A 108,160-nucleotide genomic window follows, 5' to 3' on the forward strand; every position below is an offset into this window, starting at 1 on the left:
CACGAGCCGCGGGAGGCTGCGCCGACCCCGGTCCGGCGACTCGACGACGGCCAGCAGGTCCGCCAGCGGATCCTCGGGCCCCGCTCGGTCCCGGTCCATTCGCTGATATGCCTAGCTGCCGTGATATTCATCCTTGCGGTGTCCGGGGTCGTATCGACCCCACCGGCCGTGCGGGACACCGGCACGCCGACTGCGAGGGCGTCAGAGCCGGTCGAGTACCGGGTCGGGGTCGGCGATTCCGACCACCGTCGTTGCCTCGCCGGCGGCCCAGTCTGGCGCCGTCAGTTCCACGGTCGCGGCGTCGACTACCCGTCCAGCGACGGCGGGCGACGCGGCGGCCTCGCGCACCGCGTCGTAGCGGACCGCGGCCTGCGGCGCGTCGAGCCAGCGGTCGTACGCGACGACCGCGTCAGGGTAGAGCCGGTACTCCAGGGGCCCGAAGCGGAGGGCGTAGACGGACGCCCGCACGACCGCGAAGGCGGCGACGACGAGGACGGCTCCGATGCCGACTGCCCCGCCGACGACGGCACCGAGGGCGACCAGCGGCGTGAGGAAGAACGGGAGCCGCCCGCCGCCGCCCGTGGCGAGGTAGCGGACGCCGGTGGCGAGCCCCTCGATGGCGATGGCGCGCCGGCGGGGCCGCAGCCGCTCTTCGGGGTCCCCGTCGGGGACGGGCACCGGCTCGGGTTCGACCGCCGTCTCGCTCGCGGCGACGTGGCCCGCCAGCAGCGGCTCCCCGTCGTGGGCGTGGTCGCGCCAGAAGCCGTAGAGGTCGTAGGCGATCTTGCCGATGACGATCAGGGCGAGGGCGGCGGCTGTCGAGACGCCCGCCCCGTCGGTCGCGAGCGACAGGAGTTGGACGGCGGCGATGAGCGCCGCGAACCCGACGAGGTGACTGAACGGCCCCGCTGCGAGTTCGCCCGGCGAACCCTCGCGGTAGCGGCCGCCGCGCACGTAGTCCCACCAGAACTCCCCGCCGCGCGCGAGGAACACGCCCAGCGCTCCAGCGAGGAGCACCTCGGCGACGGCCGGCGTGACCGTCGGATCCGTGAGTGCAAAGGCAACGAGGGAGACCCCGGCTTCGAGCGCGCCCAGGAAGAACAGCCCGGGCACCGTCGGCAGGTTGCGGACGTACAGCGGCGGCAGTCCGGGGAGGTCGACGGCGCCGCGCTTGGCCCGGAGCGGTTCGAACAGCCCAGTGTACTCGCTCTCCTCGACGACGTGCGACTGCCGCTTCCGGGCGAAGGGGACCTTCGCGCCGGTCCAGAACAGGACCGCCCACGCCTCGACGACGGACAGTCCGACCAGGGCGGCGGGCGACCAGTCGAGCGCGGCGGCGCCGACCAGCGGGACGGCGTTGGAGGCGATCAGGGCGGCCCGCGGAAGCGGGCGCTGGCGGAGGGCGTCGGCGTTCACGGCTCGACGTGTAGAAACGACCGGGAAGTCGGTTTCGGCTCGCGCTGTTCAGCGCGTGCGGGCCCAGAGCGTGAAGAGCAGGAGGAACCGGGCGCTAGTGGATGCCCATGGCTTCGATCTGCTCTTGATACCGGTTCCGGATGGTGACTTCGGTCACCTGGGCGACGTCGGCGACCTCGCGTTGGGTCTTCTTCTCGTTGCACAGCAGCGAGGCGGCGTAGATGGCGGCGGCGGCGTAGCCCGTCGGCGACTTCCCGGAGAGCAGGCCCTGCTCCGCCGTCACGTCGATGATCTCGTTGGCCTTGGACTGAACCTCCTCGGAGAGCTCCAGTTCCGAGGCGAACCGGGGGACGTACTGCTTGGGGTCGACCGGCTCCATCTTGAGCTTCAGTTCCTGGGCGACGTAGCGATAGGTGCGGCCGATCTCCTTCTGCTCGACCCGGGAGACGTCCGAGACCTCTTCGAGGCTGCGCGGGATGCCCTCCTGGCGGCAGGCGGCGTAGAGGCAGGAGGTCGCGACGCCCTCGATGGAGCGGCCGCGGATGAGGTCCTCGTCGAGCGCGCGGCGGTAGATGACCGAGGCGACCTCGCGTACCGACCGCGGAACCCCGAGCGCGGAGGCCATGCGGTCGATCTCGGAGAGGGCGAACTGGAGGTTGCGCTCGCCGGCGTCCTTGGTGCGGATGCGCTCCTGCCACTTGCGCAGGCGGTGCATCTGGGAGCGCTTCTTCGAGGAGATCGAACGACCGTACGCGTCCTTGTCCTTCCAGTCGATCGTCGTCGTCAGCCCCTTGTCGTGCATCGTCTGCGTCGTCGGCGCGCCGACGCGGGACTTGTTCTGCCGCTCGGAGTGGTTGAACGCGCGCCACTCGGGGCCGCGATCGATGTTCTCCTCCTCGATGACCAGGCCGCAGTCCTCGCAGACCAGTTCGCCGCTCCCGTCGGCTGTGATCTCGGCCGAGTCGCACTCCGGACAGGTGCGCTCGCCCTCGACCTCGGTCTCCTCGTCCTGCTCCCCGTCGTGCTCGCGCTGGCGCGTGGGGCGCTCCATGTGTTCTTTTATGGAGAACCGATTGAGTTTTATAAAACTTTGGTTGCCAGTCGCTAACGTGGTGCTTCCTGATACGGAATCGGTGCCTTCTGGTAACTTATATCTTCGTTACAACAGTTCAACACGTCGAACGCGGGGGCTGTCAGCGATCGGAATCGGTGGAGCGGTGCCCGCGCGACGGTAAAGGCTTTCACAGGCGAACCCGGGGTAGGTCCCATGGACGTCGCCGTACTCGGCGCGACTGGGACGGGGCAGGCGATCGTCGGCTACTGCGCCGACGCGGGCCACGCGGTGCGACTGTACGACGACGATGCGAGCGCCGTCATGGACGCGATCGACGACGTCGAGCGTGAGTACGGGATCGACGCGACGGAGAGCGTCGACGGGACGACGGGGCTCGGAGGCGCGGTCGGCGACGCGGACCTCGTCGTCGACGCCGGCGACGACGCCGAGCGCGACCGGCGCGAGCGCCTGGCTGCAGCGGAGGAGCTGATCGATCCGGAGACGCTCGTCGCCGTAGGCGACCCGCGGACGTCGGTTACCGGCGTCGCCGCGGGGCTGCGGCAGCCTGGCCGCGCCGTCGGCCTCCACCCCGTCGACGACGACGCGAGCGTGGTCGAGGTGGTCGTCGCCGAGGCGACGACGGCCGACGCTCGCGACCGCGCGACCGAGGTCGTCGAGGATCTGGGCGCGACGCCGGTCGTCGTCGGCGACGCGCCGGGGCTGGCCAGCGCGCGGCTGGAACTGGCCGCCATCGTCGAGGCAGTTCGGCTCGTCGAGGAGGGTGTCGCCACCGTCGAGGGCGTCGACGCGGCGATGGAGCGCGGGCGCGGGCGCGAGCGTGGCCCGCTGGCGCGCGCCGACAAGATGGGACTGGACCGCGTCCTCGAGGGCCTGGAGGACCTCACCAACCGACTCGACGGCCGGTTCGAGCCGCCGGGACTGCTCCGCGAGAAGGTCGCCGACGGGGATCTGGGCGTCCGGACCGGCACCGGCTTCTACGAGTGGGAGGACGGGGAGCGCGCGCGGCCGGCAGGACCCAGCCCCGGCGTCGAGGTGCGCTCGGCCGCGCCCGAGGACCCCCGCGAGCTATGAGCCGGAAGCAGCGCGCACCGGACGACGACGATGACCCCGACATGGGCGACCTCTTCGACGACCTCCAGCACCTGGAGTCGCTGGTCGACTCCGATCACGAGCGCGAACGCGTCCGCGAGGCGATGCAGACCGCCACCAAGGTCCAGGATCAGGACGCCGTCTTCGGCCGCGTGGTCTGGGGCTTCGGCGCGGCGGACCTGGCCGAGGCCGCGCTCGGAGCCCTGCTGTTCGGCGTTCCGATGGCCGTCGAGGGCGGCACCAACGAGGCCGGCGCGTTCGTCGCGGCCAATCCGTCCTTCTTCGCCGTAACCGTCCTCGCCACCGTCGGGACCGTCCTCGGCATCCTCTACGTCGCCGAGTTTCAGGACGTCCGGGTCGCGAACCCCATCCTCGGTTTCGTCCCCCGTCGGCCCGTCGGCGTCCTCAGCGCGTCGTTCGTGACTGCCGTCGCCCTCCTCACCGTCTGGGGCCGGGTCGTCTGGACGCCCGGCGACCTCGCCGCCAACTGGGAGCCACTGTGCATCTGCGTCGTCGCTACCTTCCCGATGGCCATCGGCGCCGCGCTCGGCGACATCCTCCCCGGGAGCTGACCGTCACCGTTCGATCGGCCGTCAGGATGCCGACGCTCGCGTCTCGGCGCGAGCGTCCGGGGAGGCACGGGGCGCGGTAGCGGAGGCGGTGCGGCAGCGGAGGCGGTGCGGCGGTCTAGCAGCAGGGTCCCGCGGCACCCTGGCGCGCCGCGAGGACGGAGGGAACGGACGCGTTCACTCGAAAGCGCCGCCGAGCGACCGCGAGGCGTGCGCAAGGCGGGCCTGGCGTCCTGTCGAGCGTAGCGAGACAGGGCTCGAAAGACGAGCGAAGCGAGTCTTTCGGTTGATAACTAAGGGCGAGCGCGAGCGCCAGCGACGCGCGAGGGCTTAGTTGGCAAGGGTTAAAAGCCGCGGTCGGATACGGGGAGGTATGAGCGAGAGCCAACAGAAGCGCACCCAGAAGTGCGTCTCCTGCGGCATCAACATCGCAGGGACGAACGCGGCCGCGTTCAAGTGCCCCGAGTGCGGCCAGCAGATCTACCGCTGCGCCAAGTGCCGCAAGCAGAGCAACCTCTACGAGTGCCCGGACTGCGGGTTCAGGGGGCCGTAACGATGGGGAAGGTCGCCGCGCGCATCAAGGTCATGCCGCAGAGCCCCGAAGTCGACCTGGACGCGCTCCAGGAGCGCCTGGAGGGTGCCCTGCCCGAGGGGACGAAGATCAACGGGTTCGAGCGCGACGACGTGGCCTTCGGCCTCGTGGCGCTGTTCCCGACCGTCATCGTGCCCGACGACACCGGCGGCACCGAGGCCGTCGAGGAGGCCTTCGCCGACGTCGAGGGCGTCGAGAGCGTCGAAGTCGACGAAGTCGGCCGTATCTAACGCCGGCACCACTTCTCGCGGACGCGGATCCGGAGCGGCTGCTACGCCGTCGTCGGAGCCTGGCGACCGGCTCGACGACTCCCCGGACCTCTCGGCTCCGCCGCTCGCCTTCGTCGAGGCCGCTCGCTCGTTCCGAGGCCTCGCTACCGCTCGGACTCGTAGCGTAACGCACGTTTTATTAGGGCGACCGGACAAGCGAGGGGCACGAATGCCCAGTTCGAACGGACCCCTCGAAGGCACGCGCGACAAGCTGAAGAACGAGCCCCGCCAGAGCGGAACGAGCCCGCCCCAGCGGGCCATCCAGGAGTTCGAGGAGGGCGAGAAGGTCCACCTCAAGATCGACCCCTCGGTCCCGAACGGTCGCTTCCACCCCCGCTTCGACGGCAAGACCGGCGTCGTCGTCGGCGAGCAGGGCGACGCCTACAAGGTCGAGATCACCGACGGTGGTTCGACCAAGACGATCATCGTGACGGCCGCGCACCTCCGCCAGCAGGAATGACGATCTTCAAGGAGAAGCTCGAGGAGGAGTACCTGACCCTCGCCGAGGCGAAGGCCGTCCTCGAGGACCTCGAGGCCGAGCGAGCGGCCGACGAGGAGCGCGAGATGCGGTACGAACTCGCGCGGGCGACCGAGCACGTCAACCGCTTCGCGCTGCTGGAACCCGAGGAGGCCCAGGAGTTCGTCGACCAGCTCATGGAGCTGGAGAAGGTCGACGAGCCGACGGCCTACAAGATCGCGAACCTCCGCCCGCTGGACCGGGACGAGCTACGGGCCGTCTTCGCCCAGGAGCGGTACTCGCTGTCCGGTGACGAACTCGACGAGATTCTCAACGTCGTCAAGCAGTACGCGTAAGCCGGGCGGCGCGAGCGGGTCCGACGGCGGCGCGTTCACGGTTCGCTCCGGGAGACGGCGACCCACGCCATTAAGTAGGTTCTAGTCCTATCGCCGGGCATGAGTGATTCCGAGAGCGGCGGCGGAATCGAGGCCGTCGTGCTCGACGTCCTGCCACACGGACGGAGCGACGACGATCGGCCTCGGTACCAGAAGGAGCCGCTCGCCTTCGCCATGGGGACCGAGGACTTTCGCCTGTACGAGATCGTCCTCGACGAGGACGCAGACGTGAGCTTCGGCGATCGGATCGACGTCACCGATCGGTCCTTCCAGCGGGTCGACGAGGTCGAGTACGAGGACCTGCCCAGCGGCGCCCAGTCGGAACTGGAGTACGCCGTCGAGGACCTCGTGGAGGACGAGGCCGGACGGTTCGTCGACTTCTTCAACGAGGCCCAGCCGATCACGCTGCGGCTCCACCAGCTGAACCTCCTTCCGGGCATCGGGAAGAAGCTCAGGAACTCGATCCTCGACGAGCGCAAGCGCCAGCCCTTCGAGAGCTTCGAGGACCTGGCGGACCGGGTCGGCGGCCTCCACAGCCCGCAGGAGGTGCTGGTCGAGCGCATCCTCGAGGAGTTGCGCGAGGACGACCTGAAGTACCGGATCTTCGTCCGCGAGGAGGATCAGGAGTGAGCGGGCCCGAGAGCACCGAGGACGGCGCCGCGGCGGACGCGGGCGAGTATGGGGACCGCGACCCCGACGCCCTGCGCCGGCGGGCGGACGTCTACGGCGACCCCGGACAGGACCAGCACTTCCTCGTCGACGACCGGGTACTGGACCGGCTGCCGGGCTACGCCGACGAGGTCGTCGGCCTCGCCGACGCCCACGTCCTGGAGATCGGGGCCGGCACGGGGGCGCTGACCGATCGCCTGCTGGCCGCGGCCAGCCGCGTCACCGCGGTCGAGCGCGACCCGGACCTCGCCGCGTTCCTCCGCGAGGAGTTCGCGTCCGCCGTCGACGACGGTCGGCTGACCGTCGTGGAGGGCGACGCGCTGGAGGTCGACCTGCCCGAGTTCGACGTCTCGGTTTCGAACCTGCCCTACGGGGCCTCCAGCGAGATCGCCTTCCGCCTGCTGCCGCTGGACCGGCCGCTCGTGCTGATGTTCCAGCGGGAGTTCGCCGAGCGGATGGCCGCCGACCCCGGGACCGACGACTACGGCCGGCTCTCCGTCACTGCTGGCCACTACGCCGACGTCGAGGTGGTCGAGACGGTGCCTCGCGAGGCGTTCGACCCACAGCCCCGCGTCGAGAGTGCCGTAGTGCGGACGGTACCGCGAGATCCTGACTACGAGGTGCCGAGCGACGACTTCTTCCTCCGGTTCCTGAAGGCCGTCTTCACGCAGCGGCGGAAGACGATGCGCAACGCCGTCCGGAACACGGCCCACATCTCGAATCTGGGCGACCCGGACGCGGTGGTCGACGCCGCCTCCGCGAGAGAAGCGAGCGGAGGTTCGTCGGACGAGTCCGACGGTGTCGACGAGGAGCTGATGGGCCGCCGGGCGGGCGAACTGACGCCGACGACGTTCGCCGAGCTGGCGACGCTGGCCTGGGAAGTCGGGGAGCCAGAGGATGGCTGAGGACGAGGCGAGTTCTGGCAGCGAGCGCACGACGGACCCGGACGGCGACGACGGGGATCGGGGCCGGCCGGACCTGGCCGATCAGCGCGGCGTCGAGCGGGTGTACCAGCCGGCGGAGGACTCCCGGTTGCTGGCGGAGGCTGCCACGGGATTCGTCGAACCGGGCGACCGGGCGCTGGACGTCGGCACCGGGTCCGGGTACGTCGCCGAGGCGCTTTCCGCCGCCGGCGCGGACGTCCTCGCCTCCGACGTGAACCCCCACGCCTGCCGGCAGGCCAGAGAGCGCGGCGTGGCTGCGGTTCGCGCGGACCTGGTAGCGCCGTTCCGCGAGGACGCCTTCGACGTCGTGACGTTCAACCCGCCGTACCTGCCGACCGACGAGGACAGGGAGTGGGACGACTGGATGGAGGAGGCGCTGTCCGGCGGGCGGGACGGCCGCCGGCTGATCGATCCGTTTCTCGAGGACCTCCACCGGGTGCTGGTGCCGGGCGGGCTCGGATTCGTGGTGCTGAGCAGCCTCACCGGCATCGACGGCGTGCGCGACTACGCCCGCCGGAACGGCCTGCTCACCCGGGAAGTCGCCTCTGAGAAACACCCCTACGAGCGGCTGGTCGTGCTGGAACTGACGGCGAACCACTGATTGGGGGGTGGCGTCTGGTCTGCAGTAGGTTCCCGCGTAGCACCCTGCCGGTGACCACTCCACATGGAGGGCTTTTGCGTGGCGACCGCCAAGTCACGACGACATGCGACTCGTTCAGGCGACGGTGCCGCACGGCGTGCTCGATGGGGTGATAGAGCGCCTCGACGAGCACGGCGTCGACTACGTCGCGATGGACGAGATGGCGACGGACGAGTACGTGGCCGTCCTGCACTTCTCGACGACCAAGGACAGGCTGGAGTCCGTCCTCTCGGACCTCTACGAGGCGGGCCTGGACGCAGACGACCACGTCACGATCATCGACAGCGAGGTCGACCTGTTCGGTCGTGTGGAGGCGAGCCCCGGGACGAAGGAGGAACACAGCGGCGTCGCCGGCGGAGAGCTCGTCGGCCGCACGGAGGACCTCCTCCCCGACGGCCGGACCTACGTCTCGATGATCGTCCTGAGCGTGGTCGTCGCGACGACCGGCCTGTTGCTGGACTCGGTCGCCGTCGTCGTCGGGGCGATGGTCATCGCCCCGCTGTACGGGCCGGCGGTCAGCACCAGCGTCGGCACTGTGGTCGGCAACCGGCGGCTGTTCTCCCGGGGGATCGAACTCCAGGTGATGGGCGTGGCCATCGCGGTCGTCACTGCGACGCTGTTCGCCTGGTTCCTGAAGGTCGGCTACCTCTCGCCCGCGGGGCTCGCCATCACGTCGACCCCGCAGATCGCCAGCCGGCTCTCGCCGGACATCCTCTCGCTCGTCGTCGCGCTCGTCGCCGGCGTCGCCGGCATCCTCGGCATGGCCACGAGCACGCGCGTCACGCTGGTCGGCGTGATGATGGCCGCGGCGCTGCTCCCGCCCGCGGCGGTCGTGGGCATCGGGATCGCCTGGTGGGAGCCGCCCGTCGCCGTCCACGCCGCCACTCTCCTCGCCGTCAACGTCCTCGCGATCAACTTCGCAGGGCTCGTGACCCTGTGGTACCTCGGCTACCGACCCCACTCGCGGATTCAGCTCTCGCAGACCCGCCGGCATCTGGCGAAGCGAGCCGTGATGCTCTTCGTCGGCATCGTCCTGGTCTCCGGGCTGCTCGTGACCGTTTCCTACCAGAACGTCCAGCAGTCTCAGCTGGAACAGAGCATCAGCGATCAGGTCCAGGGGACCCTCGACGACGATCGCTACGCGAACGTCAGCCTCGTCGACGTCAAGGCCATCGAGGAGCACTCGGCCATGCTGAGCAAGACCGATCGAGTGGTGGTCACGATCGGTCGACCGCCGGACCAGGCGCGGCCGGGGCTGCGGTACGAGATCGGCGGACTGGTCAGAAACCAGACGGCAGACGACGTGGCTGTCGACGTGAGAGTGGTCCTCGTGTACACCGATACCTGGGACAGCGACGTCTCCAACCCGATAGCGGCGGTCCCTGCCGCCGGCCAGCTGGATGTCTCTGACCCGGCCGCTACCCTCGACCGACCGCCTGGACCTGCGACCGGATGAGCTCGGGCCGCCTCGAACCCGCGTACCTCGCCGGGCCGGATTACCGCAGAGCATGATTCCGAATAGGAAATATTAAAGCTCGTCATTTCGTACGTACGGCCAATGCCAGAGGTAGTCTCAGCGACGCCCGGTCTCTATCCGCTGCCGGACTGGGCCAAAGACGAGCTCGCCGGTCTGAAGGGTCGCCAGAAGGGCGGTCTGATCTCCGGCGACGAGGGCGAGGAGATAGTCGCGGCCTACGAGCGGGCCCGCGAGGAAGTCGTCGACCTGCAGACCGAGGCCGGCCTCGACCTGGCCGTGGAGGGGCAACTGCGGTGGGACGACATGCTCGCCCACCCGCTGGCCGTCGCCGACGCCGTCGAGACGCGGGGCATCGTCCGCTACTACGACAACAACAACTTCTACCGGGAGCCAGTCGTCACCGACGACCTCGCCGCCAGCGGCGACGTCGCCGCCGAACTCGACGCCGCGGCCGACCTGACTGACGACGGGCTCGCGGCCGTGCTGCCCGGTCCGTACACGCTCGCGGACCTGGCGGCCGACGAGCACTACGGCGACAGCGAGTCGTTCCTCGCGGCCGTCGCCGACTTCCTCGCCGCCGAGGCCGAGCAGTTCCCCGACGTGGAGACGCTGTTCCTGCTGGAGCCGTCGCTGCTGGAGTCCCCGCCGGGCGACGGCGCGGATGAGCGCGCCAGCGAGGCCATCGACACGGTCGCCTCCGCGGTCGACGCCGACGTGGTCGCCCACACCTACTGGGAGTCCCACGGCGGCGACGGCAGCCTCGACGAGAAGGTGTACGCTCACCTGCTGGACGCCGACGTCGACGCCGTCGGCTTCGACCTCGTGGCCGACCACGAGGGGAGCACCTACCTCGTCAACGAGTACGGCTGCACGGACGACGTCGCGCTGGGCGTCGTCGACGGCCAGAACACGCTGGTCGAGGAGACCGACGAGGTCGCCGAGCGCGTCGAGTGGACGCTCTCGAACACGCCCGGCGCCGACTTCGAGACGGTGTACGCCACGATCAACACGCCGACGTTCTACCTGCCCTCGAGCAAGTTCGAGGAGAAACTGGAGACGCTCGGCGCCCTCGAGCTGACGGAGGTGACAGCATGAGCAACCGACCCGCCAACAACCGCGAGCAGTTCCGACCCGAGGACCACGACAACGACAACTTCCTGCTGACGACGGTCGTCGGCAGCTACAAGAAGCCCAAGTGGCTCGACCGCGCGCGCGAGCTGTACGAGGACCCCGAGGACGGCTTCGGCGAGGAGGAGTGGCAGGAGGCCACGGACGACGCCGCTCGCCTCATCACCGAGGAGCACGAGCGTTCCGGCCTCGACGTCGTCGTCGACGGCGAGATGCGGCGCAAGGAGATGGTCGAGTACTTCGCCCACCTGATCGAGGGCTACGAGTTCAACGGCCGCGTGAAGGTGTGGGGCCACAACTACTTCGACAAGCCGAGCGTCGCCGACGAGGTCGAGTACGGCGAGGAGTGGCTCGTCGACGAGTACGAGTTCACCAGCGGCGTCGCCGACAGCCCCGTCAAGGTGCCGATCACCGGCCCGTACACCCTCGCGAACTGGACGTTCAACGAGGCCTACGAGGACGACGCGGCGCTGGCTCGCGACCTCGCGGACCTCGTGAACACGGAGATCGAGCGCCTCGTCGACGCCGGCGCTCGCTACATCCAGATCGACGAGCCCGCGCTGGCGACCACGCCGGACGACCACGCCATCGTCGGCGAGTGCCTGGAGCGCATCGTCGAAGACATCCCCGAGGAAGTCCGCATCGGCCTCCACGTCTGCTACGGCGACTACTCCCGCATCTACCCCGAAGTGCTGGACTACCCGGTCGACGAGCTCGACCTGGAGCTGACCAACGGCGACTACGAGCAGATCGACGTCTTCACCGAGCCCGAGTTCACGCTCGACCTCGCGCTGGGCGTCGTCGACAACCACACCGCCGAGGTCGAGTCCGTCGCGGAGATCAAGGAGAACATTTTGCAGGGCTTCAAGGTCGTGCCCCCGGAGCAGCTGACCATCTCGCCGGACTGCGGCCTGAAGCTGCTACCCCGCGAGATCGCCTACCAGAAGATGGAGAACATGGTCCGGGCCGCCCGCGAGGTCGAGGCGGAACTCGACGCCGGCGAAATCGACGTCGGGTACGCGGCGCCCGAGGTTAGCGCCGACGATTGAACCGGCGAGCGCGTCGGCGCGAACCGTTAGTCGGCCGCGCTTGAGACGACTGACCCAGTGAGCGCGTCGGCGCGAATCACTGATCGTCGCGGTGACGGCCGTCAACGGCTCCCGATTTATAATCAGTTTTTCTAGACGTCGAGACCAGATAGTCACAGTTCCTTCGTAGGACGACCGTATGCTATCGGATCACGAACAAGAGTTATAGGTCAGTCAACCGACCACTTCGACAAGAACTATGTCCAGTGACGATCCCCAGCTGCGAGCGGAACTGTACCTGCGCGGCGACACCTACGGCACCTACGAGGCCCAGCAGGCGGTGCTGGAGCGAGTCGAGCGACTGGAAGCGGGCGACGTGCTCGACGCGGCCGAGGTGGCCGACGAGTGGCAGCGCATCCGGACGACCGACGAGGACCGCCGCGACGGCGCCGTCGAGACCTACGGGGAGTTCGCCGACTGGGCCAGGCGCAACGGCTACAGCCTCGGGCCGGCCTTCGAGCAGCGGACGCGCTCGTACGTGGGCCTCGATCGGGTCGACGACGTGGTCGTGTTCCCCGTCGTCTCGCTGGCCGTCTACGAGGACGACCGGCTCCGGGGCGTGTTTCCCTGCTCGGACGACGAGCGGACCTACCGCGTGCAGGACTGCCTGGAGGCCTTCGAGCGGGGCGACGCCGGCTGGCTCGCGCAGTTCGACACCGTGACCGTCGACCGGACCGAACCCCGCCTCGGACCGGCGGCCGGCGACTGACGCCGACCGCGAGGAGTCCGCCGCGACTCCGGGACGTCGCCCCCGGGCTCCGGGAACTATTTATCGCGCCGCAGCGCACTCGTGAGTATGCCGCGGGTCGTCTGCGCCGGGCACGTCAACTGGGACGTCACCTTCCGGGTGGACAGGCTACCCGGGCCCGACGACGAGGCGCGTATCGTCGACGAGACGCACTCCGGCGGCGGCAGCGCCTCGAACGTCGCCGTCGTCCTCGCGGAGCTGGACGTGGACGCCACGCTCCTGGGAAGCGTCGGCAGCGACGAGTACGGCGAGCGGACGCGCCGGGAACTGACCGGCGTCGGGGTGGACACGCGCCTCGTCGAGTCCGGCGGCGGTACCGCCGTGAAGTACGCCCTCGTCGACGCGGACGGCGAGGTGGCGGTGCTGGGCTCCGACGGCGCCAACGAGGCCTACGCGGCCGACGACCTCCCCGACGAGGACCTGGCGGCCGCCGATCACCTCCACCTGACCGGTCAGGACCCGGAGACGGCCCGCGAACTCGCCCGGCGGGCCGTCGAGGCCGGCGTGCCCGTCAGCTTCGACCCGGGCCGGCGCCTCGGCGACCGCGCGTACGACGCCGTCCTCGAACACGTGGACACGCTCTTCTGTAACGACCGCGAGGCGACGGTGGCCGCCGATGCGGGACTTCTCTCGGCCGTCCCTCGCGTCGTGGTCACCGACGGGGCCGGCGGCGCCCGCCTGGAGGTCGACGGCCGGACGGTGACCCACGACGGGTACGACGTCGATCCCATCGACACGACCGGCGCCGGCGACGCCTTCGCGGGCGGCTACCTGGCGGCGCGCTTCGCGGGCGACGAGGAGTACGCGCTGGCGGTCGGCAACGTCTGCGGCGCCCTGGCGGCCCGGACGGTCGGCGCGCGCGTGCAGGCAGACTGGCGCGAGGTCGAGGCGCTGCTGGACGACTGACGCAATCGGTGTCAGAGCCGCCCGTCAGGCCTCGGGCAGCGACTCGACGAGCCGCTCGAACTGCTCGCGGTACTGGGCCTCGGCGCGGGCCCGCGTCAGCCCCGTCTCGTCGGCGAAGGCGTCCTGAAAGCCGCCCATACGCCACAGCAGCGTCGAGAGCTGGTAGATCGGCCGCCGGCGTTCGTACGCCTCGCCGAACTCGAACGCCCGCTCGGAGCGGTAGCCGTCGTGCAGCGCCCCGCGGAGCCGGTCGCGGACCTCGGGGTCCCGGAACGAGGAGTCGACGAAGAGGAACTCGGTCGCTGCGACGTGGTACTCGGGGTGGGCGGCGAGGACGTCCTGCCAGTCGAGGATGGCCGTGATCGGATCCTCGAGGTCCCCGTCGAACAGGAGGTTCGCCGGCCGGAAGTCGTCGTGGACGAGTCGCGGGACGCCCTCTTCTGGAACGAGGTCCATCGCGGGCTCCAGCGCCGCCTCGGCGCGCTCACGGAGGTCGGCGAAGGGGGTCCCCTCCAGCCCGTCGAGGTGGCCCCACGTCAGCTCCCGGAAGTACTCCCGCCAGCTACCGGTCAGGTCGCGGACGATGATCCGGTCCTCCCAGAGGTCGAGCCAGCCGTAGGCCTCGAAGGCGATCTCCTCGTGGAGGTCCCCCAGCATCTCCCCGGCCTGTCGCATCACCCGCTCGCGGACGTCAGTCGTCAGCTCCGGGAACGCTTCCGCGAGGTTGTCGCCCTCGAGCCGCGCCGTCACGAAGTAGGGCGGCACGTCCATGTCGGGGTCGGGCTCGAAGACGAGAATCTCCGGGACGGGAACGTCGGTGCGCTTGGCGACGTACTCGTGGAGTTTCGGTTCGACCGCGAACGACTCCATGTTCGGCGGCTCGAACTTCAGGACCACCTCGTACTCCTCGCCCCGGTGTTCGAGGGTCACCATGTACACGTCGCTCTGGTGGCCCCCTCCCGGCCGCTCGAACGAGAAGTCCGCGTAGTCGGGGCCGGACTCCTCCAGGACCGCCTCGACGTCGGCGACGGGACTCGACACGGGCCCCCGTTGTACGGGGAGGGTCAAAAGTGTGCTAGGTCCGCACGCGATCACCTCTGGTCGGTCCGATGTGGGACCCCTCGTACTGATTTGCGCTGACGCCGTAGTCGAACGCGTGACAGAGCCAGACCGCGACGCCCACTGCCGCATCTGCGGGGAGGAGTTCGAGGACCACGGCGAACTCCGCCGCCACCTCCGGGAAGTCGGGCTCGTCGACTGACGACGGTCAGTTCACTGGCAAGGGGGCGGTGTCGATCGCGGCTCGCCGCCCGTCGAGCACTGCGAACCGCTCGCCGCGCCGCCGTTCGAGCCAGTAAAGGAGCCGCTCGGCCCAGGCGAGCTTGCGGGCCTTCGGGCCGGTCGCGGCCGCGAAGTCCCAGCCCGGGAAGACCAGGGCCGCTGCCCCCAGGTGGTCGGCGAGGAAGGCGGCGCGGTCCCCGTCGGTGAACCCCCCGAGGTTCACCACAGGATCGGCCGGCGCGGCCTGCGTCGTCGGCAGGAGCCTGTCGTGCTCGCAGTCGGGGACGTGCCGAGCGAGCAGGTCGCGGTTGTCGCCGTGCGCGTGGACGGCGACGGGCGTCCCCTCGCGGGTGAGCGCCGCGATCCGCTCCCCGTGCTTGTCCAGGTCGGTGACGACCCAGTCGACGTCGACGCCGGCCGCGACCAGGCGGTCGGCCGCGGTGGAGGCGGCCACGACGGCGTCGGCGTCCCGGGCCACGTCGGCCTCGTCCTCCAGCGTCGGCGCCGCCCCGGCGACGGCGACGGTCTGCCCAGTAAACCAGTCGTTACGCGGCCGGTAGGACGAGGTTACCAGAGCCGCGAGCTCGTCTCGCGCCCGCTCGTCGCCAGCCCGGTCGAAGCCGAAGTCGGCGAGGATCGCCTCGTACACCGGTTCCCACTCGCTGAAGTCCATAGCTGTGGCTCACCAGTTCAGCGCACGATAAACCGAAGTTGAGCCGAAATGGCACGACCGTGTACCCCTACCCGGGTGCCCTTTCGGCCTTCACCGCTCCATTTTGGGGCATCCGGCATAAGCTTTCTCTTACCGCGAACGTGTTGCCGCTCGTGATAATGCGTCGGTTAACCCCGGTTTCTCGACTGATTCAGCCAGGTCCGCGATCGCCGCGGACGTTCCGATCACCACCGCGTCCTTCTCTCCCGTCACCGTCGCGTCCGCCTCCGCTGCGGCCGTCTCGAGCAAGTCCCGATCCGCCCGATCGAGGCCGGTCACCCGGAGTACCCGGTGGACCTGCCGGTCCGGATCGAGTTCGACGCCGGCCGCCGCGGCGTGCCGGCGGAGTTCCCCCGGATCAGTCACGTCCAGTTCCTCAACTCCGAACTCGGCGTCGGCGACGAGTCGCCGGCGGAACGCGTCGCCGATCTTCGCGGCGTCGACCGTCTCGGCGACGTCGTGGGTGCGGACGACGTGAGCCCCCCTGTCGATCGCCATCGCCGTCGCCGCCAGCGAGACTGGCAGGGCCTCCTCGGTCGAGCGGTCGGCGACGCTGCGGAGGAAGTTCTTCCGGTTGATCGAGACCAGCATCGGCCGCCCCAGGGCGCGGAACTCTCGCAGTCGGCGGAGCGTCTCCCGGTCGTCCTCGAGGGTCTGGGCCTCGGACCAGCCGCCGAAGGCGGGGTCGACGATGGTCTTGTCCGTGAGGCCGTTCTGCCTCAGCGCCTCGTACACCTCGTCGACGTAGTCGGCCGACTCCGCCCACTCCCGGGACCTGCGTTCGGCCCAGGGCGTCTCCTCGACGGCTCCGGGCCGCTCCAGATCCGGCGGGCTGGCCATCTTGGCCACCGCCACGTCGTACTTCTCGCAGACCGCGGGCATCTCGGGATCGGCGAACCCGCAGATGTCGTTGACCATGTCGAAGCCCCTCTCCAGCGCCGCCTCGGCCACCTCGTGGTAGCGCGTCTCGATGGAGAAGACGGCGTCCCCGCTGGTCGACTCTCTCGTCTGGACGGCGGTGTCGAGCCGCTCCAGTTCCTCCTCCGCGGAGAGCACCTCGAAGCGCTTGTTGGCCGACTCCAGACCCACGTCAACGATATCCGCGCCCTCGCCGATCAGTGCCTCGTCGACGTACTCGGCCGCCTCGGCGTGGTCGGCGAACACGCTGGGGTCGTACGGCGACTCCGCGCTGACGTTGAGCACGCCCATGATCCGGGTCGGGTGGTCGTCGCCGATTCCCAGCCCGGCGGCGTCGACGTTCTGCATGGAGCGTACTGGGGAGTACAGCCCCAAAAACGGACTGTTCGCCGCCGCCTCCGTCACTCGTCGAAGATCCGGTTCACCGGCACGCGTCCGGAGGGCGAATCGTAGCCCGGCAGTTCGGTGCCGCACTCCCTGCAGAAGCGGAAGCCGGGGTCGTTCGAGGTTTCGCAGTCCGGACAGCGGCCGGGGAACCGAGACGGATCAACCTCCAGCAAGCTCGAGTAGTGCGAGGGCAGGACCTCCCGCCGGCTGTCTCGCCGCGTCGCACCGAGCACGGCCCAGAACGTGATTCCGAAGGTGAACGCCCCCACCAGGGCGAGTCCGACGACCGATTCCATGCAGTCACTTGTCTCCCGCGGAGAATAAATCCACCACCTGTCACGAGTGGTTCCTCGCCGCGCCCGTGTGTCGGCCTCGCGCGGGACGACGGAGACGACCGCGGCCACGGACGGCTGATCGCGCCGCTTTTCACGGACCCCGGCTAACCGCCGGGCATGGGCAAGGTCAGCATCGGACTCCGGGGGTGGCGCTTCGACGAGGAGGAGGTGTTCGACGACGACGGGCGGATCCGGCCGCTCGGGACGATGAGCGAAGACACCAAGCGCCGCGTCCTGCGGCTGACCGAGCGGATCACCGACCCCTGCGACGCCTGCTGGCTGATCCACGGCGAGGCGAACGTCGCGCAGTGCCGGCCGGCCGAGGTCATCTACGGAGAGCCCCGCGGCGAGGTGGTGCTCTGCCGGGAGCACGAACCGGACTTCGTCTACTGGTTCCGCGAGGTCGCCGACGACGACCTGATCGGCACGCCGGACCTGGGCGACGCCTTCCACGAGTGGTTCCTCGACGGCGGCCGCGCTCCCGAGGGGTACGGCGGCGTCGAGCACGTCGACCGCGACCCCGAGGACGTCCCCGAAGCGCCCGACCCGAGCGAGGCAATGCCCGGCCTCGAGGAGGAACTCGAGCGGGTGGACGACGAGGACCTCGACGCGCTGGACGTCGACCTCGACGACCTCGACGTATGACCGTCGCCGTGGCCGTCGTCGACGCCGAGACGCCCGGCAACGTGGGCACCATCGCCCGCTCGATGAAGAACTTCGGGTTCTCCGACCTCCTGCTCGTCGACCCGCCGGGACTGGACCCCGAGGGCGAGGCCTACGGCTTCGCCGGCCAGGCGCGGGAGGACGTCCTCCCGAACGCCCGCGAAGTCACTTTCGACCACCTCACCGAGAACTACCACACCGTCGGCTGCACGGCCGTCACCAACGAGGACGGGAGCAACCACGTCCGCTACCCCTTCGTCACCCCGGCCGAACTGGCCGACGAGCTGTCCGCGGTGGTCGGCGACGGGGCAACCGGTGCCGACGGAGGGGACAGCGGAACCGACGTGGCCGTCGTCTTCGGCCGCGAGCGCGTCGGCCTGACCAACGACGAACTCGCCCGCCTCGACCGGATCTGCTCGATCCCCGCCAGCGCCGACTACCCCGTGCTCAACCTCGGGCAGGCCGCCACAGTCGTCCTCTACGAGCTCCGGGCGCTGGGCGTCGACGAGACCCAGCTCCCCGAGATCAGCGACCGGGCGACCCCGAGGGAGGTCGAGGGCCTGCACGAGCAGTTCGACGACTACCTCGCTGCCGTCGACCACCCCGAGGAGAAGCGCGCGAAGGCCCGACGGATGTTCCGCCGGCTGCTCGGCCGCGCGTACCCGACTGGCCGCGAGGTCACGACCCTGCGTGGGCTCCTCCGGCGGGCCGGCCAGAAGCTCGACCGAGAGGACTAGTCCGCGTTTTTCGGCGATCAGGACTCACGGTGTGGCGTGCTGCCCGGTTCCGTCAGTGACGCCGTAGGTCTCGCCGACGTAGGCGAACACGTCCGTCGCGAGCGACGGTTCGTAGGTCCAGAAGCCGTGGTACTCCTCGGGCCGGGTCTCGCGGACGACGAGCGCGCCTGTGCGGTCGGTCCGCCCGTCGCCGTCGTACGCGAGGAACCAGGTCTCGCCGATCTCCGCGGAGGCGTCGGGGCGGACGGTCACGTTCTCGTGGTCGGGATCGGGAACGACGTCGGGAGCGCCGTAGACGTTGACCTCGACGCCGCTCTCGGCGACCCGTCGGATCACCCGGCGGGAGCGCGGGCTCTCCCAGTAGCGTGACAGCTCCTGGAAGCCCGCCATGAGCGTCCCGCCGCCGGTCTGCCAGGCCGTCATCTCGATGGCGGTGCTGGCGTCGATCAGTAGCTGCCGGCCGACGCCGCGGGCGCCGAACACGCGCTCGTCCAGCGCCTTCAGGACGTCCGGCCCGCTGCGCTGCTCGAAGGGGTCGTCCTCGGCCGTCGCCGCGGCGATGCCGCCCGCCAGTTCCGACAGCGACGAGGCGGCGATCATGCTCGGGCCGCGGTGCAGCAGCGCGACGTCCCGCGGTCGCTCCGTGCCCGTCGCCGTCTCGCGGACGTCGACGTCCAGATCGGCGAAGAAGCGACGGATCCGTTCGAGGCGCTCGTCCGCGCTCTGGCGGTTGACGACGGTCAGCGTCGGCCGGTCGCCGTCGACGCGGTCGATCAGCGCCGCGAAGGAATCGAAGTCGACGCCGGAGCCGGAGGGCACGGGCGCCGCGGTCGGCGTCGCCGGCGCGTCCGGGTCTGGCGGCGTGACGTCGGCGCGGACCCGCGCCGGGACCGACAGCTCGTACCACTCGTCGGGCGCGCCCAGTCCCTCTAGACGGGTCTCGATTCCGCCGGCCCCCTCCCGGACGAGCAGCGTCCCGTCGACGAACGCCCGCAGGCGCTCGATCTGGCGGCGTTCGAGCGTGTCCGAGTGGGCGGTCAGCACCGCCAGCCCGTCGCGCTCGTCGACGGCGCGGGCCAGCGCGTGGACGAACCTCACGGGGGCCTCGCCGCCGGATCGCACCGACAGCGTCGTCAGCGAGAACAACCCGACGCGGGCGGTCCCACCGCTGTCGAGCTCGTCCAGCAGTTCCGTCGTCGCCGTGCCGACCGCCCCGAGGTCGGCCGGAGAGGCCACCCGTCGGGTCGTGGCGTTTTCGTCGCCCTCGTCACTCTCGTAGACGTCGCCGGCGCAGTCGACAACGCCGATCGACGGCGCCGGCCCGTCGACGGCGTGCTCGTACTCGACCCGGACGGCTGCGGAGCTGCTGTCGGTCGAGACGAGGACGGTCGCGTCCGCGGGGTCTGCACCGGCCGCGAGCAATCCGAGCGCGAGGCTGCGCTTGCCGGCCATCGGCGGGCCGGCGACGAGCAGCGTCGTCCCGGCGGGAACTTCGTCGACGGGCAACAGCCCCCCGGTGTCGAACATGGCCACCGGTTGGGGATTGCGCCATACAAAGCCAACGGTCAGCGGGGTGGCCGCGAGAGAGCCGCTCTCGCGGCTCGCGGGTCGCTACGCTCCCCGCTCGCCCGTTCCGAGGCCTCACCCTGTTCGGCCTCGCACCCTACGCTCGCTTCTGAATCTCCTCGCGGAGCACGTCGCTGACGACGTCGCCGTCGGCCTTGCCGCGTAGCGCGCCCATACACTCGCCCATCAGCGCGGAGAAGGCGCCCATGCCCTCTTCTTCGACCTGGTCGACGTTGCGCTCGACGACGCCGGCGACGGCCTCGCGGACCTCGCTCTCGTCGACGCCGCCCAGATCCTCTTCTTCGACGGCCTCCTCGGCGGTGAGCGAGGGGTCGTCGGCGAGCGCCCGCAGGAGGTCCTCCAGGCCCTCGCGGGGGACCTCGCCGTCCTCGACGAGGTGTAGGGAGTCGGCCAGGTGCTCGTCGGTGAGGTTCTCCACGGGCACGCCGTCGCGGCGCAGTTCGGTCAGCGTCGACTCCAGCGTGCCCGCGGCCAACGTCGCGTCGACGCCGTCGGCGACGACGTCCTCGAACAGCGGCATGTACTCGCCGTAGGCGACCTGCTCGGCCAGCCCCGCGTCGAGGCCGTGCTCGTCCTGGTAGCGGTCGACCTTCTCGGTCAGCAGTTCGGGCGTGTCGACCTCGGTGGGGTCGGGCTGGACCGGCGGCGCGTCCGTCTCGGGGTACATCCGTGCCGCGCCGGGTAGCGGCCGGAGGTAGCGGGAGGTGCCGTCCTGCTCGGCGTCGCGGGTCTCCTCGGGGACGCCCTCGATGGCGGTCGCCGCGCGCTCCGCGACGGCGTCGATGGCCAGGTCGGCGGTCTCGGGGTCGTCCGCGACGATGGCGACGGCGTCCTCGGGGCCGGCCCCGACGGCGTCGCGCAGGGATTCGACCTCGTCCTCTGTCACGCCGTAGGCCGGTAGCTCGTCGGTGTGGAAGATGCCGCCGGCGCCGTGGCGCTTGGCGTGGTCCGAGAACTCCGTCCCGAGGCGGCGGTCGGGCTGGACCTCGCGGCCGACGAGGCCGTCGAAGCCGTACAGCGGAACGGCGTGAACCTCTCCCCCCGAGGACAGCGCGCCGGAGATGACGCCCGAGTCGGTACCCTCGAAGACCTCGGTGACGTCCCGCGGTTCGCCGACGCTTGCCTCGCGGGACCGGAGTTCGTCTGCGATGTCGAGCAGCTCGACCTGGCGGCCGACCTCGTTGCGGACGATGTCGTCGATGTCCTCCAGGCTCTGGACGCCCTTCAGTTCGATCCGGGCGCCCTCGGCGATGGAGACGTTGACGTCCTGACGGATGGTGCCGAGGCCGCGCTTGACCTTGCCAGTCGAGCGCAGCAGCATGCCGATCCGCTCGGCGGCCTCGCGGGCCTGCTCTGGCGAGCGGATGTCGGGCTTGGTCCCGATCTCGACCAGCGGAATGCCGAGGCGATCCAGAGAATAGCGGACGCCGCTGTCGGTCTCCTCGACGCGCTGGGCCGACTCCTCCTCCAGCATCATGTCCTCGATGCCGACCGGCCCCTCCTCGGTCTCGATGACGCCCTCGTTGGCGACGAGGATGGTCCGCTGGAAGCCCGTCGTGTTCGAGCCGTCGACGACGATCTTCCGCATGACGTGGGCCTCGTCGACGACGGTCATGTCCAGCAGCTGGGCGATCTCCAGCGACGTGTCCATGGCCTCCCGATCCACGCGGTGGGGCGGCTCGTCGTCCTCCTCGACGAGGCAGGTGGTGTCGTAGGCTAGGTACTCGAACTCGCGGTCGACGCGGCTCTCCTCCAGTGCGGCGTCGTCGATCTCGCCGAGTTCGCTCTTGGTCGGATGGAGATAGCGGGTGAAGGTCCGGACGGCCTCCTCGGGCTCGCGCAGCTTCGTCGGACACTCGCAGAACAGCTTGGTCTCGGTGTCCAGTTGCTGGTGGATCTCCAGCCCGGCCACGAGACCGAGGTCCTCGTAGTCGTAGTCCTCACTCATTGGTTCCCGCTCGGAGCGCCTGACGCAAAAAACGCACCGTTCGGCCGCGGACGCGCCCCGGATTTTTGCCGTCTCGGACCGTCCTGCCGCGCATGGACGTGCGTCCCCTGGTACTCGCGCTGGTCGCCGTCACCGCCGGCTGCGGCGGGCTGGCGGGCCCCGACCGGGAGACGCCCACGCTCACGCCGGCGCCGGTCCCCGAACAGGGCGACGGCGGGGGGCTCGTAGCGACCGGGGTCGCAGCCGACGGCTCGATCGACGCCGGACGCCTGGCCCGCGCTCACGCGCGGGCGGTCGAGAACGAGTCCTACGCCTTCCGGAGCGCACGCGGGACCACCAGTACGCGGGCGAACCGGACGGCCCCGACCAGCCTGCAGCGGACCCTCAGCGTCGAGGGGCCGCACAGCTATCACTACTGGACCGATCGCCGCCTGGCCCGCATCGACGGCCGCCTGCGCTTCCTGGCCAACTACAGCGAGTACGCCGACGACGGCGTCGGATACGTCCGGTACACCACCGGCGCCGAAAGCGGCGTGACCTATCGGCCCATCAGCGGTGCGACCCCGAACCGATTCGTCTCGCTGGCGACCGAGCCGATCAGACGCCACCTCGCCCTCGAGGACGCCGACGTGACCGCGATCAGGCGAGACGGCCAGCGCTACTACGAAGTCGAGAAGGCCCGGGACCAGCTGGTGACGGGCGAACCGGTCGAGAACTACACCGTCACGGCCCTGATCCGTCCCGACGGGTTCGTCCGATCGCTGTCGGTCTCCTACGTCGATCCCGAACAGCAGCGGCGGGCGTTCCGCCGGTTCGAGTACGCCGACGTCGGAGAGACGACGGTCGAGCGACCCGAGTGGGTCAGCGATGCCCGAGCGTCGATCGATTCCGACGGCGAAGACGGGCCGAACGCGACGCTCGGCGACGGCGTCACGGACGGTTCCGACAGACGCTTCGCTGGCTAGTCGTCACCTCACGGTTCTCGGAGAGAGTCCGGTTCGCGCACGCTACCGCGGCGCTCACTGACTACTCGTCCCCTCGCGGTTCTCGGTGACGTCTAGTGCTCGGCGACGAAACGCCTCGCTGGCTAGTCGTCACCGAGAATAACCCGCTCGGTCATCGCAGCCGGATCCAGCACCTCGTCGGCCTCCTCTTCGGAGAGGTACCCCTCCTCGACGACGACTTCCTTGACCGTCTTGTCCTCTGCGAGGGCCTGCTTGGCGACCTTGCTGGCCTTGTCGTAGCCGATGGCGGGGTTGAGCGCGGTCGCCAGCGCCATGGACTGTTCGACCTGATTCTCGCAGTGCTCGCGGTCGGCCTCCAGCTTGGCGACGAACTTCTCGGCGAAGGCCTCGCTGCCGTTGGCGATCAGGCGCGCGGACTGCAGGAAGTTCGACGCGAGGACGGGCTTGTAGAGGTTGAGGTCGATCTGGCCCTCGGCGGCGCCGGCCGACACGGCGGCGTCGTTGCCGACGACTTGCTTGTGGACCTGGTTGACGGCCTCAGCGACGACCGGGTTGATCTTGCCGGGCATGATCGAGGAGCCCGGCTGGTTCTCGGGCTGGTCGACCTCGCCGAGGCCGTTTCGCGGGCCGGAGGCCAGCAGGCGCAGGTCGTTTGCGATCTTGTTGAGCGAGCCGGCCACCGTCTCGAGGGCGCCGTGGGCCTCGCCCATGGCGTCGTGGGCGGCCTGGGCCTCGAAGTGGTTGTCGGCCTCGCGGAACTCGATACCCGTCTCGTCGCTGATGTACTCGGCCGCCTTCTCCGGGAACTCGGGGTGGGTGTTCAGGCCCGTCCCGACGGCGGTCCCGCCGAGCGCGAGCTCGGCGAGGTGGTCGGTGGTGTTCTCGAGGCGCTCGATGCCCTTCTCGATCTGGGCGCGGTAGCCCGAGAACTCCTGGCCGAGGCGGATCGGCGTGGCGTCCTGGAGGTGGGTGCGACCGGTCTTGACGACGTCGTCGAACTCCGCTTCCTTCTCTTCGAGGGCGGCCCGCAGCGTCTCCAGCGCGGGGAGGACGTCGTTCTCGACCGCTTCGAGGGAGGCGACGTGCATCGCCGTCGGGATCACGTCGTTGCTGGACTGGCCGAAGTTGACGTGGTCGTTAGGGTGGATCTCGCGGGTACCGATCTCGCCGCCGTAGATCTCCGTGGCGCGGTTGGCGATGACCTCGTTGGCGTTCATGTTCGAGGAGGTCCCGCTGCCGGTCTGGAACACGTCGACGGGGAACTGGTCGTCGTGCTCGCCGGCGATGACCTCGTCGGCGGCCTCGACGATGGCCTCCACCTTGTCGTCGGGGACCGTCTCGAGGTCGCTGTTAGCCAGCGCGGCGGCCTTCTTCACGATGCCGAGCGCGCGGACGAACCGGCGCCCGAAGGTGACGTCCGAGATGGGGAAGTTCTCGACGGCGCGCTGGGTCTGGGCGCCCCAGTAGGCGTCCGCCGGCACCTGCATCTCGCCGAGGCTGTCCTGCTCCGTGCGGAACTCGTCGTCGGTCATACAGTGTGGGGGTCGGCCGCACGCGCGTAAAACCCGGCGGTTCCGTCCTGCCACCGCCGGCGACGCGGTTCCGGACCGTCAGGTCCACCGGTCGAGGCCCGTCTGCGCGACGGAGTCCTCGATGCGGCCGAAGGCCGTCTCGACCTCGTCGGCAGCGACCTCCCACTCGTCGGTGACGTACGCCCGGGCCGCGTCGAGGTCCGGGTCGACGTCGCGGTCGAACGCGTAGTCGTCGGTGACTGCGGGGTCGAGAAAGAGGTTCCTGATGCGGTCGCCGTGGTCGACGTGCTCGCCGCGGGCCTCCAGCGCCCTCCAGAGGTCGCCGTGCTCGCGGACGAGCTTGATCGCCGTCTTCGGGCCGATGCCCGAGATGCCCTCGTTGAAGTCGGTGCCCATCAGGATCGCGGCGTCGACGAGTTGCTCCCAGGTGACGTCGTGGCGCTCCAGCGTCGCCTGGAAGTCCATGAGCTCGGGGTCGCCGCTGCTGGTGAGCTGGCGGAGCGTCAGCGGCGCGCCCAGCAGGAGCGCGTCGTAGTCCTCCGTCCCCACGTAGTCGACGTCGTCCTGCCGGGCCATGTACGCGGCCTGCGCCTCTCCCTCCGCGGGCGCGTCGATCACGGGGACGTCGAGCAGTTCGAGCACTTCACGGGTCGTCGTCAGAATCGTGTCGGTGAGCCGCTGAGTCTGGGAGTCGAGGCGGGCGACGGCGACGTCGTCTCCCTCCTCCCGCGCGGCCTCGAGCTCCTCCTCGCGCTGCTTCCGCTCTTCGCGGCGCTGCTCGACCTCCTCCGCCTTCAGGTCGGTCACGGAGCCGTCGAAGACGAAGACGGGCGTCAGGTCGTGCTCGAAGAACTTCGGAAGGCCCTGGACGACGCCGACGAGGTTGGCCACCTCGGTCCCGTCGGCGGTGGTGTAGGCGCCGTCGCGCGTGAACCGGACTGTCGTCGTCAGGTAGCGGTACAGCCAGTTGTGCGCGTCGACGGCGACCACGCTCCCGCCGAGGTCCTCGAAGGCGACGTCCTCGATGGCCGCCAGCGACCGCAGGTCCGAGTTTCCCATCGACGGCGGATAGGGGAGATTCCGGCTTGAATCCCCCGCTACGACTGTTCCGATCGTTCGTCGGCGTCCGGCGCGTCAGCGACGCCGGGTGGCACCCCGTCCGTCCGCTCCAGGAACGTCTCCTCCGCGTCCGAGAGGTCCCGCTCGCGGAACCGGTCCAGGCCCGCCCGGTATCGCTCGGGGTCGCGGTCGCTCGGCCACTCCAGGACGAGTTCGGCGACGCCCGTCGTCTTTCCCGTGAAGCCGAAGCCGGCGCGGTAGCAGGCCTCGTAGGCAAAGGGGTTGTTGACGGCGATCCGGACCCGTTCGTAGCCCCGCTCGCGCGCGCGGCCGAGAGCGAACGCGAGGAGTTCGGGTCCGATCCCCTCGCCGCGGCGGTCCTGCCGGACCGTCACGTACCGCAGCCAGAGTCGGTCGGTGTCGGTGCGGTCCTCGTTGAACGCGACCGCGCCGATCACCTCGCCGTCCTCGCGCGCGACGGCCTTGCCGGTCGAGGACATGACGAACTTTCCCGCGTAGGCGAACTCGCGGTGATCGAGGTCGAGCGTCGGCCCGTCCGAGGGCCACCCGAGCAGGGACAGTTCCATGCCCGGAGATGCGCGCGCCAGGACCAAGGATATACCCCGTCGACCGAGAGCGGGACACCCAAGTCGGAGCCGGCCACAGTCTCCCCCATGAGCACCGTCTCGTCGCTGCGCGGCCGGATCGACGCATCGCCTCTGACCGCCGCCCTCGCCGTGGGCGACGTCGGGGCGATCACGCTGTTCGTCGTCCTCGGACAGCTGTCGCACGAGGTCGGCCCGCTCGCGAACCCCGAACGCGTCGTCGGAACGCTGGCGCCGTTTCTGATCGGCTGGGTCGTCGCGTCGCTGGTCGGGAGCCTCTACACGCGGGACGCACTGCAGCCGCCGGTGCGCGCCGCGTCGTGGACGCTGCCGGCCTGGATTCTCGCCGTAGTGGTCGCGCAGGCGCTGCGGGCGACCCCCTTCTTCCCGGGGAACGCGGCGCTGACGTTCGCGCTCGTCTCGATCGCAGTCGGCGGCGGTCTTCTGATCGGCTGGCGAGTCCTGCTGGCGGTGGCCAGCAGTCGCCTCTATAGTAGCAATTGAAACTACTTACACATCGAGGGGCACCTGGGGTTCCCCTCGAGTGTGTCAGTGCGTTCAATTGCTACTATAGAGCTGTCGGGTAGTCGGCCGGCGAAGAGTGCGAGGGGAGGGGACCAGTCAGGGGAACGACGATGCCATGCCCTGAGTGCCATGGAGGGCTCGACGTCGCTCCGCTGCGTCAGATCAGCGTAGCTCGCCGGCTCCGAGGGACACCGTCGACTGGATCCACGCGTCGTGGTTCTCGCGGTCGTAGATCACGAACTCCTCGTCGCCGATGTTGAGTTCGGCGTAGCGCCGACCCTCCTCGTCGGTGGTGCCCTGGTTCACGTCGTCCGTGGCGTGCGTACTCATGTGTATCCGGGGGAGCAGGACGTCTGTCCCTCCGCTCGCCGGTAACAGATGGGGGCTCATAAGCCCTCCCATCCAGTTATCACTGGTTGTAATTTCACGTTAGTTGCCAGTAAATACGGTTCTATACGTTATCACGTGTGAGATTATTCTGTTCGGGAAGGAGTACCGAGCGACGTCGCAGCGGCGTCCTCGTCCGCGTACCGATACGAGCGCGACGTTAATGGAGTGTTACGGTCGGCCCGATCCGCTTCCGTCCACCCTTCCGCGGCCCGGCCTCCTCGTCGGAGGGGCACCGGCCGCGTCTTCGGGGCTGACCGAACCCCTGTCGCCGCGAGTGGCGCGTCGTCGGCCCACTGGCGTCGAGATCGCTCGTCTGAATCCGCTCCTCGCCGGCGCGCGCGCCGGAAATCCGGACTGTAGCCATTCATAAGTTACGAGAATAATCTATCTATACACTGCGTCGAATACGACGTGCCTACACGCAACCTTACGTGGTAATTACGGGGAACATTTATGTACCCGTACCCCGTTATTACAAGTACGCATGACCGGTTACTACGACGCCGTCCTCGGCCTGATCCCGCTCGCTCTCGCAGGCATCTCCGCCGCTCTCTGGTCCCTGGGACTCGAGTGGACGACAGCGATCCCGCTGGCCTCAGTCGTCGCTGTCGGCCTGATCGGTCACGCAATGTTCGTTCGGACGCCGGTCGACGCCCGATCGCAGGAGAGCGCCAGGACCGAGTCGACGCAGATGGCCGACTGACCCGGCTGTTTACCTTCTCTACCCCCGATTTCTCCGCTCTGTTCTCTCCGCTCTCTCGTCGACTCGTTGGCCTTCCCGACCGACGCACGCTGCGCCGCAGAGGCCTTTCTCCGCCGTCTCCCGCCGACGCTTATGTGAATCCCCGGCGTAGACGCACCCATGAGCGACGACGGCACAGCGCTGTTCCTGACGAGCGAGGAGGTCGCCGACCTCGCCGACCCGGCCGACTACGTGGCTGCGGTCCGCGAGGGGTACCGCGAGCGGGGGCACGGCGCGCCGGCGGAGCCGCGCACCACGCTCTTCTCGGACGAGCCGGCGGGGATGTTAACCGGGTACATGGCGATGCTGCCGGAGACCGGCGCCATGGGAGGATACACCTACGCCGCCGGCTTCGGCGAGCGGGACGCTAGCTTCGTCTTGCCCCTGTTCGACGCCGACAGCGGCGAACCGCTGGCGGTCTTCGACGGGGCGTCGTTGAATCCCTACAAGACGGGAGCGACGGGTGCAGTCGGGGTCGACGCCCTCGCCCGCCGGAGCGTCGCCGACCTGGCGCTGTTCGGGAGCGGCTCGCAGGCCCGCGGGCAACTGCTCGCGACGACGGCGGTCCGCGACCTCGACCGCGTCGAGGTGTATTCCCCGACGGCCGAACACCGCGAGTCCTTCGCCGCCGAGATGAACGACCGCCTCGACCCGACCGTCGCGGCGGTGGCCTCCCCCGCCGCCGCAGTGGAGGGGGCCGACGTGGTGATCACGGCGACGAACGCCAGCGAGCCCGTCTTCGACGGCGACCTGCTGGAGCCGGGCACCCACGTCACGGCGATGGGCCAGTACCATCCGGAGAAGCGGGAGGTGGACTCGACAACGGTCGCCCGGTCGACGTACGTCCCCGACCTCCGGGCCCGCGTCGAGCAGGACGCCGGCGCCTTCCTGCTGGCCCGCGAGGAGGGCGCCGTCGGCGACGACCACGTCCACGCGGAACTCGGCGAGGTCGTCACCGGCGCCGCGGTCGGGCGGGCCAACCACGAGGAGATCACGCTGTTCGACAGTGGCGGCACGGGCATCGAGACGGTGGCGGCCGCGCACATGCTCTACGAGCGCGCCCGCGAGGAGGGGCTCGGCCGGGAGATCGAGTTCACGCCGGCCAGCGTCGCGATGGAGTAGCGCTCACGGCCTGCGGGCGTCTGTTGTCGGCAGATCTAGAGCCCCAGCGCCTGGACCAGCGTCATGCCGCTGGCCAGCGCCCCCAGGAGGTAGCCGCCGATGGCGCCGCCGTTTAGCAGCGGCAGTCCGGCGTGGGCCCGGCCCTTCATCACCATCCACAGCAGTCCGGCCAACCCGGCGAAGGTGCCGACCATCGCCGCCAGCGCCGTCACCGGGACGCCGAAGACGGCGACGATCCCCTCGGGCGCGAAGAAGGCCGCGCTGGCGACCAGCACCGTCGGGATCACGGCGTCGCCTAGGCCGATGAACATGGCCTCGCGGTCCAGGGGCGACTCCGAGCCCTCGTCGTCCGGTTCATGGGCCTCGTCGACGTCTGCGGTGTCTCCGTCTGCGTCTTCTCCCTCTTCACTCTCTTCGCCCTCGTCGTCGTCCAGCGCCGTGTTCGCCGACGGGTCGGTCTCGAGGAAGGAGTACGACGCGGAGAAGGGGATGACCAGCACCACGGGCACCCGCAGGTCCATGACGCCGGAGGCGAGCGTCAGCATGTGCTCGGTGCCGTAGACGCTGATCGCGTCGTAGACGGCCAGCACTGTGAGCAACACGATCGCCGGCAGGATGCCGAAGGAGATGCCGAACAGCCCCGCGGCGCCGGCCCCCATGAACGCGCCGGCCACGTCGATCACGTACCACTCGGGGTAGACGTACAGGGCGACGCCGAGCGCCGCCGCGCAGGCGACCGCGACGAGGTTGAACGACCCGACGGTGACGACCGGCGGCAGCAGCACCTGGAACACGTACAGCGAGAGCCACGCGCCGGACCCGATCACGAGCAGGCGGATGAACTCGTCGACGCCGAACTTGAACGCCGCGAGCATCACCGCCGTCGCGACCAGAATCGCCCCGAAGTAGGCGAGGCTGTTGGTCGGGTCCTGCGGGTCCTCGACCGGCTGGTAGCCGGCCGACTGGAAGGGCTCGACCAGCGCCAGCGCCGCGACCTGGACGAACAGGAAGATGGCCACGACGATTCCGACGCCGAGGGCGGCCCGCCGTCGCTGTGACATGGGCGACCCTCCGGAGGGGGAGGGTTTCAGGGTTACGTTAGCGCGTGTACAGCGGCCGACCGACCAGCGTCGGCAGGCGCACGCCCTCGGCGGGCGAGACGGCGACGTAGGGCCGGCCTACCGGTCCGAACACGTCGACGACGGAGCCGGCCGTCTTCAGGTCGTCCGTGACGACCTCGCTGCCGACGTCGGGGTAGTCGGCGTCCGACGAGCGGACGACGGCCAGCCCCTGAGCGGTCCGGACGACCTCGCCCACGCGCTTCATTCCCGGATGACCTGCAGGTAGGCCGCGACGGCGCCCAGCAGGTCGCTCTTGGAGGCGTCGTCGGCGCCCCGGACGACCACGCGACCGCGGGGCTCGTACTCCCGCGGATACGTCACGTCTCGCTCGATGACTGCGTCGTAGCCCACCTGCTGGACGGCCTGTGCGATCTCGTCGACCTCGGGGTCGGAGACGGCCTGCTCCAGGGACACGCGCCGGCCCTCGTTGCGGGTCAGGTCCGCGTCGAGCGCGGCCGGCCAGATGACGTTCTCGACCATACCGGAAGTGACCGCGCCCGTCTTATACCTCTTTCCGACGGGCGGCGACCAGTACTGCCGCGAGGACGGCCATCGCCGTCGCCGCGACGCCGAACCCGGGCCCGTCGCCGGCGGTCGGCGTGGGCGTCGTCGCGTCACCGTCGTCGGCCGGCGTCTCCGCCTCCTCTCCCGTCGGCGTTGCGGCGTCTGTCGGCGTCGCGGTCACCGCCTCGGTCGGCGTCGGCGTCTCGGTGGCGGTCGACGCGCCGGCCTCGGTCGCCGCCGGCGTCGCGGTGCCGTTCTCGAAGGCCTCGGGGTGGAACGCCCGGGCCAGTTCCTCGACGACCAGCGCGACGCGCGGGCCGGGCTGGCTCACGTCGTTGGCCGTCACCTCGACGACCTGGTCCTCCTCGACGGCGGTCGTCCCGTTGTAGGGAGCGCCCTGCGGCGGCTGGGCGTCCGAGGGGTAGACGATCCACTCGGGGTCGGCTTCGGCGACGACTTCGCGGTTCAGCTCCTGGTACCCCTCGATGCCGGCCTCGGCGGCCACGTTCTCGCCGCCGGCCGTCTCGACGACGTCGTGGACGTGGGTGCCGTTCCCGGTCGTGAAGTCGAAGAAGTAGTACAGGACCGACGGTCGTTCGCGGCCATCGATCGCCTCGCGGACGCGCTCGATGCGCTCGCGGGTCTCCGCGACCGTCTCGGCGGCGCCCTCGCACTCGCCGACGAGCCGACCGGTCTCGTCGATATCGGCGTAGATGCCGTCGATGCTGTCGACCTCGTCGAAGTGGTACACCGTCATGCCGGCCTGGCGGAGCTGCCGGACCGTCTCGACGGGCGTGACGTTGGCCGCCAGCACCAGGTCGGCGTCGGTGCCGACCACGCGCTCGACGTTGGTCGTGCCGTCGTCGTTCTTCACGTTCACCCGGCCGCTGCGGTTCTCGAGGTAGTCGGTGTTCGAGGTGTTCGGCAGCCCGACCACCTTCTCGGCGGCCCCGATCTCGTAGGCGATCTGGGCGTCGCTGGGCTGGAGGGCGACGACGCTCTCGGGTTCGGACTCGACGGTGACCGTCTCTCCGGTCGCGTCCGTCATTTCGACCGGGAACTCACAACTCGACTGGGTCACCGCGACGTCAGTCGCCGCGGTCCCTGCCGCCAGCGACGCGCCCGTGCCGCCGGACGCGGTGGCCGCGGCTGGGATCGCCCCTGCGATCAGTGCGACTGTCAGTATCGACGCGAACGCGACTGCCGAAAGGTGCCGTCGCATGCACGGACCTGCGACCGTGTGCAACAAGTACTTGACTAACCCAAGTCTGGTTGTGACCGTGTCGCGAAGCCGCCGGTTCACCCTGTTCGCGGGCCTGGCCGGGACGCTCGCGGTCGCGGTACTCGCGAGTGCGACGGTGGGCCCGGTCGGCGTCGATCTGCCGACGGTGGCGAAGGCGGCGCTGAACGCGGTCGGGATCCCGGTCGGCCTCGCCGTGGCCGTCGAGAGCGTCGGAGCCTCCGGCGTCGGCGTGCCCGTCCCGGTCCCGGACCTCACCTACGCCTACCCCTTCCAGTTCGCCGTGCCGGAGACCGACGAGACCATCGTCCGGCGGATCCGCCTGCCCCGCATCGTCCTCGGGGCGGTCGTCGGCTTCGCCCTCGCCGCGGCCGGGACGGTCATGCAGGGCTTCTTCCGGAATCCGCTGGCCGATCCCTCTATCGTCGGCGTCTCGTCGGGGGCGGCCGTCGGGGCCGTCGCCGCCATCGTCGTCGGGGCCGGCCTCCCGCTGCGGGCCTCCGCGTTCGCCGGCGCACTGCTCGCGGCCTTCGGCGTCTACCTGATCGCGACCGAGGAGGGCCGGACGCCCGTCGCCACGCTGCTGCTCGCCGGCGTCGCCGTCCAGACGTTCCTCGGCGCGGTCGTCTCCTTCCTGCTGGTCAACGCCGGCGAGAGCCTCGAGCGGGCGGTCTACTGGCTGATGGGCCACCTCCACAACAGCACGTGGGCGGAGGTCGAGGCGACGCTGCCGCTGGCGGTGGTGACCGTGGGCGTCCTCTACGCGTACGCGCACGACCTGAACGTCCTCCTGCTGGGCGAGGCCGACGCCCACGCGCTCGGGATCGAGGTCGAGCGGACCAAGCGACTCCTGCTCGCCCTCGCTAGCGTCGTCACGGCGGCGGCCGTCGCCGTCGCCGGCGTCATCGGCTTCGTCGGCCTCGTCGTCCCCCACGTGCTCCGCCTGCTGGTCGGTCCGGACCACCGCGTGCTCCTGCCCGCCAGCGCGCTGGCCGGCGGGACCTTCCTCGTGGCGGCGGACACGCTGGCCCGCGCCGGCCCCGCCGAGGTGCCGGTCGGCATCGTCACCGCCGCAGTCGGGGCCCCGTTCTTCCTGTACCTGCTACGCCGCCGGGAGGTGCACACGGTATGAGCGGTGACGAGTCGAGGAGGAACGGCACGGGCGGTCGGGACCCGACCGTCGACGTCGCCGGCGTCGACGTCTCGTTCGGCGACCTCGACATCCTCGACGGCGTCTCGCTGTCGGTCGAGCCCGGCGAGTTCGTCGGTCTGGTCGGGCCGAACGGCGCCGGCAAGACCACGCTGCTGCGGACGATCAACGGCGCGGTGACGCCCGACGCCGGGCGCGTTTCCGTCGGCGGCCGGCGGATCGACGACCTCTCGTCGCGCGAGGCGAGCCGCCTCGTCGCGACGGTCCCGCAGGACACGAGCGTCCGCTTCGCCTTCGCCGTCGAGGACCTGGTCGCCATGGGACGGACGCCCCATCGCTCGCGGTTCGGCGGCGACCCGAACGCCGCCGAGCACGTCGAACGCGCGCTCCGGCGGGCAGAGGTCGACGGCCTCCGCGAGCGCCGCGTGGACGAGCTCAGCGGCGGCGAGCGACAGCGGGTCTACCTGGCCCGAGCGCTCGCGCAGGACGCCCCCGCGCTCGTCCTCGACGAACCGACGGCCAGCCTCGACGTCAACCACGCCGCGCGCACCCTCTCGCTGGTCCGGGACCTCGTCGGCGAGGACCGGGCCGCGGTCGCGGCGATCCACGACCTGGAGGCGGCGGGGCGGTACTGCGACCGCCTCGCCCTGCTCCACGACGGCGGCGTCGTCGCGCGCGGGCCGCCGGGAGAGGTGCTCACGTCGGCGACCCTCGAGACGGCGTTCGACGCGCGGGCGGCGGTCACGGAGAACCCCCTCACGGGATCACCGGCCGTCACCACGCTGCCGGCCCCGGCCGACGGGTCCATCCGCGTCCACGTGATCGGCGGCGGGCGCGTCGGCGCCGGGGTCGTCGGGCGGCTCCGGGGAGCGGGCCACGACGTCAGCGTCGGTCCGCTCCCGGCCGGCGACGCCGCGCTCGGCGTCGCTCGCGCGCTCGACGTTCCCGCCGACGTCGCGCCGCCGTTCGCGCCGCTCCCGGAGGCGACGCTCGCTGACGTGCGGGAACGGGTCCGTGCGGCGGACGTCGCCGTCCTCGCAGACCCCGCCGTGGCGCCGTCCCTGGACCGGATCGACCTGGCCCGCGAGGCCGATCGGCTCGTGCTCGTCGCCGACCGACCGCTCGACGAGCGCGACCACTCCGGAGCGGAGGGTCGGCGCAGGGTCGAGCGCCTCCGTGCCGAGTCGACCGTCGTCGCTGCCGACGAGGTCGCCGACGCGGTCCGACGCGCCGCGCAGTCGCGCCGGGCGGCCGCCGACGACTGATCACTGACCGGATGTATTATTGTGTTTAATTGCTACTGTAGCGAGTATCATGGTGAACAGAGCAGTCCTGGGCGTCGTCGCGCTCGTCCTCGTCTCGTCGCTGGCCGTCGGCGGTCTGGTGGCGGCCCAGCTGGGCGGGACGGACGACCCCGCGGCCGGGCAGGGTGTCGACGGCTCGCCCGCCGCGACGGAGGTGGGCGGCGCGACGCCGACCCCTGATGTCGCGACGCCGACACCGACGCCGACGGAGCCCTCACCGACTCCCACGGCGGTCCGGACGACCGTTTCCGCCGGGTCGTTCAACGAGACGCGCATCGCCGTCGAGGTGGTCCACCGGATCAACGACGGTCGGGAGCAGGCCGGCGTCGAACCGCTCTCCCACTCCGGGACGACGGCCCGGGAACTGGATCGCATGGCGCTGAACCACAGCCGCTCCATGGCCGCGACCGACGCGGTCGCCCACGCGCTCGACGGGACCGGCACCACAGGTCGGTACAAGGCGAACGAACTCCACAGCCGTTGCTCGTACTCGCCGCCGGACAAGATCGGCCTCCTGGAACCGAGGGAGAGCTTCGAGGCGGTCGGATCGACGGTCGCCGGCCGGCACTACGAGGCGGGCGGCCGGGAGCGGTTCCACGGGACGGAGAGCGCCGTCGCCGCGACGGTGGTCGACAGCTGGCTCGATTCGAACGCCTACAGCGACCACTTGCTCGCCCCCGGCCTCGAGCGAATCGGCGTCGGCGTGACGGTCCGCGACGACGGACGGACGTATGTGACCGTCAACTTCTGCGGCTAGCCGGCAGACGACGATCCACCCGGCCGCGCCGCGGTCTCTCGGTCTTCTCTCCTGTGTGACCCCCGACCGGGGACGTACCATCGCGGCGACAGTGTTAAACGTTATCAACACCCATAGGCTGGTGAACCATGTCGGACGAACCCGCGGAACGGAGTACGATCACCGGCGACGACGTCCTCGCGGCGCTCGCGCGGTCGGGACCGGAGTACGGTCCCGTACTCGCCCACGAACTGGGCGTCCCGAACGAGACCGTACGGCGGCGATGCCGCGCGCTGGCGGCGGTCGGCGCCGTCGAGCGCGTGACCGAGGAACCGCTCTATCGCCTGACCGAGCGCGGGAAGCGGGACGTCGGCGCGGCTCCCGGCGGCGAGCGGCGGCCGATTACCAACTAGGTTCTCCCGATCAGTCGCCGGCCCGTCGCCACAGCACCAGCGGCTCCATCGTCAACACCGTCTCGTCGCCGGCGGTAGTCCGGACGGCGCTCCGGACCAGTCCCCGATCATCGTCCCAGGGCTCCGTCTCGCGGACCTCGATTTCGGCCGTGAGGGTGTCGCCGGGACGGACCGGCTCCAGGAACCGCAGTTCGTCGACCCCGGTGGCGGCCAGCGCCGCCCTGTCCGCGTAGTAGTCGTCGACGAGCAGCCGCATCGTCATCGCGGCCGTGTGCCAGCCGCTGGCGATCAGCCCGCCGAACGGCGAATCGGCCGCCGCTTCCTCGTCGGTGTGGATCGACTGCGGGTCGTAGCCCTCGGCGAACTCGACGATCTCCGCCGCCGTGACCTCGTACTCGCCGACGGTCGCCGCGTCGCCGACGGTCACGTCCTCGAAGTACTCCATGTCGGCGCGACGGCGGGCACGATCAAAAGCGAGGCGACTGCTCGGGGACGGACGGAGGCGGGCGGCGGGAAACTGCGGGGAGAGAACTCGTCGCGGTCGTCAGGACGACTGCTGCTCGTCCAGCCAGCTCTGGAACTCCTCCTGGCTGCGGACGTCGATCTCGCCCAGCATCTGCGAGTGGCCGGTGCCGCAGTACTCGGCGCAGTAGAGCTGGTACTTGCCGGTCTCGGTGATCCGGGTCTGGATGTTCTCGTACTGGCCGGGCATCGCGTCCTGCTTCAGCCCGAGCGAAGGCGCGTGGAACGCGTGGATCCAGTCGGTGGAGGTGACCCTGAGCAGTATCGTCCGGTTCGCCGGCAGTACGAGCGTGTTCGTGGAGCTGACCCGGTTGTCTGGGCCGGCCTCCTGGGACGTGTTCTCGGCCGTGCCGTTGTAGTAGAAGTTGAAGTTGTATCGCTGTGCCTCGACCTCGACTTCGAGGACCTCGCCCTCGGTCTGGACCTCCTGGGAGGCCTCGGCGGAGACCAGCGGATTGGCGAGCACCTGGTAGGAGGCGACGCCGACGAACAGCAGGATGATCGCCGTCGCGACGGTCCAGGTAATCTCCAGCCGGCGATTCTCCTTGGTCGGGAGCGGGTCGTCGTTGTCCTTGAACTTGAGGACGGTGTAGATGAGGATGCCCTCGACGAGCACCGTGATCGGGACCGCGGCGTAGAGGAGGTTCTCGTTGAGGTCCCAGATGGCCCGTCCCGTTTCGGACCCCGCCCACTGCGCCGCCGCGGGCTGCGTGCCGACGGCGAACAACACCGCGCCGAACAGCGCGACGAGGCCAGCGCGCACTCTGGTCATGTCTTGTCCGGCGATTAGGAACTCGGGGATAAATAGCTGCTGTCTTCTTCCCGCGACGACCGAGTGCAGAGCCGAATCGATTCGGGCGGATTGCATCGCTCCGGACCGCGGTCGCGCTCGTTGGCACCGGAGCGCGGCCGACGGCAGGAAGCGCGAGGACTAAGTGCGACGCCGCGAAGCCTACGCTAGGAACGAATGGATCGGACGCCTCGGTTCACGACTCTGCTCGCCGCGTCTGCGATCGGCGTCTACCTGCTCGTCGTCGCCGGAGCCACCGCCTCGGTCGCCGACGCCGTGCGAGCCTGTACGAGCTGGCCGACCTGCCAGGGGCCCGTCCTCGGCGACCTCGACCTCGCCGTCGCGTGGGGCCACCGGATCGCGGCGCTGCTGGCGGGCGCGCTCGTCGCAGCGACGGCAGCGGCCGCCTACGTCGGCGACGTCTCGCGGCGCGTGCGCGCGACGCTCGCGGTCGCGGCCGCCCTCTACCCGGTCCAGATCGCGCTCGGCGCGTTCGTCGCCACGTCCGGTGCCGCCGGTCACCTCCCCGGCGCGCACCTCGCGGCCGGGATGACCATCTTCGTCTCCCTGGTCGCCGCGCTGGCCTGGCACCTGGAGGCCGAGACGGGCAGCGACGACGGGGGAGTCGACGAACTCGTCGACGACCCCGCGGCCGACGGGGCGGCCGAGTCGGACGACGACCCCGTCCCCGGCGTCGCCGACCTCTCCCGGCGCGAGCGGATCGTCGGGACGCTGTTCGCGTACTTCCGGCTCACCAAGCCCCGGCTGATGTGGCTGCTCTGCCTGGTCGCTGCGGCGGCGATGGCGCTGGCCGCGGGCCCCGCGCTCCAGACGCGGACGATCCTCCTGACGCTGGGCGGTGGCGTCCTCGCCATCGGCGCGTCCGGGACGTTCAACCACGTGCTGGAGCGGGACGTCGACAAGCGGATGGACCGGACCTCGGACCGCCCCGTCGCGACACACCAGATCCCGGTCAGGAACGCCGTCGCGTTCGGCGTCGCGCTGGCGCTCTCCTCGCTGGTCGCGTTCTGGCAGCTGAACGCCCTCGCGGCCGCGCTCGGGCTCGCGGCCATCCTGTTCTACAGCGTCGTCTACACGCTCGTTCTCAAGCCGAACACGGTCCAGAACACGGTCATCGGGGGCGCGGCCGGCGCGCTGCCGGCGCTGATCGGCTGGGCGGCCGTCACCGGCGACGTCCAGCTCCCCGGGCTGGCGCTGGCCGGCGTCATCTTCCTGTGGACGCCCGCGCACTTCTACAACCTCGCGCTGGCGTACAAGGAGGACTACGCGAAGGGCGGCTTCCCGATGATGCCGGTGGTCCGCGGCGAGACGGAGACGCGGAAACACATCTGCTACTACCTCGGCGCGACGCTCGTGGCGGCCGGCGCCCTCGCGGCGCTGACGCCGCTGGGCGCGCTGTACGCCGCGACGACGGCGACGCTGGGCGCGGTCTTCTTGGCCGCCGTCGTCGTCCTCCACCGCGAGCGGACCGAGCGGGCGGCCTTCCAGGCGTTCCACGCGTCGAACGCCTACCTCGGCGCCCTCCTGATCGCCATTGTAGTCGACGCGCTCGTCCTATGAACACGACCACGTACTCCATCGACCGGTTCGAGGTCCGCAAGGACACGCTCCTGTGGGGCCTGCTGCTCCTGAACAGCGAACTCCTGCTCGTGTTCGCCTACCTGCTGCTGAGCCCGAACACCATCACCGGCCTCACGCCGGTGGTGGTCCCGTTCGTCTGGATCAACCTGGGCCTGTGGGCCATCGTCCGGACCGACGTGCCGCCGGCGGGCCAGCGCCGGCGGAGGATCGGCGTCGCCGTCGCGGTGGCGTACTTCGGTCTGCTGACCTACTTCGGCGGCATGTGGGGCCTCGGCCACCCTGAGATGCCCTCGTCGCTCCGGCTCGAGCTGTTCTCGCTCCCGCCCGGGTGGGCGCCCGCGCTGCTGGCGAACACCCCGTACCTGCGCCTGAGCGTCCTCTCCTACCAGGTCGTCGGCTACCTCGCGCTGGCGTACCTGGTGTACGCGACGGTGCTCGACGCGGCGGGCTCGGCGGTCACCGGCGTCGTCGGCCTGCTGTCGTGCGTCTCCTGTTCGTGGCCGATCCTGGCCGGCGTCGTCACGGGCCTCGTCGGCGGGTCGACGGCCGTCGCCGCCGCCGTCTACGACCAGTCGTACCTCCTCTCGACGGTCGTCTTCTCGGTGACGGTCGGCCTGCTGTACTGGCGGCCCGGGTTCCGGTAGCTGGCCGTCGCGACGACTGACCGGGAGACGTCCACGGGCCTTTTGGTGCCGCGAAGCGACCCTGCGAACATGACCCGCGTCGAAATCGAGTACTGCGTGCCCTGTGGCTTCCGCGAGCGAGCGCTCGACGTCCAGCGAGCGATCCTCGCCGCCTGCGAGGACGAGATCGACGAACTGGCGCTGGTGATGGGCGAGCACGGCGTGTTCCGCGTGCTGGTGGGCGAGGAGATCGTCTTCGACAAGGACGAGGGCGAGTTCGACGTCGACGCCATCGCGCGGGACGTCCGGGCGGCGCTCTGAGTCGGCGTTCGCCGTCGCCGCCCGGAGTCGAAGCGGCTTTCGGGCCGCCGGGCGGAGAGCCGTCCATGGACGAGGTACTGGTGGCCGAGGAGCTCCGCCGGGCGTACGGGGACGCGGTGGCCCTCTCGGGGGTGTCGCTGTCGCTGTCGGCGGGCGAGGTGTTCGCGCTGGTGGGGCCCAACGGCGCCGGCAAGACGACGCTCGTCCGGGCGCTGACGGGAACGACGGACGCCGAGGGTCGCGTCGAACTGTTCGGCGGCCCGCCGCGCGAGGTCGCCCGCGAGCGGATCGGCCTCCTGCCCCAGTCGTTCGGGCCGCCGTCGCGGCTGACCGCCCGCGAACTGGTCGACTACTACGCGGGCCTGTACGACGAGCACCGGCCGGTCGAGGGCGTCCTCGACGACGTGGGGCTGGCCGACGCGGCCGACACCCACTACGAGGACCTCTCGGGCGGGCAGCGCCGGCGCGTCTGCGTCGGGACGGCGCTGGTCAACGAGCCGGACCTGCTGTTTCTCGACGAGCCGACGACGGGCATCGACCCGGCCGGCCGGCGCGACCTCTGGGACCTGATCGAGGGGCTGGCCGACGAGGGCGTGACGGTGCTGGTCACGACGCACTACATGGAGGAGGCCGAGCGGCTGGCCGACCGCGTGGGCCTGCTGGCGGACGGCGAACTGGTCGCCGTCGACGACCCGGGGACGCTGGTGGCCGAACACGGCGGCGAGTCCCGGTTGACGGTCGCGGGCGCGTTCGACCCGGAGGCCGCCGACGCGCTCGACTATCCGACGACCGTCGCGGAGGGGACGCTCACCGTCCGCGGCGTCGATCCGCGCGAAATCGGCCGCGTCGTCGAGCGACTGGAGACGGCCGGCGTCGAGTACGAGGAGCTCTCCTGGTCGGAGCCGTCGCTGGAGGACGCCTACCTCGAACTGACGGGGCGGTCCGTCGACGGCGGCGCGAGGACCGGAATCGGGGCCGTCGATCGCGGCGGACCCGTCGTCGCGGGGGGCGAGCGATGAGCCGCGTCGGACGGGTGAGCGCGGAGGTGACGGCCGCCCGAAAGGCCTTCCTCCGGCGCCGGACGGCGGTCTTTTTCACCTTCTTCTTCCCGCTCCTGCTGGTGGTCATCTTCGGCACGGTGATCGGCACCGGTGCTGCCGGAGGGTTCCTCGGCGGCACGCCGGCGGAGAACGTCGCCGCCTACCTCGCCGTGGTCGTCCTGTTCACGCCGCTCTCGCGGGTCGGCAGCGAGGTCGCTCGGTCCCGGGAGGGCAACCGCTTCGAGAAGCTCGCGACCACGCCGCTCTCGCGAGTCGAGTGGCTCCTCGCTCACTCGCTCGTGAACGTCGCCGTCATCGGAATCGCAGGCCTCCTGTTGCTGGTCGCCGCCGTCGCGGTCACGGGTGCCGAGGTCGTCGTCTCGCCGACTTCCGTCCTGTTCGTCCCGGCGTTCGTCGCGACCGGCGTCGTCGCGTTCTGCGGCGTCGGCGCCGTCATCGGCAGCGTCGCCGACTCCCAGGACGGCGTCATCGCGGCCGCGAACGGCCTCGCGCTGCCCCTGATTCTCCTCTCGGAGACGTTCGTCCCGCCCGCGGCGCTGCCCGGATGGCTCCCGACCGAACTGTCGCCGCTGACCTACTTCGCTCGCGGCGTCCGTGCCGTGCTGACGGAGAACGCGGCCGGCGCGGGCGCGGCGAACCTGGCCGTCCTCGCGGCCGTCGCCGTGATGGCGCTGCTGGTCGGCGCGGTCGCGCTACCGCGGACGGACTGAGGCGGGGGAGACCCCTCACAGCGAGACGGCGTCTATCTCGTCCGAGAGCTCCCGCATCTCCGCGTTGAACGCCTGGACGAACGCCCCGAAGTCGCCGGCGTGCGCCCGGACGTCCCGCGGCGCCGGCGGCTCGTACTGCGACAGGAGGTAGATGCCGCCCTCGCCGCCGACCCGCAGGTATGACGCCCGGCCGTCCTCCCACTTCAGCTCCCAGCGGGTCCCGTTCACGCGCGCCGAGTACGCGCCGTAGTCGCCGCCCTCGACGCGCCGGAGTTGTCCCGCCATCGCGTCGGCGCAGTCCCGGACCCGGCCGAGGAGTCGCTCGCGGTCCTCGACCGCCGCGTCCGCGGACGCCACTTCGGGCGGGTCGAACGAGAGGTCCGCGAGGACGGCCTCGGCGTCGCGGACGTGCTCGTTGAACGCCGCGACGAGGGCGTCGTAGTCGTCGAGCGCAGTGGCCAGCGGTCCCGGCTCCGGCGGTTCCTTCGTCGAGACGACGTAGATTTCCCGACCCCGTCCCTCGAAGCGGAGGTACTGGACGTCCCCGCCCTCGTACTTCAGCGTCCACTCGCCAGCGTCGGTGTCGAACTCGGCGGTCCCGTAGTCGCCGCCCTGCAGGCGGGCGAGTTCACGCGCCATCCGCCCGGCGTGGTCGGTCACCCGCGCGAGGATCTCGTCCCTGCGATCGGCCGCGTCGTCGGCTCCGACGACGTCGGTGTCCAGCCCGTCTACCATTGGTTCCGGAAGGCGCTGGACGGTCATAACGGCCGCGCATCGCGCTCGCCGCTCCGCGTGCGGTGACGCCTCGTCGGATCCAGCGCCCGAATTGCTGCCGGTATGCGGAACCCTTTCGTGGGACGGACCCACGCGGTAGCCATGAGCGACAGCGACGTAGACGTCCTCGTCCTGCGGAAGGGCACCCACGGGATGCCGGCCGACGACTACGCGGCGGCGCTTCGGGAGCGACTCCCCGACCACCGGATCGAGCGCGCGCGGACGCCCCGGGCAGAGCGGGACCTCGCCGAGAGCGCCCGGGTCATCTCGTCGACGAGCGTCGACCTGGACCTCGTCGAGCGGGCCGACCGCCTGGAACTGTTCGCCGGCGTGGCGGCGGGCTACGGCCACCTCCCGCTGGACGAACTGGCCGAGCGCGGCGTGGCCGTCACGAACGCCTCGGGCATCCACGCGCCGAACATCGCCGAGCAGGTGATCGGGTTCGTCCTCGCGCACGCGAGGCGGCTGCGGACGGCGCTCCACCGCCAGGAGCGAAGCGAGTGGCGTCACTTCCAGATGAAGGAGCTGCAGGGCGGCACCGTCACCGTCGTCGGGATGGGCGCCATCGGCGAGGCCGTCCTCCAGCGGATCTCCGCCTTCGAGGTCGACACCGTCGGCGTCCGATACACCCCCGAGAAGGGGGGTCCGGCCGACGAGGTGATCGGGTTCGACGAGGACGACCTCCACGATGCGCTCGCCGACACGGACTACCTCCTGATCGCCGCGCCGCTGACGGACACAACCCGCGGGCTGATCGGCGAGGCGGAGTTCGACACGCTCCCGCCGAACGCCTTCCTCGTCAACGTCGGCCGCGGCCCCATCGTCGACACGGACGCCCTGATCGGCGCGCTGCGCGACAACCAGATCGACGGTGCCGGGCTGGACGTGACCGACCCCGAGCCGCTGCCCCGCGACCACCCGCTGTGGGACTTCGAGAACGTCTTCGTGACGCCGCACAACGCCGGACACAGCCCGAAGCACTGGGAGCGGCTCGCCGACATCGTCGCCGGCAACGTCGAGCGACTCGACGACGGCGCCGACCCCGAGGACCTGGAGAACCTCGTCCGGGCGCCAGATCCGGAGACGTAGCGACCCTCACAGCTGCGCCGTAGCGCCGACCACGTACGCGCCGGTGCCATCGACGCGGCGCCCACGCGCGACGCCGCTACCGGATGGCGGCCGACCGCGTCACCGCGAGTGGCGGTACCCGCACTGCGGACAGGACACCTCCCCGCGGCCGACGAGCAGCAGGCTCCGGTGGCACCTGTTGCAGGGCCCGCCGACCGAGAGCCCGGTCGCTTCCCGGGTCACCGCGCGGAGGGCGTTTTCGACCTGCAGCGTCCGCTGCTCCGTCCGTTCCAGTCGTGACCGCAGCCGTTCGAGCTCCGACGCGCTCTCCCCGCCTCGCTCGCGGTTCGCTCCCGGTGGGGATCCGCGCGCCATCAGTTCGCCGCCTCCTCGGTCTCCGCCGCCTCCAAGTCGGTCGCTTCGGTCTCGCGTCCCAGTTGCGTCTTCAGCTCCTCGAGTTCCCGATCGACGCGCTGTTCGGTCGACTGCCGCTCCAGTTCCCGGTCGATCTCGTCGCCGTCGGAGAGGATGTCGTCGAGCGCGCCGGTCTCCTCGAGCTCCTCCAGCGCCGCCGCGCGGGCCTCCATCTGCTCGGTGCGCTCGCTGGCCCGCTCGATGGCGCGGCTGACGTCGCCCATCTCCCCGCCGACGCCCGTGAACGCCTCCGCGACGCGCGCCGACGCCCGCGCCGCCTCGTGGCGCGCCTTGAGCGTCTCCTTGCGCGTCCGGAACCCCTCGATCCGGCCCCGGACGTCCACCTGCCGCTGGACGAGTCGGTCCTGCGTGGCCTGGAGCCGCTGGATCTGCTCGTCGAGGTCGGCGATCTGGTCGGTGGCGGCGTGTTTCTTCTGGAGCGCTCGCCGGGCCAGGTCGTCGCGCTCCTGCCGGACCGCCTCGCGGACCTGCTCGTCGTGCTTCTCGGCGTTCGAGCGGAGGCGCTCGCGGTGCAGCTCCAGGCGCTTCTTCTGGGTCGTGAGGTCGGCGATGCCGCGGTTGACCTCCTGCAGCTCGTCCCGCATCTGCTCGTAGGAGTAGTCCAGTTCCGCCGACGGGTCCGCGGTGCGGTTCAGCAGGTCGTTCAGCCAGGCCCTGACGGCGAAGGAGATGCGGTCGAAGAGCGTCACGACTTCCCTCCGCGGTCGCGGCGATCTGTCGGCTGTCGGAGTCGGTTCGGAAGCACGCGATGGCACAGGGACGAGACGGGCTTAGTTATGCTCTCGTGTACGGAACAAACCCCGCCCTGTGTCCGCTGGGACTGTCAGTAACGGGAACCCAAGGGGGTCTCTGCTCGCCCCGTGTGACGTCCGTCCGGTGGTGCGGACGGTACGGCGTTACTGACAGCGGCCGGACGGTACGCCTGCGCTGACCCACAGCGGCCGCCGTAGCGCCGCTCGCTGGCCCACGTCAGGGACCACCGTCAGAGTGAAACAGCATCGCGTGGTAGCAAGTCGCATGAGCGCGGACCGGCGACGGGAGACGGAGGAGCGACCTATCCGCTGTCTGGTCGCGAAGGTGGGGCTGGACGGACACGACCGCGGCGCGCACGTCATCTCGCGGGCGTTCCGGGACGCGGGGTTCGAGGTCATCTACTCCGGGCTCCACCGGGCCCCCGAGGAGGTCGTGCAGGCGGCCGTCCAGGAGGACGTGGACGTGCTGGGCGTCTCCATCCTCTCGGGCGCCCACGAGACGCTTGTGCCCCAGATTCTCGACGGACTGCGGGAGTACGGCGCGCTGGCGGACACGCTCGTTCTCGTCGGCGGCATCGTCCCCGAGGGCGACCAGGCGGAGCTGCTGGGGCAGGGCGTCGACGAGATCTTCGGGCCCGGCGCGTCGATGACGGAAACGATCGAGTACGTCCGCGAGCACGCCCCCGAGCGGGAGCGATGAGCCTCGTCGACGACCTGCTGGCGGGCGACCAGCGAGCGCTGGCCCGCGTGATCACGCGCATCGAGGACCGGGCACCGGGCTACCGTGAGGACGTCGCAGCGTTGCACCGACACGCCGGCGGCGCGCACGTGATCGGCGTGACGGGCCCGCCAGGGGCCGGCAAGTCGACGCTCGTGGATCGCATCGCTGCGGCCTACCGGGAGCGGGGACGGACGGTCGGCGTCATCGCGGTCGACCCCGCGTCGCCGTTCACCGGCGGCGCAGTCCTGGGCGACCGGATCCGACTGGGCGCCAACGCGGGTGACCCGGGCGTGTTCGTCCGCTCGATGTCCGCCCGGGGCACGCTGGGTGGACTCTCGACGGCGACGACGGACGCCGTCACCGCGCTCGACGCCTTCGGGACGGACGTGGTCATCGTCGAGACGGTCGGCGCGGGGCAGAACGAGGTAGAGGTCGTCGGCGCGGCGGACACGGTCGCGGTGCTCGTCCCGCCCGGCAGCGGCGACGACGTGCAGATGCTCAAGGCCGGCGTCCTCGAGATCGCCGACCTGTTCGCCGTCAACAAGGCCGACCTCGACGGCGCCGACCGGACCGTGCGGCAACTGCGGGAGATGCTCCAGCAGCGCCGGAGCGAGGGCGAAGACGACGCTCCCGCGTGGGACCCGCCGATCCTCGAGACGGTCGCCGACCGCGGCGAGGGGGTCGAGGCGTTCGTCGACGCGGTCGCCGACCACCTCGACTGGCTGGAGTCGTCGGGCCGCCGCGAGGAGCAGGTCCGGGAGCGGTACGCGGCGGCGGTGCGGACCCTCCTGCGGGAGGACACGCGCGACCTGCTCGCCGAGGAACTGGCGGCCCGCGGCGGCCTCGAGGAGCAGGTCGACCGCGTCGTCGCCCGGGAGACCGACCCCTACTCCGTCGCGGAGGCGGTGCTGGCGCCGCTCCGGGAGTGCGTCCGGGAGCGCCGCGAGGGGAGCGGCGACGGCGAGTGACGACGACCGGGGGTGGCGGTCGCGCCCGGGAGCGGGCGTCGGACCCGCCACGGTGTCGCGGTCGGGGGCCTGCCGGCACCACGTATATATCCGCCACGGACCAGTGTGAACGTATGAAGCTCCGGAGCCTCCTGGCTGGTGCGGCCGGAACCGTCGGCGCGGCGGCGCTCGGTAACCGAGCGCTGTCCGCGCGCGCGGACGACCTCGAACCGTTCCTCCCCGGCGACCACCACATCTACCGGTGGCGCGGGTTCGAGGTGGCCTACGACGAGATCGGCGACCCGGACGACCCCGATCTGGTCCTCCTCCACGGGATCAACGCGGCCGCCTCGAACCACGAGTTCGACCGGATCTTCGAGGCGCTGGGCGAGGACTACCACGTCATCGCGCCGGACCTACCCGGGTTCGGGCGCTCCGATCGGCCCCCGCTGCTGTACTCGTCGTCGCTGCTCGCGACGTTCGTCGAGGAGTTCCTCGCCGACGAGAGCGAGCGACCGATCGTCGTCGGGTCCTCGCTGACGGGGGCCTACGCCGCGATGGCGGCCCGCGAGGTGCCGGTCGAGCGCCTCGTGCTGATCGCTCCGACGGACACCTCGATGGGCGGCCGGCGCACCTGGGTCCGATCGCTGGTGCGCTCGCCGGTCGTCGGCCAGGCACTGCACAACCTCGTCGTCAGCGAGGCGGGCCTGCGGCACTTCCACGGCGACCACGGTTACTACGACATGGACAACCTCGACGACGAAGTGCTCGCCCGCGAGTGGCAGACGGCCCACCAGCCCGGCGCCCGCTTCGCGCCGGCTTCCTTCCTCGCCGGCTTCCTCGACCCCGACGAGGACCTCGACGCCGTGCTGCGCGACGTCGACGCCCCCGTGACGCTGGTGTGGGGCCGGGAGGCCGATGTGTCGCCCCTCTCGGACGGCCAGGCGCTGGCCGAGGAAGTCGACGCGCGGCTGATCGTCTTCGACGAGACCCTCCTGTTACCGCACGTCGAGCATCCCGAGAAGTTCGCCGACGTCGTCCGCGAGGAGTACGCGACCGTCACGCACTGACTGGACTCTCGCGGGTCTCATCTTCCGGGAATCGGCGACGGGAACTTAACCGACTCGTTCGAACTGTCGGGTACCCGTCGACGTAGGGCGGAAGTGACAAACCCATGCAAGACTCATGCCCCTCGGAGCAACACCGTCACGGGACGCACGACTGTCGTAACCACCTCACTCGACGTACCGTCGTGGCCGGTTCGGCGGCCGTCATCGCGGGCTCTCTGGCCGGGTGCCAGGGAGGCGACGGCGGAGACGTCCCCGAACCGATCACGCTGACGACCGAGCACTCGTGTGACGTCTGCGGGATGGTCATTCCGAACCATCCGGGACCGTCGACCGAGATCTTCTACCGCGACCAGCAGCCGTCGGGGCACGACAACCCGGCCCGGTTCGACAGCACGTGGGAGGCGTTTCAGTACGACTTCCAGCGCGACTGGGAGCGGCAGGTCGTGTACGTGACAGACTACTCGTCGGTCGACTACTCGCTGACGCAGGCCGAGGGCGACCTGCTTATCTCCACGCACCCGGAGGCGGACGCCTTCGTCGACGCCGAATCGGTCACGTTCGTCGTCGGCTCCGAGGTCAAGGGCGCGATGGGCCGCGACCTCATCGCGTTCTCCGACGAGGCCGACGCGGAGTCGTTCGCCGACGAACACGGCGGGTCGCTGGCGACGCTCGACGAAGTGACCGAGGAGACCATCTCCAGCCTCCGGCAGTCCTGAGATGGACGTGCGCTACCCGCTGGCCGTCGTCGCACTCACCCTGCTCCTGTTCGGCACCGCCTTCGCCGTCCAGCCGGGGGGCGCCGAGCTCTCCCCAGTCCCGTTCGACGAGACGCTGTCGATGGGGATGACGGGGCTGGACGTCCGCGCCGCCGAGCACGCTGGCTACGCGCTGCCCCGTGCCCAGGCGTTCTACTCGCAGTACCAGTACGTCATCGGCTATTACGGACTGGAGGCGGCCGCGTCCCACCTCGATAGCGGACAGGCACAGCGGCAGTTCGGCCAACCGCTGGGGGTGTTCGTCACGGAGTTCAGCGGCGCCGGTCTCGAGTTGACGCCCGAGGGATACCTCGTCGTCACGAACGACCCGGGCGTCGGCTGGATCAGGGCCGAGCGGGCCAGCTACGTCGTCGACGGCGCGGCCCGGACCACGGCGGGACCGGCCGTCGTGCCCTTCGAGACGGACGGCGACGCGGAGTCGTTCGCCGACGAACACGGCGGCCGCGTCGTCGACTGGGAGACGGTTCGGGCGGAGTACGCCGACCGCGATAGGGCCGGGACCGAGCAGTTGCGTTCGATCAGGGAAAACCGGACGCGCTGGGCCGACGACCGCGTCGCGGACAGCCGGGACCTCCTCGACCGACCCCGGTCGGTCGTCGTCGGCGAAGACGCGCCGACGCTCGCGGACGCCGTCGACCGCGCACCGCCGAACACGACGGTGTATCTCCCGCCCGGGACCTACGAGTCGAACGTCACGGTCACGAAGCCGCTGACCGTCCGCGGCGCGGGCGACGCGACCGTCGTCGACGGCGGAGGCGACGACAGGGTGATCCGCGCCAACGCCTCGCGCGTCGCCGTCGCGGACCTGCGCATCCGGGGCGTCGGTCCCGTGGGCGTTAGTTCGCCGACCGGGAACGCGTCGGGGTGGGATTCGCGGGTCGAACTCGCCTACGGCCGCGGGGACGCCGCCGTCCTGTTCTCGGACGCCGAGCGGTCGCTGGTCGCCGACGTGGCGATCGAGACGCCGTCCAACGGCGTCCTCGTGCGGTACAGTCCCGGAACCGTCGTCCGGAACGTCACTGTCGACGGCGCCGACGACTGGCGCGACGGGTTCATGGGCGTGCTGACGATGTACTCGCCGACGGTCGTCCAGAACGCGACCGTCCGCGGCGGGCGGGACGGCGTGTACACCCACCGCTCGCACGGCACCGTTGTCCGGAACAGCGACATGCGCGGCCTGCGATACGGCGTCCACGAGATGTACACCTCGGGGACGCTCGTCGCGGACAACGCCGTCGCCGACGCCGAGATGGGCGTGGTGGTGATGACCCGGCCGCGCGGCAACGTGATCGCGGACAACGACGTGCGCGACAGCGGCATCGGGGTCTCGATGGCCGGCGACGCGTCCTACGTCGTCGGGAACGTCCTCGTCGACAACCGGGTCGGGATGTCCGCCGGGGCGACCCGGTCGCTGTACACGCGCAACACCGTCGTCGGCAACGACCGGGGCATCCGGGCGGACACCATCGTCCCGACGAACGTCGTGGTCGCCAACGACGTCGCGGGCAACGGCCAGCCGGCTCCCCCCGGCAGCGGTCCGGTCCACGTCTGGACCAGCGACGGCCGCGGGAACTACTGGGCCGACGCCCGCGGCCTGGACCGCGACGGCGACGGGACGCTCGATCGGATCCACCGCCCGTCGTCCCGCGTCGACCGCACGCTCGGCCGGTCGCCGGCCGGGACCGCGATGAGCCGCGCACCGGCGTTCGACCTGTTCAGGGGCGTTCAGTCCGCGACGCCGGGCCTCCGCCGGAGCGCCGTCGTCGACACGGCGCCGCTGGCGGACCCCGTCAGACCCGAGGTGCTCGCGGAGGTGAACGAGTCGTGACGGGCGACTCGGTCTCCGATCGACCGGGTGCGACCGGGTCGGGGACAGAGGCCGAGACCGCGACGAATGCGCCGGCGGAGTCCGGCGGCGACCCGCTACTGACCGTCGAGGACGTCTCCCAGTCGTTCGGGGACGTCGAGGTCCTCGACGGGCTCTCCTTCGACGTCGAGCGCGGGTCGGTCGTCTGCGTCGTTGGGTCCAACGGATCCGGCAAGACGACCGCTCTGCGGGTCGTGGCGGGTCTGCTCGCCCCGGACGGCGGCGAGGTCCGGATCGCGAGCGACTCGGAGCGACCGGTGGGCTACCTCCCGCAGACGCCCGCGTTCCACCCGCAGTTCACGGTCGCGGAGACGCTGACGTTCTACGGCCGGCTGGCCGGCACCGGGGTCGACGTCGACGCGAAACTCTCGACCGTCGGCCTCCAGAGCGTGCCGGACCGCCGGGCCGGTGCCCTGTCGGGCGGGATGACCCGGTTGCTCGGCATCGCGCAGGCGACCATCGGCGACCCCCCGCTGCTGGTGCTGGACGAGCCGTCTAGCGGCCTCGACCCGGCGATGGTCGAGCACATCTCGTCGGTGATCGGTCGCATCGCCGACGACGGGTCGGCCGTGCTGCTGGCGACGCACAACATCGGCGCCGTCTACCAGATGGCAGACCGGGTGCTCGTTCTCGACGACGGGCACGTGGTCGCGGCGGGCTCGCCGGACGACCTGATCGACGAGACGGGGACCGAGACGCTCGACGCGGCGCTGGCTGACCTCATCGAGCGCAGTGGCGCCGGCGGGGCCGTGAGCGTCGCATCCGGGGGTGACGAGGCGTGAGCGCGGACCGGGGCGATCAGGTCCTCGCGCTCGCTCAGCGCGAGTTCGACGCGTTGTTGCGGACGCCCGCGTACCTGCTGCTCGCCGCGCTGTTCGGGCTGTCGGTTCTGGCCGTCCCGCTGCTCGGGGGCGCCGGGGGCTACCTGCCGCTGGTGTTGAACCTGGCGACGCCGGTCGAGGTTCTGGTACCGGTGCTCGCCGTCGGCCTCGGTTACCGCGCCGTCGTCGCCGACGAGGCGCGCGGCGAACTGGAAGTACTCCGAACCTATCCCATCGACCGCGCGACCTACGTCGCGGGCACGTACCTCGGTCGGGCCGCCCTCCTGGCCGTCGCCGTCGCGGCGCCGCTGGTGCTGGGAGTGCTCGCGGTCCCGCTGACCGACCAGCCCGCGCCCTCCTTCCTCGCGTCGCACGCGACGGTCGACTCGCCGACGTACTACGCCCGGTTCGCCTTCCTCGCGGTGGTCTACGCCCTCGTCGTGCTCGCCGTCGTCATGCCGCTGTCGGCCGTCGCGCGCTCGCGCCGCCGCGCCGTCGCCCTGGCCGTCACGGCCGTCCTGCTCGTCGTGCTGGGAATCGACTTCGCCCTGCTCGCGGGCGTCGCCGAGGGCCTGATCGGACCGGCGAACCTCGGGCCGGCGCTGGCCGCGAGTCCCGCCAGCGCTTTCCGCGGTCTCGTGCTCTCGCTCGCGGCGGCGCCCGTCCAGAGCGGGAGCTTTCCGGCTCCGTCGCCGCTGCCGGGCGCCGTCAGCCTCCTCGCCTGGTTCGTCGGATCGCTCGCGCTCGCCAGCGTGATAGTCTGGTCGGAGTGATCGCGACGGCGGCGGTCGCCGACCGACGCTACCGCGGCCGGAACACGACGGCGCGGTCGCCCGTCGTCGCCCGCTCGCCGACCTCGACGCCGACGACCGTGCCGATCTCGACGTCCTCGGGGTCGGCCCCACGGACCATCCCCGTGATCGACGCCGGACCGAAGTGGGCCACGGCGATGACGTAGGGCGCGTCGTCCTCGAACTGCGGCGTCGGGACGTGGACCGTCGAGTGGGTGGCCACCTCGCCGGCCTCGGGCAGCGGTTCCTCGCTCAGTTCGCGGGAGCCGCAGTCCGGGCAGACCCGCCGCGGCGGGAGCCAGCCGTGGCCGTTCTCGCACTCGACGTAGTAGCCCTCGTCGTCCCCGATGGCGTCGAGCCAGTCGTCGTACGCGCCGTTGCGGACGCGCTCGCTCATGCTTTCACCTCGAAGACGTGAATCGTGGCGCTCGCCGCGGTGCCGCCGGCGTTGTGCGCGACGCCGACGTCCGCGGCCGGGACGGCGTCGGCTCGCGCGTGAGTCCCCTCCAGGACCTTCGTGATGGTCACGAGCTGTGCGACGCCGGTCGCGCCGACGGGGTGGCCCTTGGCCTTGAGGCCGCCCGAGAGGTTGATCGGGGTCTCGCCGTGGCGCGTCGTCTCGCCCTCGCGAGCCGCGGAGATGCCTTTGCCGGGCTCGTAGAGGCCGATCGACTCGATGGCCAGCACCTCGGCGATGGTGAAGCAGTCGTGGACCTCGGCGAAGTCGACGTCGTCGGCGTCGATGCCGGCGTCGGCGTAGGCCTCCGCGACGGCACCGGCGGCAGCGGGCGTCGCGGCGTAGTTCTGGCGGTCATGCAGCGCCAGGTTGTCGCCGTCCTGCCCCGTGCCCGTGACCGCGACGGGCGCGTCGAGGCCGTGGCGCTCGGCGTAGTCCTCGCTGGTCAGGACGGCCGCAGAGGCCCCGTCCGTGATGGGACAGGCGTCGTACAGCCCGAGCGGTTCGGCCACCATGGGCGCGTCGAGCACTTCGTCGACGCTGATCTCCTTCTGGAGCTGGGCGTTGTCGTTGACGAGCGCGTGCTCGTGGTTCTTGACGGCGACGTGGGCGAGGTCCTCGCGCGTGCCGCCGTGCTCGTCGAAGTACGAGCGCGCCATCAGCGCGTAGGCGGCGGGGAAGGTCATCCCGGCGCGGACCTCGTAGAGGTCGTCCGCCGCGATGGCGAGCGCGTCGGTCGCCGCCGCCGTCCCGACGTTGGTCATCCGTTCCATCCCGCCGACGAGGACGACCTCCTGCTCCCCGTTCCTGATCGCCCGCACCGCGTCGCGGATGGCCGCCCCGGAGGACGCGCAGGCGGCCTCGTAGCGCGTCGCCGGCACGGTCAGGCCGACGGCCTCGGCCATCAGCGGGCCCTGGTGGCCCTGGTGTTCCGCGATCTCGCCCATGAAGTTGCCGTAGTAGAGGGCGTCGACGTCGTCTGCGGGGACGCCGGAGCGGTCCAGCGCCGCCAGGCCCGCCTCCGCGAAGAGGTCGCGGCCGGTCCGTTCGGGATGTTTCCCGAACCTGGTGACGCTGGCCCCCGCAACGCGTGGGTCTGACATTACCTACCAGTGCGTGCTCCGTACTTAAATGCCTGCCGCCGATGGCGGCCTCGTCGGGGACGATACCCTGTGGAAACAGCCCGTTAACCGTATTTTCGCGACAATCGGAATCTGTGGGTCCGAGCCGTATAATCACACACGTGGGAACGAAACAGCGGGACGGTTCATTCGACGATCTCGGCGATCCGCTGGGCCTCCCCCGAGAGGGTCGGTTCGGGTTCGACTATCTTGAGCACCTCGTGGTCGGTGACGTCGGGGTAGGACTTGCCGGTCGCGTCCTCGATGAGGGCCTTCTCCAGGCGGAACTCCGTTCCCTCGTAGACCACGTCGACGCCTTGCTCGTCGAAAGAGAGGAGAGTCATGCTCCCGTCTAGACCGACGCCGAATAAAAGCCTGTAGATGCGCCCCGGCCCCGTTCCGTTCGAGAGCGGGCCGACGACGCGGCGCTCCGTCAGACGCCCGTCAGACACTCGTCATCGCCATCCTCAGGGTTTAATACGCCGGAAACGAGTCATTCGCACGTGTCGATAGGGACCGACCCGCTGGACCGGCTCGTCATCCCCGACGGGACCACCGTCGAGGAGCACGACCTGGTGACCGACGGGAACGTGGTCGTCGGGGGCCAGAGCACCGTCGACTTCGGCGTCCGCGGCCGGTCGGTCATCGCCGGGGAGCGCGTCTCCTTCGGCGGCCACATCGAGGCCGAGGGGGACTGCCGACTCGACATGTGGTGCGACGTCGAGGAGGACGTCCTCGTCGGCGAGGACGCTTACGTCGGCGAGCGCGTCCACGTCGGCGGCGAACTGCGGGTCGCGGGCGACCTGGACATCGGCGACGAGGTCGACATCGAGGAGGGCTTCGAGGCCAACGGCTGGATCGTCATCCGCAACCCGATGCCCACCGTCGTCTTCCTGTTCGTCTACCTCTCGCACCTGCTGCGCATCGGCGAGGAGGAGGCCGCCGAGGACGTGCTGACGGAGGTCGCCGGCGACGACGCCGAGGGCGACCCCGTCCTGATCCCGCGGGGCGCCCGCGTGGGCGACGACGTCTGGCGCGTCTCGACGCCCGCCGTGGTGGGCGACGACTGCCGCCTCCACGGCAACCTCCGCGCCGAGTCGCTGGAGGTCGGTCGGGACAACACCGTCTTCGGCAGCCTCCGGGCCCGCGAGGACGTCGTCGTCGGCCGCGGCTCGGAGATCAAGGGCGACGTCACCACCCGCGGCGGGACCGTCCGCATCGGCCCCGGCGCCAAGATCTGGGGCGATGTCTCCGCCGACGACGTCGCGCTCCACGAGAACGCCACCGTCGACGGGACCATCCGCGCCCGCGGTGAGGTCGAGATGCACACCGACGAGGTGCTCGACCGCCCCGACGAGACCGCCGAGGCGATGATCGAGATGGCCGAGGAACTGGAGGGCGACGACGCTACGGACGACTCCGACGCGTCCGACGAGGCCGACGAGGCCGACGGCGACGAGGGCGCGTCCGAGGCCGGCGCGGCCGAGCCGTCAGACTAATCGCTGGTCCGACAGGTACGGACCGCCGCGACTCACCGAACTGAAAGAACCGAAATCCCCTTGCCACAGACTCCGGTAGAGAATGGCATGCTCTCTATCGCGCTGGCGGGCAAGCCCAACGCCGGCAAGTCTACGTTCTACCGGGCGGCGACGGAGTCGGAGGTCGACGTCGGGAACTACCCGTTCACCACCATCGACCCGAACCGAGGCGTCAGCCACGTCCGGACCGACTGCCCCTGCCTGGACCGCGACGAGCGGTGCGGCAACGACAACTGCCGGGCCGGGAAGCGCTACGTGCCCGTCGAGCTACTTGACGTCGCCGGTCTCGTCCCGGGTGCCCACGAGGGCCGCGGCCTGGGTAACCAGTTCCTTGACGAACTGACCAACGCCGACGTCATCCTCAACGTGGTCGACGCCTCGGGCGCGACCAACGAGGAGGGCGAGCCCGTCGAGCGCGGGAGCCACGACCCCGTCGAGGACGTCGACTTCGTCGAGGAGGAGATGGACCTCTGGCTGGCTTCCATCGTCGAGCGCAACTGGGAGTCCGTCGAGCGCGCGTCGCGGTCGCCGGACTTCGACATCGACGAGGCGCTGACGGACATGCTGACCGGCGTCGGCGCGACCGAACTCGACGTGGCGCGGGCGCTGCGCGACCTCGAGTACCCGGAGGACCCCATCGCCTGGGAGGACGAGCACCGAGAGGCGCTGGCCAGCGACATCCGCCGCCGGACCAAGCCCATCGTCGTCGTCGCCAACAAGGCCGACGTGGCACCGCCGGAGAACCTCGAACGCCTGCAGGCGGCCGCCGACCTGGTCGTCCCGGCCACCGCCGACGGCGAACTCGGCCTCCGCCGGGCCGCCGAGGCGGGCGTCGTCGACTACGACCCCGGCGACGAGGACTTCGAGATCGTCGGCGACGTCAGCGACGACCAGCAGGCGGGGCTGGAACAGATCCGCGAGGTCATGGCCGAACACGGCGGCACCGGCATCCAGACAGCGCTGGACCGGGCCGTCTACGAACTGCTCGATCAGATCACCGTCTATCCCGTCCAGAACGAGTCGAAGTGGACGGACGGCCAGGGCAACGTCTTGCCGGACGCTCACCTGCTGCCCACCGGGTCGACGCCGCTGGACCTGGCCTACGACGTCCACTCCGACATCGGCGACGCCTACCTCCACGCCGTCGACGCTCGCGAGAACCGGCGAATCGCCGAGGACCACGAACTGGCGGAGGGCGACGTGATCAAGATCGTCAGCTCGAACTGACGGTTTCTCTCGCCGATCAGCTCAGCGGCCGCAGCCACACCGCCGCCAGCAGGACGGCCAGGAACACGTACGCGCCGCGGATCAACAGCATCGTCGCCAGTTCCGGGCCGGCGTCGCGGGCGATCAGCGCGACGGCGCCGAACGCGACGGCGGCCAGCGCCGCGGAGGGCGGGACGCCCGGAACGAGCGCCGCCAGTACGACCACGGTGACCATTCCCGTCGTCATGAGCCCGTAGGCCAGCCGACGGGCCCGCAGCGGGCCGAGGACGACGGCGACGGTGCGCTTGTCGATCGAGCGGTCGTAGTCGTAGTCGGTGGCGTCGTCGATGACCTTGATGCCCGACAGCGTGAGCAGGAACACGCCGGCGAGCCCGAGGATCGTCGGCCCGAACGCCGTCGCCTGCGCGTAGTAGCCGCCGAGCAGCGAGACGGCGATGCCGGTGGGGTAGCCGACCGTCGCCGTGACGGGGTTGGTGTCCAGTTGCGGCGCGTGGTGGTACGCGATCAGCCAGCACGGCAGCGTCACGAGGCCGGCGACGACGTTTACCAGCGCGACGAGCGCGAGCGTCGCGGCGAAGAAGCCGGTCGTCGCGCCGGCCAGCGCGAGCCGACAGCCCCCCTCTGTCAGCGGGTGGTCGTCGTCCTCGCCGCGGCCGTAGAAGTCGACGTAGCCGTCCTTGACGTGGGCCGTGTACAGCGCGCAGAAGACGGCGACGGCGTGGATCGCCGCGACTGCGGGCGCGAACGACTCGGCGTACAGCCCGCCGAACAGCGACGCCGACACCGCCGGGAGCATGAACACGGGATGGACCTGCGACGCCAGCGCCCGCAGGTCGGCTGCGGGGCCGGCGCCGTGGCGAGCGACACCCATGCCTTACCGTACGGGCCGACGTGTTAAAATAACAACAGCTAACGGGGCCGCCGGGACTCCCGGGAGCGCCAGTTGGAGCGGTCGAGGACGAACCCGGAGATGTACGAGGCCAGCGAGCGGGCCGCGGCCTCCGTCGGGGCGTGGAGTTCGCCGGAGACGGGCCCGGCCTCGCCGCCGACGGCCTCCGATTCGGAGATGGGATCGGTGTCGGTGGGGTACGAGCGCCGCGAGCGGACGCGGTCCCGGAGCGCCTGCACGGCGCCGTCGTCCAGTTCCCGCCCCAGGTGCTGGAGGTCGTACTTCACGATGAACCCGCGCTCGGCGTCCCGGACGGCGAGCACCGGCTGGCCGCGTTCGGCGCAGCGCTCCCAGATAGCCCGCTGCTCGTCGCGGGTCCCGTAGACGGGGACGTTCGAGGGCGCGAGGTGATCCATCGGGAACACGGTACGGGCGCCAGGCCTATCGACCTGTCGGACAGTTTTCGCAGCGCTCCCGGCGAACCAATCGAGGACGCGACGTCTGCGGCGGTCACTTCACTGTCACGCAGCTCAGCGCTGCGATGGCGACGAACTAGACGCCGCGCAGGACGAGCACGGCCTGCTGGACGTGGGGTCGCCGGAGTAGACGCCACTCATCGAGAAGAAGAAGTAGACGGCGACGGCGTCTCGAACCACTTGACCCCGAGGCGATTTACAGCGCTGCGCCCGTCACTGCACCGCCTGGTACGCCTCATCCATGATTTCCAGGGCCTCCTTCAGCGTCTCGACGTCGACGGGGTAGGAGATGCGCGCGTGACCCGCCCCGCCCTCGCCGAAGGCCTCGCCGGGGACGACGACGACGCCGCGGTCGATGGCCTCGTCGACGAACCCCTCGGGGACCTCGGGCATGGCGTAGAAGGCGCCCGAGGGCGTGGGACAGTCCAGTCCGACGTCCGCCAGGCCGTCGACGAGGACGTCCCGGCGCTCCTCGAAGGCGGCGACCATCTCGTCGACCGGGTCCTGCGGGCCGGAGAGGGCCGCCTCGGCGGCGTACTGCGCGGGCGCGGAGGCGCAGGCCTGGCCGTACTGGTGGACCCGAAGCATGCGCTCGATCCGGTCGCTCGCGCCGGTCACCCAGCCCAGCCGCCAGCCCGTCATCGAGTAGGCCTTCGAGCAAGCGTTGACGACGACCACGTTGCCGCCCTCGTCGAACTCGGCGGGCGAGCGGTGCTCGCCGTCGAAGACGATGTGCTCGTACACCTCGTCACTGAGACAGAGCACGTCGTGGTCGTTCGCGATGCGCGCGAACTCGCGCATGTCCTCGGCGGACTGGACCGCGCCCGTGGGGTTCGCGGGGCTGTTGACCACGAACGCCGCGGTGTCCTCGGTGATCGCTGCCTCGACGGCCGCGGGGTCCATCGTCAGGTCATCGCGCAGCTCGACCGGCTTCGGCGTCCCGCCGGCGAGGTGGGTCAGCGCGTCGTAGGAGACGAAGCCCGGGTCCGGGAAGATCACCTCTTCGCCCTCGTCGACGTGTGCCTCCAGCGCGATGTGCAGCGCCTCGCTCCCGCCGGCCGTCGCGATGACGTCCTCGGGGTCGACGTCGAGGTCGTTGTCCCGCGCGTGCTTCTCGGCGATGGCCTCCCGGAGCTCCCGCGTCCCCTTGTTCGAGGTGTAGGCGTCCGCCTTCCCGGCCTCGATGGCCTCGACCGCCGCCTGGCGGGCGTGCTCGGGCGTCGGGAAGTCGGGCTGGCCCAGCCCCAGGTTGATCGCGTCCTCGCCGGCCGCCTCGAACACCTCGCGGATGCCCGAGATGGACACCCGTTCCACGCGTCGTGAGAAGTCCGTCATACCCTACCGGGAGGCGCCGACGCCGATAACTCTTGATATCGCCCGCTGGGCCCGGGAGCGTCGGGGAGCGGGGCGCTACTCCGCTGCCTCGCGTAGCTCCTCGACGTGCTGTTCGAGGCGCCGCAGCGTCGCGTCTGCGTCCTCGTATCCCTGATCGTACTCCGAGTAGCAGGTGTCGGCCGCCGAGAGGAACTCCTCGACCGCGTCTTCCAGGTCGCTCATGGACGGCCGTTCGGCCGACGACACCGAAAGGCCACCGGTCCGGCGGTACCGCGCCGACGCTCCCGCCAGCCCTAAGCCCGCAGAACCCCGACGACCGGGCGATGGAGCCCACCTACCGGGACCGGGCGGTCGTCCTCGGAGAGGCGCTCGTGCTCGCTGACCTCCACGTCGGGAAGGGGACCTCGAACCTGGAGCTGCCCGTCGGTGGCGCGACGGACGTGGTCGAGCGCTTCGAGGCGCTGGTCGAGCGCTACGAGCCCAGAGCGGTGGTGTTCGGCGGCGACCTGCTGCACTCCTTCTCGACGGTCCCGCGGTCGGTCCGGCGCACGGTCGACGCGCTGGCGGCGGCCTGTCGCGAGGCCGGGGCTCGGCCCGTGGTGACGCCGGGGAACCACGACACGATGCTCGACGTGGCGTGGGACGGACCGACCGAGCGCGAGTACCGGGTGGGCGACGCGGTGGTGCTCCACGGTCACGAGCCGCCGGAGGCCGAGGCCGACCTCTACGTCGTCGGCCACGACCATCCGACCGTCGAGATAGAGGGCCAGCGGCGGGCCTGCTACCTGTACGCCGAGGACGCCTACGAGGGCGCCGACGTGCTGATGCTGCCCGCGTTCAACCGCCTGCTGGCCGGCGTCGACGTCGGGGGAATGTCGACTGCGGACTTCCAGTCGCCGCTGATCACCGACGCCGACCGGTTCCGGCCGATCGTCTACGACGAGGCGAGCGAGGAGCCCCTGGAATTTCCGCCGCTCGGGGAGATCCGGCGGATGCTGTGAGACGGACGGTCGTCGGCCAGTGCCGGTACGACCTCCCACCGACGACGGCGGAACCGGAGAACGGCTACGACAGTCCGTATGAAACGGCAGATTCTTGAGGTCGCCGGGTCCACCGTCGGGCATGGTCATGACGAATACGGCCCTGGCGCTGATCGGGATTGCCGTCGTCGCGTCGCTGCTGCTCCTCGCCGCGACGCTCTACTACGTCCCGGCGATCCTCGACGTCGAGGAGGACGAAGAGGGAAACTCGAGTAGGACCGGCGGCCACGGTGCCTGACGGTCCGGTACCGTCGTCCGTGCTGTCGGTCGAGTTCTCGCCGCACCGACGCCCAACAGCTACCGCGATCGCCGGTCACTCCAGCAGCGTCTCGGCGGCGATCCGTCCGCTTTCCAGCGCGCCCTGGATCGACGACCAGCGGGTGTAGTCGCCGGCCAGCACGACCGGACCCGCTGGCGCCGTCGGGGCCGGCAGCCTCGCCAGGAACCCCGGCGGCTGTTCGAACTGCGCGAACGGGATCCGGTCCGTGGCGACGTGTTCCAGGTCGGCGAAGCTCGCCTCGGGGTACCACCGTGACAGGGCCGAGCGCACCTCGTCGAACAGCGCCGTGTCGCTGTTCTCCTGCGTCCCGAGGAAGGTCGCGGCGTACAGCTCACGGCCCTCGGGCGCGTACTCGGGAGCGACCCGTGACATCGGTGCGACGTGGTTCGGCCGGTCGTCCGCTGCGTTCAGCACGAGCCGCCGGTCCGTCTCCGGCCGCCCCCCCGACGGCAGGCTCACGTACTGGGTGACGCAGCCACGCCCCTCGGTCGGTATCCCGTCGACGCCGGTCAGCTCCCGGGCGGTCGGGGGATCCGTCGCCACCACGACTCCGTCGGCAGCGACCGCCTCGCCGCCGACGGTGACGGTCGCGCCGTCGGCGTCCGCCTCGTCTCCTCCGTCCACCGCGTCGACCGTCCGGCCGGTCTCGATCCGCGCTCCCGCCGCCCGGGCGCGCTCGGCCAGTTGCGCCGGAATCGCGCCCATCCCGTCGGCGGGGACGGCGGTGCGCCCCTCTGCCATCATCTTGAACGCGTACTCGAACACCGCGCTGTCGGTGCCCAGCGACCGGTCGAGGGTGATGCCGCCGAAGAAGGGCTTCGCGAACGACTCGACGAAGGCCCGCGAGAACCCCTGCGCGACGAGGTAGTCGGCGGTGGTCGACCCGCCACGCCGGAGGATGTCCGCGGGTTCGTCCCCGGCGAGCGCTCGCTGGAGCCGGAACACGCGCAGCTTGTCCCCGAACTGCACCTCGCGGTTGAGCAGCGTCTCGATGGCCTCGCCCGGCGCGCCCAGCGGGTCCGCCAGGACCGATCGCTCGCCCGGCCGGGCGATGGTCGCACCCGGCGTGAACGAGCGCAGGTCCAGCGCGTCGAGGTCCAGCTCCCGCCGGACGGCGGGATACGCCGTGAAGAGCACCTGGAAGCCCCTGTCCAGCGTGTAGCCGTCGACGGTCCGGGAGGCGACACGTCCGCCGACCCGGTCCGCCCGCTCGAACACCCTCACGTCCGCGCCTGACTCCGCCAGGTGCGCGGCCGCCGTCAGCCCCGCCAGTCCGCCGCCGGCGACGACGTATTCCATACTGACGGCTTTGGACGGGTCCCGTAAAATGATCCGGGGGACGTCGGGTGTCAGACGGCCTGCTCGCTCCTGGTGCCTCCGTCCGATCAGAAACGAAATCGATCGAGGGTGAGCCGAGCTGTACCAGATACACACAAAAATTTTAATTTATGCAGACGTAATTAACTAGGCGCCGGCCGGGTTGGGGTGGTCCCGGCCGGCATCCCCCTACGTTTCACGGGACGAACGGGGTGGCGGCCGCACGGTCCGCTCCTGTGCGGTCGCGATTTCGATACTACTCAGGGAGGAATACACATGCGGGAACACGCGAACGACAACAGAGGGGAATCGGCACCGTTCGATTCGGGAGCGCTCGGCACGGATCGGCGCGATTTCGTGAAGCTAGTCGGGAGCCAGGCGCTCGCCGGCGCGGTCGGCACGGCGGCCCTGTCCGGGGCGGCCGGCGCGGCCGTCACGACGGCCGAGATATCGCCGAGCGACGGCTTCGCGGACGTGGCGCCGTGGCTCGAGGCGGAGGACGTCGACGTCCACAGAATCACCGAACCGACGCGCAGCGAGGTCGAGGCGGCCTTCCACGCGTCGGGCGCGCGCGTGGTCGTCTTCGAGACGAGCGGCACGATCGACCTCGGCGGCGACCGCCTCCAGATCACCGAGGACAAGTGCTGGGTGGCGGGTCAGACCGCGCCCTCGCCGGGGATCACGTTCATCAACGGGATGGTACAGGTCGCCGCGAACGACTGCGTCGTCCAGCACGTCCGCTCGCGGATCGGACCGGGTTCGGACGGCGACATCCAGGGCAACGACTCGATCAACACCGCCGACGAGACGACGAACAACGTCATCGACCACTGCACGGCCTCGTAGGGTACCGACGAGTGCATGTCCGTCGGCTACGACACCGACCGGACGACGTACTCGAACAACCTCATCTACGAGGGGCTGTATGACCCCTACGGCGACGGCTCGGACCACAACTACGCCACCCTCGTCGGCGACGGCGCCACGCGCGTCGCGCTGCTGGGTAACGTCTGGTCGAAGGTGCGCAACCGCGTACCGCGACTCAAGAGCGACACGACCAGCGTCGTCGCGAACAACTTCGCGTACTTCTTCGACGAGGCGTGTAGCACCGACGGCTCGGCCGAGACGGCCTGGGTCGGCAACAAGTTCACCGGGACCGCCGCGACGGGCGAGTCCATCGTCGAGGGGAGCGGGACGGTCTACGGCGAGGACAACGTCACGGCGGACCCGCAGATCGACTCGGACGTCGACTTCGTCAAGACCGGCACGGTCGGTAGCAAGCCGCTGTGGCCGCCCGGCTTCTCCGCGATGTCGTCCTCACGGGTCGAGCAGCACAACCTGGCGAACCCGGCGCGCGGCCGGCCGATCGGACCGCCAACGACGAGCGGATCGTCCGGGAGATCCGGAACCGCGCCGGCAACGACCGGCTCGACTCCGAGTACGGCTACTGGATCCCGCATCCCGACGCGGTCGGCGGGTACCCGGACCTGCCGGTGAACGCGCACACGCTGGACGTGCCCGACAGCGGGCTCCGCAAGTGGCTCTCGGAGTGGGCCGCCGAGGTCGAGGGCGACGATCCGTCGACCCCGACGCCGTCTGACCCCGACGAGACGGCGCCGTCGACGCCGCCAGGCCTGACGGTCACGGAGACGACGGCCTCGTCGATCACCTGGAGTGGGACGCCGCGAGCGATCGGGGCGGCTCCGGACTCGACCAGTACCACGTCACGTACGACATCGTCCACGACGGACCCGGCGGCGACGCCGGCATGACCAGTCGGGGCGTCCCGGCCGGGACCACGAGCGTGACGCTCGAACAGGTGGATCCGGACACCGAGTACGCGATCGCCGTCAGCGCCGTCGACAGCGCCGGCAACGAGTCTGGCGCCGCGACGGTCACCGCATCGACCGAGAGTGCCACCGGCGACCGCACCGGCGGTCGCGGCCCGATCGCCGTCCGCGGCGGCGGCGCGGACATCTGGAACGAGGCGGACGCGTTCCACTACTACTACGGCCGGGCCGGCGGCGACTTCGACGTCGCCGTCAGGGTCGCCGCCGTCGAGGAGACCGACTCCTACGCCAAGGCCGGTCTGATGGTCCGCGACTCGCGCGACGCCGGCGCGGCCAACGTCATGATCCGCCGACGGCCGAGTTCGACGGGCGTCCAGTGGCGGGCCAGCGCCGGCGGGACCACCGATAGCACTACCTCCAGCGAGGGCCAGTCGGAGAGCGAAGTCCCCGGCGGGACGACCGACCACGCCTGGCAGCGACTGGTCCGGTCCGGTGACGTGATCCGGGCCTACTCCTCGCCCGACGGCGTCGAGTGGACGCTGCTCGCCGACCTGTCCCTGTCGCTGTCGGACGACGTCTACGTCGGACTCGCAGTCACCAGCCACGCCGAGGGGACGCTGTGTACAGCCGAGTTCGACGGCTTCAGCGGCCTGCGGCTGACGAGCAACCGCGACGTCGGTGACGTCGACGCCGCGGGCGACGTCGAGGACGACGGCGGACCCGACCACTCCCCGTTGCCGGAGGTCGACGGCGTCGAGGTGAACGACCCCGACGGCGACGGCGACTACGAAGACCTCAACGGCAACGGCGAGACCGACTTCCAGGACGTCGTCGAGTACTTCGACCACATGGACGACCCGGCAGTGACTGACAACGTCGACGCCTTCGACTACAACGGCAACGACGAGATCGACTTCGCCGACCTCGTGGAGCTGTTCAGGGAGGTGTAGCCGGGCGGAGGCGCCGCGGCGGACCGCACGGGACCGCCTTTCCGGCACCCGCCGCGGTCGGCGCCCCCCGGAGCGACACATCGCACCACACAAGGCAATGCCCGTTCGAGTCGGGCCCATGGACACGACGACGGCGTTTCGCGGGCTGGAGTGCGTCGACTGCGGGGCGACGGCGCCCGACGGGAGCTACCGCTGTCCCGACTGCGGCGGGCTGCTCCGCGGGACCTACGACGCGGACGCGGTCCCGGATGCCGGCGACCTGAACGGGCGCGACCCGGGCCCCTACCGGGTCGCCGAACTGCTCCCTTTCTCGCGAGACGACGCAGTCACGATGGACGAGGGCGCCACGCCGGCGACGGCGTGCCCGTCGCTGGCGGACGAGTTCGGCGTCGACCGACTGCTCGTCAAGGACGAGGGCCGCAACCCGACGGGCGCTGCGACCGACCGGGGCCTGTCGCTGGCGGTCACCGCCGCCCGGGACGGCGACGCGGCGGCCGTCGCGCTGCCGACGACGGGCAACGGCGGCCAGTCGGCCGCCGCCTACGCCGGGCGGGCCGGGCTGGACTCCCACTCGGTCGTCCCCTCGCGGTGTCCCTTCGTCAACAAGGCCATGATCAACGTCCACGGCGGCGACATGAACGTCGTCGAGGGGCGCTATCCCGACGCGGTCGAGGCCTACGAGGACGGCCGCGAGGACGACTGGGCACCGGTCGGCCCGGCCTCGCCGTACCGCCGCGAGGGGCTGAAGGGAATCTACTTCGAGGTCGCTGCGGCGCTCTCGTGGTCCGCTCCGGACGCGCTCGTCGTCCCGACCGGTCACGGAACCACACTCGCGGCGACCGACGCCGCGGCTACCCAGCTCGCCGACGCGGGCGTCGTGGCCGAGACGCCCCGGCTCTACGCGGCCCAGCCGACGGGCTGTGCACCCGTCGTCGACGCCGTGGCGGACGGCGAAGTCGTCCCGGCGGAGCAGCCGGACTCCATCGTGGGGTCGCTGGAGGTGCCCGATCCCGTCCTCGGCGACCGGGCCGCCGCCGCGGTCCGCGAGAGCGGCGGCGAGGGAGTCGCAGTGGACGACGACGACGCGCTCGCCGCCGCAGTGGACGCGGCCGGCGACACCGGACTGGAGGTCGGCGCGACGGGCGGCGTCGGCGTCGCCGCGGCGCGCGAACTGGCGGACCTGGGCGCGTTCGACGCCGACGACGCCGTGGCCGTCGTCAACCCCGTCGCCGGCGGCAAGGAGGACGACCTGCTGCGGAGCCACCTGATGACTCGGGGCGTCTGAGCCGGGTACCGCTGCCGTGCGGCACAGCCATCAGTCCGCTGGCCGCGCCTCGACGGCGTGGCGCTTGGCGGTCGTGTAGGCCTCGCGGACGCGGCGGAACTCGTCCTCGTCGCCGCCGTGGTCCGGGTGGACCTCCTTGACCTTGCTGCGGTAGGCGGCCTTGACCTCCTCCAGCGTGGCGGACGTGGGCAGCCCCAGCTCCCGGAACGCTGCAGCGGTGGGATGCTCCCGGCGCTCCTCAGTCTCGTCGGGGCCGAAGTCGACCTCGGGCGTCTCGAAGGGCAGGCGGGCGCCGAGCTGGACGCCCGGCATCTCGTGTTCGACCAGGACCGGACGGGTCGCCGAGCGCTCGATCCGGTAGTAGGCGCGGGCGTCGAACGTGATGGCGACGTCCCGCTTCGGGAGGTAGAAGGCGACGTGCTGGCCCTCGACGAAGTGGTCCTCGGCGTACTGCTCGTCGACGGCGTCGAGGTACTCGCGCAGCTCCGCGCGGCGGCGCTTCTCGCCGCCCCGTCGGCCCCGCGCCACGGGGCGACTCGGGAAGTAGCGGACCGCGACGAAGAAGAGGGCCGCAACCACGAGGCTCCCCAGGACGCCGACGCCCACACCTACGAGGAGCCACTCCGGCCACGCACCGGGATCGAGTTGCACGCGCGCCCGTTGGGATGCAGACTGTAAGAATCGTTCGCTCGCTTACGGGACGGCGTAGGCCCGGCGGTATCAACCGATGTAGCGGAGGTCCTCGTCGGAGGTCGTCGGCGACCCCTGCTCCATCTCCTGGATCTTCCGGACGACTTCCTCCATCTCCTCGGCGCGGTCCTCCAGGGAGCCGTAGTCGACATCGAAGCCGACGAGATCCTCGAGGGTCTCCAGCACCGCCTGCGCGCTCTTGGGGTCGACGAGGTAGCCGGACGTCTCGCCCATGAGGCAGGCCGCCGGCAGGTCGCGACGGTCGCTCAGGCCCAGCAGGAGACCGGAGACGCCGACGATGCCGCCGGCGGGCTCGTTCTCGCGGAACTCGACGCCCACGTCTTCGAGGTCCTCGATCAGGTCGTCGGTCGTCGTCGCGCCGACGACGTCGTACTCCTCGATGAGCTCGCCCGTGGGGACGCCGCCCAGCGCGTACACCGTCTCGACGCCGAACTCCTCGGCGACGTCGAGGAAGGTGTCGGTCAGGCCGTAGTGGCCCTCGTTGTCCTGCGCCTGGTGGTCGCCGGTCAGCACGAGCAGGTCTCGGCCCTCCTCGGGCGTGACGGCGTGGAACTCCGCGCAAGCGAGTTGCGTGCGCCCCTCCTCGACGCTCACCTGCGGTGGGAAGTGACGGGAGTAGACGCGCCGCACTAGCTCGCTGTCGAGTTCCTCCAGCAGGTGCTCGGCGGCGAGCTTGCCGACGTGGCCGACGCCGGGCAGGCCCTCGATGAGGACCGGCTCCGAGAGGTCGACCTCCGCGTGAGACTCGATGTCGAACTCGTCCATGGGGCTACTCCCGCTCGCGGCGCTTAAGTGCGCGTCGATACTCGCCGTACGGGTCCGCCGGATTGTACGGGGCCGGGGCGCTGTTGACGGCCTCGGCGCCGCAGTCCGGACAGGACTCGGCGAGCGTGTATACGGGCCGGTCGTGGTTCGATTCCCAGTCGGAACAGACCCTGAGATCGGCCCGCATGGAGAACGGTTACTCCTCTTCCTGCTGGCGCTCGCGGTGGAAGTCCCCGGAGCCGCCGTGCTCGGCGACGACGGCGCGGGCCCGCTCGGCGCTGTCCTCCAGCTCGGACTCGGCGCGCTTGTAGTCGGGCGCCTGCACGCGGATGCGGTACTCGGGCGAGCCGACGTAGGTGACCTCCAGTTGCACTTCTTCGGGCACCTCGCCGTTGCCCTCGGCGGCCTGCAGGGCCTCCTTGATGACCTCGACGCCGTCGCCCTCGGGGCAGGTCAGGTCGACGTAGCCCGAGACGGTGACGTACGGCACCGAGACGTTCTCACGAGCGGTCTCGACGATAGCGTCGACCTCGTCGTCGTCGAGGTCGGTCTCCTCGAGGGCCTCGTGGCCGTGGATGGCGGCCTCCTCGAAGCCGTCGTACATGGAACCGAACTCGGCGAGCAGTTCGTTGGCGATCGCCGCGTACTGCTCGCCGGGGAGGTCCTCGCCGAAGGCCAGTTCCATCCAGTTGTCGGCCTTCTGCTCGTTCTTCCACTCCTGGATCTTCTCCTTGCGCTGGTGGTCGTTGACGTCCTTGATCGAGAGGTTGATCTGCTGGGCGTCCTCGTCGACCTCCAGCACCTTGACGACGACCGTCTGGCCCTCGTTGACGTGGTCGCGGACGTTCTTGATCCACCCGCTGGCGACTTCGGAGATGTGGGTCAGTCCCCGCTTGTCCTCGTACTCCAGCAGGTCGACGAACACGCCGAAGTCCTCGATCTCGTCGACGCGTCCGACCGCGAGTTCGCCCGGTTCGGGCCAGCCGCTGTACTTCATCGCGATTCGACGACCTCGGTGACCTCGCCCTCGATGGCCGCCTGTCCGCCGGTCGGCCGCGCGAGCGTGTGCCCGCAGACGGCGCAGTCGACCTCGGTGGCGGCCTTCTCGAAGAGGGTCTGTTCGTTCTCGCAGTCCGGACAGGTGACGGTGACGAAGTTTCCAGCCATCGTTAGTCAGTCAGCTCCAGTCGACCGGCGCGCCATCCCTCGCGGAGGTGGGCCTTGCCGCAGTCGCTGCAGCGGTACTTGAGGTCCGTCTTCTTGGTGGGCTTGTCGCCCCCGGGCACCTTCGAGAACTTGCCGTCGTTCCCGATGCCCGAGTTGCGCTCGCGCTGGCGGTCGATCCACTTCATGCCCGTCTCGCGTCCGCTGCGGACCTTCTCGACCTCGTGTTCGTTGTGCTCGTTACAGTGGGGACAGTACGTGTTAAACCGGCGTGGCATCTCCATAGATATCGACCTTACGGCGGAGTTAGACACCGCTGCTTAAAACGTCGACGGTTCCCGGTCGATCCTAGGCGAGCTCGGCCACCGCCAGCAGGATCTGGGGCACCACCAGCAGCACCGCTCCGGCGACGATCAGCAGGGCCGGGAGGAGCAACACGCCCGCGTCGGTCAGGAGCCACACCCCCAGGCCGGCCGCCACGAGGAGCAGCCCGAGCAGGCGGAACAGCCAGACGACCGCTCCCTCGAGCCCGGCGTCGGCGACGACGTCGACGACTTCGAGCGCTTCGTCCATCGTAGTGGGACGGTGACACGCCGCCCGGGGTAAGCTTTTTGACGGGCGGTTTCCGCCGCTGCGACGGGCGAGGAATGCATCTGACGGCCTCGGCGGCCGTCGTCCGAAGTCTCTAAGTGCGCCCTGAGACAACCGCCAGGCATGAAGAAGCTGATCATCCACGGGAACCCGGGGATCCGGCGGGGCGCCCGGATCGAGTACGACGGCCAGGAGTACGAGGTCTTCGGGATCAACGTCCAGGGCGAGTGGCACGGGCCCGACCGCCCGCAGCTGTGGTGTACGATCGGCTCCGAGGACGAGCGGGAGACCTACGAGCGGCGCAACTACATCGCACAGCACCTCGACACCGAGGACATCGACGCCGAGGACGTCGCGGTGCTGCGCGAGCGGTCGGACGCGTAGCGCGCCCTCAGGACGACGGCAGCGCCTCGCCGTCGACCCGGTAGATCGTCACGCCGGACCACTCTTCTGCGACCGTCACGCCGTCGAGTTCGCCGACCGTGATCCCGTCGTACCTGGCGCGCTCGGCCGGTCCGACGTAGACGTATTCGACGTCGTACTCCGCCAGTAGCCGGGCCTGCTCGGTCGGGTCGCCCACGTAGATGGTCTCCACGTCCGTCACGCGCTCGTCGTAGACCGTGTCGTTGCGGTACTGGGCCTCGTGCGTCCAGCCGGCGACCGTCGGCAGACCGGTCAGACTCGACGGCGCGCTGGCACCCTTGCCTTCACTGGGGTTCCAGCGGTATCCGGCGGGCGCTGCGGTGACGATGGTCGGCCGCCCCTCGCGCTCGTCGAGCCAGCGGATCGCCGGCGCCTCGTCGGGGTGGCGGACGTCGAGCCAGGCCCGCCCGTCCAGCGTGGGATCGTCCGTGCGCGCGACGTCGGACTGGCTCCCGAAGTGCGCCGAGAGGGCGAGGCCGGCGTACAGCGACGCCGAGACGAGCAGCAGCGCCGCGAACCCGCGGGCGGCCAGCGGACGCCAGCGCCCGGGCGCCGGCGACCACCGACTCGCCACGGCCGCCAGCGCGACGCCGGCGGCGGCGGCCCACAGCACCCACACCTGCATGTAGGTCTTGAACACCGTGTTCATCCGGCCGACGTTCTCCGCGACGAAGACGAACTCCACGAGCGTCACCAGACCGATGCCGCCGACGACGAGGACGCCCTCGAACCCGAGGGTCCCGTCCGATCGGTCGCCGTCGGGCTGCCCTCCGTCTGAGCTGACCGGCTCCACCGCGGCGCCGTCACCCGGGGCGGGTCCGCGCAGGAGCACCCACGCCGTCAGGACGACGGGGACGAACAGGCCGACGGCGGCGAGGTCGACCGAGGCCGCCAGGCCGACGGCGGCGACGGCAAGCAGGGCACCGACGCGGGCCCGGTCCGGGTTCAGCGCGTCGGCCGCCCGGAGGTAGAGGTAGGCCCCGATCGGGGCCAGGAGCGTCCCGTGGACGATCAGCAGTTCGCCGAGCGACGTCCGATCGGGGAGGACCGCGATCTCGCGCCCGCTGGCCGCGCCGAGCCAGAACGGCAGCGACCAGACCAGCCCGAGCGCGAGGACCGCGGCCGCGACGGCCAGGCCGACGCCGAGCCGCGATAGCTCGCGCCGTACGGGGCCGCCGGAGAGGGCCGCCGTCGCCGGCGCTGGTAGCAGCGTCCGCGGGTCGGCCGGTGCGAGCGCGACGGTCAGCATGGCGAGCCCGCCGACGCTCGGGAACGACCAGGTGTTCGTCACCCCTAGCAGCCCGGCCAGCGGCGGGAGGACGCCCATCAGGAGCGCCCGGCGGCGTCGCACCTCGCCCTCCGGCGTCAGGTAGTAGGCGAAGCAGACCGCCGCGACCAGCACGAGAAAGCCCGTGCTCATCATGTGGGCGTGCAGGTCGCCGTTGAGCCACGCGAAGAAGGGGAACTCGTCGATGACGGGCGCGATGGCCGGTTCGAAGGTGACGAAGTCGGACGGGTCGTCCTGGATCACGCGCGAGGCGTCCCAGTAGTGGAACGCGGCCGGTCCCTCCGTCGCGACGCCCTCCAGTTCGACGCCGAGGCGACCGGTGATCCACGCCGTCATCGGGTCCGGCAGGAGCCACAGCACCACCTTCCCGGGCGTCAGGAGGTTGCTCGCGATGCCGACGAGAAAGGCGCCTGCGGCGGCCGCGCGCCGGCGTGACAGCCCGCGCTCCGCGCCGAGGCTCCCGGCCAGCCCGTAGACTGCGGTGACCAGCGTCGCGTAGAAACCGGCCAGCGCGAGGTTGTAGGCGAACCGGCCGGCCGTCCCGGTGATCCGGGTCAGCGTCGCCGCGAGCAGGTGGCCGCCGTAGTAGTAGGCGACCGGCTCGCCCGCGAACCACAGGTCCTCCGGCGGGAGCGAGTCGGCCCGCAGGACCGACTTCAGCAGGCCGAAGTCGAGGAACTTCTCGCCCCCGAGCGGGCTGATCGCCGGGTCGACCGCCCGTATCGCGACGAGCAGCAGGAAGGCGACCGAGAAGACCGCCGCCGTCTCGGCGTAGAGCCGCCGGTCGACGCTCGCGCCGCGACTCTTCGCAATCCACGCCAGCCCCACGAGGACGACGACGCCCAGCCACGTGCCCAGCCCGAGCGAGAGGTGGCCCGCGACGTAGGTCACTGTCCAGAGGACGGCCAGTCCCAGCGGGACTGCCACGCCCAGTCCACGGTCGGCGAACCGCGGGAAGACGACGGCTGCGATCGTCCCGCCGAGGTACAGCACGGCCAGATAGAGGATCAGCCAGAGCGCGACGAGACCCAACTCCATGGGCGAACCCACTGCCCGGCGACCCTATACGTCTTGCGACCCGGACCGCTGCTGCGAGTCGAACGGTTTTTACTCGCGCCCGGGGTGGCTCTCACCAATGAGTCGGTCGGTGGGCGTCGTCGTCCCCGCGTTCAGGCCGGACGTCGAGCGGCTGCGGTCCTATGTTCGTCGCCTCGACGAGCGGCTCTCGCCCGCCGCCCTGCGGATCGAACTCGACGACCCGGAGCCCGCTCTCGTCTCCCGCCTCGAGGACCTCCCGGCGACCGTCAACGCCGTGCCGTACCGGCGGGGCAAGGGCGCGGCGATCACCGCGGGATTCGAGGCGCTGGAGACCGACGTCCTCGCTTTCGCCGACGCCGACGGGTCGACCGGTGCCGATTCGCTGGCCGACGTCATCGCACCCGTCCGCGAAGGGCGGGTCGATCTGGCTGTCGGCTCGCGCCGGCACCCCGAGGCCGACGTCCGGGGGCACCAGACGTTCGCCCGGCGCTTCCTCGGCGACGCCTTCGCCTGGCTGGCCGGGCGCCTGCTCGACGCGTCGCTGTACGACTACCAGTGCGGCGCAAAGGCGATCGACGCCGAGGCCTGGTCCGAGGTCCGACAGCACCTCTACGATCCGGGCTTCGCCTGGGACGTAGAGCTGATCGCCATGGCGGCGGCGCTGGACCGCCGGGTCGTCGAGGTCCCCATCGAGTGGGAGGACATGCCCGGCTCGACCGTCTCGCCGGTCAGGACCTCGCTCAAGATGGGCAAGGCCCTGTTCTCGGCACGCCACCGCGCCAAGCGCCTGCGAGACAGCCGCCTCCACGCGGCCATCGCCGCCCGGCGCGACCAACCGACGGCGCTGATCGACAGAGATGAGTAACCGCACCGCCCCGCTCCGGGAACTGCTCTCCGGAGTCCGCTTCGGCAAGTTCGCCTCCGTCGGCGCCGTCGGCGCCGTCTTCGACACGACGACGCTCGTGGCCCTGACCGAGTTCGGCGGCCTCTCGGCCGCCGTCGCCAACGTCGTCAGCATCGAGGTGGCCATCCTCGTGATGTTCGCCATCAACGACACCTGGACGTTCGCCGGCGAGGGCCGCGACGACACGCGCTCGCTCGGCGGGCGCCTCCTGCGGTCGCACTTCGTCCGCGCCGGCGGGTCGACCGTCCAGTACCTCCTGTTCGTCGCCGTCTTCTACGGCGCCACCGTCGACCTCTCGCTGGCCGGTTTCGACCTCTGGCTCGTCGCCGTCAAGGGCGGATCCATCGCCGCCGCCATGCTCGTCAACTACGTCTTCGAGAGCCTGTTCACCTGGCGCGTCCACGAGGAGTGATCCCGCCCGCCTCGTCCCACTGTCGCGAGGGAACCCCTCGATTACGGTCGCTCGGGCGGCTATACTGCACGGGAGGAAGTAACGGACGGCGAGCGAATCACAACCCTTAATCAGGGGGCCGTGATATGAACTGGTAGCGGGATGGGATAGCCAGGAGATTCCGGCGGGCTCATAACCCGTAGATCGGTGGTTCAAATCCACCTCCCGCTATCATTTTGCCGACGCCACAACAAGGAGTGGAGCGACGAGGCTGGCGTCGGCTACTTATCGCCGAGTGGATTTGAACCCTGGAAGACGAGCGGCAGCGAGTCTTCCTCCGGTTCAAATCCACCTCCCGCTACTTCTCAGCACGACAACGCCGTGGAGTTTTATCTCCGCAGTCGCCTCGGTGTGCTGTCACCAGCAGTAGATTTGAAGCAGGAAGTCGCGGTTCCAGCATCTGCGCCGAGCGAAGCGAGGCGCAGTTCACCGCAAGCGCCTCCGGCGCTTGCGGGGGTTTTTCGCCCACGTTTTTGCGAGGGGGGTTCGCGGAGCGAACCCCCTGCAGTAAAAAGGTGGTAGTTCAGCCGTCGCCGTTCTCGTCGACGATGACGACTTCGCCGTCCTCGACGGCGACGTTGATGAGGGTCTTGGCGTCGTAGCCGGCCTCGTCGAGCTTGTTCTCGCCGTCGGCCTTCTTGATGACGCAGACGATGTCGCGGATGTCGGCGCCGATGTCCTCGAGGGCGCCGGTGAGGCCGGCGAGGGTGCCGCCAGTCGAGAGGACGTCGTCGAGGACGAGTACCTTGTCGCCCTCGTAGACGTCGTTGACGTACATCTCGTTCTCGGAGTAGCCGGTGACCTGCGAGAGGGCGACCTCGCCGTCGAGGCCGTACTGGCGCTTGCGGACGACGACGAGAGGGATGTCGGTCATCAGCGAGACGGCGGTGGAGATGTGGATGCCCATCGCGGCGGGGGTGACGATCTTGTCGACGTCCTCCAGTTCGGCCTTGCGGATGATCCGGATGACGATCTCCCGGAGGAGTTCCGGCCGGAGCATGGGGACCCCGTCGCTGATGGGGTGGACGAAGTAGTGGTACCCGTCCTTCTCGATGATCGGGGCCTCGAGCAGGGACTCCTTGAGTCGATCCATGACGGCGGTTGCCCGGGGGGCAACAAAAACCCTCCGTCGCGCGGTCAGGTGACGGAGACGGCTTCGGCGAGGGCCCGTATCGCCGGGAGCACGTGAGCGTTCCCGTGGGTGTAGTATTCGACGACGACGCCGGCGACGAGCAGGGCGGCGGTCGCCGTGGCGAGCGCGAGGAGGACGGCGCCGGCCCGCGACGCTCGCGTCCCGTAGTCGCCGGCGGCCGCCCACAGCGCCAGCGGCGCCGCGGCGGCGAGCGACAGCAGGCCGTGGAGCTGGAGGGCCTCGCCGAGGGTGGGCGACAGCCGGACGAGCGCGACCAGCAGGAGTTGCCCGCCGACGAGCAGGGCCGCCGCGAGCGTCCAGCAGTAGGTCCGCCAGTGGGTCGCCAGCGCGTCGCGGACGGGCGACAGCGTCAGCCCGAGGTAGACGGCGACGGGGAAGACCGGGAACAGGTAGCGGACTGTGAGCTGGGCGTGCAGCGGCAGGCGCGGGAGGTACAGCAGGATCAGCGCCGCGCCGGCCAGCGCCAGGTACGCGTCGTCGGCCTCGACGTCGGCGGGGGCCTCCACTGCGTCCCGCCAGCCGCCGGCCCTCCGGAGCGCCGCGGCGGCGGCCGGCACCGCGGCGACGACGACGGCCAGCAGCGCGACGGACTCCAGCATCGACAGGTCCGCCGTCGCTGCGCCCGTGGATCGCTCGGCGACCCGCTCGACGTGACCGCTCCGGACGAACGTGTGGAACGCGTCCAACGGGGAGCCGAGGAGCGTCTCGACGCCGGCGACGAGGAACCGGACGAACGTCGTCAGCGGTTCGACGGCGGTGCCGGCGAACTCGATCCCCTCGCGGAGCGCCTGGTCCGGCGGCGCCATCCCGGACGCGCCGTCTCTCGGCGTCGCGGGGGACCCGTCTGTCCCCGACGCGCCGGAGCCGGCGGCCCCCGACCCGGCGTCGTCGGCCGCTACGGGTCGGTCTCCGGGGCTCGCGCCGGGGAGCATTCGCGGGACGCGCAGCGGGTGGCCGCCGACGAGGACGTTCGTGACGGCGAAGGGGAGCAGCGACGCGGCGAAGGTCGCTCCGAGGACACCGACGGTCCGCCGGTCGTTCGCGGGCGCGGTGGCGACGTCGACGGCGACGAACGGGACGAAGACCGCCAGCGCCTCCGGCGCGTGGACCCACGCCAGCAGGCCGACGGCGACGTACCCGAGCGCGCGCGCCTCGAGTGCGTGCGGGTCGTCGGCCGCCCGGCTCCGGCGGATGGCGTAGGCCCCTGCCAGTACGACGGCGGCGGTGATCACGTGGCGCTTGGGGACGGTCGCCCACACCGACAGCGGCGTGCCGAGGACGACGGCGACCGTCCCGACGACGGCGGTGCGCCGGCGGTACCGGTCGGCCAGCAGCCGGTAAGCGAAGACGGCGACGAAGGCCGCGGCGACGGTGTGGACCGCCTGCAGGGCCAGCTGGTGGAGCGGCGGGTCCATCGGCGTCGCGAGCGCGACGTTGACGGCGAAGGCCGCCAGCGCGGCGGCGCTCCCGCCGAGGACGAACGTCCGCTCCCGGTCGACGGCCCGCCCGGCGACGACGGCGGTGGCCAGGACCAGCAGCGACCAGACGGCGACCAGCCCGATCCGGATGTCCGTCACCGCCGCGAGGGCGCGCAGCGCCCACAGGAACGGCAGCGCCGCGATCAGCGCCCCGAAGTTCCGCGGATAGAGCCGGCCGTCGACGCTGGAGACGCCCGGCGTGACGATGCCGTCACTGTAGGGCGCCGCCGTCATGTGGAGTCGCCCCTGCTCGACGGCGACCAGCCCGTTGGTCAGCGTGTAGGTGTCGGTGATCAGAAACCCGGCGCGCCAGCAGGCCCAGAACAGGCAGAGGCTCGCGAGGAAGATCGCCAGCCCGACGCGGTCGCCGAACGCGAACCGGACGACGGCGCTCCGAACCCACTCGCCGTTCATCCGACCACCTCGATCACCACGCGCCTCGTCGCGACGGTCCGCTCGTCGGTGCCCGACCGGAGCAGGAGTTCCAGCCTGCCGTCGTAGCGGTCGCAGTCGATCCGCTCGCGGTCGACGGTCCCGCCCTCGAACTGGGCCGCGAACCGTCCCTCGTTGTCGGGCGACAGGATCGACGAGCTGACGCGGGCGTAGTCCAGCGCCGGAACGACCACTCTGTAGGCCAGCACCGGCCGGCCCGTGATCGACGCGAACTCGACGTCCGCGGGCGGGACCGACAGGCGGTACCCCTCGGTCCCGAAGCGGCCGCCCTCGAACGCGACGTCGGCCGGCAGCGTCGCGTTCGCGACGGTGGCCGACCCCTCGCCCAGCCCCGTCGTCGCCTGGGATTGCGTGAAGTCGACGCCGCCGACCAGCGGTCCCGAGGCCAGCGCCGTCGCCACGATGAGGGCTGCGACCCCGTAGACGGCGATGGACTCCGTTTGCATGCCAGTTGCCACGGGGCTACGGGGATAAAAAGCCCTACGCGACGCTCCGGGGTCAGCCGGGCGAAAGAAACTGAAGGAGGTGGGTCAGCTAGGCGTCGGGGCCTTCCCAAGTGCTGAGAGTAGTGCTCTGGCCGGTGTCTTCGTCAACGTAGATGATGCGAACAGTCTCTGTACCCAGTTCGTTATTACTTGTATCAGACGACACCGTCACAGTTGTCCCCGCGGACACCTCACCACTCACCGAAAAGTCGTCTGTAAACTCAAGATCGCTCTCGTAGTTACCTGTGCTTGCATTTGTCCCCCCAGATCCGAGATCTACAGTCCCCTTTATTTTAACCCTCTCAACAGGAAGGTTGTCACCACTGCCGTGGGATATTGTGAGCTGATCGTACGTAGTGCCACTCACAGTGTTATCGTTGGTGAAGTCAAAACTGAAACTCGCCTGCGGCGGGTCCTGTTGCGCCTGATTTCCCATATTTAGCACGAACGATGCGATAACGGCCGCGAGGATGACGGTAATCGCGACCATCAAGATGACGCCGATGACCGGCGACACGGCGTCGTCTCTCTCAAAGAGTTCTTGAATGGGCATTGCAACACAATAAATGGTACAGTTTATATTAAAAATAATAGCAAAGTTTTCTAAATAATATTCGCCAAGGGTTGTTTGAATGGTGGTAAGCGAGGGCTTGAAGCTACTGGACGAAGTGCGAGACGAAAGAGAAGGGGAAATCAGTTACGCGTCCGGTCCTTCCCAGGTGGTCAGGGTCGAGGAGGAACCACCGGATTCAGCTGTGTAGATAATTCGAACAGTAGAATCACTTAGGTCAAGAGGATCCGCATCTGTGACACTTTCATTCAGCTCAGTTGATGTCCCCGCCGTAATTTCTCCTATAAATACATCACTATCTACATTGGCCCCATTCGAGATGGTGGCATTCAGACGCGCTCCATCGATGGTGTCACCACTTTCATGGGTAATTGTCAGATTATCAGTGCCAGTGGCGTTATAATCGAAGTCGAAGCTCGCCGTCGGCGTCGATTGCTGTGCCTGGTCCCCGAGGTTGAGGACGAACGACGCGATGACGGCAGCCAGGATGACCGTGATGGCGACCATCAGGATCACGCCGATGACCGGCGAGACCGCGTCGTCGTCCGTGAACAGTTTCTTGAGATCCATGGTTGGTGTTGTGCGCACACCCACGTCGGTGGACGCCGCCCCTGCCCGGGCAGCGCGCCCCCACCCCGCGGGTGCTACCCATTCCACTCGACCAGGTTCACTTATACCCCGATTACCATTCACCCGGTCAGCGCCCCCTTGAGGAGGGTTCAAGGCGGCGTTGAGGGTGAAAACTAGATGGGCGGTTGACAGCAATGAAATCACAAAACTTGAACCATAAAATAAAGGCTGAAAATAATGCCATCAGCTGTCCGTCACTCGCCGTCGCTCCGGGCCGCGTGCTCGGAGAGGGTGAGCTCCCGACCGAGGAAGGTGTGGTAGGCGGCGGAGACGGTGAGGATGACGGCGAACAGCGTCGCCCAGATTAGCGGCGGGACGACGGTGACGGGGTAGACGTCGGCCCACAGCGTCGCGACGACGGCCAGGTTCACCGCGCCCAGCGAGAGGTAGTACTCCCGCCAGGGAAACTCCTTGCCGGGGACGATCTCCAGATAGACCGTCAGCTCCTCGGTGTACGGCGTCGTGTCGATGACCCCGGCGTCCGAGTCGAACGCGACGATGCCGGCCTCGTCCATCTTCGGCAGGTGGGTCTGCTGGAGCGTCGTGTACACCCGCTTGCGCTGCTTGCCGGAGACGTCCCCCTCGGAGACCTCGTACTCGCGGGCGGCGACGCGGGTCGCGAGGTCACCCAGTTCGACGGGTCCGCCGTGTCGGCGGAGGTACTGCAGGACGTAGCGCCGTCGCTCGTTCTGGAGGACGTCGAATATTTCCCCGTTCGAGAGCGCGCAGCCCTCGCCGCCGACGGACTGGAGCGCGTCAGTCTGGTTACTCATGGCTCCCCCCGAAGCCGGTCGCGTCGACCTCGACCCACGCCATAGTGTTGTGTCGCATCTATCGTCGCACTATATATTCGTAGCGGTACCTTCACTGCGAGAAAAAGGACGCCGCGCGCTCGGTTACGCGTCGGGGCCTTCCCACGTGGCCAGCGTCGCGGAAGAGCCGCCCTCCTGGGGCTCCCAGACGACGCGGACTGTCTGATCCGACTGAACGCCAACTGTGAGGCTGTTTCCAGCAGAGATCACGCTGTCCGCGCCATAGTTGCTGTTTCCGATGCTATCCGACCAAGCACCTTCGTCAGTACTATTAGCACCAGTAACGCGCAGTTCACCGGCGTCAATGTTCTCACCGCCGTCGTGGATGATGGTGAGATCTTGATCACCGCCGTCGTAGTCGAAGCTAAAGCTCGTTTGCGGAGAGGTGTTACTGACCTGATCGCCGAGACCGAGGACGAAGGTGGCGATGACCGCCGCGAGGATGACGGTGATGGCGACCATCAGGATCACCCCGATCACCGGCGAGACCGCGTCGTCGTCCGCGAAGAGTTCCTTGGGATTCATGTGTTGGATCGACACGGACCCACCGCGGACCGCCAGACAGCGATTGGTCGCGGGGGGTCGTGTTCGTATCCTATTGCATCGGATTGGCCTATAAGAAAATACGGATCCGAATACAACGAGTGATAACGAGGGGCGGTTACGAGAGCAAGACGAGAGCCACCGTGACGAAGAGGGCCAGTACCAGAATACTGAATCCGATACCGGCGCGGAGGCGACCGACCGGTTGCTCGTCCCCGGCGGGACGGACCCGCTCGACGACGGTCTCCGGATGGCGGGCCGCGGTCGCGACGGCACCGGCGGTCCGGACGGCCGCGCGGTCGACGGCGGCGTAGGTCTCCGTGACGCCGACGACCAGCGCGCGCGTGCCGTGGAACGTGAGGGGGTTGTAGACGGCGTCGACGTCGATGCCGCCGTGGACGGACGAGAGCGGCTTTTTCACGGCAGCGAAGCCAATCAGCCCCGCCGCGGCCAGCCCCAGGCCCTCGACGATGTGGCCGGTGGTGTACGCGTGATACGGGTGCTCCAGGGTCTCGGCGTGGACGTCGAGCGGGAGCAGGTCGTACAGGGCCCCGGCGTGGACGCCGAAGAGAACGCAGAGGCCGGCGATGGTCAGCATCGCGACGGTCTGGCCGACGTTGGCGTCACGGACTTCGCCCGTCCACTCCTGGCGCAGGAAGGCGTAGTACCCGAACTTGATGAACGACATGAACGTGCCGACGCCACCGAGCAGGAGCAGCGCCTCCAGCCCGCCGTAGCCGGCGACGTGGATCGGATCGTGGAACTCGTAGTGGCTCGCCGAGATGACGATACCCTTGCTGACGAACCCGTTGAAGTACGGGAAGCCGGCGATGGACAGCGCGGCCACGGTGAACGCGACCGCCGTGATCGGCATCTTCCGCGCCAGTCCACCGAGTTCCCCGAGGTCCTCCTCGCCGGTGCGGTAGATGATGACGCCCGCCGTCATGAACAGCAGCGCCTTGTAGAGGATGTGGTTGAAGACGTGCGCGAACGCGCCCGCCGTCCCGAGGATCCCGCCGATGCCGACCCCGGCGATCATGTAGCCGACCTGCGACTGGATGTGGTAGGAGAGCAGCCGGCGCATGTCCTTCTGGAGCAGGGCGTAGAACGCACCGAAGACGGCCATGGTACCGCCCATGTAGGCGATGAGGAGCTGCTCGTCCGGGAACGCGCGGTACATCCCGTAGACGCCGGTCTTGGTGGTGTAGACGCAGAGGAAGACGCTGGCGGCGATGTGCGGCCGCGGGTAGGTGTCCGGTAGCCAGGTGTGCAGGCCGACGAAGCCGACGTTGATGCCGATGCCCAGCGCGGCCAGCACCTGCGGGACGCCGGCAACCATCCCCGCGGCCTCCGGTCCGCCGGGAACGCCTGCGAACAGGAAGGTGCCGACCTCCACGTAGTGCCAGACAATGGCCGCCATCAGCAGGCTCCCGCCGATGCCGTGCAGCAGCGCGTAGCGGAAGCCAGCCCGGACCGCCCGGCCGCCGTAGTGCCACACCAGCAGCGTGCTGGTGATCGCCATCAGCTCCCAGAAGAAGAGCAGCGACAGCCAGTCGCCGGCGAAGACGGCCCCGAAGCTCGTAGCGACGTACGACAGGGCGAAGCCCGTCTGCGTGCTGTCGGCGTCGCTGGCGTAGGAGTACAGTACGGCTGCGGCCCCGATCAGGCCGAAGATCAGTCCCATCAAGCTCGAGAACTGATCGACGTTGAGCAGGACCGCCCTGAACCCGAGGAACGTCGTCTCGAGGTGCGCGCCGTGGGGGACGACCACGGACCACGCCGCGGCCGTCCCGGTGGCGAGGAACCCGAGGGCGTGGCCGACTCTGCGGGGCAGGATCGCCACGAGGACGGCGACCGCCAGCAGCGCCACGACCGGTGGAACGGCAGTCAGCGCGCTCATAGTGCCACCCCCGGGAGCGCCCCGACGACGTCAGTGACGATGTCGAGGAAGACGGCGGCGTCCGGTGCGATTCCGATGATCACGGCGCCGGTCGCGGCCGTCAGGATCGGTCCGAGCATGAACCAGGTGCTCTCGCCGCCCCGCCAGCCGGCCCGCTCCCAGCCGCTGGCGGGCGAGCCGCCGTGATCGAGGTCCTCGTAGCCCTCACCGAGGTGATCGACCTGGTAGGGCTCGTGCTCGTCCGGGACGCCGGCGTCCTCCGAGGTGTCGTCCTCGCCGCCGTCGGGAACGATCTCGCGGCCGCCGAAGGGTGCCTCGATCAGGGGCTTTGCGTCGTGGTCCGCCGCGCTCTCGAAGTACGCCTGGTAGACGATGGGCCAGAAGTACGCGATGTTGAGGACGCCGGAGACCAGCAGGGCGGCCGCGAAGACGACTCCGCCGCCCTGGACGGCGCCGATGAGGATGTACCACTTGCTGACGAAACCGGCCAGCAGCGGGATGCCGGCCATCCCCGCCGAGGCGACGGCGAAGGCGGCCATCGTCAGCGGCATCCGCTTGCCGATGCCGGCCATGTCGCTGATGTCGTCGGTGTGGGTCTCGACGTGGATGGCGCCGGCGCAGAAGAACAGGGTGAGCTTCATGAACGCGTGGGCGGGGATGTGCAGCAGGCCGCCGATCAGCGCCTCGCCCCGCAGCAGCGCCAGCCCGAGCACGATGTAAGAGAGCTGGCTGACCGTCGAGTAGGCCAGTCGGCGCTTGAGGTTGTCCTTGCGAAGCGCGATGACGCTGGCGGTCAGCAGCGTGAACGTGGCGACGACGGCCAGCGGCAGCCCGACACCCAGGTCGGCCATCAGGTCGGTGCCGTAGACGTCCAGGACGACGCGGGCGATGCCGAACACGCCGCTCTTGACGACGGCGACGGCGTGGAGCAGCCCGGAGACGGGCGTCGGCGCGACCATCGCGTCCGGCAGCCAGGAGTGCAGCGGCATCAGCGCCGCCTTCACGCCGAAGCCGGTCGCCAGCAGCGCGAAGGCCAGCCGCGCCATCGCCGGGCTCGCGCTCGCCAGCGCCTCGATGCCGCCGGGCTGGAACGCGGTCGTCCCGGTCAGTGCGAACACGATGACGGTCCCGCCGAGCACGAACACGCCGCCGCCGAAGGTGTAGGCCAGGTACTTGCGACCGGCCCGGCGAGCGGCGTCGGTCTCGTCGTGAGTGACCAGCGGGTAGGTCGCCACGGTCAACAGCTCGTAGAAGACGAACACCGTCAGCAGGTTCGAGGCGAACGCGACGCCCAGGGCGGCGGCCAGGCTCCCCGCGAACGAGGCGAAGTAGCGCGTCTGGGCGTGCTCGTCGAGCCCGCGCATGTAGCCGATCGAGTAGAAGCTCGTGACGATCCACAGGAAGCTCGCCAGCAGACCGAACAGGAGTCCGAGCGCGTCGACCTCGAAGGCGAGCCGGATGCCCGTCGCGAGCTCGCCGAACTCGTAGGAATAGGTGTCCCCGCCGAGCACGCCGGGGACGAGGCTCGCGACGAGGCCGAACTTCGCGAGCGCGGCCGCGATGGTCACGCCCTCCCGCAGGTTCGGCCGCTCCCGCAGTGCGAGGATCAGCGGGATGGCCGACGCGGAGGCGAGCACTGCCAGCAGCGGTCTCAGTGAAGCGACGTCAGTCATGGGTTGAGCAGGTTCTGGATTGCGCCTTCGATCGCGCCCTCGAACGCGGGCACGGCCGGCCCCAGCGCGACGGCCAGGACGGCCGCGGCCACGACGAGAGCGACCATGCCCAGCGAGACGGGGTCCGCGCCGCCGTCAGAGGCCCGCTCTGACGAGGGTCGGCTCGCTTCGCTCGCCTCGCCGCCGTCGGTCACCGTCGGCTCGTGGGCCTCGTCGGCGCCCGCCGGCGGGGTGAAGTACATCCGCTCGACCAGGCGGGCGAAGTACGCCAGCGTCAGGACCGTGCTCGCGAGCAGGACGGCGACCAGCCCCCACGACTCGGCCCGCAGCGCACCGAGCACGATGTACCACTTCCCGACGAACCCGACGCCCGGCGGGACGCCGACCATCGCCAGCGCGAGGACGGCGACGGCGGCGGCGGCGACGGGCGCCCGCGCGGCCAGTCCGTCGTACTCCTCTATCCGCGCGGCGCCGGTCGCCCGGCGGACGATCCCCGACGCGCCGAACAGGCCGCCCTTCATGACCGCGTGGCCGACCAGGTGGACCACGCCGCCGATGACGGCCGCCGGCGTGGCGACGCCGAACCCGCCGACCACGAGGCCGAACTGCGAGACCGACGAGTAGGCGAGCATCCGCTGGACCTCGGACTGGGAGACCGCGAGGACGCTCCCGGCGACGATGCTGACGGCGGCGACGACCGTCAGCGCCGTCTGGGCGGCGGGGACCGCCTCGAAGAAGCGGACGGTGAACACCGAGAACAGCACGCGCGCCAGCGCGTAGGCCGCGACGGTCGAGACCAGCGCGGAGATGAGTACGCTCACCGTGTCGTGGGCCCGCGAGTAGGCGTCGGGCTGCCAGGTGTGGACCGGGTACAGCGCGATCTTGACGGCCAGTCCGCCGACCATCAGCCCGAATGCGGTGACCACGAGCGTCGAGTCGTAGGCGACCTCCGTGCCGAGCAGTTCCGCCAGGTGCGCCATGTTCAGCGTCCCGGTGGCGGTGAGCAGGTACGCCGCGCCGAACAGGTACAGCGAGGCGCCCACCGTCCCGATCAGGAGGTACTTCAGCGCAGCGACGGCGGCGCTCGGGCGGTCGCCGGTCGCGACCAGCCCGTACGCGGCCAGCCCCGTGATCTCCAGGAACACGTAGAGGTTGAACACGTCGCCGGTGACCGTCATGCCCGAGAGACCGGCGACCAGCAGCAGGTACTGACTGTAGAAGGTGTCCGTGTGCGGGCCGGCGCGTCGGGCGTAGGCGAGCACGCCCAGCGCGACGACCGCTACGAGGACGACGACGGCCACGGAGAGCCCGTCGACGACGAGTTCGATCCCGTAGGGGGCCGCGAACCCGCCGACCTCGTAGCTGACAGCGCCGCCGGTGGCGACGGCGACACCCAGCCACGTGGCGAGGCCGGCCTGGACGAGCAGCGTCAGCGCCGCGAGCGGCCAGCCGGTGCGGTCGGCCGCCAGGCCGACCAGCAGCGGCAGGGTGGCGCCGACGATCGGTACGGCGATCAGCAGTACGGGCAGGTGGTCAATCATGGTAGAGTCGCTGGAGCACCTCCTCGTCGAGCGTCCCGTATTCGGAGTAGATCCGGACGATCAGCGCCAGCGCGACCGCAGTCAGTGCCACGCCGACGACGATCGCGGTGAGGATCAGGACGTGAGGCAGCGGGCTGACGTAGACTTCGCCCCCCTCGCCGAGCACCGGCGGCACGCCGCCGTCGACGTAGCCGGTGGTGATCACGAACATGAAGATGCCTGTCTGGAAGACGTTCATCCCGATGACCTTCTTGACGAGGTTGTTCGACTCGACGAGTACGTACAGGCCGATACCCAGCAAGGCGACGACGGCGTAGTAGTTGTAGTGCGTGGCTAGCGTGTCGATCACGACTGATCTCCTCCCTCGATCGCGGCCTCGAAGCCGGCCGCGATGGCGAAAAAGAGGCCGACGATGACGCCGGCGACGACGCCACCGATGGCCAGCTCCACCAGTTCGATGCCGTACTTGCTGGCGTGATAGATACCCAGCACCTCCTCGTAGACGTGGTACTCGAGGAAGGACCCGCCAAGCGCCAGCGTGCCCAGGCCGACCCCGGCGAAGACGAGCACGCCGCCGCCTGCCATCGCGGCGATGGTCCGCCCGGAGAGCCACTCCCTGGTCGACTCGATCCCGAAGGCGAACGCCAGCATCATGATCACCGAGCCGGCGAGGACGCCGCCCTGGAACCCGCCGCCCGGGGAGTCCGCGCCGTGGAACATCACGAACAGGCCGAACGTCAGGACGAACGGCGCTACCACGCGGACGGTGGTCATGATGATGGTGCTCTCGACGTACAGCGCCTGCCGCTCCTCGACCTCCGCGTCCGCGTTCGGATCCGCGGTGACGTCTCGATCGCTCATGCGAACGTCTCCCTCCCGAGGACGGCCAGCGTCGCGACGCCGGCGGTGAACACGACCGTCGCCTCGCCGAGCGTGTCCAGCCCGCGGTAGGCCGCCAGCACCGCGGTCACGGCGTTTCGTACCTCGGTCTCCTCGTAGGCGTTCTCGAGGTAGTACTGCGTCACCTCGCCGCTGGCTACCGGCGCCGACGGGTCGCCGATGGCCGGCAGCGCCGGCACGGTCGCCCCCATCACGAGGACGAACAGGCCCACGACGAGGGCCGTCCGGACGCTGATCCCCTCGAAGCGCTCGTCCTCGTTCGGCCGGACCGTGCTGGCCAGCGCCAGCAGCAGGAGGATCGTCATCACGCCCGCACCGACGGCGGCCTCCGTCAGGCCAACGTCCGGCGCCTGCAGGAACACCCACAGGATCGAGACGCCGAGGCTGTAGGTCGCGAAGGTCACGACCGAGGCCAGCACGTCCTTCAGCAGCGCGGTCCCGAGCGCCGAGGCGAGGATGAACGACAGCAGCACGAGCTCGATCGGTTCGGGGCTCACGACTGGTCACCCCCCTCCGTCTCGGTCCAGGGTTCGATCCCCTGGTCGCGGGCGGCCCGGGTGATGGCGTGGGCCGCCGTCGGGCTGGTCAGGAACACGAACAGCAGCAGCAGCACCACCTTGATAGTCGCGAGCTGGGCCTGGATGGTGACGGCGACGGCGGCGAGCGTCAGGACGGCCCCGAGCGTGTCGCTCTTGGAGGCCGCGTGGGTGCGGGTGTACACGTCCGGGAGCCGCACGAGGCCGACGACGGCGACCAGCCCGAAGAACGCGCCCGCGAGCGCCAGCGCCACCGCCAGCCACGAGAGCGCGTTCATCAGAGGACACCTCCCCGCTCGACGCTGAACTTCGAGATGGCGATCGACAGCAGGAAGTTCAGCAGGGCGTACACGAGCGCCACGTCGAGGAAGACCGGCCGGTCCAGGGCCCCCGAGACCAGCGCGATGGCGATGACTGTGTTCGTCCCGACGACGTTGACCGCAATGACGCGGTCGTGCAGCGTCGGACCGTCGACCACCCGGTACAGCGCTACCAGGGCAAAGCCCACGAAGAGGGCGGCCACGCCCAGGAGGACGGTCCCGTGGCTAGTCATCGACGGCCACCTCCGCCTGCTCGCTCTCGTTCGGTTCGCCGGTCGCCGAGTCGTGGTCGCCGCGCTCGCGCGGGCTCGGGATCCGAGCGGCGGCGCGTCCGTAGAAGACGAACCTGACGGCCCGCTCCAGGCCGCCGTCGATCAGGTCCTCTCTGGCCCCTTCCGTGAGGGTGTGGATCACGAAGGCCTGCTGGGAGACGTCGACGCTCAGCGTGCCCGGCGTGAGCGTGATGCTGTTGGCCAGCGTCGTCACCGCGGCGTCGCCCCACACGGCCGGCCGCAGTTCCACTACGTCCGGATCGATCGGCAGCGACGGGTGCAGGACGACGTAGGCGATCTGGACGTTGGCCTTCGCGATCTCCCAGAGCAGGTACGGCGCGTAGACGGCCAGCCGGGCGAGCCGCCGTCCGAGCTGCGGGATGGACGGCTGGCCCGCGAAGGCGACCGGGCCGAGCAGCAGGGCCGCGATGGCGGCCGTCACCGCCCCGGTCGCGAGGTCGAACCAGTAGGTCGGATCGCCCAGCAGGAGGTAAAACCCCAGCGAGGCGACGAAGACGGTGCCGTACTTCGTGGCCGTGCCCGCGCGGGCCAGGGAGGTCCGCCGCGCCGGTCGATCGACCGGCGCCTCCTCAACCGCGAGGCCGCGCCGCTCCAGTTCGAGTTCGAGCGGCTGGATGATCGGCTCGGTGCCGCCGGGATCGTATTCCGGGTCCAGGATCACCCCGTCCAGGTCCCAGTCGGCCGCGTATCCGGCGAGCGCGTCGGCGTAGTCGCCAGGGGCGAACAGGTACCGGTCGACGCCCACGACGGCCGTCTCGATCGCGAGGTCGGCGCCCTCGTCCCGGTCTTCCTCCGCCCACACCTCGGCCCGCTCGAGGAGGTCCTCCGCCGACGCGACGATGGCGGCGCCGTCCGGGTCGAGGATGCGACCGGTCGCGACGTAGACGAGGTGGACCGCGGGCCCGTCGCCCTCCACGGTGCTCCTGCCCGCATCACTCTCGTCGGGGGCGCCCGTCGCCGCCTCGACAGCGTACGCGACCGTTTCACGCATGGTCACCGAATCGGCCACGGGCACCAGCAGTCGTCGTTCGTGCGTACTCATGAAGTTCCCCATACAGGTGTCTCAGGCGCGTTACAGTTGTCCGAGACGAACCTCGGCGCAGGGATAACGGTTTCGGGATCGGCTGTCGCCTGTCGGTCACGCGAGGCGATCGGCCAGCCGCTGGGCGACGCGCTCGCCCAGGCCAGCCTTGTCCCCCTCGTACTCGCCGACCCCGTCGTCGACCAGCAGGGCGCGCGTCGCGTCGGTACCCATCACGCTCGCGTCGTTGGCCACGACGAAGGCCATGTCCACGCGATCGCGCGTCTCGCGCGCCCGCTCGACGAGCGTCTCGTCGTCGGCCGCCGTCTCGGCCTTGAACCCGATCACGGACAGGCCGGGGTACTCGTCTCGGACCCGATCCACGAGCTTCGGCGTCGGGGTCAGCTCCAGCGTCAGCGACTCCTGCCCCGACTTGATCTTCTCGTCGCGGGCCTCGACGGTGTAGTCCGAGATGGCCGCCGCGGAGACGAGCGCGTCGGCGTCGGCGCAGGCGTCGACCGTCGCCTCGGTCATCTCGGCCGCGCTCTCGACCAGCCGGACGTCGGCGTAGTGAACGTCCGGGCCGTCGTGGACCAGCGTCACGTCCGCGCCCCGGACGTGGCAGGCCCGAGCAACTGCGCGGCCGGTCCGTCCCGACGCGCGGTTCGAGAGCGTCCGGATCGGATCGACCGACTCCGTCGTCGCGCCGCTGGTGACGACGACCGACTCGCCGGCCAGGGACTGCTCCGTCGTCGCTCGGGCCGTCGCTGTCACGATAGCGTCCTCCGTGGCTATCTTGGCTTTCCCCTCCTCAATCCGGGGGTCGACGAACTCGACGCCCCACGACTCGACCCGGTCGATGGCGTCCAGCACGCCGGGGTGGTCGTACATCGGTTCGTGCATCGCCGGCGCGACCACGACCGGCACGTCCGCGCCCAGCGCCGTCGTCGCGCAGGTCGTCACGGGCGTGTCGTCGATCGCGGCCGCCACCTTCCCGACGGTGTTGGCCGTCGCCGGCGCGATCAGGAGGACGTCGGCCCACCCCTCGCGCCCACAGAGGTCGACGTGCTCCACGGCGCCCGTTATCTCGGTGATCGGCTCGTGCCCGGTCGCGAACTGAAGCGCCCACGGGTGGACGATGCCCGTGGCGCTCTCGGTCACCACGGCCCGGACCGACGCGCCCCGCCGACGCAGCTCGTGGGCGAGTTCGACGGTCTTGACCGCCGCGATCGATCCGGTGACTCCGAGCGCCACGTTCACGTCCGAGAGCATGTGCGCCCCCTTTGCCGGGGCGAGTCTTATAGCCCCTGTTCCCCGCCCTGGTCCCGAAACGCCGCGGCCGTCGGGAACGCCAGGGCCGCGACGAGCGTCGCCATCAGCGCGAAGACCGCTCGGCGGAGGCCGATCCGCGTCCGCGGTCTGTGCTTCCTGCCCCACGGTTCGGCGAGGATCGCACGACGACCCCCGTTCGACGTTCCAGTCCGGTCCCCTCCGCCCGCCGAGGACCGCACCCGGCGCTCGGGGACGTCGCCGCGGAGCAGCGAAGCCCGGGAGCCAGTACCCGTCGTCCCCCCTCGCGGACCCGCCCACGTCCCCCGATCTGTGGCCACCAGATTACTGCTTTTAGTGGCTATACAGCAGCCAACCGGCATCTGACGGGACGTAACTGGATGGCCTTCGCGCGCCGATCGCTGATGTTAAATATTCTAACTTTCACGTCCAATGGAGTTTTATCGGAACTGAATCCGGCCTTGTGTGATCATATACAGAATAATCACTCCTGATCGGCGGGCGTTTTCTCATCTTCTCCAATTTTGACGGGCGAAATCGCTATACGGCGGTAGAACCATCTTCAGATGATGTCGCCACAAGATCATCGAGTCGCACGTGACGCAGCGGGCACTCGCGAGGCCCTGGCCACGGGGTGTTCACAGTCGGTATGAAGCAGGGGAACACGTCCAAACAGAGCACCGAGGATCTGCTGGAGATTCTGGCGGATCCCCGGCGCCGCTTCGTCCTCTCGTACCTGTCGCGCAACGAATCGGCCACGCTCTACGACCTGAGCAGCCGGCTGGCCGAGATCGAGGACGTCGACTCCGCCGCTGACTGTCCCGACTCGCTGACGACGCAGCTGTACCACGTCCACCTCCCGAAGCTCGAGGAGGCCGGGCTGATCACGTACGACCCCGTGAACCACGACGTCGAACCGGTCGACCTCGACGACGAGCGGATCTCGGGGCTCCTCCGACTCGCCAGCGAGGCGGACGACGTCAGCGAGTGAGGCCGTGATCACGGCGACCACGCCGGACCCGTTTTTTCGGCCGGACGCGTTCGCACCGCGTTCCCGTAGCTCTTTGTGTGACCGCGCCGACGGATCACCCGTGGACTCCGTCGAAGTCAGTACCGTCGTCTATCTCCCACCCGAGGATGTCTACGAGTTTCTGGAGGACTTCCCGGGGTACGCCCGCTACTCCAAGTATCTGCGAGAGGTGCGCCAGGACGGCGACGGCTCGCCCGGAACCCGTTACGCGCTGACCTTCGCGTGGTGGAAGCTCACCTACACCGCCGTCTCCGAGGTCACCGCGGTCGACCCGCCGACCCGCATCGACTGGCGCATCGTCTCTGAGCTCGACGCCGAGGGCCACTGGCGGGTCGAACCTGCCGACGACGAGGCCCCGCCGGACCGCGACCACGCGTCCCGCGTGTGGCTCACCGTCGAGTTCGATCCGGACTCGGCCACCTCGGACGCGGTGGACCTCCCGCTGCTGGTGTCGCTCGACTGGGTCGTCGATAAGGTGCGGCCGCTGATCCGCGAGGAGGCCGAACGGATCGTCGAGCGCATCGTCGCCGATCTCGAGGGGGAGCGTCGCGACGTCGATCTACGCATCCACGCCGGCCCCGACGACATCTAATCGCAGTCCGCGGGCGCGACGCGAGGTCCTCTCGAAGACGAATTGCGTCACGAGAACGGCTCGGCTTCGGCGGCGGAGCGACGCTACTCCGGCTGGTCGTAGTCGCCGCCGTACTTGACGAACACGTACCCCATGCCCAGCGTCGCGAGCATCACGAACGACGTCGCGACGCCCAGCGACTTCACGCTGTCCGGCATCGTGGGGCCGCCGGCGCTGGAACCGCCGCCACCGCCGCCACCACCGCTGTCGGCGGTGGGGTAGTCGGAGCCGACGACGATGGCGCCTTTCATCCCCATGCCCACGTGGGGCTCGCAGATGTAGGGGTAGATGCCGTCCTCCTCGAAGGTGTGTTCGTAGTTGACGCCGGCCTCGCTGTAGGTGTCCGACCCCAGCGGTCCGTCGCCGTCGGAGACGACGTTGTGGCCGCCGCCCTCGCCGGTCCACTCCCACTGGACGGTCGCGCCGTTGTCCACGTGGATGGCCACCGGGCCGAAGCCGTAGGCTCCGCCGTTGGCCTGGACCCCGACCTCGACGGTCGCCGAGTCTGATCCCGTGGCGTCCTCGACGCTCCCGTCGAAGTTGCCGACGCCGTCCAGGAACCCGCCGAAGTCCGGCGTGCCGCCGCCACCGCCGCCGCTGCTCTCGTTGTCCTGGCCGGCCGCGACGCCGGAGGCGCCCGCCGCCGCCGTCGCCCCCGCGGCCGTGCGCATGAACGCGCGACGCGAGACGTCCGCCGTACCCTCTGTCATACCCGGCGCTTGGGTGTCACCCGTAGTGAATCCTCCGCTTCTCCCCGACGTTTTTGCAAGGGGGGTGCCCGCAGCGAGCCGAAGGCTCGTGAGGACACCCCCCGCAGTAAAAACGTCGGGGCAAAACCCCTTCTCGCTCGGTCGCTCCGCTCCCTCGCGAGAAGGAAACCGCGAGCACTCCGCGCTCGCGGATGCTTGTCCGCACCGCCGCCTACACTGACCGCGCGCGACCCGGCTTGCGACGTAGTATAAAAGCGTCCCGGCAGTGGCACCGTTCTCCGGGCTTCCCAATGCCTAACCCCGGTCGACCCTGAACTCCGGTGATGCCGAATCAGCAGCCGACTGCCGAGAGCGTCCCGACTGCACAGGGCATGCCGATGCTGGGGCTAGGCACGTGGCAGAACACGGACCCCGACCAGTGCGCCGACAGCGTCGCGACGGCCCTCGATGCGGGCTATCGCCACGTCGACACGGCCCAGGCCTACGACAACGAGGAAGACGTCGGTCGCGGCATCGAGCAGGCCGACGTCGACCGCGAGGACGTCTTCCTCGCGACCAAGGTGTGGATCGACAACCTCGCGGGCGACGACGTGATCGAGACCACCGAGGAGAGCCTGGAGAAGCTCGGCGTCGACTACGTCGACCTGCTGTACGTCCACTGGCCCGCGCGGACGTACGACCCCGAGGACACCCTGCCCGCGTTCGCGGAGCTGAAAGACCGCGGCCTGATCGAGCGCATCGGTGTCTCCAACTTCGAGCCCCGGCACGTCGACCGCGCCCGCGAGGTCCTCGACGAGCCCGTCTTCGCCGACCAGGTCGAGATGCACCCGCTGCTGCCCCAGGAGGAACTGCGGGAGTACGCCGAGGAGACGGGCCTGGAACTGGTGGCCTACTCGCCGCTGGCCCGCGGCGCGGTGTTCGACAACGACGTCATCTCGGCCATCGCTGCGGACAACGGCGTCAGCGAGGCCCAGGTCAGCCTCGCGTGGCTGCGCGAGAAGGGCGTCACCGCCATCCCGAAGGCCACCAGCGAGGACCACATCATCGACAACTGGGGGAGCCTCTCGCTGGACCTCGACGACGAGGAGATCGAGCGCATCGACGCCGTCGACGAGCGCGACCGGCGCGTCGATCCAGGCTTCGCTCCGGACTGGGAGTGAGCAGAGGCGAAGTCTCTGCGACGGCCGGGTGGCGCGGAGCGTCTCCCGGAAGTGAGGGGAGACTCTGCCGCCGCGATGGTCGACTCGGAACCGAGCACGGACCCCGTCTCTGCGACGACCGGCCGCAGCGCGACCCCGTTCTTCGCGCTAGAACCGCAATACGTCATCGGGTCGACGTTACGACAGCCGAAAGGAACAAAACGGCACGCCGAGAAACGGGTCGACATGGCAGTCGGGAGCGAGCGAGGGATCGTCGGCGGCATCAGGATCGACCTGAAGCGGCTGCACGAGACCTGGATGGAAGTTGTCTATCCCCGTCAGCGCGGGGCCGACGACACCGTGTTGGGGAAGTGGACGCCAGACAGCCAGTTGCAGCTGGTCCTCTATCGCCTCTGGTCGGCCGTGGGGATGCCCGTCATCGCGCTGGTCTACCCGCTCGTCCTCCTGGGCGCCTTCCTTCGGTTCCAGACTCGCAGGATCGACAGCACCGCTACCCGTCTGGGCGTCGTCGGCGTGATCGCCCTCTCCGTGCTCGTCTGGGGCGCGCTGATCGCGCTGGCCCGGTTCCAGCTGGACCTCGATCCCGGCGGGCTCGTCGCCGTGATCGCCGCCAGCGTCGTCGCGACCGTCTCCGCCGCGCTGGCCGTGTTCACCCGGCGCGTCGGCGGCCGCGGGACGACCGTGGCGCTCGCGTACCCCTTCGGGATGACGGCCATCTTCCTGCCGCCGGTCGTGGCCGCCCTGTTCTCTCAGGACGTCGCCAGCGTCGTCCTCCCCAGCAGCGACCGGCTCGCACGCTGGCTCCTCTGGGACGTGCTCGACCTGGTCGGCCTCGCCGAGCCCCTCGTCGAGAACTTCGAGCGGGAGGGCGGCGCCTACGCCCTCATGTGGCTCGGCATCTCCGTCCCGCTGGGCTGGGTGCTGGGCCTGCTGGTGACGCTGGCCGACCTCGTGCGTCCGACCGAGTAGCGCCTCTCCGTCCGGTTACTGGTATCTCGGCAACTTTTTCCCGGATCGCTCCGAGCCTCCCCACATGGAGTTCGACCAGACGGTGACCGCAGTGGCGTTTCTCGTGCTGTTCGCGGTGCTCGGGGTCGGGACGTTCATGAGTCCGATGCAGACGAGCACGGTGGCGATGGTGCTCGGCGGGCTGCTCGTGTTCGGTCTGGTGACCCTACTCATCGGCGTCAAGCACGGCGAGTACCGCGCGTCCTCGCGGTAGAACGGCGTCGCAGTCGACTCAGAGGACCGACTCGGGAGCGATCGTTCTCCCCTCGGGCGCGTCGCCGGCGGCGACGGCGACCGTCCCCTCCGCTTCGTCGCCCAGAACGACCGTCGCGCCGGCCCGCATCGGCGCGAGCAGGCCTGCGACGACCGCGCCCGCTCCGGTGACGGGCGCGCGGATCGCCACCGCGTCGTCCTCGTCGATGTCGTGGTCGGCCGCGACCCGTCGGCTCGCCGCGAGCAGTTCCCCGTGACTGTACAGTTCGTCCGCGGCCAGCGCGTGGTCGTCAGGGGCGACCTCACCCGGAGGCTGCAGCGGGTTCTCGCTCCAGGCCTCCCGCTCCAGCTGGGCGACCGTCGGGTCCTCCGTCGGGCCGCCGTAGGCCAGCGTCTTGGTGCCTGGGCCGCGCTCGTAGCGGTCCAGCCACGCGGCGGGCGCGACGAAGGCCGTCGCGTCGACGGCGCCGGGCGGATCCAGGTCGACGACGGCCCCGTCCAGCGCCGCGCCGAGGAAGACCTGCAACGGCGTCGGCTCCGGTCCGAGCCACCCCGGTTCGTCGCCGTCGTCGGGATCCTTCGGTCCCGCGACGACGGCGACGCGGGCGCCCTCGCGGACGCCGTAGTGCCGCAAGAGGTTTCCCGTCTTCCAGACGTTCGTCGCGAAGTCGGCGTAGCTGTACGGCGCCGAGCGCTCGGCCGCCCGGAAGAGTGCGCCCTCGCGCTCTCGCGCCTCTGCCACGAGGTCCCCGAGTACCTGCATGCGCGGGGCTTGGGAGCGGTGGGGGAAAAGGCGGCGGGTCTCAGTCCATCGGCGGAACGTGACGACTACGCGACGACATCGACGTCGAGAAGCTGTTGGATCCGGCGACTCCCGAAGTCACCGCTGTCGCACGTGACGAACGTTGCGCCGAGTTCCCGTGCGTGAGCAGCTATCAGGAGATCGCGCATCTCGAGGGCGGCGTCCTGTTCCCGCAGTCTGGACTCCACGCCGGCCGCAGTCATGCTTGCACTCTCGGTGAACGGTTCGACGTCGTCGAGAACTCGACCGAGCCATGACTGGACCTGCCGGCGGTTGTCGCGGCGCTTCACCGGCCTGAAGAACTCGAAGATTATCAGCGACGAGGTGACGAAACGCTCGTCGGCGTGGTCCTGTAGATACGGGACGACCTCGCCCTTCCGATCCGGATCCCCCCACCTCGCCAGGACACTCGTATCTAACAGCCTCATTCCTCTCCGGATCTCATCACCAGAGACTCACGGACTTCGCTCGAGGACTCCTCGATATCGTTCGCGCACTCGCTGCCGAGTCCACCCGCCAGTTCCTCGATCTGTTCTTCGGTCGTCGGCGACGCCGTCAACCGTAGCACGACGTCGCTGAAGCTCTCGTCTTCACGCTTTGCCTCTTTGAGGCGATCGTACGCCTCGTCTCTGAGCGAAATCGTGGTCGTCCCCATACGTACATGTATGCATGTACGTCGAAGAATATCTTTCGTTACTCGTCTCTAACGGGTCGTCAATCACCGGTGGGGAACAGTCGAGTTCGACTACAGGGAGTTCTTGATCTTCTCGAAGAAGCCCTCGTCGACGTCGATCTCCTGGCCGCCGGCCTCTGCGAACGCCTCCAGGGCCTCCTTCTGTTCCTCGTTGAGGCTATCGGGGGTGACGACCTGCACCTCGACGTAGAGGTCGCCGTGGCCGCGCCGGCGGAGGCGGGGCATGCCCTTGCCCTCCAGGCGGAACACCTCACCGCTCTGGGTGCCCTGGGGGATCTCGAACTCGACGGCGCCGTCCAGCGTGGGGACCTCGACGGTGTCGCCGAAGACGACCTGCGGGAAGGAGACGGCCAGGCGGTGCTTGAGGTCGTCGCCGTCGCGCTCGAAGTCGGGGTGGTCGGCGACGCTGACCTCCACGAGAAGGTCGCCGCTGGGCGCGCCGGGCTCGCCGGGGGCGCCCTCGCCGTTCATCCGGATGGTCTGGCCGTCCTGGATGCCGGCGGGGACCTCGACCTGGAGCGTCGCCTCGTTGCGGACGACGCCGTCGCCGCCGCAGGTGCCGCAGGTCTCGTCGTAGAGCGTGCCCTCGCCCTCGCAGCGGCGGCAGGTCTGGGTCTGCTGGACGCGCCCCATCGGCGTCTGCTGGACGGTGGTCTGCTGGCCCTGGCCGTTACACTGGGGACAGGTGCGTGAGTCGCTGTCGGCCGGGTGGCCGCGGCCGTCGCAGTCGGGACAGGTCTCCGGGCGGCGGACGCTCAGTTCCTTCTCGACGCCCTCGTAGGCCTCCTGCAGGTCGATGGTGAGCGAGGTCCGCAGGTCCTGGCCGCCCCGGCTGCGGCTTCGGCCCCCACCGCCGAAGAACTGGTCGAAGATGTCGCCCATGTCGCCGAACGGCCCCTGGCCGCCGCCGAAGGGGTCGCCCCCGCCGGCCCGGCCGCCGCGCTGGCCGTTGCCGCCGACGCCGCCGTGCTTCTCGGCCTGCTGGAAGCGCTCGTGGCCCATCTGGTCGTACATCTGGCGCTTCTCGTCGTCGGTCAGCACCTCCTTGGCCTTCTTGACCTTCTTGAACTTCTCCTCGGCGTCCGGGTCGTCGGAGACGTCGGGGTGGTACTCGCGGGCCTTCGTCCGGTACGCCTCCTTGATCTCGTCCTCGCTGGCGTCCCGGGAAACCCCGAGTACGTCGTAGAAGTCCTCGCTCATTCGTTGCCAGTCCGTAGACGGTTGATCCACTTGAAAAGCCCGGGTCGCGGACCTCTCGCTCGTGGCGGGGCGACCGCTGCGGGTCCGCGTCCGGTCAGTGCCGACGCTTTATGTGACAGCCGTTCGAACGTCCGGCTGATGAACCTCCGTGCGGCCCTCGGTGTCGAGCGCATCGCCGCCTGGCTCGTGACCATCGCGGCCGCGGCAACGGCGGTCTACGTGGTCGGGCTCGTCCTCGGCCTGGTGTGATCCGAAACCATATTCAGTCTTACAAAACGGCCGTTCAGCGAATCTTTACCACTGCCTGTGCCGTCCGATAGCACATGGCAACGACAGAGGAGTACGAGCGCGCGACGGCCCTCGACGACCTGGCGGAGAGCGGCCGCGAGGTCGTCTCCGTCGGCGGGCACACCGTCGCGCTGTTCCACCACGAGGGCGAGGTGTACGCCGTCGACAACCGCTGTCCGCACATGGGCTTTCCCCTCTCGGAGGGGACCGTCGAGGACGGCCTGCTGACCTGTCACTGGCACCACGCCCGCTTCGAACTGGCCTGCGGGGACACCTTCGACGTGTGGGCCGACGACGTCCAGACGTTCCCCACCGATGTCCGCGACGGCGACGTCTACGTCGACCCGGACCCCGAGCGGGACGTCCCCCCGGAGACGTACTGGCGCAACCGACTCGTCGACGGCATGCAGGAGAACCTCTCGCTGGTCGTGGCGAAGTCGGTGATTCACCTGGACGATTTTGGTGAGGGGTTCCACACCCCGCTGGAGACGGCGGTGAACTTCGGCACGAAGTACCGCGAGGACGGCTGGGGACGCGGACTCACCACGCTCGGTGCGATGGCGAACCTCTACGACCGCGTCGACCACGACGAGAAGCTGCGCGCGCTGTCCGTCGGCATCGGCGAGGTGGCCGACGACTGCGCCGGCCAGCCGCCCCGCCATCCCCAGCACGAACTCGGCAACGCCGACCTCTCGAAGGAGCGGCTGAAGTCGTGGTTCCGCGAGACCTGCGAGGTCCGCGACGAGGACGGCGCAGAGCGCTGCATCCGGACCGCCGCGGCCGTCCTCCCGCCCGACGAGGTGGCGGAGATCGTCCTCGCCGGCGCGACGGACCACCTGTACATGAACGCGAGCCACACCCTCGATTTCGCGAACAAGGCCTGCCAGACGCTGGACCACCTCGACTGGGCGGACGCCGCCGACGCGCTCGCCGCCGTCGTCCCGCAGATCACCGACGCTGCGAGGGCCGAGGAGACCTCGGCGTGGCGCCAGCCAGTCGACGCGGCCGAACTGTGTCTGGACGCCCACGAGGCCCTCCCCGACCTCGTCGCCGCCGGCGAGGGGCGCGAGTGGACCCGGCCCGACGACTTCGTGGACCGCCTCCTCGACGACGACCCCGAGGCCATCGTCGACGCCCTCCGGGACGCCGTCCGCGGGGGCGCGTCCGCCGAGCAACTGACCGACGCCGTCGCACGCGCCGCGACGCGGCGGGTCGCGCAGTTCGCCACGAGCAACGAGTTCTCCGACTGGGACACGGTCCACCACACCTTCTCCTACGCGACGGCCGCCCACGCGATGGCCCGTCGGACCGACTGCGTCGAGGCCTACCGCCCCGCCTTCGACGGCGCGACGTCCGTCTACCTCGACCGCTTCCTGAACCAGCCCGCGGCGCCGGTTCCGGACCCGGGGTCGACGGGCGACGCCGACCGCGAGCCCGACGAAATCCGCGATGCGCTGCTGGACGCCTTCGACGAGCACGGCCAGGTGAACGAGGCCGGACGCCTCGCCGCGGCCCACTTCGACGCCGGCGGCGACCCCGACGCGCTCGTCCGGGCGCTCGCCCGCGGCCTGCTCCGGGAGGACGCCGGCTTCCACGAGCTACAGAGCCTGGAGGCCGCCGTCCAGCGGCTCGACGCGGCCGACGACGAGCGCGGTCGACGGCTCCAGCTGATCGCAACCGCCCGGTACCTCGCCGCGCACTTCCCGACCCGGAGGGAACGCGAGCAGACGTTCACTATCGCCCGCCGGCTGTTCCGGGGCGAGCAGATACACGGGGACGAATAGCGGGCGAGAAACGCAGCGCGACTACTCGTTCCAGGGCCCCTTGTCGGGGTCGAGGTGCCGGTCCTCGCGCTCGATGCCGTCGATCTTCGCGACGTCCGCGTCGTCGAGCTCGAGGTCCAGGCTCGCCCAGTTGTCCTCGATGTGCTCGCGGCTGGTCGCCTTCGGAATGGCGACTACGTTGTCCTTCCGGGTCAGCCACGCGAGGCTGACCTGGGCCTCGCTGACGCCGTGCTTTTCGGCGACCTCGCTCACCTCGGGGACGTCGAAGACGTCGCCCCGGGCCAGCGGCGAGTAGGCCACGACGTAGTAGTCGTGTTCCTGTGCGTGCGCGACGAGTTCCTCCTGCTGCAGGAGGGGGTGCATCTCGACCTGGTTGGCGAACAGCGGCTCCTCGAGGGCCTCCATGGCCTCCTCGACCTGCCACGGCTCGAAGTTGGAGACGCCCACGTGGCGCGTGACGCCCTCCTCGACCAGATCGTCGTAGGCCGGCAGCGTCTCCCCGGGCGCGTAGTTGCCCGTCGGCCAGTGGACGTACAGCAGGTCCAGATAGTCGACGCCCAGTCGCTCCAGGCTGCCGTGCGCCGTCTCGATCACGTCGTCGTAGGTCAGCCCGGTCGAGTCCGAGTGGACCTTCGTCGCGAGGAAGACGTCCTCGCGATCCACGTCGGCCCGCGCGAGCCCCTCGCCCACGTGCTCCTCGTTGCCGTAGATCTCGGCCGTGTCGACGTGTCGGTAGCCAACGTCGAGCGCGGTCGCGACGGCGGACGCGCACTCCTCGGGGTCAGTGTTCTGCCACGTGCCGATGCCCAGCGCCGGCAGTTCATTCATGATCGAAGAAAGGGAATACCCCGCAATGGCTCTTGTGGACGAATGCAACAATGGTAATCTGGCCAATAGATTGTCGGTAGGTGGCCGGCGACAGCGGGACGGCACCCGATTCACTCTCGCGACGCTCGCACGGCCGTCGACCGAGCACTCGTGATCGAACCTCTCCGCGTCGCGGTGGTCGTTCACACGGACAGCCGTCGTTCACTACCGGTACGGCCGATCGCTACGGCCGGGCCGGGGCAGACGATGGGGCAGCGTCTCAGGCGGACTCGGTGCCGGTCGGCGACAGGAGATCCGTGACGACCGACGGGAGGTCGTCGACCGCGACGACGACGTTCTCCTCGGGGTCGTAGTGGAGGAGGTCCGCGGCTCCCAGCTTCGGCAGGTGTACGTGGTGGAGCGACGTGGCCACGTCGTCCGCGACGTCGGCGGGGACCGCCGCGGGCCGGCAGTCGCGCTCACGGGCGGCGACCAGACGGGCCACCCGCTCGAGTTCGCAGGGCCCCTTGCCGGCGACGCAGGTGAGCAGGGCCTGGCGGCGCTCGTTGGCCAGCGCTTCCAGCGTCGCGCGGTCGTCGCCGTCGGCCGCCGACGCGATCCGCTGCGCGATCCGGGCCGGCCGCGCGGACCGCGCGGCCACCCAGTTCGACGTGCGGTCGTACTCGAGCACGCCGGCGTCCTCCAGCGCGGGGAGGTCGACGTGGACGAGCGACGAGTGCATCTCGCGGCGGCGGTCGTCCGTCACGACCGTCGCGGCCGCCGTCGCCTCGTCGGCCAGGACGGACGCGGCGAGCGATTCCGTCGACAGCGCGTCGATGTCTTCGAGGACACTCACGACGCGGCGGCGCCGCGGCGGCGCCAGGACCTGCATGAGTTCGGGATCGACCTGCGCGGGCTCCTCGATCTCGAGTGCCATGTCTCCACCGAACGGATGTAGTACATTGAGGTGCGTGCCTGAGTAATCAGGTACGGTCCCAGCGGCCGCTCGCATCCGCCGGACGGCCCGCCTCGCGGCGCGACTCCCAGGAATCGCACGAGGCGGATCAGGCGGCCTCGTTCGAGGGTCCGTCGCCGAACAGCGTCCGGAACACCTTCTGCTCGGCGATGCGGAGGTGCTGGTGGAACGTCTGCGGGGCGATGTCGAGCACGTCGGCGATCTCCGCGGCCGTGTTCGACCGCGACGGCCACTCGAAGTACCCCGAGAAGTACGCCGCCTGCAGCGCGGCCCGCTGTTTCTCCGTCAGGTCCGCGGACAGCTCCTGCCGGACCGCCATCGGCGTCCGCAGCGTCCGCGAGGTCTCCCGGCGGGCCTTCAGCTCCGTCTCCGGGTACGTCTCCGTGAGCGCGTCGACCAGTTCTCGAACGTCGACGTCCGGGGAGAGGTGGGCGACCAGCCTGCCGTCGCCCTCGTCCGCCGTCGCCGCGGTGGTTCGCGCGCCGTACTCCGCCAGGGCGCTCGTCATCGTCCCCGACCCGACGTTGAGCTTGAAGCGGTGCCGGTCGGCGTTCGTCCCGAGGTGCTCGACGGATTCGACGCCCGGCTCCGTCCCGGCCGCTTCCCGGAACCGCTCGACCGGAGCGCCCGTGACGGTCACGTAGAACACGAAGTCGTCTCCGAAGGTCAGCACGCGGTCGAGTTCGATCCGGCAGTCGGCCCGCCCGGAGAGGGAGACGAACGTCAGGCCGCTGTCGGTCGTCCCCAGCTCGAGCTCGGTCACCGCGTCGGCGTGCAGCAGCTCGCGCGTGACGGCGTTCTGGAGCGCGTCGCCGACCACCCGCCCCATCTCCTCGAGGATCTCCCGCTCGCGCTCCGGGACGCCCTCTCCCCGCCGCGCGTAGACGCCCAGCACGCCGAAGGTGCGTTCGTCCGTGACCACGGGGACCGCCACGAGCCGATCGTACCCCTGCCGGTCGGCGTCGCGGTGCCAGGCGGGCTCTCCCGACTCCGTCGGGTCGATCACCTGAACGGCGCGCTCGTCGAGCGCTCGCGCCGCTGGGGAGTCCGCGAGCGGTCGATCTCCCCCGGGCAACAGCGTCCGGAACCCCTCGACGTCGACGCCGTCGGCGGCCCACACCTCGAGGGCCTCCCGGTCGGTGTCGAACCCGCCGACGGCCGCCCCGACGTAGGTGTCGGCGGCCGCGAGTCGCTCGCAGATCGCCTGTTCCATCTCCGAGCGGGTCGTCGCCTCGATCAGCGCCTCGTCGACCGACCGGATGACGGCGTTGAGCGCGTTCAGCCGCTCCAGGCGTCGCTCCCGCCGGCGCCGTTCGGTGACGTCCCGGCTGACGCCCGTCAGCCCCACCACCTCGCCGTCGTCGTCCGTCAGCGGCGCTCCGGTGAACTCGAAGGGGATCCGCTCGCCGCCCTTCGTCACCAGATCGCCTTCCGCCGTCGCGATACCCCCCGTCTCGAAGACCTCGATCAGCGACGAGACGACCTCGTCGCGGTCGTCCGCCGCGACGAAGTCGAGTGAGTGCATCGACGCCACCTCCGCGTCGGAGTACCCCGTGACCGCCGTCAGGCGGTCGTTCCAGCGCAGGAACTGCCCCTCGCGGTCGAACGCGTACACCACGTCCGGGAGGGCGTCGAAGACGCTGTCGACGAACGCCCGCTCCGTGCTGAGTTCGTTCTCCCGCTCCACGCGGTCGGTGACGTCCCGCATGACGCCGACGAAGTACTGCCGGTCGTCGACCGCGAACTCGCGGACGGAGACGGACAGCGGGACCTCGATCCCGTTCCGCGCCAGCCCGGGGAACTCCACCTCCGTCCACTCGAACGTCTGCTCGCCGGTCCTGAGGTACCGCTGGAACCCGTCGAGGAAATCCGCCCGGAGCCGCTGGGGGATCAGCTCCGCGAGTCGCTCGCCGATCAGCTCGTCCGGCTCGTAGCGGAACACCCGGTCCACGGCGGGGTTCGCGAAGGCGATCCGTCCCTGATCGTCGATCACCAGCAGACACTCCGAAACGGCGTCGAGGAGGACGCCGACCAGCGGCGCCAGGTCCACCCGCTCCGCCAGTTCCTCGTGGACGGCGCACTCCTCGGACGCGAGCGCCTCCGTCCCCTCGACGAGCGGTCTGCTCCTGTCCTCGGTCACAGACATCCATACCGTCGTGGACCGATAGGCATTATTTCGGCCTGGAGACGTCCTGTGGACGTATGCTAACCGGTTGAATGCCTGTCGTCCATACTTCTGGTTCAGTGACCCGACACGTTCGAACCGACTACGTCCCGAGACCGCGCAGAAACGCCCCCGTGCTCGGTCGGACGCGCACTTAGACGCGCGCTGCGCGCCGCTGTCCGATTCGAACGCTCGCAACCCTTCTCGCTCGTGACGCTGCCAGAACGACCCTCTGACGGACCTCTGGACCTCTCGTTCGGTTCTGAAACGCCTGTGTCCGATCGGTAGCGGCCCTATCGAGTCGACGACGAAGACCCGTCCTTTCAGCCCTCGTCTTCGCCAAACTCGAAAAGCTCGCTTCGATCGTCCTCGTCCAGCTTGAGAAGCTCACTCCGTTCGCTTCTCAGGACACCGGAAGACGTGCTCGCTCCGGAAGAGCAAACTCTTCCGTGCCCTCGTTCGCTTCGCTCACGAGAACTCCGCTACGCGCGTCTTCCGAGCCGACGAAGACGACTCCTCGCGTTACTCGTCGTCTTCGTCCACTTCAGAAAGCTCGCTGACGCTCGCTTTCTGAGACGCCGAGAGAGCTCTGCTCTCTCGGGCCCTGCCTCGCTTCGCTCGGCAGGACACCGATAGACTCGCTACGCTCGTCAATCGAGCCGACGACGAAGACTCGTCCTTTCAGTCCTCGTCCTCGTCGTCGACGTCCTCGAAGTCGGCGTCCACGTACTCCTCGCCCTGGCCGGCCGCACCGGCGCCGGCAGCGCCGCCGGGACCGCCCGCGGCGCCGCCCATGCCGCCGGGACCTGCGCCAGCCGCACCGGCACCGGCGCCCGCGGCGCCCTCGGCGGCCTGCTCCTGGTACATCTGCTTGCCGATCTCCTGAAGCTGCTCGCTGAGGTTCTCGGTGACCTCCTCGTAGTCCTCCTTGGTGGCGTCCTCGTCCTGGAGGGTCTCCTCGACCTCGTCGATGGCGTCCTCGATGTCGGCGATGAGGTCGTCGTCGACCTCGTCCTCGTTCTCCTCGATGAGGGTCTCGGCGCGCTGGACGGCGGACTCGGCTTCGTTGCGGGCCTCGATCCGCTCGCGGCGCTGCTGGTCCTCTTCGGCGTGCTGCTCGGCCTCCTCCTGCATCTGCTCGATCTGCTCGTCGGAGAGGCCGGCGCCGCCCTCGATGGTGATCTCCTCGGAGTTACCGGAGCCCTGGTCCTCCGCGGAGACGTTGACGATGCCGTTCTCGTCGATCGAGAAGGTGACCTCGATCTGCGGGGTGCCGGCGGGGGCCGGCGGGATGCCGCTCAGCGCGAACTCGCCGAGCAGTTCGTTCTCCTCGGCGATCTCACGCTCGCCTTGGAAGACGCGGATCTGGACCTGCGTCTGGTTGTCCGCGGCGGTCGTGAATATCTTCGACTCCTCGGTCGGGATGGTAGTGTTCTTCTCGATGAGGCGCTCGAAGAGCCCGCCCTTGACCTCGACGCCGAGCGAGAGCGGCGTGACGTCCAGCAGGACGATGTCGTCGACGTCCCCCGAGAGGACGCCGCCCTGGATGGCCGCGCCGAGCGCGACGGCCTCGTCGGGGTTGACGTTCTTCTTGGGCTCCTGGCCGGTCATCTCCTCGACCTGCTCCTGGACCTGCGGCATCCGGGTGGACCCGCCGACGAGGATGACCTCGTCGATGTCTCCTTCGTCGTAGCCGGCGTCGTCGAGGGCCTGCTCCGTCGGGCCGACGGTGCGCTCGATGAGGTCCGAGGTGAGTGACTCGAACTTCGCGCGGGTGAGCTTCTCCTCGAGATCGAGGGGCCCGTCGTCGGTCGTCGCGATGAACGGCAGGTTGATCCGGGTCTCCTTCCGGCTGGAGAGTTCGATCTTGGCCTCCTCCGCCGCGTCCTTCAGGCGCTGGAGGGCCTGTCGGTCGTCGCGGAGGTCGATGCCGTGCTCGTCCTCGAACTCGTCGGCCAGGTAGTCGATGATCGCCTGGTCCCAGTCGTCGCCGCCGAGGTCGTTGTCGCCGTTGGTGGCGACGACCTCGTAGACGCCGCCGCCGAGGTCGAGGATAGAGACGTCGAAGGTACCCCCACCGAGGTCGTAGACGAGGACGGTCTGGTCGGACTCGTCGTCGAGCCCGTAGGCCATCGCCGCGGCCGTCGGCTCGTTGACGATGCGCTCGACCTCGAAGCCGGCCACCTCGCCGGCGTCCTTGGTCGCCTGGCGCTGTCGGTCGTTGAAGTACGCGGGGACCGTGATGACCGCCTTCTCGACCTCGTCGCCGAGGTACTCCTCGGCGTCGCGCTTGATCTTCTGGAGGATCATCGCCGAGACCTGCTCGGGCGTGTAGTCCTCGCCCTCCAGCTCGACGGTGTAGTCGTCCTCCCCCATGTGGCGCTTGATCGACTGGATCGTCTGTTCGGGGTTCTTGACTGCCTGGTTCTTCGCGGGCTTGCCCACCAGCCGTTCGCCGTCGTCGAAGGCAACGACGGACGGTGTCGTCCGCTCGCCCTCCGAGTTCACGATGATCTCGGGGTCGCCGCCCTCCATGACCGCGAACGCGCTGTTCGTGGTCCCGAGGTCGATTCCGAGAATCTTGTTGCTCGCCATCTTGTCTGCCTATACCCGGTTCGGCCGGTTAAAAGTTGCTAGACGGGACAGAACCTGATCGGTGGGAACGGGCCGCGTGCCCGCTGTTTGTAGGCCCTGCCGTCCGTCCGACCGGTGCTTATATGATGGCCCGCAAACAGACCGCTGGCCGCCGCCGTCGACGGTGGCAGCGACGGCCGCCGTCACTCCCGGTCCGCCACCGCGAACCGCGCCATCACGGGCCAGTGATCCGAGGGCGCCAGCCAGTCGGGACCCAGGTCAGTCAGCACGCCGTGGGCCGTCGCCGTCAGCCCCTCGCCTGCGAAGACGTAGTCGATGCGCTTCGACGCCGCGCGGTCGTACCCGTGGTAGGTCTCGACCGGGCCGTGGGGCGATTCGACGACTCTCCTGGCGTCGTCGACTGTCTCCGTGAGGATCTCGTAGGGCCGCGAGTCCGGACGGCTGTTGAAATCGCCGGTCAGAATCACCGGCGCGTCGTGACCCTCGGCGCGGTCCCGGAGGATCCGGGCGCTCTCGCGGCGCGCTTCTGGCCCGTCCACGTCGAGGTGGACGTTGTAGTGCTCGATCCGCCGGCCGCTCTCCCGCAGTTCGACGGTGGCGTGGGTAGCCAGCCGCGGGATGTTCGCGTCCCAGGCGCGGTGGCGGTCGGTGGGGTCCGGCGCCAGCCAGAAGGCCTCCCGGTCGACGATCCGCGCCCGCTCGCGCAGGACGCCGACCGGCGTGTGCTCGCCGACGTCGCGGTCCTCGCCGTACCACTCGTAGCCCGGTAGCGCCGCCCGGAGGTCGTCGGCCTGCCCGAGCCAGCACTCCTGCAGGCCGACGACGGTCGGCCGGTGAAAGCGGATCAGGGCGGCGACGTCGGCCGCCCGCTCGGACCACGGTGCGGCCTCGTCTTCCAGGCCGTCGTAGAGGACGTTGTACGAGAGCGCGGAGACGGTCACCGGCGACGATACGCGCCAGCGGCGTAAGAAAACAGGGGCGAGTCGCTACTCCCCGCCCTCGCTGACGGTCACCTGCGCCTCGCGGAGGACGGCGTCGGCCATGAGGTAGCCGGGCCGGTGGACGTCGGCGATGGTGCCCTCGGGCTGGTCGCTGTCGACCCGGGCCAGCACCTGGTGGCGCTCGGGGTCGACCTCCGCGCCCGGTTCGGGCTCGACGACCTCGACGTCCTCCGCGTCGAGGACGTCGTCGAACTGCCGGAGGGTGGACTCGACGCCGTCGCGGATGTCGACGTCCTCGTCCTGGTCGAGCGCGCGCCGGAGGTTGTCGCGGACGTCGAGCAGCCGCGAGACCAGGTCCTCGGTGGCGCGCTTCTTCTGCTGCTCCTGGCGCTTCTCCATCCGCTTCTTGAAGTTCTGGAAGTCGGCCTGCTTGCGCTTGAGCTTCGACTCCAGCTCCTCGACCTCCTCGTCGCGATCCGCGACGGTCGCCTCCAACTCATCGACGCGCGCCCGCAGGCCGGACAGCTCCCGGGCGATCGACTCCGCGTCGGAGCCCTCGATCCGCTCGACGAGCTCGTCGTCGACTTCGCCGTTGCTCTCCGCCTCGGCGGTCGATCCGGCGGCGCGCTCCTCCTCCGCGGCCCCGACTCCGTCCTCGTCGGCGTCCGTCTCGGCGTCTGCCGCGTCCTGCTCGGTCATACTCCCACCGTGGCGGCCAGCGGATAAAAGAATTCAGAAATCCGGCGTGGCGCGGGCCCGACCGCGACCGGACTCGTGGGTCCGACCGCGCGGGGAATCGAGAACGAGCCGATCGACCGTCGACGCCGTCAGGCGCTGTCGGAGCCGCGCTCCTCGACGCGCAGCGTGTACTCTCCGCTCCCCCGGCGGGCGTTGACCAGGATTCCCACCGCGCCGTCGATCGACGACAGGGTGACCGATTCGGCGCTGCCGTCGCTCGCCGACAGGGCGTCGTAGTCGCTCCCGGACGGCGTCCGCCCGTCGGCCGTGACGTACAGGTCGAAGTCGGCGTCGTTTGGTCCCTCGAGCGTGACCGCGACCTCGCAGGTCGACGCCAGCCGCTGGTTCCACCGCCAGGGGTCGTCGTCCCACCAGCCGGACAGCGACGACTGGACGCTCCCCGATACCGTCTGGTCGCACTGGGCGGCGGCCTCGACCGCGACGGTCACCGCGTCGGTCGCGGTCGCGCCGTCGCCGTCGGTGACGGTGAGCGTCGCCTCGTACTCGCCGGCCGCGTCGTAGGCGTGCTCGACGGTCGCGCCCGTCGCGGTCGACCCGTCGCCGAGGGCCCACTCGTAGCGCTCGACGGAGCCGTCGGGGTCGCCGGAACCGCTACCGTCGAAGGTGACGGTCTCGCCGACGGTCGCCTCGGCGGGACTCGCCGTCGCGTCGGCCGTCGGCGACTCGTTCGTCGATCCGCCGGTCGTCGAGCCGGCCGACGCGACGATGGCGGCGGCGTCCACGCGGCCCGCGCCCTGCTCGTCGCTGGAGAGCCCGACGTCGACGGCCGTCTCCCGTAGCAGTCGCCTGAGCTCTTCGGCCCCGAGATCCGGGTTCGCCGCCTTGCCCAGTGCGGCCACGCCCGCGACGACCGGCGCGGCCATCGACGTGCCCGAGTAGTGACCGTATCCGTCGGACGGCATCGTCGAGAGGACGTTCACGCCAGGCGCCGCCAGCTCGACGGCGGAGCCGTAGTTCGAGAAGTCGGCCAGTTCCTCGTTCGGATCGACCGCCGAGACCGCGACGCACTCCTCGTAGCGGGCCGGGTAGGCGACCCCCGACTGGCCCGAGTTCCCCGCCGCACACACGACGAGGGCGTCGTGCTGGTCGGCGGCGTACTCGACGGCCCGCTTCATCGTCCGGGTGTCGCTGCCGCCGCCGAGAGACACGTTGATCACGTCGGCCCCCCGATCGGTCGCCCACTGGATGGCGTCCGCGATGTCCGACAGCGATCCCCGTCCTGTCTCGTCGAGGGCGCGGGCCACCAGCAGCCGCGAGTCGCTGGGGCCGGCGACGCCGACGCCGTTGTCGGTATCCGCCGACGCGCAGCCCGCGACGTGGGTGCCGTGGGCCTCGTCGCTGGTGTCGGGCGCTGGATCCCCGTCGCTGTCGGCGAAGTCCCGACCGGGGTCCGATCCGAACCCGGACGCCAGGTCGGGGTGGTCGTAGGCGACGCCCGTGTCGACGACGGCGATCGTGACGTCAGCGTCCCCGAGCGTCTCGTCCCACGCGTCGTCGGCGTTGACCAGCTGGGGAGCGTACTGCTGATCGAAGCCCGGGTCGTTGGGCGCAAGCTGCGTCTCGAAGGCGACGTTGTCCTCGACGTACTCGACCTCGGTCCGATTCGCCATTGCGGACCGGACTGCCTCGCGAGCGCGCTCCGCTCCCGGGATCTGTAGCGCCACGTACCCGAGCGTCTGGTTGACGTGGACGACCGACGCGTCGGCGGGTGACGCTGACGACGCCATCGACGCCACGGTTCCGGCGTCAGCCTCGTCCGCGGCGCCGAGGATCACCTCGTCGGGCTTCTCGCCCGAGCGACGGCGCGGCCGGGCGGCCGTCACGCCGCCGGCGGCGGCGAGGCCCAGCGAACCGAGTCCCTGCAGCACGCTTCTCCGGTTCCAACCGTCCGTACCACTTCGCTTCATGACACCCGTATCATATCGCGCACCTACTTATCATGTACGATAATAACGGGATAATATTACTGGCGCTAGAGTTTTTCCTGTCCCCATCTGGTGTTTCTATAACTCCAACGTAGTTATCAAATACTAACGCGGCGGGCATCGACCACCGGGACAGCCCAGCGGCCGCACTCGGCGGCGCGGTCGCCGTCCCGGTGGATCGCCGCGAGAGCTGCCACGGGATACCGAGGCCTGGCGCGAAATCGGGCGGTGTGGACGACCAGACCCACCGCGATCCCACACGGTTATCCGGTCGAGACGCCCAATGACGGACGTGGTCAGGCTCAGCTACGAGGAGGGGACGATCCGAATCGCGGGGTCGGTCCCGCCGGACCTGCCCGGCGTCGAGCGGGACGACCGCACCGAGACCGCCCGCGCGCCGGGCTACCGGTACGCGGACCTGCTGGCGGCGCTCGACGAGCGCGGGATCGACTACGAGGACGGCGTTCTCGACGCCCCGGCGCTCGACCTGGCGTCGGACTACGAGCTCCGCGACTACCAGCGGGACGCCCTGGACGCCTGGCTGGACGCGAGCGCGGCCGGCGCGGCCCACGACCGCCGCGGCGTCCTCGAGCTCCCGACCGGGAGCGGCAAGACGGTAGTCGGCATCGCCGCGATGGAGGCCCTGGGAACGCCGACGCTGGTCGTGGTGCCGACCATCGACCTGCTCGATCAGTGGCAGCGGGAACTTGAACGCGAGCTCGACGGCGGGCCGATCGGCCGCCTC

The 108,160-nt window shown here is 70.1% G+C and carries 124 protein-coding genes and 1 tRNA gene (2 of these 125 only partly in view); 57 read left to right on the forward strand and 68 right to left on the reverse strand.

Going from position 1 to position 108,160, the window contains the following annotated elements; translation table 11 throughout:
• From LCY71_RS14715 to LCY71_RS14725, 3 genes are all read right to left on the reverse strand, one after another.
• Positions 1-99: the start of a hypothetical protein gene (locus LCY71_RS14715; protein ID WP_225333896.1), read on the reverse strand. It extends 1,284 nt beyond the left edge of the window; 99 of the gene's 1,383 nt are visible here — the first part of the coding sequence; its start codon is at positions 97-99; its stop codon lies off the left edge, out of view.
• Between the two features lie 102 nt (positions 100-201).
• Entirely contained in the window at positions 202-1,416 is a 1,215-nt protein-coding gene (locus LCY71_RS14720; protein WP_225333897.1) for a DUF6498-containing protein, read from the reverse strand.
• A 94-nt stretch (positions 1,417-1,510) separates the two neighbouring features.
• Positions 1,511-2,467, reverse strand: a complete 957-nt coding sequence (locus LCY71_RS14725) for a transcription initiation factor IIB (RefSeq protein WP_225333898.1) — start codon at positions 2,465-2,467, stop codon at positions 1,511-1,513.
• Positions 2,468-2,683: 216 nt separating this feature from the next.
• On the opposite strand from LCY71_RS14725, the gene LCY71_RS14730 reads away from it, so the two are divergent.
• From LCY71_RS14730 to LCY71_RS14795, 14 genes are all read left to right on the forward strand, one after another.
• A complete protein-coding gene (locus LCY71_RS14730; RefSeq protein ID WP_225333899.1) occupies positions 2,684-3,562 on the forward strand; it encodes a 3-hydroxyacyl-CoA dehydrogenase family protein in 879 nt (292 codons plus the stop codon).
• A complete protein-coding gene (locus LCY71_RS14735; RefSeq protein ID WP_225333900.1) occupies positions 3,559-4,152 on the forward strand; it encodes a DUF2391 domain-containing protein in 594 nt (197 codons plus the stop codon). The genes LCY71_RS14730 and LCY71_RS14735 overlap by 4 nt, the downstream gene beginning before the upstream one ends.
• A gap of 370 nt (positions 4,153-4,522) precedes the next feature.
• Complete coding sequence (locus tag LCY71_RS14740; RefSeq protein WP_225333901.1) at positions 4,523-4,702, forward strand: HVO_2753 family zinc finger protein; 180 nt, start codon at positions 4,523-4,525, stop codon at positions 4,700-4,702.
• A 2-nt stretch (positions 4,703-4,704) separates the two neighbouring features.
• Positions 4,705-4,971, forward strand: coding sequence for an elongation factor 1-beta (locus tag LCY71_RS14745; protein WP_225333902.1), 267 nt, complete (start codon positions 4,705-4,707; stop codon positions 4,969-4,971).
• A 208-nt stretch (positions 4,972-5,179) separates the two neighbouring features.
• Positions 5,180-5,470: a 50S ribosomal protein L21e gene (locus LCY71_RS14750; protein WP_225333903.1), complete on the forward strand. Its 291-nt coding sequence runs from the start codon at positions 5,180-5,182 to the stop codon at positions 5,468-5,470.
• Positions 5,467-5,823: an RNA polymerase Rpb4 family protein gene (locus LCY71_RS14755; protein ID WP_225333904.1), complete on the forward strand. Its 357-nt coding sequence runs from the start codon at positions 5,467-5,469 to the stop codon at positions 5,821-5,823. The genes LCY71_RS14750 and LCY71_RS14755 overlap by 4 nt, the downstream gene beginning before the upstream one ends.
• A 99-nt stretch (positions 5,824-5,922) precedes the next feature.
• On the forward strand, positions 5,923-6,492 hold the full coding sequence (locus tag LCY71_RS14760; RefSeq protein WP_225333905.1) for a DUF655 domain-containing protein: 570 nt from the start codon (positions 5,923-5,925) through the stop codon (positions 6,490-6,492).
• Positions 6,489-7,436 carry a 16S ribosomal RNA methyltransferase A gene (locus LCY71_RS14765; RefSeq protein WP_225333906.1) on the forward strand — a complete coding sequence of 316 codons (948 nt, stop codon included), beginning with the start codon at positions 6,489-6,491 and terminating at the stop codon, positions 7,434-7,436. Before LCY71_RS14760 ends, LCY71_RS14765 begins: the two co-directional genes overlap by 4 nt.
• On the forward strand, positions 7,429-8,076 hold the full coding sequence (locus tag LCY71_RS14770; RefSeq protein WP_225333907.1) for a HemK2/MTQ2 family protein methyltransferase: 648 nt from the start codon (positions 7,429-7,431) through the stop codon (positions 8,074-8,076). Before LCY71_RS14765 ends, LCY71_RS14770 begins: the two co-directional genes overlap by 8 nt.
• Positions 8,077-8,179: 103 nt before the next feature.
• Positions 8,180-9,571 (forward strand): TIGR00341 family protein, encoded by a 1,392-nt coding sequence (locus tag LCY71_RS14775; protein WP_225333908.1) that lies wholly within the window; start codon positions 8,180-8,182, stop codon positions 9,569-9,571.
• Positions 9,572-9,673: 102 nt separating this feature from the next.
• A complete protein-coding gene (locus LCY71_RS14780; protein ID WP_225333909.1) occupies positions 9,674-10,687 on the forward strand; it encodes a 5-methyltetrahydropteroyltriglutamate--homocysteine methyltransferase in 1,014 nt (337 codons plus the stop codon).
• The gene (locus LCY71_RS14785) at positions 10,684-11,769 is read left to right on the forward strand and encodes a methionine synthase (protein ID WP_225333910.1); all 1,086 of its coding nucleotides are present in this window, start codon (positions 10,684-10,686) and stop codon (positions 11,767-11,769) included. The genes LCY71_RS14780 and LCY71_RS14785 overlap by 4 nt, the downstream gene beginning before the upstream one ends.
• Positions 11,770-12,007: 238 nt before the next feature.
• Positions 12,008-12,517: an HTH domain-containing protein gene (locus tag LCY71_RS14790; RefSeq protein WP_225333911.1), complete on the forward strand. Its 510-nt coding sequence runs from the start codon at positions 12,008-12,010 to the stop codon at positions 12,515-12,517.
• 87 nt (positions 12,518-12,604) lie between these two features.
• Positions 12,605-13,462 carry an ATP-dependent ribose-1-phosphate kinase gene (locus LCY71_RS14795; RefSeq protein ID WP_225333912.1) on the forward strand — a complete coding sequence of 286 codons (858 nt, stop codon included), beginning with the start codon at positions 12,605-12,607 and terminating at the stop codon, positions 13,460-13,462.
• Positions 13,463-13,486: 24 nt separating this feature from the next.
• Here the strand turns inward: LCY71_RS14795 and LCY71_RS14800 are convergent, their stop codons facing one another.
• The 4 genes from LCY71_RS14800 to LCY71_RS14815 all read right to left on the reverse strand — a co-directional run bounded on the left by LCY71_RS14800 (position 13,487) and on the right by LCY71_RS14815 (position 17,056).
• The gene (locus tag LCY71_RS14800) at positions 13,487-14,503 is read right to left on the reverse strand and encodes a phosphotransferase family protein (RefSeq protein WP_225333913.1); all 1,017 of its coding nucleotides are present in this window, start codon (positions 14,501-14,503) and stop codon (positions 13,487-13,489) included.
• Between the two features lie 226 nt (positions 14,504-14,729).
• The gene (locus tag LCY71_RS14805; RefSeq protein WP_225333914.1) at positions 14,730-15,416 is read right to left on the reverse strand and encodes a 6-hydroxymethylpterin diphosphokinase MptE-like protein; all 687 of its coding nucleotides are present in this window, start codon (positions 15,414-15,416) and stop codon (positions 14,730-14,732) included.
• A gap of 129 nt (positions 15,417-15,545) precedes the next feature.
• Positions 15,546-16,721, reverse strand: a complete 1,176-nt coding sequence (gene folP, locus LCY71_RS14810) for a dihydropteroate synthase (protein ID WP_225333915.1) — start codon at positions 16,719-16,721, stop codon at positions 15,546-15,548.
• 53 nt (positions 16,722-16,774) lie between these two features.
• Positions 16,775-17,056, reverse strand: a complete 282-nt coding sequence (locus LCY71_RS14815; RefSeq protein WP_225333916.1) for a zinc ribbon domain-containing protein — start codon at positions 17,054-17,056, stop codon at positions 16,775-16,777.
• Positions 17,057-17,212: 156 nt separating this feature from the next.
• Here LCY71_RS14815 and LCY71_RS14820 point away from each other — a divergent pair, with 156 nt between their 5' ends.
• Both LCY71_RS14820 and LCY71_RS14825 read left to right on the forward strand, forming a co-directional pair.
• Positions 17,213-17,740: a DUF8114 family protein gene (locus LCY71_RS14820; protein ID WP_225333917.1), complete on the forward strand. Its 528-nt coding sequence runs from the start codon at positions 17,213-17,215 to the stop codon at positions 17,738-17,740.
• The gene (locus tag LCY71_RS14825; RefSeq protein ID WP_225333918.1) at positions 17,737-18,495 is read left to right on the forward strand and encodes an RNA methyltransferase; all 759 of its coding nucleotides are present in this window, start codon (positions 17,737-17,739) and stop codon (positions 18,493-18,495) included. The genes LCY71_RS14820 and LCY71_RS14825 overlap by 4 nt, the downstream gene beginning before the upstream one ends.
• A 24-nt stretch (positions 18,496-18,519) precedes the next feature.
• Here LCY71_RS14825 and LCY71_RS14830 read toward each other — a convergent pair whose 3' ends face one another.
• Entirely contained in the window at positions 18,520-20,022 is a 1,503-nt protein-coding gene (locus LCY71_RS14830; RefSeq protein WP_225333919.1) for a DUF7504 family protein, read from the reverse strand.
• A gap of 136 nt (positions 20,023-20,158) precedes the next feature.
• The gene (gene gatE / locus LCY71_RS14835; RefSeq protein WP_225333920.1) at positions 20,159-22,030 is read right to left on the reverse strand and encodes a Glu-tRNA(Gln) amidotransferase subunit GatE; all 1,872 of its coding nucleotides are present in this window, start codon (positions 22,028-22,030) and stop codon (positions 20,159-20,161) included.
• Between the two features lie 92 nt (positions 22,031-22,122).
• On the opposite strand from gatE, the gene LCY71_RS14840 reads away from it, so the two are divergent.
• Complete coding sequence (locus LCY71_RS14840) at positions 22,123-22,995, forward strand: DUF7537 family lipoprotein (RefSeq protein WP_225333921.1); 873 nt, start codon at positions 22,123-22,125, stop codon at positions 22,993-22,995.
• A gap of 122 nt (positions 22,996-23,117) precedes the next feature.
• Here LCY71_RS14840 and LCY71_RS14845 read toward each other — a convergent pair whose 3' ends face one another.
• The 3 genes from LCY71_RS14845 to LCY71_RS14855 all read right to left on the reverse strand — a co-directional run bounded on the left by LCY71_RS14845 (position 23,118) and on the right by LCY71_RS14855 (position 26,173).
• On the reverse strand, positions 23,118-24,527 hold the full coding sequence (locus LCY71_RS14845; protein WP_225333922.1) for a class II fumarate hydratase: 1,410 nt from the start codon (positions 24,525-24,527) through the stop codon (positions 23,118-23,120).
• 78 nt (positions 24,528-24,605) lie between these two features.
• A complete protein-coding gene (gene fen, locus LCY71_RS14850) occupies positions 24,606-25,586 on the reverse strand; it encodes a flap endonuclease-1 (RefSeq protein ID WP_225333923.1) in 981 nt (326 codons plus the stop codon).
• A gap of 38 nt (positions 25,587-25,624) precedes the next feature.
• A complete protein-coding gene (locus LCY71_RS14855) occupies positions 25,625-26,173 on the reverse strand; it encodes a GNAT family N-acetyltransferase (protein ID WP_225333924.1) in 549 nt (182 codons plus the stop codon).
• 87 nt (positions 26,174-26,260) lie between these two features.
• Between LCY71_RS14855 and LCY71_RS14860 the strand changes: the two genes are divergently transcribed.
• Positions 26,261-26,695 (forward strand): DUF3054 domain-containing protein, encoded by a 435-nt coding sequence (locus LCY71_RS14860; protein ID WP_225333925.1) that lies wholly within the window; start codon positions 26,261-26,263, stop codon positions 26,693-26,695.
• Between the two features lie 183 nt (positions 26,696-26,878).
• Here the strand turns inward: LCY71_RS14860 and LCY71_RS14865 are convergent, their stop codons facing one another.
• Complete coding sequence (locus LCY71_RS14865) at positions 26,879-27,046, reverse strand: DUF7331 family protein (protein WP_225333926.1); 168 nt, start codon at positions 27,044-27,046, stop codon at positions 26,879-26,881.
• Positions 27,047-27,590: 544 nt separating this feature from the next.
• On the opposite strand from LCY71_RS14865, the gene LCY71_RS14870 reads away from it, so the two are divergent.
• Together LCY71_RS14870 and LCY71_RS14875 are read left to right on the forward strand one after the other, a co-directional pair.
• Positions 27,591-27,809: a DUF8015 family protein gene (locus LCY71_RS14870; RefSeq protein WP_225333927.1), complete on the forward strand. Its 219-nt coding sequence runs from the start codon at positions 27,591-27,593 to the stop codon at positions 27,807-27,809.
• A gap of 159 nt (positions 27,810-27,968) precedes the next feature.
• Positions 27,969-28,970: an ornithine cyclodeaminase family protein gene (locus LCY71_RS14875; protein WP_225333928.1), complete on the forward strand. Its 1,002-nt coding sequence runs from the start codon at positions 27,969-27,971 to the stop codon at positions 28,968-28,970.
• Positions 28,971-29,005: 35 nt separating this feature from the next.
• On the opposite strand, the gene LCY71_RS14880 is transcribed toward LCY71_RS14875, so the two are convergent.
• From LCY71_RS14880 to LCY71_RS14895, 4 genes are read right to left on the reverse strand one after another with little or no spacing between them, the layout of a single operon-like run.
• Positions 29,006-30,031, reverse strand: coding sequence for a presenilin family intramembrane aspartyl protease PSH (locus LCY71_RS14880; RefSeq protein WP_225333929.1), 1,026 nt, complete (start codon positions 30,029-30,031; stop codon positions 29,006-29,008).
• 37 nt (positions 30,032-30,068) lie between these two features.
• Positions 30,069-30,296 (reverse strand): H/ACA ribonucleoprotein complex subunit GAR1, encoded by a 228-nt coding sequence (locus LCY71_RS14885; protein WP_225333930.1) that lies wholly within the window; start codon positions 30,294-30,296, stop codon positions 30,069-30,071.
• Complete coding sequence (gene srp19 / locus LCY71_RS14890; RefSeq protein ID WP_225333931.1) at positions 30,293-30,571, reverse strand: signal recognition particle subunit SRP19; 279 nt, start codon at positions 30,569-30,571, stop codon at positions 30,293-30,295. The genes LCY71_RS14885 and srp19 overlap by 4 nt, the downstream gene beginning before the upstream one ends.
• 22 nt (positions 30,572-30,593) lie before the next feature.
• Positions 30,594-31,817 (reverse strand): PGF-CTERM-anchored ABC transporter substrate-binding protein, encoded by a 1,224-nt coding sequence (locus tag LCY71_RS14895; protein ID WP_225333932.1) that lies wholly within the window; start codon positions 31,815-31,817, stop codon positions 30,594-30,596.
• 58 nt (positions 31,818-31,875) lie between these two features.
• On the opposite strand from LCY71_RS14895, the gene btuC reads away from it, so the two are divergent.
• The 4 genes from btuC (at position 31,876) to LCY71_RS14915 (ending at position 35,438) form a co-directional block, all read left to right on the forward strand.
• Positions 31,876-32,967, forward strand: coding sequence for a vitamin B12 ABC transporter permease BtuC (btuC, locus tag LCY71_RS14900; protein ID WP_225333933.1), 1,092 nt, complete (start codon positions 31,876-31,878; stop codon positions 32,965-32,967).
• Complete coding sequence (locus LCY71_RS14905; RefSeq protein ID WP_225333934.1) at positions 32,964-34,250, forward strand: ATP-binding cassette domain-containing protein; 1,287 nt, start codon at positions 32,964-32,966, stop codon at positions 34,248-34,250. Before btuC ends, LCY71_RS14905 begins: the two co-directional genes overlap by 4 nt.
• A gap of 49 nt (positions 34,251-34,299) precedes the next feature.
• Positions 34,300-35,046: a CAP domain-containing protein gene (locus tag LCY71_RS14910; protein ID WP_225333935.1), complete on the forward strand. Its 747-nt coding sequence runs from the start codon at positions 34,300-34,302 to the stop codon at positions 35,044-35,046.
• Positions 35,047-35,174: 128 nt separating this feature from the next.
• Positions 35,175-35,438 (forward strand): helix-turn-helix domain-containing protein, encoded by a 264-nt coding sequence (locus LCY71_RS14915; protein ID WP_225333936.1) that lies wholly within the window; start codon positions 35,175-35,177, stop codon positions 35,436-35,438.
• A gap of 10 nt (positions 35,439-35,448) precedes the next feature.
• Here the strand turns inward: LCY71_RS14915 and LCY71_RS14920 are convergent, their stop codons facing one another.
• Entirely contained in the window at positions 35,449-35,883 is a 435-nt protein-coding gene (locus LCY71_RS14920; protein WP_225333937.1) for a MaoC family dehydratase, read from the reverse strand.
• Positions 35,884-35,982: 99 nt separating this feature from the next.
• Positions 35,983-36,732, reverse strand: a complete 750-nt coding sequence (gene coxB / locus LCY71_RS14925) for a cytochrome c oxidase subunit II (protein WP_225333938.1) — start codon at positions 36,730-36,732, stop codon at positions 35,983-35,985.
• 195 nt (positions 36,733-36,927) lie between these two features.
• Between coxB and LCY71_RS14930 the strand changes: the two genes are divergently transcribed.
• The 5 genes from LCY71_RS14930 (at position 36,928) to LCY71_RS14950 (ending at position 41,067) form a co-directional block, all read left to right on the forward strand.
• The gene (locus tag LCY71_RS14930) at positions 36,928-38,331 is read left to right on the forward strand and encodes a heme o synthase (protein WP_225333939.1); all 1,404 of its coding nucleotides are present in this window, start codon (positions 36,928-36,930) and stop codon (positions 38,329-38,331) included.
• Positions 38,328-38,996, forward strand: a complete 669-nt coding sequence (locus LCY71_RS14935; protein ID WP_225333940.1) for a DUF7546 family protein — start codon at positions 38,328-38,330, stop codon at positions 38,994-38,996. The genes LCY71_RS14930 and LCY71_RS14935 overlap by 4 nt, the downstream gene beginning before the upstream one ends.
• 69 nt (positions 38,997-39,065) lie before the next feature.
• Positions 39,066-39,296, forward strand: coding sequence for a SelT/SelW/SelH family protein (locus LCY71_RS14940; protein WP_225333941.1), 231 nt, complete (start codon positions 39,066-39,068; stop codon positions 39,294-39,296).
• A 65-nt stretch (positions 39,297-39,361) separates the two neighbouring features.
• Positions 39,362-40,315, forward strand: coding sequence for an ABC transporter ATP-binding protein (locus LCY71_RS14945; protein WP_225333942.1), 954 nt, complete (start codon positions 39,362-39,364; stop codon positions 40,313-40,315).
• Positions 40,312-41,067, forward strand: coding sequence for an ABC transporter permease (locus tag LCY71_RS14950; RefSeq protein WP_225333943.1), 756 nt, complete (start codon positions 40,312-40,314; stop codon positions 41,065-41,067). The genes LCY71_RS14945 and LCY71_RS14950 overlap by 4 nt, the downstream gene beginning before the upstream one ends.
• A gap of 15 nt (positions 41,068-41,082) precedes the next feature.
• On the opposite strand, the gene LCY71_RS14955 is transcribed toward LCY71_RS14950, so the two are convergent.
• A complete protein-coding gene (locus LCY71_RS14955; protein WP_225333944.1) occupies positions 41,083-41,802 on the reverse strand; it encodes a profilin-fold protein in 720 nt (239 codons plus the stop codon).
• 141 nt (positions 41,803-41,943) lie between these two features.
• On the opposite strand from LCY71_RS14955, the gene LCY71_RS14960 reads away from it, so the two are divergent.
• Positions 41,944-42,930 carry a D-2-hydroxyacid dehydrogenase gene (locus LCY71_RS14960; protein ID WP_225333945.1) on the forward strand — a complete coding sequence of 329 codons (987 nt, stop codon included), beginning with the start codon at positions 41,944-41,946 and terminating at the stop codon, positions 42,928-42,930.
• A 99-nt stretch (positions 42,931-43,029) separates the two neighbouring features.
• Here LCY71_RS14960 and LCY71_RS14965 read toward each other — a convergent pair whose 3' ends face one another.
• Both LCY71_RS14965 and LCY71_RS14970 read right to left on the reverse strand, forming a co-directional pair.
• Complete coding sequence (locus LCY71_RS14965) at positions 43,030-43,284, reverse strand: hypothetical protein (RefSeq protein ID WP_225333946.1); 255 nt, start codon at positions 43,282-43,284, stop codon at positions 43,030-43,032.
• Complete coding sequence (locus tag LCY71_RS14970; protein ID WP_225333947.1) at positions 43,284-44,033, reverse strand: PspA/IM30 family protein; 750 nt, start codon at positions 44,031-44,033, stop codon at positions 43,284-43,286. The genes LCY71_RS14965 and LCY71_RS14970 overlap by 1 nt, the downstream gene beginning before the upstream one ends.
• A 328-nt stretch (positions 44,034-44,361) precedes the next feature.
• On the opposite strand from LCY71_RS14970, the gene LCY71_RS14975 reads away from it, so the two are divergent.
• From LCY71_RS14975 to LCY71_RS15005, 7 genes are all read left to right on the forward strand, one after another.
• Positions 44,362-44,796: a cobalamin B12-binding domain-containing protein gene (locus LCY71_RS14975; RefSeq protein ID WP_225333948.1), complete on the forward strand. Its 435-nt coding sequence runs from the start codon at positions 44,362-44,364 to the stop codon at positions 44,794-44,796.
• Entirely contained in the window at positions 44,793-45,785 is a 993-nt protein-coding gene (gene meaB / locus LCY71_RS14980) for a methylmalonyl Co-A mutase-associated GTPase MeaB (RefSeq protein WP_225333949.1), read from the forward strand. Before LCY71_RS14975 ends, meaB begins: the two co-directional genes overlap by 4 nt.
• Before the next feature lie 113 nt (positions 45,786-45,898).
• Positions 45,899-46,834, forward strand: coding sequence for an alpha/beta fold hydrolase (locus tag LCY71_RS14985; RefSeq protein WP_225333950.1), 936 nt, complete (start codon positions 45,899-45,901; stop codon positions 46,832-46,834).
• A gap of 104 nt (positions 46,835-46,938) precedes the next feature.
• Positions 46,939-47,550, forward strand: coding sequence for a nitrous oxide reductase accessory protein NosL (locus tag LCY71_RS14990; protein ID WP_225333951.1), 612 nt, complete (start codon positions 46,939-46,941; stop codon positions 47,548-47,550).
• Position 47,551: 1 nt separating this feature from the next.
• Positions 47,552-49,438: a NosD domain-containing protein gene (locus LCY71_RS14995; RefSeq protein ID WP_225333952.1), complete on the forward strand. Its 1,887-nt coding sequence runs from the start codon at positions 47,552-47,554 to the stop codon at positions 49,436-49,438.
• The gene (locus tag LCY71_RS15000) at positions 49,435-50,259 is read left to right on the forward strand and encodes an ABC transporter ATP-binding protein (RefSeq protein WP_225333953.1); all 825 of its coding nucleotides are present in this window, start codon (positions 49,435-49,437) and stop codon (positions 50,257-50,259) included. Before LCY71_RS14995 ends, LCY71_RS15000 begins: the two co-directional genes overlap by 4 nt.
• A complete protein-coding gene (locus LCY71_RS15005; protein ID WP_225333954.1) occupies positions 50,256-51,071 on the forward strand; it encodes an ABC transporter permease in 816 nt (271 codons plus the stop codon). The genes LCY71_RS15000 and LCY71_RS15005 overlap by 4 nt, the downstream gene beginning before the upstream one ends.
• 28 nt (positions 51,072-51,099) lie before the next feature.
• Here the strand turns inward: LCY71_RS15005 and LCY71_RS15010 are convergent, their stop codons facing one another.
• The 3 genes from LCY71_RS15010 to LCY71_RS15020 form a co-directional block, all read right to left on the reverse strand.
• Positions 51,100-51,486, reverse strand: coding sequence for a Zn-ribbon domain-containing OB-fold protein (locus tag LCY71_RS15010; RefSeq protein WP_225333955.1), 387 nt, complete (start codon positions 51,484-51,486; stop codon positions 51,100-51,102).
• Positions 51,483-52,649: a thiolase C-terminal domain-containing protein gene (locus LCY71_RS15015; RefSeq protein WP_225333956.1), complete on the reverse strand. Its 1,167-nt coding sequence runs from the start codon at positions 52,647-52,649 to the stop codon at positions 51,483-51,485. The genes LCY71_RS15010 and LCY71_RS15015 overlap by 4 nt, the downstream gene beginning before the upstream one ends.
• Before the next feature lie 164 nt (positions 52,650-52,813).
• The gene (locus LCY71_RS15020) at positions 52,814-53,011 is read right to left on the reverse strand and encodes a DUF5800 family protein (protein ID WP_225333957.1); all 198 of its coding nucleotides are present in this window, start codon (positions 53,009-53,011) and stop codon (positions 52,814-52,816) included.
• Positions 53,012-53,170: 159 nt separating this feature from the next.
• Between LCY71_RS15020 and LCY71_RS15025 the strand changes: the two genes are divergently transcribed.
• Together LCY71_RS15025 and LCY71_RS15030 are read left to right on the forward strand one after the other, a co-directional pair.
• Positions 53,171-54,166, forward strand: coding sequence for a polymer-forming cytoskeletal protein (locus LCY71_RS15025; protein WP_225333958.1), 996 nt, complete (start codon positions 53,171-53,173; stop codon positions 54,164-54,166).
• A gap of 87 nt (positions 54,167-54,253) precedes the next feature.
• Positions 54,254-55,432, forward strand: coding sequence for a redox-regulated ATPase YchF (locus tag LCY71_RS15030; protein WP_225333959.1), 1,179 nt, complete (start codon positions 54,254-54,256; stop codon positions 55,430-55,432).
• 16 nt (positions 55,433-55,448) lie between these two features.
• Here the strand turns inward: LCY71_RS15030 and LCY71_RS15035 are convergent, their stop codons facing one another.
• The 4 genes from LCY71_RS15035 to LCY71_RS15050 all read right to left on the reverse strand — a co-directional run bounded on the left by LCY71_RS15035 (position 55,449) and on the right by LCY71_RS15050 (position 58,354).
• The gene (locus LCY71_RS15035; RefSeq protein ID WP_225333960.1) at positions 55,449-56,303 is read right to left on the reverse strand and encodes a UbiA family prenyltransferase; all 855 of its coding nucleotides are present in this window, start codon (positions 56,301-56,303) and stop codon (positions 55,449-55,451) included.
• 38 nt (positions 56,304-56,341) lie between these two features.
• A complete protein-coding gene (locus LCY71_RS15040) occupies positions 56,342-56,737 on the reverse strand; it encodes a hypothetical protein (protein WP_225333961.1) in 396 nt (131 codons plus the stop codon).
• A gap of 273 nt (positions 56,738-57,010) precedes the next feature.
• Positions 57,011-58,132 (reverse strand): pyridoxal phosphate-dependent aminotransferase, encoded by a 1,122-nt coding sequence (locus LCY71_RS15045; RefSeq protein ID WP_225333962.1) that lies wholly within the window; start codon positions 58,130-58,132, stop codon positions 57,011-57,013.
• 75 nt (positions 58,133-58,207) lie between these two features.
• Positions 58,208-58,354 (reverse strand): hypothetical protein, encoded by a 147-nt coding sequence (locus LCY71_RS15050; RefSeq protein ID WP_225333963.1) that lies wholly within the window; start codon positions 58,352-58,354, stop codon positions 58,208-58,210.
• A gap of 101 nt (positions 58,355-58,455) precedes the next feature.
• Between LCY71_RS15050 and LCY71_RS15055 the strand changes: the two genes are divergently transcribed.
• Together LCY71_RS15055 and LCY71_RS15060 are read left to right on the forward strand one after the other, a co-directional pair.
• Positions 58,456-59,133 carry a metallophosphoesterase gene (locus LCY71_RS15055; RefSeq protein WP_225333964.1) on the forward strand — a complete coding sequence of 226 codons (678 nt, stop codon included), beginning with the start codon at positions 58,456-58,458 and terminating at the stop codon, positions 59,131-59,133.
• A gap of 121 nt (positions 59,134-59,254) precedes the next feature.
• Positions 59,255-59,410, forward strand: a complete 156-nt coding sequence (locus LCY71_RS15060) for a hypothetical protein (protein WP_225333965.1) — start codon at positions 59,255-59,257, stop codon at positions 59,408-59,410.
• 75 nt (positions 59,411-59,485) lie between these two features.
• On the opposite strand, the gene LCY71_RS15065 is transcribed toward LCY71_RS15060, so the two are convergent.
• The gene (locus tag LCY71_RS15065; RefSeq protein WP_225333966.1) at positions 59,486-60,751 is read right to left on the reverse strand and encodes an NAD(P)/FAD-dependent oxidoreductase; all 1,266 of its coding nucleotides are present in this window, start codon (positions 60,749-60,751) and stop codon (positions 59,486-59,488) included.
• A 294-nt stretch (positions 60,752-61,045) separates the two neighbouring features.
• Here LCY71_RS15065 and LCY71_RS15070 point away from each other — a divergent pair, with 294 nt between their 5' ends.
• The 5 genes from LCY71_RS15070 to LCY71_RS15090 all read left to right on the forward strand — a co-directional run bounded on the left by LCY71_RS15070 (position 61,046) and on the right by LCY71_RS15090 (position 64,794).
• Complete coding sequence (locus tag LCY71_RS15070; protein WP_225333967.1) at positions 61,046-61,615, forward strand: hypothetical protein; 570 nt, start codon at positions 61,046-61,048, stop codon at positions 61,613-61,615.
• A gap of 15 nt (positions 61,616-61,630) precedes the next feature.
• Positions 61,631-62,266, forward strand: a complete 636-nt coding sequence (locus LCY71_RS15075) for a hypothetical protein (RefSeq protein ID WP_225333968.1) — start codon at positions 61,631-61,633, stop codon at positions 62,264-62,266.
• The gene (locus tag LCY71_RS15080; RefSeq protein WP_225333969.1) at positions 62,263-62,541 is read left to right on the forward strand and encodes a hypothetical protein; all 279 of its coding nucleotides are present in this window, start codon (positions 62,263-62,265) and stop codon (positions 62,539-62,541) included. The genes LCY71_RS15075 and LCY71_RS15080 overlap by 4 nt, the downstream gene beginning before the upstream one ends.
• Positions 62,439-63,509, forward strand: coding sequence for a DUF1349 domain-containing protein (locus LCY71_RS15085; RefSeq protein ID WP_225335926.1), 1,071 nt, complete (start codon positions 62,439-62,441; stop codon positions 63,507-63,509). Before LCY71_RS15080 ends, LCY71_RS15085 begins: the two co-directional genes overlap by 103 nt.
• A gap of 118 nt (positions 63,510-63,627) precedes the next feature.
• Entirely contained in the window at positions 63,628-64,794 is a 1,167-nt protein-coding gene (locus tag LCY71_RS15090) for a threonine synthase (RefSeq protein ID WP_225333970.1), read from the forward strand.
• Positions 64,795-64,824: 30 nt separating this feature from the next.
• On the opposite strand, the gene LCY71_RS15095 is transcribed toward LCY71_RS15090, so the two are convergent.
• The 7 genes from LCY71_RS15095 to LCY71_RS15125 all read right to left on the reverse strand — a co-directional run bounded on the left by LCY71_RS15095 (position 64,825) and on the right by LCY71_RS15125 (position 68,007).
• Positions 64,825-65,445, reverse strand: a complete 621-nt coding sequence (locus LCY71_RS15095) for a J domain-containing protein (RefSeq protein WP_225333971.1) — start codon at positions 65,443-65,445, stop codon at positions 64,825-64,827.
• A gap of 69 nt (positions 65,446-65,514) precedes the next feature.
• Positions 65,515-66,270, reverse strand: coding sequence for a proteasome assembly chaperone family protein (locus tag LCY71_RS15100; protein WP_225333972.1), 756 nt, complete (start codon positions 66,268-66,270; stop codon positions 65,515-65,517).
• Between the two features lie 4 nt (positions 66,271-66,274).
• A complete protein-coding gene (locus LCY71_RS15105; RefSeq protein ID WP_225333973.1) occupies positions 66,275-66,457 on the reverse strand; it encodes an RNA-protein complex protein Nop10 in 183 nt (60 codons plus the stop codon).
• Between the two features lie 9 nt (positions 66,458-66,466).
• Positions 66,467-67,267 (reverse strand): translation initiation factor IF-2 subunit alpha, encoded by an 801-nt coding sequence (locus tag LCY71_RS15110; RefSeq protein ID WP_225333974.1) that lies wholly within the window; start codon positions 67,265-67,267, stop codon positions 66,467-66,469.
• Entirely contained in the window at positions 67,264-67,437 is a 174-nt protein-coding gene (locus LCY71_RS15115; RefSeq protein ID WP_225333975.1) for a 30S ribosomal protein S27e, read from the reverse strand. Before LCY71_RS15115 ends, LCY71_RS15110 begins: the two co-directional genes overlap by 4 nt.
• Before the next feature lie 2 nt (positions 67,438-67,439).
• Positions 67,440-67,718, reverse strand: coding sequence for a 50S ribosomal protein L44e (locus LCY71_RS15120; RefSeq protein WP_225333976.1), 279 nt, complete (start codon positions 67,716-67,718; stop codon positions 67,440-67,442).
• A 64-nt stretch (positions 67,719-67,782) separates the two neighbouring features.
• The gene (locus tag LCY71_RS15125; RefSeq protein WP_225333977.1) at positions 67,783-68,007 is read right to left on the reverse strand and encodes a hypothetical protein; all 225 of its coding nucleotides are present in this window, start codon (positions 68,005-68,007) and stop codon (positions 67,783-67,785) included.
• 141 nt (positions 68,008-68,148) lie between these two features.
• On the opposite strand from LCY71_RS15125, the gene LCY71_RS15130 reads away from it, so the two are divergent.
• Entirely contained in the window at positions 68,149-68,409 is a 261-nt protein-coding gene (locus LCY71_RS15130) for an HAH_0734 family protein (protein WP_225333978.1), read from the forward strand.
• 7 nt (positions 68,410-68,416) lie between these two features.
• On the opposite strand, the gene LCY71_RS15135 is transcribed toward LCY71_RS15130, so the two are convergent.
• A complete protein-coding gene (locus LCY71_RS15135) occupies positions 68,417-70,774 on the reverse strand; it encodes a DUF2298 domain-containing protein (RefSeq protein ID WP_225333979.1) in 2,358 nt (785 codons plus the stop codon).
• Between the two features lie 97 nt (positions 70,775-70,871).
• Between LCY71_RS15135 and LCY71_RS15140 the strand changes: the two genes are divergently transcribed.
• From LCY71_RS15140 to LCY71_RS15150, 3 genes are all read left to right on the forward strand, one after another.
• The gene (locus tag LCY71_RS15140; protein WP_225333980.1) at positions 70,872-71,639 is read left to right on the forward strand and encodes a glycosyltransferase; all 768 of its coding nucleotides are present in this window, start codon (positions 70,872-70,874) and stop codon (positions 71,637-71,639) included.
• Positions 71,632-72,090: a GtrA family protein gene (locus tag LCY71_RS15145; RefSeq protein WP_225333981.1), complete on the forward strand. Its 459-nt coding sequence runs from the start codon at positions 71,632-71,634 to the stop codon at positions 72,088-72,090. Before LCY71_RS15140 ends, LCY71_RS15145 begins: the two co-directional genes overlap by 8 nt.
• Positions 72,091-72,225: 135 nt before the next feature.
• Positions 72,226-72,300, forward strand: a tRNA-Met gene (locus LCY71_RS15150).
• 352 nt (positions 72,301-72,652) lie between these two features.
• Here the strand turns inward: LCY71_RS15150 and hpt are convergent.
• From hpt to LCY71_RS15240, 18 genes are all read right to left on the reverse strand, one after another.
• On the reverse strand, positions 72,653-73,222 hold the full coding sequence (gene hpt / locus LCY71_RS15155) for a hypoxanthine/guanine phosphoribosyltransferase (RefSeq protein ID WP_225333982.1): 570 nt from the start codon (positions 73,220-73,222) through the stop codon (positions 72,653-72,655).
• A gap of 44 nt (positions 73,223-73,266) precedes the next feature.
• On the reverse strand, positions 73,267-75,174 hold the full coding sequence (locus LCY71_RS15160) for a hypothetical protein (RefSeq protein WP_225333983.1): 1,908 nt from the start codon (positions 75,172-75,174) through the stop codon (positions 73,267-73,269).
• Entirely contained in the window at positions 75,171-75,659 is a 489-nt protein-coding gene (locus tag LCY71_RS15165; RefSeq protein ID WP_225333984.1) for a hypothetical protein, read from the reverse strand. Before LCY71_RS15165 ends, LCY71_RS15160 begins: the two co-directional genes overlap by 4 nt.
• Positions 75,660-75,747: 88 nt before the next feature.
• Positions 75,748-76,251, reverse strand: coding sequence for a type IV pilin domain-containing protein (locus tag LCY71_RS15170; protein ID WP_225333985.1), 504 nt, complete (start codon positions 76,249-76,251; stop codon positions 75,748-75,750).
• A gap of 144 nt (positions 76,252-76,395) precedes the next feature.
• Entirely contained in the window at positions 76,396-76,839 is a 444-nt protein-coding gene (locus tag LCY71_RS15175) for a type IV pilin domain-containing protein (protein ID WP_225335927.1), read from the reverse strand.
• 254 nt (positions 76,840-77,093) lie between these two features.
• The gene (locus LCY71_RS15180) at positions 77,094-77,672 is read right to left on the reverse strand and encodes a DUF7344 domain-containing protein (protein WP_225333986.1); all 579 of its coding nucleotides are present in this window, start codon (positions 77,670-77,672) and stop codon (positions 77,094-77,096) included.
• Between the two features lie 123 nt (positions 77,673-77,795).
• Positions 77,796-78,236 carry a type IV pilin domain-containing protein gene (locus LCY71_RS15185; RefSeq protein WP_225335928.1) on the reverse strand — a complete coding sequence of 147 codons (441 nt, stop codon included), beginning with the start codon at positions 78,234-78,236 and terminating at the stop codon, positions 77,796-77,798.
• Positions 78,237-78,372: 136 nt separating this feature from the next.
• Positions 78,373-80,154: a Na(+)/H(+) antiporter subunit D gene (locus tag LCY71_RS15190; protein WP_225333987.1), complete on the reverse strand. Its 1,782-nt coding sequence runs from the start codon at positions 80,152-80,154 to the stop codon at positions 78,373-78,375.
• Positions 80,151-81,827, reverse strand: a complete 1,677-nt coding sequence (locus LCY71_RS15195; protein WP_225333988.1) for a cation:proton antiporter — start codon at positions 81,825-81,827, stop codon at positions 80,151-80,153. Before LCY71_RS15195 ends, LCY71_RS15190 begins: the two co-directional genes overlap by 4 nt.
• Positions 81,824-83,368, reverse strand: a complete 1,545-nt coding sequence (locus LCY71_RS15200) for a monovalent cation/H+ antiporter subunit D family protein (RefSeq protein ID WP_225333989.1) — start codon at positions 83,366-83,368, stop codon at positions 81,824-81,826. Before LCY71_RS15200 ends, LCY71_RS15195 begins: the two co-directional genes overlap by 4 nt.
• Positions 83,361-83,717 (reverse strand): cation:proton antiporter subunit C, encoded by a 357-nt coding sequence (locus LCY71_RS15205; RefSeq protein ID WP_225333990.1) that lies wholly within the window; start codon positions 83,715-83,717, stop codon positions 83,361-83,363. The genes LCY71_RS15200 and LCY71_RS15205 overlap by 8 nt, the downstream gene beginning before the upstream one ends.
• Positions 83,714-84,229, reverse strand: a complete 516-nt coding sequence (locus LCY71_RS15210) for an MnhB domain-containing protein (protein ID WP_225333991.1) — start codon at positions 84,227-84,229, stop codon at positions 83,714-83,716. The genes LCY71_RS15205 and LCY71_RS15210 overlap by 4 nt, the downstream gene beginning before the upstream one ends.
• Positions 84,226-84,765 (reverse strand): DUF4040 domain-containing protein, encoded by a 540-nt coding sequence (locus tag LCY71_RS15215; protein ID WP_225333992.1) that lies wholly within the window; start codon positions 84,763-84,765, stop codon positions 84,226-84,228. Before LCY71_RS15215 ends, LCY71_RS15210 begins: the two co-directional genes overlap by 4 nt.
• A complete protein-coding gene (gene mnhG / locus LCY71_RS15220) occupies positions 84,762-85,082 on the reverse strand; it encodes a monovalent cation/H(+) antiporter subunit G (protein ID WP_225333993.1) in 321 nt (106 codons plus the stop codon). The genes LCY71_RS15215 and mnhG overlap by 4 nt, the downstream gene beginning before the upstream one ends.
• Positions 85,082-85,357 (reverse strand): cation:proton antiporter, encoded by a 276-nt coding sequence (locus LCY71_RS15225; RefSeq protein ID WP_225333994.1) that lies wholly within the window; start codon positions 85,355-85,357, stop codon positions 85,082-85,084. Before LCY71_RS15225 ends, mnhG begins: the two co-directional genes overlap by 1 nt.
• The gene (locus LCY71_RS15230) at positions 85,350-86,459 is read right to left on the reverse strand and encodes a monovalent cation/H+ antiporter subunit E (protein ID WP_225333995.1); all 1,110 of its coding nucleotides are present in this window, start codon (positions 86,457-86,459) and stop codon (positions 85,350-85,352) included. Before LCY71_RS15230 ends, LCY71_RS15225 begins: the two co-directional genes overlap by 8 nt.
• Before the next feature lie 96 nt (positions 86,460-86,555).
• Positions 86,556-87,710, reverse strand: a complete 1,155-nt coding sequence (coaBC, locus tag LCY71_RS15235) for a bifunctional phosphopantothenoylcysteine decarboxylase/phosphopantothenate--cysteine ligase CoaBC (protein WP_225333996.1) — start codon at positions 87,708-87,710, stop codon at positions 86,556-86,558.
• Between the two features lie 26 nt (positions 87,711-87,736).
• Positions 87,737-88,048 carry a hypothetical protein gene (locus LCY71_RS15240; RefSeq protein ID WP_225333997.1) on the reverse strand — a complete coding sequence of 104 codons (312 nt, stop codon included), beginning with the start codon at positions 88,046-88,048 and terminating at the stop codon, positions 87,737-87,739.
• A 329-nt stretch (positions 88,049-88,377) separates the two neighbouring features.
• Between LCY71_RS15240 and LCY71_RS15245 the strand changes: the two genes are divergently transcribed.
• Positions 88,378-88,719: a winged helix-turn-helix domain-containing protein gene (locus LCY71_RS15245; RefSeq protein ID WP_225333998.1), complete on the forward strand. Its 342-nt coding sequence runs from the start codon at positions 88,378-88,380 to the stop codon at positions 88,717-88,719.
• 100 nt (positions 88,720-88,819) lie between these two features.
• Positions 88,820-89,350 (forward strand): type II toxin-antitoxin system RatA family toxin, encoded by a 531-nt coding sequence (locus tag LCY71_RS15250; protein ID WP_225333999.1) that lies wholly within the window; start codon positions 88,820-88,822, stop codon positions 89,348-89,350.
• Between the two features lie 83 nt (positions 89,351-89,433).
• Here the strand turns inward: LCY71_RS15250 and LCY71_RS15255 are convergent, their stop codons facing one another.
• Entirely contained in the window at positions 89,434-90,099 is a 666-nt protein-coding gene (locus LCY71_RS15255) for a halocyanin domain-containing protein (protein WP_225334000.1), read from the reverse strand.
• Between the two features lie 323 nt (positions 90,100-90,422).
• Between LCY71_RS15255 and LCY71_RS15260 the strand changes: the two genes are divergently transcribed.
• The 3 genes from LCY71_RS15260 to LCY71_RS15270 all read left to right on the forward strand — a co-directional run bounded on the left by LCY71_RS15260 (position 90,423) and on the right by LCY71_RS15270 (position 92,481).
• Complete coding sequence (locus LCY71_RS15260; RefSeq protein WP_373325136.1) at positions 90,423-91,259, forward strand: aldo/keto reductase; 837 nt, start codon at positions 90,423-90,425, stop codon at positions 91,257-91,259.
• Between the two features lie 225 nt (positions 91,260-91,484).
• Positions 91,485-92,228: a hypothetical protein gene (locus LCY71_RS15265; protein ID WP_225334001.1), complete on the forward strand. Its 744-nt coding sequence runs from the start codon at positions 91,485-91,487 to the stop codon at positions 92,226-92,228.
• 64 nt (positions 92,229-92,292) lie between these two features.
• Complete coding sequence (locus LCY71_RS15270) at positions 92,293-92,481, forward strand: DUF7333 family protein (protein ID WP_225334002.1); 189 nt, start codon at positions 92,293-92,295, stop codon at positions 92,479-92,481.
• Positions 92,482-92,499: 18 nt separating this feature from the next.
• Here LCY71_RS15270 and LCY71_RS15275 read toward each other — a convergent pair whose 3' ends face one another.
• From LCY71_RS15275 to dnaJ, 4 genes are all read right to left on the reverse strand, one after another.
• A complete protein-coding gene (locus LCY71_RS15275; protein ID WP_225334003.1) occupies positions 92,500-93,243 on the reverse strand; it encodes a class I adenylate-forming enzyme family protein in 744 nt (247 codons plus the stop codon).
• 65 nt (positions 93,244-93,308) lie between these two features.
• On the reverse strand, positions 93,309-93,710 hold the full coding sequence (locus LCY71_RS15280; RefSeq protein ID WP_225334004.1) for a type II toxin-antitoxin system VapC family toxin: 402 nt from the start codon (positions 93,708-93,710) through the stop codon (positions 93,309-93,311).
• Positions 93,707-93,937: an antitoxin VapB family protein gene (locus LCY71_RS15285; protein WP_225334005.1), complete on the reverse strand. Its 231-nt coding sequence runs from the start codon at positions 93,935-93,937 to the stop codon at positions 93,707-93,709. Before LCY71_RS15285 ends, LCY71_RS15280 begins: the two co-directional genes overlap by 4 nt.
• Before the next feature lie 90 nt (positions 93,938-94,027).
• A complete protein-coding gene (gene dnaJ, locus LCY71_RS15290; RefSeq protein ID WP_225334006.1) occupies positions 94,028-95,176 on the reverse strand; it encodes a molecular chaperone DnaJ in 1,149 nt (382 codons plus the stop codon).
• Between the two features lie 323 nt (positions 95,177-95,499).
• Here dnaJ and LCY71_RS15295 point away from each other — a divergent pair, with 323 nt between their 5' ends.
• Complete coding sequence (locus LCY71_RS15295; RefSeq protein ID WP_225334007.1) at positions 95,500-97,248, forward strand: Rieske (2Fe-2S) protein; 1,749 nt, start codon at positions 95,500-95,502, stop codon at positions 97,246-97,248.
• Between the two features lie 21 nt (positions 97,249-97,269).
• Here LCY71_RS15295 and LCY71_RS15300 read toward each other — a convergent pair whose 3' ends face one another.
• The 7 genes from LCY71_RS15300 to LCY71_RS15330 all read right to left on the reverse strand — a co-directional run bounded on the left by LCY71_RS15300 (position 97,270) and on the right by LCY71_RS15330 (position 107,358).
• Positions 97,270-98,076, reverse strand: coding sequence for an aldo/keto reductase (locus LCY71_RS15300; protein WP_225334008.1), 807 nt, complete (start codon positions 98,074-98,076; stop codon positions 97,270-97,272).
• Positions 98,077-98,335: 259 nt separating this feature from the next.
• Positions 98,336-98,992: a DUF7344 domain-containing protein gene (locus LCY71_RS15305; protein WP_225334009.1), complete on the reverse strand. Its 657-nt coding sequence runs from the start codon at positions 98,990-98,992 to the stop codon at positions 98,336-98,338.
• Positions 98,993-99,119: 127 nt separating this feature from the next.
• Complete coding sequence (locus LCY71_RS15310; protein WP_225334010.1) at positions 99,120-101,171, reverse strand: PAS domain S-box protein; 2,052 nt, start codon at positions 101,169-101,171, stop codon at positions 99,120-99,122.
• 705 nt (positions 101,172-101,876) lie between these two features.
• Positions 101,877-103,790, reverse strand: a complete 1,914-nt coding sequence (gene dnaK, locus LCY71_RS15315) for a molecular chaperone DnaK (RefSeq protein ID WP_225334011.1) — start codon at positions 103,788-103,790, stop codon at positions 101,877-101,879.
• Between the two features lie 182 nt (positions 103,791-103,972).
• Complete coding sequence (locus LCY71_RS15320; RefSeq protein WP_225334012.1) at positions 103,973-104,731, reverse strand: endonuclease/exonuclease/phosphatase family protein; 759 nt, start codon at positions 104,729-104,731, stop codon at positions 103,973-103,975.
• Between the two features lie 45 nt (positions 104,732-104,776).
• Positions 104,777-105,430 (reverse strand): nucleotide exchange factor GrpE, encoded by a 654-nt coding sequence (locus LCY71_RS15325; protein WP_225334013.1) that lies wholly within the window; start codon positions 105,428-105,430, stop codon positions 104,777-104,779.
• A 128-nt stretch (positions 105,431-105,558) separates the two neighbouring features.
• Entirely contained in the window at positions 105,559-107,358 is a 1,800-nt protein-coding gene (locus LCY71_RS15330) for a S8 family serine peptidase (RefSeq protein WP_225334014.1), read from the reverse strand.
• A 349-nt stretch (positions 107,359-107,707) separates the two neighbouring features.
• Between LCY71_RS15330 and LCY71_RS15335 the strand changes: the two genes are divergently transcribed.
• Positions 107,708-108,160: the 5' portion of a DEAD/DEAH box helicase family protein gene (locus tag LCY71_RS15335; protein ID WP_373325171.1), read on the forward strand. It continues 906 nt past the right edge of the window; only the first 453 of its 1,359 coding nucleotides appear in the window; it begins with the start codon at positions 107,708-107,710; its stop codon lies beyond the right edge, outside the window.

Origin of the sequence: Halomicrobium urmianum (assembly GCF_020217425.1) — an archaeon.
In the GTDB taxonomy this organism is placed as follows: domain Archaea; phylum Halobacteriota; class Halobacteria; order Halobacteriales; family Haloarculaceae; genus Halomicrobium; species Halomicrobium urmianum.

Coding starts and splice junctions, on each gene's coding strand:
- LCY71_RS14995 (WP_225333952.1), top strand. CDS start 47,552: ATGGACGTGCGCTACCCGCTGGCCGTCGTCGCACTCACCCTGCTCCTG.
- LCY71_RS14825 (WP_225333918.1), top strand. CDS start 17,737: ATGACCGTCGCCGTGGCCGTCGTCGACGCCGAGACGCCCGGCAACGTG.
- dnaJ (WP_225334006.1), bottom strand. CDS start 95,176: ATGAGCGAGGACTTCTACGACGTACTCGGGGTTTCCCGGGACGCCAGC.
- LCY71_RS15175 (WP_225335927.1), bottom strand. CDS start 76,839: ATGGATCTCAAGAAACTGTTCACGGACGACGACGCGGTCTCGCCGGTC.
- LCY71_RS14905 (WP_225333934.1), top strand. CDS start 32,964: ATGAGCGGTGACGAGTCGAGGAGGAACGGCACGGGCGGTCGGGACCCG.
- LCY71_RS15055 (WP_225333964.1), top strand. CDS start 58,456: ATGGAGCCCACCTACCGGGACCGGGCGGTCGTCCTCGGAGAGGCGCTC.
- LCY71_RS14895 (WP_225333932.1), bottom strand. CDS start 31,817: ATGCGACGGCACCTTTCGGCAGTCGCGTTCGCGTCGATACTGACAGTC.
- LCY71_RS15200 (WP_225333989.1), bottom strand. CDS start 83,368: ATGATTGACCACCTGCCCGTACTGCTGATCGCCGTACCGATCGTCGGC.
- LCY71_RS14840 (WP_225333921.1), top strand. CDS start 22,123: ATGGACGTGCGTCCCCTGGTACTCGCGCTGGTCGCCGTCACCGCCGGC.
- LCY71_RS14770 (WP_225333907.1), top strand. CDS start 7,429: ATGGCTGAGGACGAGGCGAGTTCTGGCAGCGAGCGCACGACGGACCCG.
- LCY71_RS14845 (WP_225333922.1), bottom strand. CDS start 24,527: ATGACCGACGACGAGTTCCGCACGGAGCAGGACAGCCTCGGCGAGATG.
- LCY71_RS15090 (WP_225333970.1), top strand. CDS start 63,628: ATGGACACGACGACGGCGTTTCGCGGGCTGGAGTGCGTCGACTGCGGG.
- coxB (WP_225333938.1), bottom strand. CDS start 36,732: ATGACCAGAGTGCGCGCTGGCCTCGTCGCGCTGTTCGGCGCGGTGTTG.
- LCY71_RS14930 (WP_225333939.1), top strand. CDS start 36,928: ATGGATCGGACGCCTCGGTTCACGACTCTGCTCGCCGCGTCTGCGATC.
- LCY71_RS15015 (WP_225333956.1), bottom strand. CDS start 52,649: ATGTCAGACCCACGCGTTGCGGGGGCCAGCGTCACCAGGTTCGGGAAA.
- LCY71_RS15050 (WP_225333963.1), bottom strand. CDS start 58,354: ATGAGCGACCTGGAAGACGCGGTCGAGGAGTTCCTCTCGGCGGCCGAC.
- LCY71_RS14870 (WP_225333927.1), top strand. CDS start 27,591: ATGACCGGTTACTACGACGCCGTCCTCGGCCTGATCCCGCTCGCTCTC.
- hpt (WP_225333982.1), bottom strand. CDS start 73,222: ATGGATCGACTCAAGGAGTCCCTGCTCGAGGCCCCGATCATCGAGAAG.
- LCY71_RS15030 (WP_225333959.1), top strand. CDS start 54,254: ATGCTCTCTATCGCGCTGGCGGGCAAGCCCAACGCCGGCAAGTCTACG.
- folP (WP_225333915.1), bottom strand. CDS start 16,721: ATGCAGAACGTCGACGCCGCCGGGCTGGGAATCGGCGACGACCACCCG.
- LCY71_RS15275 (WP_225334003.1), bottom strand. CDS start 93,243: ATGCAGGTACTCGGGGACCTCGTGGCAGAGGCGCGAGAGCGCGAGGGC.
- LCY71_RS14790 (WP_225333911.1), top strand. CDS start 12,008: ATGTCCAGTGACGATCCCCAGCTGCGAGCGGAACTGTACCTGCGCGGC.
- LCY71_RS14760 (WP_225333905.1), top strand. CDS start 5,923: ATGAGTGATTCCGAGAGCGGCGGCGGAATCGAGGCCGTCGTGCTCGAC.
- gatE (WP_225333920.1), bottom strand. CDS start 22,030: ATGAGTGAGGACTACGACTACGAGGACCTCGGTCTCGTGGCCGGGCTG.
- LCY71_RS14885 (WP_225333930.1), bottom strand. CDS start 30,296: ATGAAGCGCGTGGGCGAGGTCGTCCGGACCGCTCAGGGGCTGGCCGTC.
- LCY71_RS15160 (WP_225333983.1), bottom strand. CDS start 75,174: ATGAACGGCGAGTGGGTTCGGAGCGCCGTCGTCCGGTTCGCGTTCGGC.
- LCY71_RS15270 (WP_225334002.1), top strand. CDS start 92,293: ATGGAGTTCGACCAGACGGTGACCGCAGTGGCGTTTCTCGTGCTGTTC.
- meaB (WP_225333949.1), top strand. CDS start 44,793: ATGAGCCTCGTCGACGACCTGCTGGCGGGCGACCAGCGAGCGCTGGCC.
- LCY71_RS14730 (WP_225333899.1), top strand. CDS start 2,684: ATGGACGTCGCCGTACTCGGCGCGACTGGGACGGGGCAGGCGATCGTC.
- LCY71_RS14955 (WP_225333944.1), bottom strand. CDS start 41,802: ATGGTAGACGGGCTGGACACCGACGTCGTCGGAGCCGACGACGCGGCC.
- LCY71_RS15130 (WP_225333978.1), top strand. CDS start 68,149: ATGAAGAAGCTGATCATCCACGGGAACCCGGGGATCCGGCGGGGCGCC.
- LCY71_RS15035 (WP_225333960.1), bottom strand. CDS start 56,303: ATGGGTGTCGCTCGCCACGGCGCCGGCCCCGCAGCCGACCTGCGGGCG.
- LCY71_RS15265 (WP_225334001.1), top strand. CDS start 91,485: ATGGCAGTCGGGAGCGAGCGAGGGATCGTCGGCGGCATCAGGATCGAC.
- LCY71_RS14990 (WP_225333951.1), top strand. CDS start 46,939: ATGCAAGACTCATGCCCCTCGGAGCAACACCGTCACGGGACGCACGAC.
- LCY71_RS15105 (WP_225333973.1), bottom strand. CDS start 66,457: ATGCGGGCCGATCTCAGGGTCTGTTCCGACTGGGAATCGAACCACGAC.
- LCY71_RS15070 (WP_225333967.1), top strand. CDS start 61,046: ATGCGGGAACACGCGAACGACAACAGAGGGGAATCGGCACCGTTCGAT.
- LCY71_RS15195 (WP_225333988.1), bottom strand. CDS start 81,827: ATGACTGACGTCGCTTCACTGAGACCGCTGCTGGCAGTGCTCGCCTCC.
- LCY71_RS15295 (WP_225334007.1), top strand. CDS start 95,500: ATGGCAACGACAGAGGAGTACGAGCGCGCGACGGCCCTCGACGACCTG.
- LCY71_RS15120 (WP_225333976.1), bottom strand. CDS start 67,718: ATGGAGATGCCACGCCGGTTTAACACGTACTGTCCCCACTGTAACGAG.
- LCY71_RS15065 (WP_225333966.1), bottom strand. CDS start 60,751: ATGGAATACGTCGTCGCCGGCGGCGGACTGGCGGGGCTGACGGCGGCC.
- LCY71_RS14775 (WP_225333908.1), top strand. CDS start 8,180: ATGCGACTCGTTCAGGCGACGGTGCCGCACGGCGTGCTCGATGGGGTG.
- LCY71_RS14820 (WP_225333917.1), top strand. CDS start 17,213: ATGGGCAAGGTCAGCATCGGACTCCGGGGGTGGCGCTTCGACGAGGAG.
- LCY71_RS15010 (WP_225333955.1), bottom strand. CDS start 51,486: ATGAGCGAGCGCGTCCGCAACGGCGCGTACGACGACTGGCTCGACGCC.
- LCY71_RS15285 (WP_225334005.1), bottom strand. CDS start 93,937: ATGGGGACGACCACGATTTCGCTCAGAGACGAGGCGTACGATCGCCTC.
- fen (WP_225333923.1), bottom strand. CDS start 25,586: ATGGGAAACTCGGACCTGCGGTCGCTGGCGGCCATCGAGGACGTCGCC.
- LCY71_RS14935 (WP_225333940.1), top strand. CDS start 38,328: ATGAACACGACCACGTACTCCATCGACCGGTTCGAGGTCCGCAAGGAC.
- LCY71_RS15125 (WP_225333977.1), bottom strand. CDS start 68,007: ATGGACGAAGCGCTCGAAGTCGTCGACGTCGTCGCCGACGCCGGGCTC.
- LCY71_RS15255 (WP_225334000.1), bottom strand. CDS start 90,099: ATGACAGAGGGTACGGCGGACGTCTCGCGTCGCGCGTTCATGCGCACG.
- LCY71_RS14740 (WP_225333901.1), top strand. CDS start 4,523: ATGAGCGAGAGCCAACAGAAGCGCACCCAGAAGTGCGTCTCCTGCGGC.
- LCY71_RS15230 (WP_225333995.1), bottom strand. CDS start 86,459: ATGAGTACGCACGAACGACGACTGCTGGTGCCCGTGGCCGATTCGGTG.
- LCY71_RS15110 (WP_225333974.1), bottom strand. CDS start 67,267: ATGAAGTACAGCGGCTGGCCCGAACCGGGCGAACTCGCGGTCGGACGC.
- LCY71_RS15115 (WP_225333975.1), bottom strand. CDS start 67,437: ATGGCTGGAAACTTCGTCACCGTCACCTGTCCGGACTGCGAGAACGAA.
- LCY71_RS14860 (WP_225333925.1), top strand. CDS start 26,261: ATGAGCACCGTCTCGTCGCTGCGCGGCCGGATCGACGCATCGCCTCTG.
- coaBC (WP_225333996.1), bottom strand. CDS start 87,710: ATGCTCTCGGACGTGAACGTGGCGCTCGGAGTCACCGGATCGATCGCG.
- LCY71_RS15180 (WP_225333986.1), bottom strand. CDS start 77,672: ATGAGTAACCAGACTGACGCGCTCCAGTCCGTCGGCGGCGAGGGCTGC.
- LCY71_RS15225 (WP_225333994.1), bottom strand. CDS start 85,357: ATGACTAGCCACGGGACCGTCCTCCTGGGCGTGGCCGCCCTCTTCGTG.
- LCY71_RS14965 (WP_225333946.1), bottom strand. CDS start 43,284: ATGGCGCGCGGATCCCCACCGGGAGCGAACCGCGAGCGAGGCGGGGAG.
- LCY71_RS14920 (WP_225333937.1), bottom strand. CDS start 35,883: ATGGAGTACTTCGAGGACGTGACCGTCGGCGACGCGGCGACCGTCGGC.
- LCY71_RS14785 (WP_225333910.1), top strand. CDS start 10,684: ATGAGCAACCGACCCGCCAACAACCGCGAGCAGTTCCGACCCGAGGAC.
- LCY71_RS15305 (WP_225334009.1), bottom strand. CDS start 98,992: ATGGCACTCGAGATCGAGGAGCCCGCGCAGGTCGATCCCGAACTCATG.
- LCY71_RS15325 (WP_225334013.1), bottom strand. CDS start 105,430: ATGACCGAGCAGGACGCGGCAGACGCCGAGACGGACGCCGACGAGGAC.
- LCY71_RS15185 (WP_225335928.1), bottom strand. CDS start 78,236: ATGAATCCCAAGGAACTCTTCGCGGACGACGACGCGGTCTCGCCGGTG.
- LCY71_RS14915 (WP_225333936.1), top strand. CDS start 35,175: ATGTCGGACGAACCCGCGGAACGGAGTACGATCACCGGCGACGACGTC.
- srp19 (WP_225333931.1), bottom strand. CDS start 30,571: ATGGTCGAGAACGTCATCTGGCCGGCCGCGCTCGACGCGGACCTGACC.
- LCY71_RS14830 (WP_225333919.1), bottom strand. CDS start 20,022: ATGTTCGACACCGGGGGGCTGTTGCCCGTCGACGAAGTTCCCGCCGGG.
- LCY71_RS15140 (WP_225333980.1), top strand. CDS start 70,872: ATGAGTCGGTCGGTGGGCGTCGTCGTCCCCGCGTTCAGGCCGGACGTC.
- LCY71_RS14875 (WP_225333928.1), top strand. CDS start 27,969: ATGAGCGACGACGGCACAGCGCTGTTCCTGACGAGCGAGGAGGTCGCC.
- mnhG (WP_225333993.1), bottom strand. CDS start 85,082: ATGAACGCGCTCTCGTGGCTGGCGGTGGCGCTGGCGCTCGCGGGCGCG.
- LCY71_RS15075 (WP_225333968.1), top strand. CDS start 61,631: ATGTCCGTCGGCTACGACACCGACCGGACGACGTACTCGAACAACCTC.
- LCY71_RS14950 (WP_225333943.1), top strand. CDS start 40,312: ATGAGCCGCGTCGGACGGGTGAGCGCGGAGGTGACGGCCGCCCGAAAG.
- dnaK (WP_225334011.1), bottom strand. CDS start 103,790: ATGGCGAGCAACAAGATTCTCGGAATCGACCTCGGGACCACGAACAGC.
- LCY71_RS15190 (WP_225333987.1), bottom strand. CDS start 80,154: ATGAGCGCGCTGACTGCCGTTCCACCGGTCGTGGCGCTGCTGGCGGTC.
- LCY71_RS14945 (WP_225333942.1), top strand. CDS start 39,362: ATGGACGAGGTACTGGTGGCCGAGGAGCTCCGCCGGGCGTACGGGGAC.
- LCY71_RS15300 (WP_225334008.1), bottom strand. CDS start 98,076: ATGAATGAACTGCCGGCGCTGGGCATCGGCACGTGGCAGAACACTGAC.
- LCY71_RS15040 (WP_225333961.1), bottom strand. CDS start 56,737: ATGGATCACCTCGCGCCCTCGAACGTCCCCGTCTACGGGACCCGCGAC.
- LCY71_RS14755 (WP_225333904.1), top strand. CDS start 5,467: ATGACGATCTTCAAGGAGAAGCTCGAGGAGGAGTACCTGACCCTCGCC.
- LCY71_RS14865 (WP_225333926.1), bottom strand. CDS start 27,046: ATGAGTACGCACGCCACGGACGACGTGAACCAGGGCACCACCGACGAG.
- LCY71_RS14795 (WP_225333912.1), top strand. CDS start 12,605: ATGCCGCGGGTCGTCTGCGCCGGGCACGTCAACTGGGACGTCACCTTC.
- LCY71_RS14985 (WP_225333950.1), top strand. CDS start 45,899: ATGAAGCTCCGGAGCCTCCTGGCTGGTGCGGCCGGAACCGTCGGCGCG.
- LCY71_RS14940 (WP_225333941.1), top strand. CDS start 39,066: ATGACCCGCGTCGAAATCGAGTACTGCGTGCCCTGTGGCTTCCGCGAG.
- LCY71_RS14725 (WP_225333898.1), bottom strand. CDS start 2,467: ATGGAGCGCCCCACGCGCCAGCGCGAGCACGACGGGGAGCAGGACGAG.
- LCY71_RS15260 (WP_373325136.1), top strand. CDS start 90,423: ATGCCGAATCAGCAGCCGACTGCCGAGAGCGTCCCGACTGCACAGGGC.
- LCY71_RS15045 (WP_225333962.1), bottom strand. CDS start 58,132: ATGACGGACTTCTCACGACGCGTGGAACGGGTGTCCATCTCGGGCATC.
- LCY71_RS15165 (WP_225333984.1), bottom strand. CDS start 75,659: ATGCAAACGGAGTCCATCGCCGTCTACGGGGTCGCAGCCCTCATCGTG.
- LCY71_RS14910 (WP_225333935.1), top strand. CDS start 34,300: ATGGTGAACAGAGCAGTCCTGGGCGTCGTCGCGCTCGTCCTCGTCTCG.
- LCY71_RS15245 (WP_225333998.1), top strand. CDS start 88,378: ATGAAGCAGGGGAACACGTCCAAACAGAGCACCGAGGATCTGCTGGAG.
- LCY71_RS14805 (WP_225333914.1), bottom strand. CDS start 15,416: ATGGACTTCAGCGAGTGGGAACCGGTGTACGAGGCGATCCTCGCCGAC.
- LCY71_RS15280 (WP_225334004.1), bottom strand. CDS start 93,710: ATGAGGCTGTTAGATACGAGTGTCCTGGCGAGGTGGGGGGATCCGGAT.
- LCY71_RS14745 (WP_225333902.1), top strand. CDS start 4,705: ATGGGGAAGGTCGCCGCGCGCATCAAGGTCATGCCGCAGAGCCCCGAA.
- LCY71_RS14880 (WP_225333929.1), bottom strand. CDS start 30,031: ATGTCACAGCGACGGCGGGCCGCCCTCGGCGTCGGAATCGTCGTGGCC.
- LCY71_RS15060 (WP_225333965.1), top strand. CDS start 59,255: ATGGTCATGACGAATACGGCCCTGGCGCTGATCGGGATTGCCGTCGTC.
- LCY71_RS15020 (WP_225333957.1), bottom strand. CDS start 53,011: ATGACTCTCCTCTCTTTCGACGAGCAAGGCGTCGACGTGGTCTACGAG.
- LCY71_RS15135 (WP_225333979.1), bottom strand. CDS start 70,774: ATGGAGTTGGGTCTCGTCGCGCTCTGGCTGATCCTCTATCTGGCCGTG.
- LCY71_RS15100 (WP_225333972.1), bottom strand. CDS start 66,270: ATGGACGAGTTCGACATCGAGTCTCACGCGGAGGTCGACCTCTCGGAG.
- LCY71_RS14960 (WP_225333945.1), top strand. CDS start 41,944: ATGAGCGACAGCGACGTAGACGTCCTCGTCCTGCGGAAGGGCACCCAC.
- LCY71_RS14780 (WP_225333909.1), top strand. CDS start 9,674: ATGCCAGAGGTAGTCTCAGCGACGCCCGGTCTCTATCCGCTGCCGGAC.
- LCY71_RS15145 (WP_225333981.1), top strand. CDS start 71,632: ATGAGTAACCGCACCGCCCCGCTCCGGGAACTGCTCTCCGGAGTCCGC.
- LCY71_RS14855 (WP_225333924.1), bottom strand. CDS start 26,173: ATGGAACTGTCCCTGCTCGGGTGGCCCTCGGACGGGCCGACGCTCGAC.
- LCY71_RS15210 (WP_225333991.1), bottom strand. CDS start 84,229: ATGAGCGATCGAGACGTCACCGCGGATCCGAACGCGGACGCGGAGGTC.
- LCY71_RS14815 (WP_225333916.1), bottom strand. CDS start 17,056: ATGGAATCGGTCGTCGGACTCGCCCTGGTGGGGGCGTTCACCTTCGGA.
- LCY71_RS14735 (WP_225333900.1), top strand. CDS start 3,559: ATGAGCCGGAAGCAGCGCGCACCGGACGACGACGATGACCCCGACATG.
- LCY71_RS15170 (WP_225333985.1), bottom strand. CDS start 76,251: ATGCCCATTCAAGAACTCTTTGAGAGAGACGACGCCGTGTCGCCGGTC.
- LCY71_RS14750 (WP_225333903.1), top strand. CDS start 5,180: ATGCCCAGTTCGAACGGACCCCTCGAAGGCACGCGCGACAAGCTGAAG.
- LCY71_RS14975 (WP_225333948.1), top strand. CDS start 44,362: ATGAGCGCGGACCGGCGACGGGAGACGGAGGAGCGACCTATCCGCTGT.